Origin of the sequence: Sphingobium aromaticiconvertens, assembly GCF_037154075.1 — a bacterium.
In the GTDB taxonomy this organism is placed as follows: domain Bacteria; phylum Pseudomonadota; class Alphaproteobacteria; order Sphingomonadales; family Sphingomonadaceae; genus Sphingobium; species Sphingobium aromaticiconvertens.
Genome location: NZ_JBANRJ010000002.1, coordinates 55,848 through 168,535, shown reverse-complemented (window position 1 = coordinate 168,535; position 112,688 = coordinate 55,848). Strand labels below are relative to the sequence as shown.

General features: G+C 61.7%; 110 protein-coding genes and 11 pseudogenes (1 of these 121 only partly in view). 64 read left to right on the top strand and 57 right to left on the bottom strand.

What is annotated here, in order from left to right; all coding sequences use genetic code 11:
* Positions 1-334: 334 nt before the first annotated feature.
* From WFR25_RS25465 to WFR25_RS25450, 4 genes are all read right to left on the bottom strand, one after another.
* Positions 335-1,270 (bottom strand): ParB/RepB/Spo0J family partition protein, encoded by a 936-nt coding sequence (locus WFR25_RS25465; RefSeq protein WP_336975170.1) that lies wholly within the window; start codon positions 1,268-1,270, stop codon positions 335-337.
* Positions 1,270-2,034, bottom strand: coding sequence for a ParA family protein (locus tag WFR25_RS25460; RefSeq protein ID WP_336975152.1), 765 nt, complete (start codon positions 2,032-2,034; stop codon positions 1,270-1,272). The genes WFR25_RS25465 and WFR25_RS25460 overlap by 1 nt, the downstream gene beginning before the upstream one ends.
* A gap of 13 nt (positions 2,035-2,047) precedes the next feature.
* Positions 2,048-2,227, bottom strand: coding sequence for a hypothetical protein (locus tag WFR25_RS25455; RefSeq protein WP_336975150.1), 180 nt, complete (start codon positions 2,225-2,227; stop codon positions 2,048-2,050).
* Positions 2,228-2,555: 328 nt separating this feature from the next.
* Positions 2,556-2,951, bottom strand: coding sequence for a DUF3768 domain-containing protein (locus tag WFR25_RS25450; protein WP_336975148.1), 396 nt, complete (start codon positions 2,949-2,951; stop codon positions 2,556-2,558).
* Positions 2,952-3,217: 266 nt separating this feature from the next.
* On the opposite strand from WFR25_RS25450, the gene WFR25_RS25445 reads away from it, so the two are divergent.
* On the top strand, positions 3,218-3,604 hold the full coding sequence (locus WFR25_RS25445) for a hypothetical protein (RefSeq protein ID WP_336975146.1): 387 nt from the start codon (positions 3,218-3,220) through the stop codon (positions 3,602-3,604).
* 106 nt (positions 3,605-3,710) lie between these two features.
* Here the strand turns inward: WFR25_RS25445 and WFR25_RS25440 are convergent, their stop codons facing one another.
* The 3 genes from WFR25_RS25440 to WFR25_RS25430 form a co-directional block, all read right to left on the bottom strand.
* The gene (locus WFR25_RS25440) at positions 3,711-4,244 is read right to left on the bottom strand and encodes a hypothetical protein (RefSeq protein ID WP_336975144.1); all 534 of its coding nucleotides are present in this window, start codon (positions 4,242-4,244) and stop codon (positions 3,711-3,713) included.
* A gap of 49 nt (positions 4,245-4,293) precedes the next feature.
* The gene (locus WFR25_RS25435; protein ID WP_323810657.1) at positions 4,294-4,458 is read right to left on the bottom strand and encodes a hypothetical protein; all 165 of its coding nucleotides are present in this window, start codon (positions 4,456-4,458) and stop codon (positions 4,294-4,296) included.
* A gap of 359 nt (positions 4,459-4,817) precedes the next feature.
* The gene (locus WFR25_RS25430) at positions 4,818-5,711 is read right to left on the bottom strand and encodes a LysR family transcriptional regulator (RefSeq protein WP_336975141.1); all 894 of its coding nucleotides are present in this window, start codon (positions 5,709-5,711) and stop codon (positions 4,818-4,820) included.
* A gap of 156 nt (positions 5,712-5,867) precedes the next feature.
* Here WFR25_RS25430 and WFR25_RS25425 point away from each other — a divergent pair, with 156 nt between their 5' ends.
* Genes WFR25_RS25425 through WFR25_RS25415 form a run of 3 tightly spaced genes read left to right on the top strand, consistent with a single transcriptional unit; the run spans position 5,868 to position 7,704 of the window.
* Positions 5,868-6,638 carry an SDR family NAD(P)-dependent oxidoreductase gene (locus WFR25_RS25425; RefSeq protein WP_336975139.1) on the top strand — a complete coding sequence of 257 codons (771 nt, stop codon included), beginning with the start codon at positions 5,868-5,870 and terminating at the stop codon, positions 6,636-6,638.
* 33 nt (positions 6,639-6,671) lie between these two features.
* The gene (locus tag WFR25_RS25420; RefSeq protein ID WP_336975138.1) at positions 6,672-7,247 is read left to right on the top strand and encodes a carbonic anhydrase; all 576 of its coding nucleotides are present in this window, start codon (positions 6,672-6,674) and stop codon (positions 7,245-7,247) included.
* A 28-nt stretch (positions 7,248-7,275) separates the two neighbouring features.
* Positions 7,276-7,704 (top strand): thermonuclease family protein, encoded by a 429-nt coding sequence (locus WFR25_RS25415; protein ID WP_336975136.1) that lies wholly within the window; start codon positions 7,276-7,278, stop codon positions 7,702-7,704.
* A gap of 130 nt (positions 7,705-7,834) precedes the next feature.
* Here the strand turns inward: WFR25_RS25415 and WFR25_RS25410 are convergent, their stop codons facing one another.
* The 15 genes and pseudogenes from WFR25_RS25410 to WFR25_RS25340 form a co-directional block, all read right to left on the bottom strand.
* Positions 7,835-8,248: a single-stranded DNA-binding protein gene (locus tag WFR25_RS25410; protein WP_336975135.1), complete on the bottom strand. Its 414-nt coding sequence runs from the start codon at positions 8,246-8,248 to the stop codon at positions 7,835-7,837.
* Positions 8,249-8,740: 492 nt separating this feature from the next.
* A complete protein-coding gene (locus WFR25_RS25405) occupies positions 8,741-9,370 on the bottom strand; it encodes a hypothetical protein (protein WP_336975133.1) in 630 nt (209 codons plus the stop codon).
* A gap of 226 nt (positions 9,371-9,596) precedes the next feature.
* Positions 9,597-10,544 (bottom strand): annotated as a pseudogene (locus WFR25_RS25400) (DUF2493 domain-containing protein).
* A 370-nt stretch (positions 10,545-10,914) separates the two neighbouring features.
* Positions 10,915-11,235: a hypothetical protein gene (locus WFR25_RS25395; protein ID WP_336975132.1), complete on the bottom strand. Its 321-nt coding sequence runs from the start codon at positions 11,233-11,235 to the stop codon at positions 10,915-10,917.
* 26 nt (positions 11,236-11,261) lie between these two features.
* Positions 11,262-12,185, bottom strand: a complete 924-nt coding sequence (locus WFR25_RS25390; RefSeq protein WP_336975131.1) for a hypothetical protein — start codon at positions 12,183-12,185, stop codon at positions 11,262-11,264.
* Positions 12,178-12,789, bottom strand: a complete 612-nt coding sequence (locus WFR25_RS25385; protein ID WP_336975130.1) for a DUF6927 domain-containing protein — start codon at positions 12,787-12,789, stop codon at positions 12,178-12,180. Before WFR25_RS25385 ends, WFR25_RS25390 begins: the two co-directional genes overlap by 8 nt.
* Before the next feature lie 25 nt (positions 12,790-12,814).
* Positions 12,815-13,450: a hypothetical protein gene (locus WFR25_RS25380; RefSeq protein ID WP_336975129.1), complete on the bottom strand. Its 636-nt coding sequence runs from the start codon at positions 13,448-13,450 to the stop codon at positions 12,815-12,817.
* A 132-nt stretch (positions 13,451-13,582) separates the two neighbouring features.
* The gene (locus WFR25_RS25375; protein WP_336975127.1) at positions 13,583-13,801 is read right to left on the bottom strand and encodes a zincin-like metallopeptidase domain-containing protein; all 219 of its coding nucleotides are present in this window, start codon (positions 13,799-13,801) and stop codon (positions 13,583-13,585) included.
* A gap of 383 nt (positions 13,802-14,184) precedes the next feature.
* Positions 14,185-15,051: an ArdC family protein gene (locus WFR25_RS25370; protein ID WP_336969721.1), complete on the bottom strand. Its 867-nt coding sequence runs from the start codon at positions 15,049-15,051 to the stop codon at positions 14,185-14,187.
* Positions 15,052-15,220: 169 nt separating this feature from the next.
* Positions 15,221-17,383, bottom strand: coding sequence for an integrase (locus WFR25_RS25365; protein ID WP_336969722.1), 2,163 nt, complete (start codon positions 17,381-17,383; stop codon positions 15,221-15,223).
* On the bottom strand, positions 17,380-19,167 hold the full coding sequence (locus WFR25_RS25360; protein ID WP_087573768.1) for a hypothetical protein: 1,788 nt from the start codon (positions 19,165-19,167) through the stop codon (positions 17,380-17,382). The genes WFR25_RS25365 and WFR25_RS25360 overlap by 4 nt, the downstream gene beginning before the upstream one ends.
* Positions 19,164-20,513 carry a tyrosine-type recombinase/integrase gene (locus tag WFR25_RS25355; RefSeq protein WP_336975125.1) on the bottom strand — a complete coding sequence of 450 codons (1,350 nt, stop codon included), beginning with the start codon at positions 20,511-20,513 and terminating at the stop codon, positions 19,164-19,166. The genes WFR25_RS25360 and WFR25_RS25355 overlap by 4 nt, the downstream gene beginning before the upstream one ends.
* Positions 20,514-20,669: 156 nt before the next feature.
* On the bottom strand, positions 20,670-21,416 hold the full coding sequence (locus WFR25_RS25350; protein WP_336975123.1) for an ArdC family protein: 747 nt from the start codon (positions 21,414-21,416) through the stop codon (positions 20,670-20,672).
* Positions 21,417-21,549: 133 nt separating this feature from the next.
* Positions 21,550-23,604: a ParB/RepB/Spo0J family partition protein gene (locus WFR25_RS25345; protein WP_336975121.1), complete on the bottom strand. Its 2,055-nt coding sequence runs from the start codon at positions 23,602-23,604 to the stop codon at positions 21,550-21,552.
* A gap of 123 nt (positions 23,605-23,727) precedes the next feature.
* On the bottom strand, positions 23,728-25,440 hold the full coding sequence (locus WFR25_RS25340; protein ID WP_419723228.1) for a strawberry notch C-terminal domain-containing protein: 1,713 nt from the start codon (positions 25,438-25,440) through the stop codon (positions 23,728-23,730).
* Positions 25,441-25,569: 129 nt separating this feature from the next.
* On the opposite strand from WFR25_RS25340, the gene WFR25_RS25335 reads away from it, so the two are divergent.
* From WFR25_RS25335 to WFR25_RS25325, 3 genes are read left to right on the top strand one after another with little or no spacing between them, the layout of a single operon-like run.
* On the top strand, positions 25,570-27,147 hold the full coding sequence (locus WFR25_RS25335; protein WP_336975119.1) for a tyrosine-type recombinase/integrase: 1,578 nt from the start codon (positions 25,570-25,572) through the stop codon (positions 27,145-27,147).
* Positions 27,144-28,058, top strand: coding sequence for a tyrosine-type recombinase/integrase (locus WFR25_RS25330; RefSeq protein ID WP_336975117.1), 915 nt, complete (start codon positions 27,144-27,146; stop codon positions 28,056-28,058). The genes WFR25_RS25335 and WFR25_RS25330 overlap by 4 nt, the downstream gene beginning before the upstream one ends.
* Entirely contained in the window at positions 28,055-29,059 is a 1,005-nt protein-coding gene (locus WFR25_RS25325; RefSeq protein WP_137900237.1) for a tyrosine-type recombinase/integrase, read from the top strand. The genes WFR25_RS25330 and WFR25_RS25325 overlap by 4 nt, the downstream gene beginning before the upstream one ends.
* A gap of 39 nt (positions 29,060-29,098) precedes the next feature.
* On the opposite strand, the gene WFR25_RS25320 is transcribed toward WFR25_RS25325, so the two are convergent.
* From WFR25_RS25320 to WFR25_RS25305, 4 genes are all read right to left on the bottom strand, one after another.
* The gene (locus tag WFR25_RS25320) at positions 29,099-31,681 is read right to left on the bottom strand and encodes a strawberry notch-like NTP hydrolase domain-containing protein (protein ID WP_336975114.1); all 2,583 of its coding nucleotides are present in this window, start codon (positions 31,679-31,681) and stop codon (positions 29,099-29,101) included.
* A gap of 69 nt (positions 31,682-31,750) precedes the next feature.
* Complete coding sequence (locus tag WFR25_RS25315; RefSeq protein WP_336975113.1) at positions 31,751-32,650, bottom strand: DUF7146 domain-containing protein; 900 nt, start codon at positions 32,648-32,650, stop codon at positions 31,751-31,753.
* Positions 32,651-32,732: 82 nt separating this feature from the next.
* The gene (locus WFR25_RS25310) at positions 32,733-33,053 is read right to left on the bottom strand and encodes a single-stranded DNA-binding protein (protein ID WP_336975111.1); all 321 of its coding nucleotides are present in this window, start codon (positions 33,051-33,053) and stop codon (positions 32,733-32,735) included.
* Positions 33,054-33,455: 402 nt separating this feature from the next.
* Positions 33,456-34,760, bottom strand: a complete 1,305-nt coding sequence (locus WFR25_RS25305) for a replication protein RepA (protein WP_011950794.1) — start codon at positions 34,758-34,760, stop codon at positions 33,456-33,458.
* Between the two features lie 548 nt (positions 34,761-35,308).
* Here WFR25_RS25305 and WFR25_RS25300 point away from each other — a divergent pair.
* From WFR25_RS25300 to WFR25_RS25285, 4 genes are all read left to right on the top strand, one after another.
* Positions 35,309-36,511, top strand: a complete 1,203-nt coding sequence (locus WFR25_RS25300; protein ID WP_041380274.1) for an AAA family ATPase — start codon at positions 35,309-35,311, stop codon at positions 36,509-36,511.
* Positions 36,512-36,762: 251 nt separating this feature from the next.
* Entirely contained in the window at positions 36,763-37,737 is a 975-nt protein-coding gene (locus WFR25_RS25295; RefSeq protein ID WP_011950796.1) for a ParB/RepB/Spo0J family partition protein, read from the top strand.
* 61 nt (positions 37,738-37,798) lie between these two features.
* Positions 37,799-38,362: a hypothetical protein gene (locus WFR25_RS25290; RefSeq protein ID WP_011950797.1), complete on the top strand. Its 564-nt coding sequence runs from the start codon at positions 37,799-37,801 to the stop codon at positions 38,360-38,362.
* A 611-nt stretch (positions 38,363-38,973) separates the two neighbouring features.
* Positions 38,974-40,023: a hypothetical protein gene (locus WFR25_RS25285; RefSeq protein ID WP_011950798.1), complete on the top strand. Its 1,050-nt coding sequence runs from the start codon at positions 38,974-38,976 to the stop codon at positions 40,021-40,023.
* A 52-nt stretch (positions 40,024-40,075) separates the two neighbouring features.
* Here WFR25_RS25285 and WFR25_RS25280 read toward each other — a convergent pair whose 3' ends face one another.
* From WFR25_RS25280 to WFR25_RS25265, 4 genes and pseudogenes are all read right to left on the bottom strand, one after another.
* The gene (locus WFR25_RS25280; protein ID WP_011950799.1) at positions 40,076-40,840 is read right to left on the bottom strand and encodes a ParB/RepB/Spo0J family partition protein; all 765 of its coding nucleotides are present in this window, start codon (positions 40,838-40,840) and stop codon (positions 40,076-40,078) included.
* Between the two features lie 283 nt (positions 40,841-41,123).
* Positions 41,124-41,666: pseudogene (locus WFR25_RS25275) on the bottom strand (OB-fold nucleic acid binding domain-containing protein); the annotation flags it as partial.
* Between the two features lie 34 nt (positions 41,667-41,700).
* On the bottom strand, positions 41,701-43,260 hold the full coding sequence (locus tag WFR25_RS25270; protein ID WP_011950800.1) for a DUF6504 family protein: 1,560 nt from the start codon (positions 43,258-43,260) through the stop codon (positions 41,701-41,703).
* Entirely contained in the window at positions 43,181-43,912 is a 732-nt protein-coding gene (locus tag WFR25_RS25265; protein WP_011950801.1) for an ImuA family protein, read from the bottom strand. The genes WFR25_RS25270 and WFR25_RS25265 overlap by 80 nt, the downstream gene beginning before the upstream one ends.
* Before the next feature lie 189 nt (positions 43,913-44,101).
* Here WFR25_RS25265 and WFR25_RS25260 point away from each other — a divergent pair, with 189 nt between their 5' ends.
* Positions 44,102-44,533 carry a DUF1810 domain-containing protein gene (locus WFR25_RS25260; protein WP_011950802.1) on the top strand — a complete coding sequence of 144 codons (432 nt, stop codon included), beginning with the start codon at positions 44,102-44,104 and terminating at the stop codon, positions 44,531-44,533.
* Positions 44,534-44,546: 13 nt separating this feature from the next.
* Here WFR25_RS25260 and WFR25_RS25255 read toward each other — a convergent pair whose 3' ends face one another.
* Positions 44,547-44,912: a thermonuclease family protein gene (locus WFR25_RS25255; protein WP_333974589.1), complete on the bottom strand. Its 366-nt coding sequence runs from the start codon at positions 44,910-44,912 to the stop codon at positions 44,547-44,549.
* A gap of 344 nt (positions 44,913-45,256) precedes the next feature.
* On the opposite strand from WFR25_RS25255, the gene WFR25_RS25250 reads away from it, so the two are divergent.
* Positions 45,257-45,421 carry a hypothetical protein gene (locus WFR25_RS25250; protein ID WP_167535077.1) on the top strand — a complete coding sequence of 55 codons (165 nt, stop codon included), beginning with the start codon at positions 45,257-45,259 and terminating at the stop codon, positions 45,419-45,421.
* A 48-nt stretch (positions 45,422-45,469) separates the two neighbouring features.
* Entirely contained in the window at positions 45,470-46,030 is a 561-nt protein-coding gene (locus WFR25_RS25245) for a hypothetical protein (RefSeq protein WP_011950804.1), read from the top strand.
* 65 nt (positions 46,031-46,095) lie between these two features.
* Here WFR25_RS25245 and WFR25_RS25240 read toward each other — a convergent pair whose 3' ends face one another.
* From WFR25_RS25240 to WFR25_RS25230, 3 genes are all read right to left on the bottom strand, one after another.
* The gene (locus tag WFR25_RS25240; RefSeq protein WP_011950805.1) at positions 46,096-46,833 is read right to left on the bottom strand and encodes an ATPase; all 738 of its coding nucleotides are present in this window, start codon (positions 46,831-46,833) and stop codon (positions 46,096-46,098) included.
* Positions 46,830-47,138, bottom strand: coding sequence for a hypothetical protein (locus WFR25_RS25235; RefSeq protein WP_011950806.1), 309 nt, complete (start codon positions 47,136-47,138; stop codon positions 46,830-46,832). Before WFR25_RS25235 ends, WFR25_RS25240 begins: the two co-directional genes overlap by 4 nt.
* A gap of 67 nt (positions 47,139-47,205) precedes the next feature.
* On the bottom strand, positions 47,206-47,592 hold the full coding sequence (locus WFR25_RS25230) for a hypothetical protein (RefSeq protein ID WP_011950807.1): 387 nt from the start codon (positions 47,590-47,592) through the stop codon (positions 47,206-47,208).
* A gap of 241 nt (positions 47,593-47,833) precedes the next feature.
* Here WFR25_RS25230 and WFR25_RS25225 point away from each other — a divergent pair, with 241 nt between their 5' ends.
* The 10 genes and pseudogenes from WFR25_RS25225 to WFR25_RS25180 all read left to right on the top strand — a co-directional run bounded on the left by WFR25_RS25225 (position 47,834) and on the right by WFR25_RS25180 (position 53,758).
* Positions 47,834-48,226: a DUF3768 domain-containing protein gene (locus WFR25_RS25225; protein ID WP_041380268.1), complete on the top strand. Its 393-nt coding sequence runs from the start codon at positions 47,834-47,836 to the stop codon at positions 48,224-48,226.
* 53 nt (positions 48,227-48,279) lie between these two features.
* Entirely contained in the window at positions 48,280-48,579 is a 300-nt protein-coding gene (locus tag WFR25_RS25220) for a DUF7673 family protein (protein ID WP_011950809.1), read from the top strand.
* Positions 48,580-48,731: 152 nt separating this feature from the next.
* Complete coding sequence (locus tag WFR25_RS25215) at positions 48,732-48,968, top strand: hypothetical protein (RefSeq protein WP_226952306.1); 237 nt, start codon at positions 48,732-48,734, stop codon at positions 48,966-48,968.
* Complete coding sequence (locus tag WFR25_RS25210) at positions 48,958-49,134, top strand: hypothetical protein (protein ID WP_336975103.1); 177 nt, start codon at positions 48,958-48,960, stop codon at positions 49,132-49,134. The genes WFR25_RS25215 and WFR25_RS25210 overlap by 11 nt, the downstream gene beginning before the upstream one ends.
* A 28-nt stretch (positions 49,135-49,162) precedes the next feature.
* Positions 49,163-49,927, top strand: coding sequence for an AAA family ATPase (locus WFR25_RS25205; protein ID WP_041380265.1), 765 nt, complete (start codon positions 49,163-49,165; stop codon positions 49,925-49,927).
* Entirely contained in the window at positions 49,927-50,823 is an 897-nt protein-coding gene (locus WFR25_RS25200; RefSeq protein WP_011950812.1) for a ParB/RepB/Spo0J family partition protein, read from the top strand. The genes WFR25_RS25205 and WFR25_RS25200 overlap by 1 nt, the downstream gene beginning before the upstream one ends.
* A gap of 62 nt (positions 50,824-50,885) precedes the next feature.
* The gene (locus tag WFR25_RS25195; protein WP_041380264.1) at positions 50,886-51,095 is read left to right on the top strand and encodes a hypothetical protein; all 210 of its coding nucleotides are present in this window, start codon (positions 50,886-50,888) and stop codon (positions 51,093-51,095) included.
* A gap of 254 nt (positions 51,096-51,349) precedes the next feature.
* Positions 51,350-51,886, top strand: a complete 537-nt coding sequence (locus WFR25_RS25190; RefSeq protein ID WP_011950813.1) for a plasmid mobilization protein — start codon at positions 51,350-51,352, stop codon at positions 51,884-51,886.
* Positions 51,879-52,985 (top strand): relaxase/mobilization nuclease domain-containing protein, encoded by a 1,107-nt coding sequence (locus tag WFR25_RS25185; RefSeq protein ID WP_011950814.1) that lies wholly within the window; start codon positions 51,879-51,881, stop codon positions 52,983-52,985. The genes WFR25_RS25190 and WFR25_RS25185 overlap by 8 nt, the downstream gene beginning before the upstream one ends.
* 145 nt (positions 52,986-53,130) lie before the next feature.
* Positions 53,131-53,758 (top strand): annotated as a pseudogene (locus WFR25_RS25180) (DUF6088 family protein).
* Here the strand turns inward: WFR25_RS25180 and WFR25_RS25175 are convergent.
* On the bottom strand, positions 53,738-54,415 hold the full coding sequence (locus WFR25_RS25175) for a hypothetical protein (protein WP_011950815.1): 678 nt from the start codon (positions 54,413-54,415) through the stop codon (positions 53,738-53,740). The pseudogene WFR25_RS25180 and the gene WFR25_RS25175 overlap by 21 nt on opposite strands.
* Positions 54,416-54,821: 406 nt before the next feature.
* Here WFR25_RS25175 and WFR25_RS25170 point away from each other — a divergent pair, with 406 nt between their 5' ends.
* From WFR25_RS25170 to WFR25_RS25150, 4 genes are all read left to right on the top strand, one after another.
* Complete coding sequence (locus WFR25_RS25170; RefSeq protein WP_011950816.1) at positions 54,822-55,448, top strand: recombinase family protein; 627 nt, start codon at positions 54,822-54,824, stop codon at positions 55,446-55,448.
* A gap of 3 nt (positions 55,449-55,451) precedes the next feature.
* On the top strand, positions 55,452-56,930 hold the full coding sequence (locus WFR25_RS26675) for a DUF4158 domain-containing protein (RefSeq protein WP_011950817.1): 1,479 nt from the start codon (positions 55,452-55,454) through the stop codon (positions 56,928-56,930).
* On the top strand, positions 56,927-57,784 hold the full coding sequence (gene istB / locus WFR25_RS25155; protein WP_011950659.1) for an IS21-like element helper ATPase IstB: 858 nt from the start codon (positions 56,927-56,929) through the stop codon (positions 57,782-57,784). Before WFR25_RS26675 ends, istB (WFR25_RS25155) begins: the two co-directional genes overlap by 4 nt.
* Before the next feature lie 63 nt (positions 57,785-57,847).
* Positions 57,848-58,219, top strand: a complete 372-nt coding sequence (locus WFR25_RS25150) for an FAD-dependent monooxygenase (RefSeq protein WP_011950818.1) — start codon at positions 57,848-57,850, stop codon at positions 58,217-58,219.
* Positions 58,220-58,251: 32 nt separating this feature from the next.
* Here WFR25_RS25150 and WFR25_RS25145 read toward each other — a convergent pair whose 3' ends face one another.
* Both WFR25_RS25145 and WFR25_RS25140 read right to left on the bottom strand, forming a co-directional pair.
* The gene (locus WFR25_RS25145; protein WP_011950819.1) at positions 58,252-59,172 is read right to left on the bottom strand and encodes a ketopantoate reductase family protein; all 921 of its coding nucleotides are present in this window, start codon (positions 59,170-59,172) and stop codon (positions 58,252-58,254) included.
* Complete coding sequence (locus WFR25_RS25140; protein WP_158305183.1) at positions 59,165-59,926, bottom strand: IclR family transcriptional regulator domain-containing protein; 762 nt, start codon at positions 59,924-59,926, stop codon at positions 59,165-59,167. The genes WFR25_RS25145 and WFR25_RS25140 overlap by 8 nt, the downstream gene beginning before the upstream one ends.
* Before the next feature lie 127 nt (positions 59,927-60,053).
* Between WFR25_RS25140 and WFR25_RS25135 the strand changes: the two genes are divergently transcribed.
* From WFR25_RS25135 to WFR25_RS25105, 7 genes and pseudogenes are all read left to right on the top strand, one after another.
* Positions 60,054-60,836, top strand: a complete 783-nt coding sequence (locus tag WFR25_RS25135) for a 2-keto-4-pentenoate hydratase (RefSeq protein ID WP_011950821.1) — start codon at positions 60,054-60,056, stop codon at positions 60,834-60,836.
* Positions 60,837-60,838: 2 nt separating this feature from the next.
* Positions 60,839-61,780 carry an acetaldehyde dehydrogenase (acetylating) gene (locus WFR25_RS25130; protein WP_011950822.1) on the top strand — a complete coding sequence of 314 codons (942 nt, stop codon included), beginning with the start codon at positions 60,839-60,841 and terminating at the stop codon, positions 61,778-61,780.
* The gene (gene dmpG / locus WFR25_RS25125; RefSeq protein ID WP_011950823.1) at positions 61,777-62,802 is read left to right on the top strand and encodes a 4-hydroxy-2-oxovalerate aldolase; all 1,026 of its coding nucleotides are present in this window, start codon (positions 61,777-61,779) and stop codon (positions 62,800-62,802) included. The genes WFR25_RS25130 and dmpG overlap by 4 nt, the downstream gene beginning before the upstream one ends.
* Positions 62,799-63,413 (top strand): annotated as a pseudogene (locus WFR25_RS25120) (PEP/pyruvate-binding domain-containing protein); the annotation flags it as partial. The gene dmpG and the pseudogene WFR25_RS25120, both read left to right, overlap by 4 nt.
* A pseudogene (locus tag WFR25_RS25115) lies at positions 63,405-63,515 on the top strand (PEP/pyruvate-binding domain-containing protein); the annotation flags it as partial. The pseudogenes WFR25_RS25120 and WFR25_RS25115, both read left to right, overlap by 9 nt.
* A gap of 111 nt (positions 63,516-63,626) precedes the next feature.
* Positions 63,627-64,517, top strand: coding sequence for a beta-keto acid cleavage family enzyme (locus WFR25_RS25110; RefSeq protein WP_011950825.1), 891 nt, complete (start codon positions 63,627-63,629; stop codon positions 64,515-64,517).
* Between the two features lie 85 nt (positions 64,518-64,602).
* Positions 64,603-65,832 (top strand): NAD(P)/FAD-dependent oxidoreductase, encoded by a 1,230-nt coding sequence (locus WFR25_RS25105; protein WP_011950826.1) that lies wholly within the window; start codon positions 64,603-64,605, stop codon positions 65,830-65,832.
* Between the two features lie 401 nt (positions 65,833-66,233).
* Here WFR25_RS25105 and tnpC read toward each other — a convergent pair whose 3' ends face one another.
* Genes tnpC through istA (WFR25_RS25080) form a run of 5 tightly spaced genes read right to left on the bottom strand, consistent with a single transcriptional unit; the run spans position 66,234 to position 70,720 of the window.
* A complete protein-coding gene (tnpC, locus tag WFR25_RS25100; protein ID WP_419723226.1) occupies positions 66,234-67,787 on the bottom strand; it encodes an IS66 family transposase in 1,554 nt (517 codons plus the stop codon).
* Between the two features lie 60 nt (positions 67,788-67,847).
* The gene (gene tnpB, locus WFR25_RS25095; protein WP_011950829.1) at positions 67,848-68,195 is read right to left on the bottom strand and encodes an IS66 family insertion sequence element accessory protein TnpB; all 348 of its coding nucleotides are present in this window, start codon (positions 68,193-68,195) and stop codon (positions 67,848-67,850) included.
* Complete coding sequence (gene tnpA / locus WFR25_RS25090) at positions 68,192-68,575, bottom strand: IS66-like element accessory protein TnpA (RefSeq protein WP_041380262.1); 384 nt, start codon at positions 68,573-68,575, stop codon at positions 68,192-68,194. Before tnpA ends, tnpB begins: the two co-directional genes overlap by 4 nt.
* A 43-nt stretch (positions 68,576-68,618) precedes the next feature.
* The gene (istB, locus tag WFR25_RS25085) at positions 68,619-69,434 is read right to left on the bottom strand and encodes an IS21-like element helper ATPase IstB (protein WP_011950831.1); all 816 of its coding nucleotides are present in this window, start codon (positions 69,432-69,434) and stop codon (positions 68,619-68,621) included.
* Positions 69,434-70,720, bottom strand: a complete 1,287-nt coding sequence (istA, locus tag WFR25_RS25080; RefSeq protein WP_011950832.1) for an IS21 family transposase — start codon at positions 70,718-70,720, stop codon at positions 69,434-69,436. The genes istB (WFR25_RS25085) and istA (WFR25_RS25080) overlap by 1 nt, the downstream gene beginning before the upstream one ends.
* Before the next feature lie 87 nt (positions 70,721-70,807).
* Between istA (WFR25_RS25080) and WFR25_RS25075 the strand changes: the two are divergent.
* A pseudogene (locus WFR25_RS25075) lies at positions 70,808-71,059 on the top strand (short-chain dehydrogenase); the annotation flags it as partial.
* A 28-nt stretch (positions 71,060-71,087) separates the two neighbouring features.
* Here WFR25_RS25075 and WFR25_RS25070 read toward each other — a convergent pair.
* The gene (locus WFR25_RS25070) at positions 71,088-72,299 is read right to left on the bottom strand and encodes an IS256 family transposase (protein WP_011950834.1); all 1,212 of its coding nucleotides are present in this window, start codon (positions 72,297-72,299) and stop codon (positions 71,088-71,090) included.
* A gap of 88 nt (positions 72,300-72,387) precedes the next feature.
* On the opposite strand from WFR25_RS25070, the gene WFR25_RS25065 reads away from it, so the two are divergent.
* From WFR25_RS25065 to WFR25_RS25055, 3 genes are all read left to right on the top strand, one after another.
* Positions 72,388-72,897, top strand: coding sequence for an SDR family NAD(P)-dependent oxidoreductase (locus WFR25_RS25065; protein WP_226952299.1), 510 nt, complete (start codon positions 72,388-72,390; stop codon positions 72,895-72,897).
* Positions 72,898-73,092: 195 nt separating this feature from the next.
* Positions 73,093-74,264, top strand: a protein-coding gene (locus WFR25_RS25060) for an IS3-like element ISSpwi1 family transposase (protein ID WP_086014484.1) whose coding sequence is annotated in 2 segments (ribosomal slippage) — positions 73,093-73,357 and positions 73,357-74,264 — 1,173 coding nt in all. Because the reading frame shifts where the segments join, the coding sequence is not laid out codon by codon here.
* Between the two features lie 578 nt (positions 74,265-74,842).
* The gene (locus WFR25_RS25055; protein WP_336971700.1) at positions 74,843-76,294 is read left to right on the top strand and encodes an IS4 family transposase; all 1,452 of its coding nucleotides are present in this window, start codon (positions 74,843-74,845) and stop codon (positions 76,292-76,294) included.
* 134 nt (positions 76,295-76,428) lie between these two features.
* On the opposite strand, the pseudogene WFR25_RS25050 reads toward WFR25_RS25055, so the two are convergent.
* Positions 76,429-77,079, bottom strand: a pseudogene (locus WFR25_RS25050) (transposase); the annotation flags it as partial.
* 78 nt (positions 77,080-77,157) lie between these two features.
* On the opposite strand from WFR25_RS25050, the gene WFR25_RS25045 reads away from it, so the two are divergent.
* A complete protein-coding gene (locus tag WFR25_RS25045) occupies positions 77,158-78,531 on the top strand; it encodes an IS1182 family transposase (RefSeq protein ID WP_011950396.1) in 1,374 nt (457 codons plus the stop codon).
* A gap of 79 nt (positions 78,532-78,610) precedes the next feature.
* Here WFR25_RS25045 and WFR25_RS25040 read toward each other — a convergent pair.
* The 4 genes and pseudogenes from WFR25_RS25040 to WFR25_RS25025 all read right to left on the bottom strand — a co-directional run.
* A pseudogene (locus tag WFR25_RS25040) lies at positions 78,611-79,323 on the bottom strand (helix-turn-helix domain-containing protein); the annotation flags it as partial.
* Between the two features lie 110 nt (positions 79,324-79,433).
* Positions 79,434-80,318 (bottom strand): 2,2',3-trihydroxybiphenyl dioxygenase, encoded by an 885-nt coding sequence (gene dbfB, locus WFR25_RS25035; RefSeq protein ID WP_011950841.1) that lies wholly within the window; start codon positions 80,316-80,318, stop codon positions 79,434-79,436.
* A gap of 82 nt (positions 80,319-80,400) precedes the next feature.
* On the bottom strand, positions 80,401-81,177 hold the full coding sequence (locus tag WFR25_RS25030; RefSeq protein ID WP_336975096.1) for a GntR family transcriptional regulator: 777 nt from the start codon (positions 81,175-81,177) through the stop codon (positions 80,401-80,403).
* A gap of 554 nt (positions 81,178-81,731) precedes the next feature.
* The gene (locus WFR25_RS25025; RefSeq protein ID WP_011950708.1) at positions 81,732-82,544 is read right to left on the bottom strand and encodes an IS5 family transposase; all 813 of its coding nucleotides are present in this window, start codon (positions 82,542-82,544) and stop codon (positions 81,732-81,734) included.
* A gap of 431 nt (positions 82,545-82,975) precedes the next feature.
* On the opposite strand from WFR25_RS25025, the gene WFR25_RS25020 reads away from it, so the two are divergent.
* The 3 genes from WFR25_RS25020 (at position 82,976) to WFR25_RS25010 (ending at position 85,928) form a co-directional block, all read left to right on the top strand.
* Positions 82,976-84,283, top strand: a complete 1,308-nt coding sequence (locus tag WFR25_RS25020; RefSeq protein WP_336975089.1) for an aromatic ring-hydroxylating dioxygenase subunit alpha — start codon at positions 82,976-82,978, stop codon at positions 84,281-84,283.
* Entirely contained in the window at positions 84,280-84,819 is a 540-nt protein-coding gene (locus WFR25_RS25015) for an aromatic-ring-hydroxylating dioxygenase subunit beta (protein ID WP_336975087.1), read from the top strand. The genes WFR25_RS25020 and WFR25_RS25015 overlap by 4 nt, the downstream gene beginning before the upstream one ends.
* A 272-nt stretch (positions 84,820-85,091) precedes the next feature.
* Positions 85,092-85,928, top strand: coding sequence for an alpha/beta fold hydrolase (locus WFR25_RS25010; RefSeq protein WP_041380337.1), 837 nt, complete (start codon positions 85,092-85,094; stop codon positions 85,926-85,928).
* Between the two features lie 9 nt (positions 85,929-85,937).
* On the opposite strand, the gene WFR25_RS25005 is transcribed toward WFR25_RS25010, so the two are convergent.
* Positions 85,938-86,698 (bottom strand): IS5 family transposase gene (locus WFR25_RS25005; RefSeq protein WP_156028742.1). Its coding sequence is split into 2 segments (ribosomal slippage): positions 85,938-86,365 and positions 86,365-86,698, totalling 762 coding nucleotides; the frame shifts between segments, so codons are not numbered across the junction.
* A gap of 222 nt (positions 86,699-86,920) precedes the next feature.
* Between WFR25_RS25005 and WFR25_RS25000 the strand changes: the two genes are divergently transcribed.
* The 8 genes from WFR25_RS25000 to pcaF all read left to right on the top strand — a co-directional run bounded on the left by WFR25_RS25000 (position 86,921) and on the right by pcaF (position 96,301).
* A complete protein-coding gene (locus WFR25_RS25000; RefSeq protein ID WP_011950846.1) occupies positions 86,921-89,347 on the top strand; it encodes a TonB-dependent receptor in 2,427 nt (808 codons plus the stop codon).
* 127 nt (positions 89,348-89,474) lie between these two features.
* The gene (locus tag WFR25_RS24995) at positions 89,475-89,795 is read left to right on the top strand and encodes a 2Fe-2S iron-sulfur cluster-binding protein (RefSeq protein WP_011950847.1); all 321 of its coding nucleotides are present in this window, start codon (positions 89,475-89,477) and stop codon (positions 89,793-89,795) included.
* Between the two features lie 246 nt (positions 89,796-90,041).
* Positions 90,042-91,736, top strand: a complete 1,695-nt coding sequence (locus WFR25_RS24990) for an FAD-dependent oxidoreductase (protein WP_011950848.1) — start codon at positions 90,042-90,044, stop codon at positions 91,734-91,736.
* On the top strand, positions 91,736-92,806 hold the full coding sequence (locus WFR25_RS24985) for a maleylacetate reductase (protein WP_011950849.1): 1,071 nt from the start codon (positions 91,736-91,738) through the stop codon (positions 92,804-92,806). Before WFR25_RS24990 ends, WFR25_RS24985 begins: the two co-directional genes overlap by 1 nt.
* Before the next feature lie 24 nt (positions 92,807-92,830).
* Positions 92,831-93,730, top strand: a complete 900-nt coding sequence (locus WFR25_RS24980) for an intradiol ring-cleavage dioxygenase (RefSeq protein WP_011950850.1) — start codon at positions 92,831-92,833, stop codon at positions 93,728-93,730.
* The gene (locus WFR25_RS24975; RefSeq protein ID WP_011950851.1) at positions 93,727-94,437 is read left to right on the top strand and encodes a CoA transferase subunit A; all 711 of its coding nucleotides are present in this window, start codon (positions 93,727-93,729) and stop codon (positions 94,435-94,437) included. Before WFR25_RS24980 ends, WFR25_RS24975 begins: the two co-directional genes overlap by 4 nt.
* Entirely contained in the window at positions 94,437-95,099 is a 663-nt protein-coding gene (locus tag WFR25_RS24970; RefSeq protein ID WP_011950852.1) for a 3-oxoacid CoA-transferase subunit B, read from the top strand. Before WFR25_RS24975 ends, WFR25_RS24970 begins: the two co-directional genes overlap by 1 nt.
* A complete protein-coding gene (pcaF, locus tag WFR25_RS24965) occupies positions 95,096-96,301 on the top strand; it encodes a 3-oxoadipyl-CoA thiolase (RefSeq protein WP_011950853.1) in 1,206 nt (401 codons plus the stop codon). The genes WFR25_RS24970 and pcaF overlap by 4 nt, the downstream gene beginning before the upstream one ends.
* A gap of 141 nt (positions 96,302-96,442) precedes the next feature.
* Here pcaF and WFR25_RS24960 read toward each other — a convergent pair whose 3' ends face one another.
* Positions 96,443-97,174: a TetR/AcrR family transcriptional regulator gene (locus WFR25_RS24960; RefSeq protein WP_336975083.1), complete on the bottom strand. Its 732-nt coding sequence runs from the start codon at positions 97,172-97,174 to the stop codon at positions 96,443-96,445.
* Between the two features lie 127 nt (positions 97,175-97,301).
* On the opposite strand from WFR25_RS24960, the pseudogene WFR25_RS24955 reads away from it, so the two are divergent.
* A pseudogene (locus tag WFR25_RS24955) lies at positions 97,302-97,832 on the top strand (IS21 family transposase); the annotation flags it as partial.
* Between the two features lie 125 nt (positions 97,833-97,957).
* On the opposite strand, the gene WFR25_RS24950 reads toward WFR25_RS24955, so the two are convergent.
* On the bottom strand, positions 97,958-99,034 hold the full coding sequence (locus WFR25_RS24950) for an IS5/IS1182 family transposase (protein WP_011950657.1): 1,077 nt from the start codon (positions 99,032-99,034) through the stop codon (positions 97,958-97,960).
* Between the two features lie 71 nt (positions 99,035-99,105).
* Between WFR25_RS24950 and WFR25_RS24945 the strand changes: the two genes are divergently transcribed.
* The gene (locus tag WFR25_RS24945; RefSeq protein ID WP_011950658.1) at positions 99,106-99,300 is read left to right on the top strand and encodes a hypothetical protein; all 195 of its coding nucleotides are present in this window, start codon (positions 99,106-99,108) and stop codon (positions 99,298-99,300) included.
* On the opposite strand, the gene istB (WFR25_RS24940) is transcribed toward WFR25_RS24945, so the two are convergent.
* On the bottom strand, positions 99,301-100,158 hold the full coding sequence (gene istB / locus WFR25_RS24940; protein ID WP_011950659.1) for an IS21-like element helper ATPase IstB: 858 nt from the start codon (positions 100,156-100,158) through the stop codon (positions 99,301-99,303).
* Positions 100,155-101,450 carry an IS21 family transposase gene (gene istA, locus WFR25_RS24935; RefSeq protein WP_011950660.1) on the bottom strand — a complete coding sequence of 432 codons (1,296 nt, stop codon included), beginning with the start codon at positions 101,448-101,450 and terminating at the stop codon, positions 100,155-100,157. Before istA (WFR25_RS24935) ends, istB (WFR25_RS24940) begins: the two co-directional genes overlap by 4 nt.
* Positions 101,451-101,598: 148 nt before the next feature.
* On the opposite strand from istA (WFR25_RS24935), the pseudogene WFR25_RS24930 reads away from it, so the two are divergent.
* Together WFR25_RS24930 and WFR25_RS24925 are read left to right on the top strand one after the other, a co-directional pair.
* Positions 101,599-102,072 (top strand): annotated as a pseudogene (locus tag WFR25_RS24930) (Mu transposase domain-containing protein); the annotation flags it as partial.
* Between the two features lie 49 nt (positions 102,073-102,121).
* Positions 102,122-102,814 carry a plasmid pRiA4b ORF-3 family protein gene (locus tag WFR25_RS24925; RefSeq protein WP_066969391.1) on the top strand — a complete coding sequence of 231 codons (693 nt, stop codon included), beginning with the start codon at positions 102,122-102,124 and terminating at the stop codon, positions 102,812-102,814.
* Positions 102,815-102,817: 3 nt separating this feature from the next.
* Here the strand turns inward: WFR25_RS24925 and WFR25_RS24920 are convergent, their stop codons facing one another.
* On the bottom strand, positions 102,818-103,414 hold the full coding sequence (locus WFR25_RS24920; RefSeq protein WP_061772305.1) for a recombinase family protein: 597 nt from the start codon (positions 103,412-103,414) through the stop codon (positions 102,818-102,820).
* 172 nt (positions 103,415-103,586) lie between these two features.
* On the opposite strand from WFR25_RS24920, the gene WFR25_RS24915 reads away from it, so the two are divergent.
* Positions 103,587-105,011, top strand: coding sequence for an ISKra4 family transposase (locus WFR25_RS24915; protein ID WP_066488601.1), 1,425 nt, complete (start codon positions 103,587-103,589; stop codon positions 105,009-105,011).
* A gap of 14 nt (positions 105,012-105,025) precedes the next feature.
* A protein-coding gene (locus WFR25_RS24910; protein ID WP_336975165.1) for an IS3 family transposase occupies positions 105,026-106,188 on the top strand; the annotation gives its coding sequence in 2 pieces (ribosomal slippage) (positions 105,026-105,281 and positions 105,281-106,188; 1,164 coding nt in all).
* A 34-nt stretch (positions 106,189-106,222) separates the two neighbouring features.
* On the opposite strand, the pseudogene WFR25_RS24905 reads toward WFR25_RS24910, so the two are convergent.
* Positions 106,223-107,073, bottom strand: a pseudogene (locus WFR25_RS24905) (helix-turn-helix domain-containing protein); the annotation flags it as partial.
* A 353-nt stretch (positions 107,074-107,426) separates the two neighbouring features.
* On the opposite strand from WFR25_RS24905, the gene WFR25_RS24900 reads away from it, so the two are divergent.
* The 7 genes from WFR25_RS24900 to WFR25_RS24870 all read left to right on the top strand — a co-directional run bounded on the left by WFR25_RS24900 (position 107,427) and on the right by WFR25_RS24870 (position 112,021).
* Positions 107,427-108,146: a GntR family transcriptional regulator gene (locus tag WFR25_RS24900; protein WP_081435226.1), complete on the top strand. Its 720-nt coding sequence runs from the start codon at positions 107,427-107,429 to the stop codon at positions 108,144-108,146.
* 331 nt (positions 108,147-108,477) lie between these two features.
* Positions 108,478-109,335, top strand: coding sequence for a fumarylacetoacetate hydrolase family protein (locus WFR25_RS24895; protein WP_011950674.1), 858 nt, complete (start codon positions 108,478-108,480; stop codon positions 109,333-109,335).
* Between the two features lie 23 nt (positions 109,336-109,358).
* A complete protein-coding gene (locus WFR25_RS24890) occupies positions 109,359-109,679 on the top strand; it encodes a 2Fe-2S iron-sulfur cluster-binding protein (RefSeq protein WP_011950675.1) in 321 nt (106 codons plus the stop codon).
* 59 nt (positions 109,680-109,738) lie between these two features.
* Entirely contained in the window at positions 109,739-110,140 is a 402-nt protein-coding gene (locus WFR25_RS24885) for an acyl-CoA thioesterase family protein (RefSeq protein ID WP_148219019.1), read from the top strand.
* Positions 110,141-110,267: 127 nt separating this feature from the next.
* Positions 110,268-110,960, top strand: a complete 693-nt coding sequence (locus WFR25_RS24880; RefSeq protein WP_336975081.1) for a fumarylacetoacetate hydrolase family protein — start codon at positions 110,268-110,270, stop codon at positions 110,958-110,960.
* Positions 110,960-111,622, top strand: coding sequence for a maleylacetoacetate isomerase (gene maiA, locus WFR25_RS24875; RefSeq protein WP_011950677.1), 663 nt, complete (start codon positions 110,960-110,962; stop codon positions 111,620-111,622). The genes WFR25_RS24880 and maiA overlap by 1 nt, the downstream gene beginning before the upstream one ends.
* Before the next feature lie 171 nt (positions 111,623-111,793).
* Complete coding sequence (locus tag WFR25_RS24870; RefSeq protein WP_041380322.1) at positions 111,794-112,021, top strand: hypothetical protein; 228 nt, start codon at positions 111,794-111,796, stop codon at positions 112,019-112,021.
* Positions 112,022-112,148: 127 nt separating this feature from the next.
* Here the strand turns inward: WFR25_RS24870 and WFR25_RS24865 are convergent, their stop codons facing one another.
* Together WFR25_RS24865 and WFR25_RS24860 are read right to left on the bottom strand one after the other, a co-directional pair.
* The gene (locus WFR25_RS24865) at positions 112,149-112,460 is read right to left on the bottom strand and encodes a hypothetical protein (RefSeq protein ID WP_011950679.1); all 312 of its coding nucleotides are present in this window, start codon (positions 112,458-112,460) and stop codon (positions 112,149-112,151) included.
* 65 nt (positions 112,461-112,525) lie between these two features.
* On the bottom strand, positions 112,526-112,688 hold the 3' end of the coding sequence (locus tag WFR25_RS24860; protein WP_059153619.1) for a recombinase family protein. The gene runs 398 nt beyond the window's last position; 163 of the gene's 561 nt are visible here — the last part of the coding sequence; the start codon falls outside the window, past its right edge; it ends in the stop codon at positions 112,526-112,528.

Sequence of the window (112,688 nt, the reverse complement as noted above, 5' to 3'; positions counted from 1 at the left end):
CGTCAAAGCCAGGGACGTGTTCAAACATGGGTCACTTCTCAGTGGAAATTACTGGCTTCCCCGGGTCACTTCTCAACGGCAATCAACAACCACTCATCTTATAGTCTGCTCAAACAGACTCCGACCGTCTTCAAGCCACGTATCCAACCCGGCCTGGCCTCGGTGGAAAAAGAGAATATCTCCGAGCGAACCAATGCCCTCCGCCCGCGAAAATGAAGACAGCCGCGCACCTGAAGAAAGGGGCACGGCTGTCAAAATTGTCTGAAAAGCTCGATCGTTTCGACGCGGAGTGAGGGGTGAATGGATGCGCCCCCCGCCCTGCCCCGCCGATGGTTTACTCCATGGCGATCTCGGCAATGGGCGCTTCGACCTCATTGCCGTCATCGAACACCACCCGAACGCGCTCGGGCAGGATCAAACGTCCTGTCCGCCCGCCCACCGTCACCCGCACCGCATCGAGCGGCCGAGGCTGCGGCGGCACCCCCGTTTCGAACATCGACCGCAAACCGGCACTGGCACGAACCGGCCGGCTCGGTGCGGCGCGCACTGTGCCCTGTCCGTCCGAGAGCGCGGGCACATCGCGCAGACGGCCATCCGGCAGATTCTCGGATACCTTGAGTCCCGCGATGAACCGGCCACCCTCGGCCAGGGTCACGTTTTCATCACCAAGCCGCTCAATATAGGCACGCACCGCGTCGCCATGGATGCGGGCAGCCCGGTGCAGGTCGTAGAGCAACCGGATCGGCATCTGGTCAATCGCCGCACGCAGCCACGGCGCCATGTCGGCACAGGCGGCATAGAGCGATACGAACTGCTTCGAGCGGCCGAGCGCGCGGGCGATCTCCGCCTGTGTGACACCGGCGCTCAGCATGCGTTCGATCCCGGTCGCCAGATCATGGGGGGTCAGGCCTGCGCGCTGGTCATTCTCGACGATCTGATCGGCGAGCGTGTCGGCGCGGTTCACCACCGCCATCACGATCGCTGGGATGGTCTCGCGCCCGGCAAGGCGCGATGCCCGAAAGCGCCGCTCGCCGACACGGATGACATGAAGGCCGTCGCCATTCTTCGGGGCGACGATGATCGGCTGCAGGACGCCGCGCGCGGCGATCGAGGCAGCAAGATCCTTGAGCTCCGTCTCATCGAACACGCGCCGCGGATTTTCCGGATCGGCCATGATCCAGTCGAGCGGCAGATCCTCGACACGCCGCGCGCTGTCATGGAGGCCGACAAGCAGTCCGAACTCTTCGGCGCGTTGATCGAACTTGCCCATCACGCCGCACTCAGATGGCGGACGTCCATCCGGCGAACGATCTCCGCCAGGATCGGCCGGATTTCGTCAGCGGCCGCTTTGGCGCCGCTGCCGGTTTCGCGCCAGACCGGATGATGCTGTTCGGCCGAATGCTTGTAGGTCGGCCGCGCCTTGATGAAGGCGGGAAACATGAGCTTCTCGCCAACCGCGCGGGCGAGCTTGACCGCATTGTCCATTTCGCGTCGGTCGAAAGGATTGACCATCGAGGGCAACAGCCCGAGAAAATCGACCTTGCGCCCGCCGCGCGCCCCTTCCGCCTTTTTGAGCGCGGTGAGCAGCATCTTGGCGCATTCGATCGAATCCTCGGCGACCTGGACCGGCGCGATCACTGCGTCGGCCACTGCCATCGCACTCAAGGTCAGCTCGTCCCATTTGGGACCGGTGTCGATGACAATATGGTCAAAATGGGCACCAAGCGCAGGGAACCGGCCGAGGAAATCGCGGACATCCGCAGCTGCCTTGACCATCTGCAGGCGCGGATCCGCGGCGAAGACCGTGATGCCGGGCGCGTCGGTAAGCGCGAGCCGCGCCTCGGGATCGAACAGATCGGCCGAGAACCACCCGGTTCGCTCGCTGGCGAGCCGCCGGGTGGAACTGCCCTGCGGATCGAGGTCGAGAAAGGCGACGCGATTGCCCCCTTGCTCGGCCAGATACCAGGCGAGGTGGGTGGCGAGAAAGGTCTTGCCGACCCCGCCCTTCAGCAGGCTGACGACGATCGTCTTCATGGTCGCCGGATCCTCACGATTCATAGTCTTGGGGACCATCACGCAGATCGCGCTCATAATGGTCGCGCGACGACCAGTCGCCACCACCGCCGATCCCCGGACCGACATAGCGAAACAGGTAAACGGTGATCGCGAAGCAGACGAATGCGAACACGAACGCATGGTCTGGATGACGGGAAAAATAGTCGGCCACTGCGGGTCTCCTTGGCATGTTCCAGGGACACCGATCGGTCCCCTCACCGCGCAGCAAAACGCGGCCGCTCTCACCGCGCAGCCTCCCCTCTCGTGCCGGAGAGCAAGGGTCGATGGGACGTCTGGGCGGCACCGCCGACAGTCTGCTCAAGCAGACTTTTCGGCCATCCCCCCGGTCAGGGGGATGGCCGGGATCACTCGCCAGGGATGGGAAATCTGGTCAGGCCTGCGCCGGGCGCAACCGGGTGACGCAAAGCGATCCGCGCGGGCGGCAACGGCGAATTCCTTCAGTAAAAAGGTGGCCCCGACACGGTCGGGGCCATGATGGCTCAATATTCGTGGGTGAGAAGCAGTGTCAGTACGCGGATGGTGACATCAGGATCGGCCGGATCGGGTGATCCAAAGGTCAGCGCGCGATCATAATAGTCGATCTTCCAGTATAGGGCCTCGCCCACAAACTCGAAGCGCCCGAAATCGCGCTCGCCATGCGGATCGACGTCGGGACCAAATGCGTCATAGTCGCGCACGGTGCGCAGCAGTTCGGCGCGGCGCTGGAACCCGCGGAACAGGCTGGTATCGCCGATCAGGTCGGCGACCCCGGCGGTCATGACCACCTGGTTGACGCCCGGGTTATGGATGGACTGGCGCAGGGCATCATTGAGCTGCGCGATGGTCGCGATGCGCTGGTCTGCGGATAGGAGTTTGTCATTCTGGGGGTCGGTCATGACGTTCGACTTTCCAAACTGTGTCAGACCCCGCCGATCGGGGCCTTCCGACAGGCGACCGGACCGCCGGGGCATAGCGCGCCCGCGCACCCGACAGGGTCGCAACGGATGTGGAGAAGCCCGGCACCGGGCTTGCGCTGGCAAGTGCCGCGGCGAGGACGCCAAGCCAGGAAGGGACCATCGGTGCGGCGGTCAGAGGGAATAAGGAACGGCATGGCCGACTTTTCAGACCTGCTACTGGACGCACGAACGAGGGCTTCGCTATCATGTCGATCATGACAGACACCGCCCGGATCATTGCCCTTTGGCCACGCTGGACATCGAGCGTAGACGCGATGCAGCGGCTGCAGATCCAGGTTCGTACCCAGTGCCGTCGCTGCGGCGCCCTGATGCGCGCCGATCTCGACGAGCTGGTCGCCCGCTATGGCGGGAATGCGTCGTTGATCGATCGCCAAGAGCGATGCCGCATGGTGGCGTGCGATGGCGCGACATTCTACCTGGCCTCCCGGCGCTACGGTGGACCATGGCGCGTTCTGCTGGACGATGCGGCCCTGCGCGAGGGGCTGACAATATGCCCGCCAGCGCATCTCGCCCGTGGGCAACCAGCCCCTTCAGCCGATATCGCAGGGGTACTGGTACCTGGGCGCCGTTGATGCCTTACCACGGCAGGGATCGTGACCCGGATGGGCCGAGACCCGGCACGGGGCTCGGGGCGTCAGCCTAGAGCCCGGTCCGGTGCAACCGGAGCCGCCTGACCGCTCAATCCGCTTTCGCACCATTGAGATCACCGAACAGGCGAAGCAATATCGCGTCCAAGGTTGAGAGCTTTTCGAACCTGGTTATCCGGACCTTGCGATGACCCGGCCGCGCATTCTTCTCGCCCTCCGCCGTCCCCTTGCTATGTTTGGCAACGGCGAAAGCACTGATGTCCGGCAAAGGCTCGCCCGGCCCCGCGCCGAACCACAGATAATGATCGAAAAGGAGGTCCGGCGTCACCACGATCCAGAGCACGCAGCCGCTCGGCTTCTCCATCAGCTTGAGACTGATCTTGACCTCGTCGGTCTTGCCGCCGACGATTTTGGTCTTGAACTGGATATGGCGGGTCACGCCGCCGCGGGCCATTACCAGATCATAGCCGCCCGCGTCGAATTCGGAGCGCAATACCTCGACGTCGGTTACACCCAGTTGCCACAGGCGGCGCAGCGCTTCCCCGACAAAGACATGCTCGACGATGCGCTCACGCAGCGTCGAGTGGATGAAATGCGGGCTCGCTTCCTCGGTAAGATCGTCCAATCAGCGCTCGCACAATAAAGGCGGGGGCGAATGCCCCCGCCGGAAGGTTTCAGCTGAACGGATCATATTCGTTGATGACGACCACGTCGCCGTCAAAGTCGTCGGCGGTGATAACGGCGAACTGGTTGCCGATCCCGATGACCATCGTTGCGATCATGAGGGTCTTGGAGAGGCCGAGCGCGTGTCTGCGGGCGATCTTGATGTCGGTGAACATGTCGAGGCTCCTTGAAAGCCGGCGGGTTCATCCCCGCTCGACTGGCGCCCGAAGTGTTCGGTGGGTGGCCGCGATCACTTTTTGCCGCAGGCCAAAAGCCGTAGCGAAGCGACCGGACCCTTTACGGGTTGATCGCATTAGGCCGCGCGCCGGACCAAGGATTGCGCCTCAAAGAGCGGGGTGAAACTGCTGGCCAGAAGAGGTCATGGCCCCACCGGACGGACATCATGCGATGCGTGGGTCGGCCTCAGCGGAGACATGGATCTGCGTCAGCTGTTGTGATCGCCAACCCGGTCGAACCGGCTGTCATTATGGCGTGGCATCAGCGTGACCGATCGCGACACACCCTCGATCGGCACCTATGCTGGCGGATTTTGCAGCAGATCGGCGCTGAGAAACTCGACGAACGCCCGCGCGGCGATGCGGGTCGCGCGCCCCATTGGATAATAAGCGTGGACCGGCAACAAGGCGGTCTGCCACTCGGGGAAGAGTTGGACCAGCGCGCCGTTCTCCAGCTCAAGCCGGCACGCCCAGGATGTGGTGGACGTGACGCCGAGACCGCTTGCGGCGGCGGCCAGCGCGCCCGCCGTATCGTTGGTCGCGATATGCGGATGCACATCAACCGATACTGTCTCGCCATCCTTCTCGAACCGCCAGGACGAGGATTGGGTCGAGGCCGGACCACCGACAATCCGGTGCGCATCCAGCGCACCCGGCATTTCGGGTACGCCATATTGGGCGAGATAGGCTGGTGCTGCGACGATCACCCGGTGCATCTGGCCGATCAGCTTGGCGGTGCCTGAGCCCTCGGGCAGATTGCCGACACGGATACCAACATCGACCGCCTCGCGAACCATGTCCTGCCAGCTGTCGTCGAGCAGCAGTTCGATCTGGAGTTGGGGGTGCCGCTCGGCGAAACCCGACAATCGCGGCATGACAATGCGGATGCCCATGGTCGAGGGCATCCCGATGCGCAGCAGCCCGCGCAGCTCGCCGGTCTCTCGGATACTGTTCTCGGCATCCTCCAGCGCCGCCAGGATCGGTTCGATCCGAACCAGATATTCCTGGCCCGCTTCGGTCGGCACGACGGCGCGGGTCGTGCGCGACAATAGTCGCGTCCCCAGCCCCGCCTCCAGTTCGGCGATCATGCGCGAGACCTGCGACTGGGCAAGGCCGCTCTCCCGAGCCGCCGCCGAGAAGCTGCCGAGCCGGGCGACACGGGTGTAGAGACGCAGTGTTTGGATGTCCTTCATATTGATGCTGACCTAGCATAGGTCATAGCCGATTTGAACGGCTACCGAGTGAACCGAACATCCGCCATTTCTGCGGCATCGGATCCGAAGCGCAGTCGCACCGCCCTTCCCCGAAACGGCTCAACCCTGGGCCGGTCAACCTGGAAGGATAGTCTGATGCAGATCAACGGTTCGATCGCCCTCGTCACGGGCGCCAATGGCGGCATCGGCCGCGCGTTCGTCGCCGAGTTGCTGAAGCGCGGCGCCGCGAAAATCTATGTTGCCGCCCGCGACACCGCGTCGCTGCGCGACCTCCTGCAGGGCGCTGACCGCCGCCTCGTGCCGCTTCCCCTCGATGTCACCGATCCCGATCAGGTCGCGGCCGCAGCCGGCGTCGCCAGCGATGTAACCCTGCTCATCAACAATGCCGGCTATGCAGCGTTCGAAGGCGCGATCGCCGCGCCGGCCATCGACGACGCCCGCCGCGAGATGGACGTCAATTATTTCGGCACGCTGGCGATGACCCGCGCTTTTGCCCCGGCGCTCGCGGCAGCGGGTGGTGGTGCGACCATCAACATGCTCTCGATGCTGGCTCTCGTCAGCTTGCCGGTGGCCGGCACATATGCCGCGTCAAAGGCCGCGGCGCTCTCGCTTACCCGCAGCATTCGTGCCGAACTGGGCGCACAGGGCACGCAGGTGATCGGCGTGCTGGCTGTCCAGACCGATACGGCGATGGGCGCCAAACTGCCCGAGCCCCGTATGACCCCCCATGAGGTCGTCAGCGACGCCCTCAATGCGCTTGAGGCCGGCAGCAATGACGATGTCGTCGCCGGCGCCCAGACGCGCGCAATCCATGAGGCGTTCACGGCCAACCCCAAGGCCGTGCAGGCGATGATGTCGACCCGCCTCCCCATCCCGCGGAATGCCGCCCAGCCCAAGGCCGCCTGACGCCGCCGCCACTCTCGCTAGAAGGATAGGAACATGGACTTTCTCGAAACCATCGCCGCGCGCAACGCCGACTTTGCCGCCCACGGCTTTTCGCCCGACCTCAAGATCATACCCTCCAGGAAGACCATGATAATCGGATGTGTCGATCCCCGCGTCGATCCGATGGACGTGCTCGGCCTCGAGCCAGGCGAAGCGGTGGTCATCCGCAATGTCGGCGGCCGCATCAACCCGGCCCTGCTCGAAACCATGACGATCCTGCGCACGGTGTCGCACGCCGCTGGGCAGGACATCGGCGAAGGCTGGACCTTGATCGTGCTTCATCACACCGATTGCGGGATCAAGGGCTGCTATCATCACGCTCCCGAACTCCTTGCGCCCTATATGGGAGTCAAGCTCGAGGAGCTGGACGCGCTTGCAATCACCGACCCCTATGCAGCCGTCACGATCGACGTCGCCGCGCTCAAGGCCAATCCCAAACTGCCGGCGACATTTACGGTCACGGGGCTGGTCTATGATGTGGCCACCGGGTTGCGTTTGCGCTGCTATGATATCCTCGCCGATGAAGCCACGGCGCCGTCCGATACATTGCCGCTCTTTCCTGACGCATGACCTACGCTACCGCCCCGGTTGAACGCTGATGCTCGCTATATTTCTGCTGGCTGTCGCGGTCGTGCCGAGCGGCCAGGCTTTCATCTGCACACCGGTCAGGGTGTGGGACGGCGATGGGCCGATCTGGTGCCGCGAGGGACCACGGATCCGGCTCGCGGGGATCGCGGCGCGGGAAATCGACGGCTCATGCCGCAGAGGGCAGCCCTGCCCGCGCGCCAGCGGCATTGTCGCGCGCGATACGCTGGTGCGGCTGCTGGGCGGCGCCAGAGGCCTTGCTGGCACAGGCCATATCCTTGTCACAGGCCCGAGGCTCCAATGCCGATCGACCGGCAACGCGAAAGGGGATCGCACCGGCGCCTGGTGCGTAGCCCCGGCGATCGGCGATATCAGCTGCGCCATGATCGCGACCGGCACGGTGCTGCGATGGGACCGCTATGCGGCGGGCCGTTGCCGCTGAGAGGAAGAGGAAGGGCACCATCGTAACCGCGCTTTTCCAGAGTCATGTCCCGGATTTTCCTGGATCCCGAACCGTACTGAGGAAACAGCAAAAAGGCCCGGCGGCGTGAGCCGCCGGGCCTTTGCCGGTCTCAGAAGGGAATTTCGTCGTCATCGACCGAGCTGTCATTGCCGCCCTGGTCGCCACTGGCGGGCTTGGCGCGGGTGAGGAAGGTCACCTCGTCGGCGATGATCTCGACGCCGTACCGCTCGATATTCTCGTTGTCGGTCCAGCGGGTGTAGTGGATGCGACCGCGCACCATCACCTTCATCCCCTTGTCGACATATTGTTCGACGGTCTTGCCGACGCCGTTGAAGCAGGTGATCCGGTGCCATTCGGTATCTTCGATCCGCCGGCCATTGTCGTCCTTGACGATCTTGCCGTTGCTGTCGCGCTTGGGCCGCGAGTTCGCGAGGCTGAAGTGGGTGATCTTGGTGCCGCCCTGGGTGGTGCGGGCTTCCGGTGTGGCGCCGACATTGCCGGCGAGGATGACGAGGTTCTGCATGTCGAGGTTCCTTTTTTTGGGTGCCGAAGGGACCGTCCCTTCGACTGACCCCCGAAAAAGGCGGGCATGGGCGGTGCTTCCACCGGAGCGCGTCAGCCGCGCAGGGGAACCCCGACACAAGGGGTGGTGCGGGCAGCCGTGGCACACGGCAACTCGGCCCGAAGGGGAGCGGGTTGGAAGGACCGAACGACCGACTTAGGGATCAGGTCAAAAAGAAGGGATGGTGGCTTTGGTTCTATGAAACCCAGGAACCGGTGCAGAAACCTTCCCCTATCGCCGCGGCATGTCCTCGCCAGGCAGAGACCCCACAACCGGCCGTCAGCGCTTTTCCCTCCTTGGACTGTCGTCCGCAGCGAAGCGACCGCAACTCTCACGGCAACAGACATAATGGCCGTCTGACGCACGGTACGCCGCAGGCCCACCCATCCCCGGCTTCATGCGATTGGCGAGCACCTTTTCGAACCGCGCACAGGATGAGGCGGTGGTGCGCCGTCACGCGATATGCACGCTGATTACGGCAAGGAGACGGTCGACGCAGCGAGAGGCGTCGGCCACAGCGAAGGGTGACGCTCCGGCCCGGAACAAGGCGTCGATCTGGTGGCGGCGATAGGCCGGCGAAAGGATCGCTACGAGTTCCGGCAATTCCGGAGGCAGGCCCGACAGGCCCGCCTCCATAGCAAGCGCCAGGGCCTTTTCGAGGTCGTGACGGACATGGACACGGTTCCAGTCGTCGGCATAGCCGGCCTTCATCAGAAAGGCTTTGAGAGCGAGTTCGATCGCGATCGCCAGCGAATGTGCGGCACTCGCGGGGGCGATCTCCACGCTACCCGCCGCACCGCGGGAAAATCCCACAGCATTCGCCATGAAAGTGGCGACCAGCGCCGGATCGGCTATCCCGGCGAAACGGCGCGCGACGTCATCGAGCGTTGCGGCAGGAAGCCCGATCAACCAGCGCGGCCCTGCGATATTGCGCAGATGGCGCAAATGCGCAGAACCCGGTTCATCGGTGTCCGTGCCGGCCGACCAGCGTAGCAGCAGCGCGGCCTTCCAGCAGCGCCCGTGACGCTGCCGGAAGGCCAATAGAGCGCGCAGTTCCTCGTCATGCAAATCGCGCATCATCATATCTTTCTAGTTGGTGGAAAGGCGACAGCCGGCGCAGCATGGGCAACGCGGATGGTCGGCGGACTCTGAACCGCGTCCCGGCCGCCAAAACGGCCGCCGGATTCCAGTGCTGCTCAGCGACACCAAAAACGGCCTCGGCGCTCTCCCCTCTCGCCTGCGGGAATTTCGAGGGGCCGACGGTTATCGGAGCAAAAAAGGGCCGCCGGAAAACCGGCGGCCCGCGGCTTCAGCCCGCACCGCGACTGGCAGCGGAAGGAGGGCTTCCCAATGGGCCGCGGCGATCAACGACACGGAGTCCCCGAGCCTTGGCTTCGATGACAAGCCGCTCCGTCACGCCGTTGCCCTGGAAGGCGACCACGAACCGCGGCTTGAGCGAGAGCATCTGCTCGTTGCGACGGAAGCCAGCGCGATCTCCGAGTTTGCGATCGAGACCGAACCGCACCTGCTGGATGCCATTCTGCTCGGCCCAGGACGCTGCAAGCCGCTCGATACCCTTCATATCGCCGCCGTGTACGAGATACATGTCGCCGACATGGGCACGAACCTTGTTGAGGGTGGCCAGCAGGTTATCGGCGAACGTCTTCATATCTTCGTCGTTGGCGAAGGTGAGGCGGCCACCCGCGAACACAACGGGTGTTCCCTGCGCGGTGTTGGCGTTCAGAGCCCGCTCGCGGCGCGCCCGCAGGAAGGCGTGGCCGTCGACGATCCCGGCGGTGACACCGAGCGAAATGCGGTTGCCGGACGATGGCACCCATGATCTCCCGGTCTCCCGGATATAGTGCGCGGCGGCGATATCGCGCATGATCTCGAAGGCACCCGCGGATTCCTCGACCTTCTTGGCGAGATCGATCTTTTCCTCCAGATTGGCCGTGCTGATTTCGGAGCCGTCCTGTTCGGCGAGGAGCAAGCGAATGTCGTCGGTCAACCGGTCGACCAGCCCGTGTTTCTTGGCGGCGGCGCGGTGGAATAGGTTCACCAGCCCCCAGCCCAGATCTTAGATGTCACGCTCGATCGACGTGTTGCTCATCGTCGTGAAGAGATCGCTCCAGATTGCGGTGACGGTCTGCTCCAGCGCCTCGGTTGGTGGCGGCGCCATGCCACTGACGTCTTCAGCGCGGGGTTCGAGGTGCCCTAGCTCCAGTGCCGCGAGTGCGGCTGCAAGCGATGTGGTCATGATGGCGAGCCTTTCTGTCTTTGCCGGCGGCCTCTCCGCCGGATGCGCATCCTCCGGGCGCTCGCAAAAGAGGGGCTGGCACCGAGGCACAGCCGAGGGAAACTCGCGAACAAGGGGTGGTGCGGGCAGCCGTGGCACACGGCAACTCGGCCTGCCGTTCGCGGGTTGCCAGCGCCTCGCGGGCGCCCATATGCAGCATCCTGTGGCGGGGAGGTGTCGTCACAGACCGGTTTTCGCTTTGTCCTCAGCCTGCGCCGTCGATCCGGAACGGGGATATCTCCAATTCCGCCGCCGCGAGATGCGAGAGCACCGCCGCGTAGCTGCCGAGACGGCGCACCGTTTCCGCCGAAATTAGGATCTCGTCATCGTCCTAGGCGCTGAAACTCCGAACGGTCGTGCCGTCAAAGACCACCCGCTCCGGGCCAAACGCCCCAGAAGCGCCGCCCGCCCAGCGGGCGAAGACAAGGGCATGATCGACACAGAAAGTCTCGATCGCTTCGAACCGGCCCCAGGCAACCTCATGGTCGGCCAGGTACAGGGGAACGCTCGGATCGAGATCGTCCGGGTCGAACGCGGTGCCCTCCCAATCCGTGAAGGCGCCGTCGCTCTCGACGGCAGCGCAAAAGCCGGGAAGGAGGTCAGGGGACAGCGATCCGCCGATGCGGATCGCGACAGAAGCGCGATCGGCCATGAGAGTCTCCGTAGCAAGTGAGGGGGTCAGTCTGCGGACTGACCACGGTGGAATGCGTCGAGCCAGCGCGCCATCGACATGCGCTGCTCGACGGGCTTGCAGGCTTGCGCCGCCTGGAACGCGACCAGCGCGAGCGGTGCATCCGCAACGATCCGATCAACCTCGCTCGGCGAGAGAAGGCCGTGCTGACGGATATAGGCGGTGATATTGCCCGGTCTCGGTATCGCCCCGCCTCGCCCGACAACGGGCTTGCGCCAGAGGCCATCGATCGTACGCAAGCGAGGTTTTGCGCGAGCCTCCATCAGAACGATGGTGCGCAGTTCATCCTTAGAGAGCGCATCCACTTCGTGCGGCCGCATCGCGGGACAGAAGAAACAGGAGGATTTGGGCGGTACAGGCAGGCCCGCACGCTCAATACGTGCAATGCAATCCGCCCGGGTCCAGCCCAGTTCGCGAAGGGGATAACGATAGTCATAGCGTGGGTCTGCATATCCCTCGGCATGCGCGTAACGACGCTGATCGGCACTGGAACAGTCAAAGCCGATCAGTTTGACGACACGTCCGCCTTCTCCCCAGCACCGTATCGCGGGTGCCCATTGCGCCGTCCATTTGTCCTGCGGCGACACCTTCCATTTGAGCGAACACGACCCCCGCCCAAATGCCTTGGATGGCAGCGTAGCGTTGGTCAGCATGTTGGTGCCCAAGCTGTCATAGGGCGGCCAATGCTTGAAATTTCGCGGTTCGTAGCGGACGATGTCGGACGCGACATCGTGACGGTCCATCCAACGACGAAAGACCGGTATGAACGCATAGGTGTCGGTCTTCTCGGAACCGGTATCGGCGAACAGGACCATATCGATGGGCTCGCCTCGTTCGACAAGCTCGATGATCATGGCGGTAGAATCGACGCCCGCGCCCCAGGCCGCGATCACCGGCGCGCGCTCAGCCATCGGTCGAGTCCTTCGGGACAATGGCCGGGTTGATAAGCCGGTATGCGCGCGTCCTGAGCTTTGCAATCCGGCACACGGCGCCGGTTATGGGATCGCGAAATAGCGGGGCCTTGCCCTTCGGATTGGCAATGACCGTGAAGCGGTTGCGATCCTCGCCGTCATTGAAACGGATGGACTCGTCGAAGACGATGGTCTGTCCCGGCTTCGGGACTGGCTTCGCGCGTTCGAGCTTGCGGCGAACCAGGTTGGCACGGCAGCGTGCGCGCCATTCGGAGGCGTAGTCGTTGTCGGTCTCGGTCAATTCATCGAGAATTGCAGCAGGGCAGTCGCTTTCGCACGGTCCCATCGTTTCCGTCATGTCTTTGTAGCCGAACGTGCAGCCGTCGCGCGCACCGGTGCTTTGCCTGGTCAGGCACACGACAGCGAAGACGGCCCGAGCGCCGGACGCCTCGATCCGTTCGCACGCCGCGTAATAGGTCGAACCGACCATCGAAGACGCGAGAACCGTGAGACGATGGTCGGCGTGCGCATAGGTAAACTGGTTGTCGAGATAAGAGCGCGGAGTGGCGTAGCCACCCATATCGCGCATGAAGAGCCAACCCATGAGAGATCTCCTGCAATAGCGGGGTTCAGGCGGCAGCCGCGAAACGCACCGCGCCGATATCGCCGAGCATGCCGGCAAGCCGGCGCTGGAACGCGGCCACGTCGAGTAACTCGGTGATCGGCGCGCGGTGGAGCTTGCCGATCTCCTGCCCGTCACGACAGCGGCTGATCGAGACCTCGCTGTCCGGAAGAAAGCCGCGCGGGACCACGCGAACGGCGAGTTCCGCGTGGCGCAGCTCCGTCGTGCCGTCTTCGTGATCGGCCCCCATGATGGTGTTGATACGGGCGTCGTCCGCGTCGAGGCCGATTGCCGTCGCGAGGCGTGTAAGCGCGCGGCGCGCCTGATAGTGGAAGGTACGTTTGGCGTGGTAGTTTCCGCCGACGCTCTTCCCGCCAATGTCGAGCAGCGCTGGCGCGGTGTCGACCGCCAGGCGATCCGCTTCGCAACGAAGGCGAAGGACGTTCATGCTGGGCGCATCGCGTTCGGCAACGTCTGCCAGATGGCGGATAAGGAGAAGGATTGCCGCGTCGCTGGCGACAGGCTTGCCAGCACGCTGACAGTCATCGACGGCGGCGTTGAGGGCGTGGAGCGCCGCAGGCAGATGGTCCAGACCGGCGGGGGAAAGGGCCTGATTGTGGCGGTAGAGCGTATCGTAGAACATGGGAGCCTCCTTCTGAGCGCTCTGGCGCGCTCAAAAGGCCGAAGGCGTCCTCTCCTCCCCCCTCCTTGCGGCGGCAGAACGCTACGGCGAACCGGCGGGAGGCGCCGGGGTCGGGGCAGGCGATCGCCGCGATCATGCTGCTTCACGGATCTGTTCCTGGGCTTCGTCCGACGTGGCGAGGCCAGTTGCGCGGAGCAGAAAGGCCGCCGCCGCTTCGGCTTTTGCCGCAGCCGTCATGATGGCGCGGGAATCCTTGCGCAGCACCGCGAGCCACGAGCCGATATACGCAGCATGATCGTCGATATGGGCGGTCGGGAGGCCCAGATCCGCGCCAAGCAGGGCGGACGTCATCTCTGCGATATATCCTGACAGTCCAGCGAAAAATGGCGGTTGGAAGGTGAAAACCATCGGTGCCTCGAGCACTGCCCAAAAACCCCATGGCTCCCCCGAGGCGGGGGTGGGCGGCGAGAACGACCGGAGAGGCCCGCGCAAGCGGCGGGCCGCACCCGGAGGGGCGAAATGAAATGGAGCAGCTCGGCGAAGCCGGGCTTGCGGCGCGCCGTGGCGGGCCTAGCAGGGAGCGCCGACCAGACCCGCATCGAGGGAGCCCGAAAAATCAGCGCCGCCGCGCCAGCGGCGTCCGCTGGTGAGCGGGCGAAGCCCGCGCATCGCCATGCGCGACGAAGCGGCCGAGCCCGCGAGGGATCGGCCGCTCAGCGTTGGTCGCTGCTGGATCATGGCTGCCGGGTGTGCATCCAGTCGGCCGCCGCCTGCGCCTTGCTCGCCGCGGTGAAGATCGCCCGGGGCTCGTCCTTGAGCAGTTGCAGCCAGGAGGCGATGTAGGCCGCGTGATCGGGTCGCGGTTCGTGCGCGATCCCGAGATCGGCGAGCAGGAACGATGCGGTCAGCTCGGCGGTCGCTTCCTCCATGGCGAGCGCGTGCTTGGTCCACTTGGTGCTGAAACCCCGGTCGAGCCGATGGGCTGCGCCACTGGCATGAGCTGCCTCGTGAATATGGGTGGCGTAGAAGCCGTGGGCGTCGTGGAAGGCGCTGAAATCCGGCATGTGGATGCGGTCTTCGGCGATGTGATAATAGGCGCTGGCCGAGCCGTAGACGGTATCGATGCCGAGCGCGGCGATGAAGGCTTCGGCGGCGGCGAGGCGTTCGCTCTCGGGCAGGACCGGCCCCGGTTCGGGCGCATAGCCATCGATCTGATCGGCGTTGAACAGGCTGAACGCCTTGGCGAAAAGCCGTCGGTGGTCGCCATCATCGTCGCTGGCTTCGTCACCCTTCGCGCGAAACTCCTTCCAGAGGACGCCGAGGCTGGCGTGCTCGCCCTTGCGGACCTGCGCGCCGAGCGCCTGCCACTGGCGATAGGTGCCCCAGACCCCGCTCGCATAGCCGCTGCCATAGGCGGCCGCCCAGAGCGAGACCGTATTTATGCCGCGATAGGGCTTGCCGCTGGCGACGTTGGTCGGGCGGGTGACGTCGGCGCCGGAATGATGCCACGGCATGCGCCAGGTGCCGGTGCCGGCTTCGATGGCGTCGACGATCGCTTGCGTGACGCGAGCGTAGACGTCTGAGCGTGGTGAGGCTGACATGATCTGTTCTCCGTTCTCGCGCCGGGGACCATCCCCGGCGGCGGAGGCCCGTTCGCGCCGGGCACAGGGGGGCTCGCGCACCCGTCAGGGCCGCAGCGAAGCGAAGGACGGCGAAGCCGTTGCGCGGGCGCGCCGACCGGCGCAGGACTCCGCCAACAGCCGGGGTGGTCTACGGCGCGGGAGGATCGATCCCGGCAATCACCGCGGTCAGGCGATCGAGCTCGCGCTGGAGAGCTTGACGCTGGAGATCGGAGATGCGCCGTTCGCGTAGATGCGCCCTGGCATCGGCCGCCGCGCGTTCCCAGGCCGGCCTGTGGCGGACGGTGATGCAGGCGTTGGGACAGCGGGTCGGCTCGCACAGGGCGGTGAGTGGCTGCGCGGGATCGGGGGTCGTCACGCGCTTGAGGCAGAGCGCGGTCGCGGGATCGAAGAAGCAATCCGCGAGCGGGCCGACATGGAAGGTGCGCGCGACGCTGGCGAGCATGACGCGCAGGCGGGCGCGATCGGCGATCATGGCGGGCAATGGCCCGAGTTGAACGGCGGCATCGTCGAGCGTCCGCCCGATACGCGGTCCCGCCGGCCCTCCAAGCGATGCGCCGCCCTGACGCCGGTCGAAATAGTCCAGCAGGTCATCAGTCCGACCGAGCCGGCGCTGCGCCTCGACCTCGGCGCGAAACCCCGAAGCGCTGGTCCCGGCATAGCCTTCGAACGCGGCGACCGAGGCGTGCTTGTACTGGATCATGCCGGCGATGGTGCCGAACGGACGGTTGGCGATGTGCCACGCGATCGTGCGCCGGAACTGCCGCGTCGTGATGCGCCACGGCTTGCCATCGGGACCGGGCGGGATGACCGGCATATCGGGGCTGCCGAAGGCGGTGTTGAGGTGATCGCGGAAGGTGTTGAGCTGACGGACCACCTCGCTCGACAGATGCGTCTTGGAGACGGCGCTCGCGCGCAGCACCGGCCAGAGCGTATCGCTGCCGCTGGCGCGCGCCGGTCCTGCCGACAGGCGTTCGAGCACCGTGATCGCATCGGCGACCGGCTCGATCGTCACCCAGCTCGCCGCCTCGCCCACGGCCGCCCGGCGCTTGTAGATGGTCGATCGGATGCGATGCCGCTCGATCAGGCCGTCCTCACTGCGCGCGATAGAGAGACACCCGCGCCGCATCGCCTGCACCTCGCAGTCGCGCATGCCGGTCAGGTAGGCGCACACGATATAGGCGGCGGCCTGGAGCACCCGTTCCTCGTGTGCGAGAGTCTTCGCGTCGAAGCGCTCGCGCCATGGCCGACCGCTCTCGGGATCGATCGAGATCGGCGTGTCCATGCCGCCGACCTCTACCCCCAGCTCGGCCGCCACTGCGTCGATCAACCTCGCTTCACCGCCGGTCAGCAGGAGATGCGCGCCTGGCTCGGCCTGCACGTCGATCCCGGCATGGAGATGCAGGAGATGGGCGTTGATCGGTGGGGTCACGGCGCCGGTGTTGGGGTCGACGCGCAGCTTGCCGTTATGAGCGGTGCCCCAGATCGGTGCGCCGCGCCCCTCGCGGCGTCGGCGACCGAAATAGGCCTTCAGGCGGGTGCGGCGACGTTGCCGGCGATCAGCGTCCGGGAGGCCGGAGTCGGCGGCGACGAGACGATCCCGGCGCGCTTCGAGCCGATCAAGCTCGCGACGGGCTGCGAGAATGTCGTCAGCGAAGACGGTGACGTAGCGCAACGACCATGCGAGCAGCGCGGCGATGACCTCTTCCGGGAACCGCGGCGTGCGGTTCTCCCGGACATGCCGGTAGCCCGCGACGCGGGCGGGCGCCTGTCCGGCCCAGGGCTCGAATGCAAGGCCTCCGCCAGCGAGGTGGTCACGATAGTGATAGAGATCGGGGACCACTTCGAGGAGGTGGCCGACGATGACGGGTCGCCGGGCCGGATCGGCACGAAGGTGCCGGGCATAGGCATCGACCAATGCCTGATCGATACGGGAAACGTCGAGCCGTCCGAGCCGCTCACGGGCGAAAGCGAAGAACCGGCGGGCACGGTTGAATGCCTGGCGAATGCTCGCCGGCGGCAGCTTCGGGCGGTAGCCGGGAAGATCGACGTTGAGACGGGCGTAGAGATAGGCGCGCATCGCCGCCTGCACATCGGCATGTTCGAGCACGTCGAAATGCACGGTGACGTGGCAGCGCCGGGCGTTCTCGCGGAATACGGCGAGACCGAGATCCCAGCTCGGGTCGCCGACGCGAGACAGCTCCTCGCGGGCGTGGCCCTCCTTGAGCGGCGCGCTCGCCAGCACGGGGCGATCGTCGAAGGCAGGCTCTTGGGCATGGGCGGGTATGGTCATGCGCGTGCCTCCGGCGGCAGATAAAGCCGCTCGCTCTCCATCTGCCGGCGCGCATCGGCGATGACGGCATCGGAGAAGGCCGGCACGACCTGGGCGGTGATGCGGGCATGGACGCGGCCGAACTTGGCCGCCCAGTCGGTCGCGGGCAGGCTCAGCCGCTGCTCTTCGACGAAGACGAGGAAAGCCAGGATCGCGGGGAGCTTGCGCGCGGTGATGACGGCGTTAGGGCAATCAAGGCAGCCCCAGAAGGGCTGCGCACAGGGCGAACCGGCCTCGGCGAAGGGACTGTTATGGAAGCCCGCGCAGGCGGCGAGCCAGACATCCTGTTCGCCGTCGAGCAACGGACCCACGGTAGCCAGCGGCATCAGCGGCTCGGCCTGATCGGGCGCTTTGCGCAACGCCTGCTCGGCGGTGGGCGGAAGCACGGTCGGCATCGCGGCGGCGACCGCTGCGCGGAAGGCGTCGGCGACGGCCGTCTCGTGCAGGGGCCGGAGCGACGGCAGATCAGCATAGTGGCGCGCCGCTACCTCGCGCGAGTGGCCGACCGCGAAGCGGGCCATATGCCCCTCGGTCTTGGTGTACCATAGCGCCTTGTGGGTCTTGCGGAGCCGGGAGAGCAGCAGGTGGAGCGGCTTGCCGTCGTCATCGACAATATCGTTCTGCGCCACCCAGGCATCGATCCGTTCCGTCGGGTGGCGGATACCTGCCCGCAGGCCGCCAGCGTTGTGATAAACCCAAATACGATCGTCGTTTAGATGCGTGCGGGCAGTCGCCGTGACCTCGATCAGGCGACGAATAAGACCGCCAGGCGTGCCACCACCGCCGTCGCGGACGCGCATGCTCTTATGCTCGGCGCCGCGAGCGCGGCGCTTGAGATAGCGCAGCTCCACCGTGCCGGCATGGGGGTTGGTGAGACAATCCACGGTCAGCGTCTTCAGGCACTCGGGCTCGAGGCCGGTATCGAGCGTGAGCAACACGAGCAGCGCCGGCAGATCGCGCGCAAGCAGGTGATGGCGGCCATGCAGGTCGTCGATGAGCGTGCTGATCGGCAATGCGCGCCGCATGCGCATGAAATAGAGGCTCTTCAGCGCGGGCTGGTCTGCGACGATAAAGCCCTGCCGCGCGATGATCGCTTCGACATCGGCGCGCGCGCTGGCGATGACCGGGTCGCCCTCATCGGTCCGGTCGTCGGCGCCGAGACGGCGGAACATCGCTTCGACATCGGTCCTCGCGGCGTCGCGCAACGCGCGGGCGACGAAGGGGCTATAAGCATCGCGCGGGGTCGAGCGGCCCGCCGATGTGGCCAGCGTGTAGCGCAGCCGCTCATGCAGGTCGGACGCGATCCGATCGGGCCGGTCTGCCTCGATCGCGCGCAATGTGTTGATGATCTTGCCGACCGTTATGTGCCGGTGGATCGCGCCCATCCCGCGCTGTTCGAGCGCGGAGGCGAACCCATCGATATGGACTGCGCGCAGGTCGCTGACGCCAGCCACGTTCAGCGCGTCATCGCCAAGCCAGGCGAAGAACAGGCGGTAGGCATTTACATACTGCTTGATGACGCTGGCCGCACCGATGGGGCCGCCGAGCGCCGCTGACCGACGTAGCGCGCCCGCGAAGGCGATGGCGAGTGGGCGAGGAACGAGCCCAGTCATATCGATCAGGACCGTTCCGCCATGCCGTGCCTCGATCGTGAACTTGAGGCCGAGCACAGGATCGGGCTGCACGGACTCCGGCGTGATCGGCGCGAAAGCGACAGGCCGGCCCTTGCGGGGATGCCCGCTCATGCGCCCTGCGGTCCCGGCAGCAGCGCGAGCAGCTCCTCGACGGCCGCGTCCACCGTATCGGCGCGCGTCGCGATATGATCGAGGTAGATATAGGTGGTGGTGAGGCTCGCGTGGCCGAGCAGGCGTTGCACCTGTTGCAGCGGGTCGCCGAGGATCAGCCGATAGCTCTCCGCCGGCCCCGCCGGCAATGCCGCTTCGCGCAGTCGCTGCTGGATCAACAAGGCGAGCATATGAACTGCGAATGTGTGGCGAAGCTGGTGTGGGCTGATCGACAGCGGCAAACCGTTCTCTGCGCACCGGTTGCAGGCACGGGTGAAGATCACCTCCCACGAGTTGGGGCGAACCGGCTGCCCGACCTCGGTCAGCCATAGCGCCGCCGGCTCGTGGGGCGGTCCATCCTCGTCGCACAGGATCAGGCGGCATCGTTCCTCCGGGGTGCAGACATCGCGCATGCGGTCGAGACCGGCGCGGGTGACAGGGATCGGTCGTTCGAGCTTGGCCGCGCCGTCGCGCGCGGCGAACTTGGTCACGCCTGCGGCGCGTTCGACGGCGACATAGGCGGCGATCTGACGCAGCAGCCGACGCGGGACCAGCACACTGCGTCCCCGGTCGCCCTTGGTGAGCGGCGGCGGCAGGCGCAGCCAAAGCTGCTGAGCCTGATCGTGGTCGTGATCGATGGCCGCAAGCTCATCGGCGAGCAGGCCCGACGCCTCTTCAAGACGCAGGCCAGTGGTGACGAGAAGGTCGGCGAACAGCGCGTTGCGCAGCCCGTTGCGATCGCGAGCGCCGGAGCGCTCGGTGCCGTCCGGGGTGAGGCCGCGCAGGCCGACCTCGCGGAAAATGTGGTAGTCGTCCATCGTGACGAACCGCACATCCGATCGCCTGGCAACACGTTCATAGGCGTCGTTGCGCGCCGCGATCATGCCGCGACCGCCGCCCTGCGCCGGTTGCCACACGGCGCGGCGGCTGAACGGCGCGTCGGCGATCAGCCCTTGCTGCTCGCCCCAGCGGTAGAGGCGATCGAGGCTGGCGACAGCCCGGTTCCAGCTTGCCGCCGTGATCCGGTGATCGGCCTCGTCGCGGCGTCGCTCACGATGATAGGCATCGACATCGTCGCGGGTCGCAGCCCACACGGTCTTGCCGCAGGCATCGAGAAAGCGAAGCCAGACCGCAACATCATAGGCGTAGGCGCGAAGCGAGTGCCGCGAGCGGACCCCCGACAGCGGCAGGTCGAGAAAGAAGCGATCCAGATCGGGATCATAGAGCGCGTCACCGCGCAGGATCAGCGGCACATGCGCATCGAGACCCTTGGCCTCGCGGCGCTCGCAAACAGTAATGATCGACACCGGCGCGAAACCCTCCCCCCGGACCCCCCACCCGGAAGCTGACCTCACACCGATGCGCTCTATGGCCCGGCAGTTATCAGGCTGGCCTCCGCCAGCTCTTGGGTCAGCGCTACGGCCAGCCTGATTACTGCCTACCGTGGGCGTCCATCGCCGACCTTACTGCAATGTTGCGGGCGGCGCAGACTGTCCAGATAAGGCGCAAAGCTCTTCGAAAGCATAGGCGTTGTCGCCGAATTTCCTGCCAAACTCTCGGTTTAGCCGGTCAGGATGGCCGGTCCAATGCCCTGCCTCATGCGCTAACGTCGAAGCGAAATAGGCACGGGTGGAAAACAACGCGACGGGCGGCATTGTGATGCTGTCGGCAACACGGTCGTAGAAGGCCCGATCGCCGCACTGGTGAACCCTCGCCGGAAAGGCATCGAGGAAGCGCTCTGCGCGATCCGGCAGATCGTCGTCGGGAGCCACCACGCTGAGGGGGCTTGGATAAAATTTCTCCGGCAGCCCCTCGATCTGATCGGCATTGAAGACAGCGTAGGATCGCAGCACGCGTCGCATTTCGTCGGTCGTGTCGCCGGTAACGGGCGACTCCACGGTTTTGCTGTACGATTTGTAAAAGATGGCGATCTGCGACCGCTCGCCTTCGCGGACTTGGCCACCCAGCGCCTGTGACTGTTTATACGTCATCCAGGTGCGAGAATGGTAGCCGGCGCCTTCGGCGCAGAGCCACAGCCAGAAGCAATTGATGCCCTTATACGGGTCGCCGGTCGCACGAAGGGGACGGCCGCCAAGGCCCGGCCGCCATGGTTTCGCCCAAGGGCGTACGCCCGCTTCGAGTCTGTCGATGATCGCATTGGTGATGGTGTCGGCGGGCGACGGTTTATCGGTGGTCTTTGCCACGGTCATTCTCCTGATCTGGTAGAGGCGGGCCCGGACCAGCACCCTCCCCTCAGAGAGATTGCCGCCAGGGCACAAAAGGAGGGGCGACACTCCGCGAAGAGTGCCGCCCCCAAGTCGCCTCGAACCGTGCAAGCAGGCGTCAGGCCGCCTCACTCAAATCCTCCTGACCGTCTTGCGTCGCGTCATCAGGGTCGGACTCGTCGTCACCATCGTCGCCGGGATCGACATCATCGCCCTCGTCGATGAAGGTCGAGCGCAGCGCGATGGTCTCGGGCTTTTCGATGGCGTCGAAGCGCATGGCATCCGGCAGCCAGGCGGCTGCCTTTTCGCGGACTTCGGCCTCGACGATCCCCTGTCCGTTGCAGAGCGAGGCGCAGGTTGCGGCAAGGTCGCCCTTCTTGGCGTCCTTGTATCGCCCGCGCAGGATCGGCCCGCCGATGGCCTCGAGCGCGTCGAGCATGACGTCCTTCTTGACGCGGCCGAAGAAGTTTTCAGCCGTGGGGCGCCACCAATGCTCAACCTGAATGTCGAGCGCGCGACCAAGATGGTCATGGAACCCGTTGGACCGTCCGCCCTCGGCAACGTTCAGGCTCGGCTCCAGCGTGCGTGCGATCGAGAAGGCCACCCAACTGCCGCGGGCCTCGTCGTCGAGCGCACGAAAGGCATCGAAACGTTCGGACATGGTCTTATGACCGGCCCAGCTCGTATCGAGACGCTGGCGCTGATCCTCTATGGCCTGCGACGCCATCGACCCTTCGTCGCGGAAGCCGAAGATCGGGAATTGCGCACCGCTGGACTTGAGCGTCGAGTGATTGCGGACGTAGTTCTGCTCGAAGACGACATTCTGCGCCATCAGGAAGATGGTGAGATCCAGCGCCAACGCCGGATGACTGGCGATGTGGGCGACGAGGATCTGCCGGCGCTGGGTCGCCAGTTCGTCGATCAGCGTAGCGCTGAGTTTGGGTCCATGGTCGATGTCGCCGGCGCCGTCGTCACCATTGCCACCGCCCGTCACCTTGGGCGGAGCATTCGGATCGACAACCGGCTTCTCACTGAACATGCGGGTGTGAACGCGGGCTTCGCCATCGCCACCGATATAAACGAACGTCCCGATCTGCGCCCGGACCGCCGGATCGATCTCGCGACGGGAATCCTCAATGCCTTCAAGCTCCCGTTCGATTTCGTCGAGGCGATCGTTCGCCACCTCGGCCTCCGGCGTCCCCTCGGTCAATTCGCCCTCAAGCTGTTCGATGAGTTGGTCATTCTCGGCAGAAAGCGCTTCGACGCGCGCGCTTTCCGCTTCGCTAAGCGGCCGCGCGGGCGCGTGAAACTCATGAAGCTGGCGCTCGAGATCGTAGGGAACGTGGGTGGCCGCAATCGGCGTCACGAATGCGAGGCCCTCGGCCTGCGCGAGTTCGGCGGCGGCCGCCTCCAGCTTTTTGCCGGCAAGATCTTCGAGAAGATCGACGTCGATCCAGTTCTCGTCCCCCTCGGCGGCAAAGAGATCATTCTCGATGCGGCCGCCTGCGGCGACATAGGCATCGCGACCGATAAACCGCGCCTTGGCATCGTTCGCCTTGATCGTGCCGTTGAGGATCGCACGCCGGATGTTGTCGGGCTGATCGCCGTAATAGGAGGTGCTCATCTGTGCGAACACGCGAGCCTGACGATCGATGTCGCTCGTCACGGCATAGGCCTGAGCGACCCCCAAGGTGATTTCGCCGGCGGCGAGAGCCTGGAACACGCTTGGTGCAAGCTCGGCAAGCCGCACCCGCTGCTCGACGAAGCGGGTGGTGACACCCTGTCGCTTGGCAACGTCCTCGGCGGTCATCCCCTTCTGGATGAGGAAGTTGAACGCGGTGCTTTCATCCGCCGGGTTCATCGGAACGCGCTGGAAATTCTCGGTGAGGCTCGCCTCGACCGAGTTGTCGTCGTCGGTAAGGACGAGGACGGGCACGACATGGTCCACGGGGAGAGTGCCCTGTTCGATCAGGCTCTGAAGTGCGCGCAGCCGGCGCCCGCCCGCCTTGACGGTGAAATGACCCGCCTTTTTGAGCGGGGTAACGATGAGATTCTGCAACAAGCCTTGCGTTGCGATGCTGGCGGCTAGGGCATCGATACCGGCCTCACGGCTCGATTTACGGACATTGTCCTTCGACAGCGAGAGGTTCTTGACCTTCACGGACTGGATCATCTTTCGTCTCCATCTGGAACTGGCGCGCCGCCTCGACGGTCACGCGAGCCTGCTCATCAGGCCCACAAAGCCGAGGGCCCCCTCCCCTCTCCTGCGCTGGGCGCGGAGAGAGGACCTGGATCGTCAAGCGGCGATGCGCTCGATGACGGCAGCGGCATTCGCGACGGGAACGAACATCCGCGTCCTGTGCTGGATGATGTCGGTGAAACAGCCGGCTGCCTTGAGTTCGGCAAGCCGCGTGTGCGGCCAATCGAGCAGTTCGAGGCGCTGCTGGCCGGCGACCAAGCTGCGCTTGAGCCGGTAGGCTCCAACGGACGATATCTCGCCGCTGGTCATCACATGCTTTGCGGTATCGTCGCCTGACACGGTGATGGCGGCGTTGATCCCGAACGCGTCCGCGAGCTTCGACACCAGCGGTGCAGGAACGATCCGGCCGAGGAAAGACTGACCGTCATCGGTGTTCAGGCGCCAGACCTGAACATGATCATCGGGCAAGCGATCCCAGACCGGCAGGAGCAGGCCCGCGACCAGATAGAGCGTGCTGGTGCGGGTCTTGTCCCGCATCTCTTCGACCTCGGCCTGCCACAGCGCCGAAAATTCCTCCTCGCTGGTCTCTTCCCACATCGTTTCGAGCAGCAAATCCTGCCGCATCCGCTCGGAACGGGTCGGCCGAACGAGCTCGTAACGGCGAACGATCTCACCATCGTCATCGGTGAGCGAATAGGTGCTGCACCGGATCGCGGCCCTCCCGGACTTGCGATTGACGATCGGACGCGCGTCATCGCCCAGGATACGCAACGCACGGTCGAGCGGGAGCGGCTTGTAGCGCTCCTCTGTTTCCAGGCGCAGAATCTCAGTTTCGGCGCCACTGGTCTGGTCGCGCCGGATGATCGTGCGATCAAGGATCGTGATGCGTTCGGCATTGATGCTTTCAACGCCGAGATCGAGCGTGCCGGCTTCGCGCGCCGCCTCGATCCGGGCCTCGATCAGACCAAGATATTCATCGAAGATCGCATTCTGCAACGCGATGCGCAGCGCGAGAATACGATTGAGCCAGCGCTGGATGGGCGGCAGTTCCTCCTTCAGCCCTCCGCCTTCGCCCTCCAGCTCAAGTCCGGTCAGGGTCTGGAATTCGCCAAGTGTGGTCGAGCGCAGTTTACCGTCGGCAAGCAGGCGGAACCATGTTTCGAGGGATTCCTTGGCATAGTCGCTTTCGAGATTGTCCCGCGGGTCGAACAGACCTTGGCCGCCTGTCTGACGCTGGCCCCGTGTCAGGGCACCAAGGCTATCGAGGCGGCGGGCAATCGTCGAGATGAAGCGCCGCTCGCCGCGGCAGTCGGTCGATACCGGACGGAACAGCGGCGCGGTTGCCTGGTGCGTGCGATGGGTGCGGCCGAGACCCTGGATGGCCGCGTCAGCGCGCCAACCGGGTTCGAGCAGATAGTGGTTGCGGCGCGACTGGTTCTCGGCGGTGAGACTCGCGTGATAGCTGCGCCCGGTGCCGCCTGCATCGGAGAAGATCAGGATCTTCTTCTCGTTCCGCATGAAGGCGTCGGTCTCGGCAAGGTTTGTTCGCGGCGAACGGCTCTCGATTCGTTGGCGACCGTGCGCGTCGATGACGATGCGCCGGCTGCGTCCCGTCACCTCGGCGACCGCATCGGTCCCGAAGTGCCCGATGATATGGTCAAGGGCGGACCCCACGATCGGCAGGGAGCAGAACCGCTCGACGAGATTGTCGCGCATTTCGACCGCTTCCTGGCTGAAGATGGGACGCCCTTCCTCGTCGGACATAGGCTCGGAGCGCGTCTTGCCGGTGTCGTCGACGAAGGTCTTCATCTGACGGACGGGAAAGGCGGCCGTGAGATAGGACATGACGAATTCTTTGCAGTCGAGATTTATGTCGAGCGGTTCGCGTGCGGGCGCGGGTTTACGTGATGAAGACATAGTTTCTACTCCAGATAATTAATGTGGCCCCAGCCCCAACCAGCTGGAGGAACCACCATGTTGCCAAAGACGATTGTTTCATTCGGACGCCCAGAACCTTGGGCCGGAGTCACTCCCACCTCAGAAGCTCTATCCACCGCCTTCCACTCTTCTCTTCTGGGGAGCGCGGCGGGATCAGCTGCGCTTTACAAAGCCGCCGCTCGCCATTTCCTGTTCTGGATCGGGCAACAGGACGTTGCAGTGTCGGCGGTCGATGACCCCGTCGTACGACGTTTCGAGAAGCATCAGTGTCGCTGTCAGGGCTTTTCTCGGCATGAGCCCAACCGACCAAAGTTCACCAGCAAGGTCCGGCGTTTCGTCCGCTTCCTGGAGGATCTGGGCATTGTCGACGTACCCGATGATGTCGATCAGATGGACACACTGTTGGCGGAGTACGCGCCATTTCTCGTCCAGGAGCATTACAGCGCAGCAAGCATCAAGAGCTATCGATCCGAGGCAGCACACTTTGCTGCCTGGGTTCGGATCTCCCGCTTGCGTTGGGATGATGTCACTGACGAACATGTCATCCAGTACGCCGGCCACGATTGTCGGTGCCCGGTATACCGCAAGCGCGGAACGCTGATCGGCCGCCACGGACCGTTACGACGCAGCAAAGGCGCGCGGCGCTTCCTCGGTTTTCTGCGTGATCGGCATATCCTTTCGCAGGCGCATAGCCGGCAACATCAAGACGAAGATCTGGCCGCCTACAAGGCATGGCTAACGACTCATTGCGGCAGCTCTGCCGGGACGATCCGGCGCTACTGCGGAGAGGTGAAGCGATGGCTTCCCATGCTCGACCCACCGTCGGATATTGACGCGGCCGTTATCAGGCGGATCGTCAGCCACCGCATCACTGAGGCACCCGGTTCCGCATCGACCATCGCCGGCATCATGCGGAGCTATGTGCGCTTTCTCGTCTCACGCGGAGAGTGCGCCCCAGCTCTCCAGCACGCCTTTCCGCCCATAAGGCGCTATCGACTCGGCACCCTGCCACGCTACATGGATGAGGCCACGATCGAGAAGATCATCGCATCCTGCCAGACCGGCACCGCGGTGGAGATCCGCGACAAGGCCATCATCCTGCTGCTGGCCAGGCTCGGCCTGCGAGCGGGCGATATCTGGCAGCTACACCTGACGGATATCGACTGGAACGAAGGATATCTACGGGTTTGTGGCAAGAGCAGGCGGCCCGACCGCCTGCCGCTTCCCCAGGATGTCGGGGATGCGATCCTCGACTATCTGGAGCAGGCACGGCCGCCGATTAGCGAGGAGCGGTTGTTCGTGCGCGTGCAACCTCCTTTCCGACCGTTCAGTTCGTCAGCGGAGATCGCCGGTATCGTAGCCCGTGTATTTGATCGAGGCGCCATTGAGGGCGTGCCGACGGGTGCCCACGCCTTTAGACATTCGCTGGCCACACGGATGCTGCGCGCCGGTGCCGGTCTGGAGTCGGTCGGCACGATCCTGCGTCACCGTTCCCCGGCGACGACCGCCATCTACGCCAAGGTCGACATACCGATGCTGCTTAAGGTCGCTCAGGAATGGCCGGGGGACGCGGCATGATGAACACTCAGATCGAACGCTATGTCGCGTTGCATCGCAGTTTCGGCCGCAAGTTCGACGTGCAGGACCGGTTGCTTCGACAATTTGCCCGCTATGCTGATGGTTTTGGCGATCGGCACATCAAAGCCGAGAGGCTATATGATTGGTGCCGGTCAGCCAGTTCCCAGAACGTCGCCCGGGACAGATTCGACCATCTGCGCCGCTTTTGCCTTTATGCCCATGCCGAGGATCAGCAGCATGAGGTGCCGCCAGCGGGCGTATTCGGGAGTGGGAAGCGTCGTCGCCCGACGCCCCACATCATCGAGCCCGAGCAGCTTGGAGCGATTATGCAGGCTGCCCTGGATCTTCCGCCGGAAGGCAAAATCAGCCGATATACCTACCACTATCTGTTTGGCCTGCTGGCAACGACGGGGCTGCGGATATCCGAGGCTCTGGCACTCCAGCGCGGGGATATCGCAGACGATGGTCTTATCGTCCGCAACGGCAAGTTCGGCAAGCAACGTCTCGTGCCGATCCTATCATCGACGCGCGAGGCTCTGGACACATATCTGGATATCCGCAGGAGGTTGGGCGCCAGCGGTGATGACCTGTTCGTCACTACGAGAGGGCGGGCACCCCACCAGACTGTTGTTCACATCGTCTTCGTCAGATTGGCTCGCAAGCTAGGCTTCCGTGGACCAACCGGAACGCCGGGTATCCGCATCCACGATCTGCGGCACACTTTCGCCGTCCGGTCACTGGAGTCCTGTTCTCGCGATCGGGAGGCGATCCGCCATCATATGGCGGCGCTCAGCGCTTATCTGGGTCATGCCGATGTCGCCAACACATATTGGTATCTCGAGGCAACACCGGTCCTGCTTCGCGACATTGCCGTCGCCGGCGAGCAGCTTTTCCTGGGAGACGCAGCATGACCGCGCTCGCTTCCCATCTCGCCGCGTTCCTGCGCGATCATCTGCCCCGCGAGCGCAATGTCAGCCCGCACACGGTGACGACCTATGCGAACTGCTTCGCGCTGCTGGTCCGCTTCGCGGCCGATCGGCTCAAGCGACGGCCCACCGATCTGACGATCGAGGATTTTCACCCTGAGTTGATCATGGCCTTCCTCGACCATGCGGAAAATGCACGTAAGAACAGTCCCAGAACCCGCAACGCCCGGCTCGCGGCGATCCGGGCGTTCTTCCGCTACATCGAGTATCGCGTCCCCGTCTGCCTCGACCTCGCGCTACGTATCCGTTCCGTGCCGACTAAGCGGACCGACACGACCCTGATCGATTATCTGACACGGGACGAGATCACCGCGCTATTGGATGCACCGGATCCCCGTTCCCGCCTGGGTACGAGGGATCGCGCTATGCTACATCTCGCCTATGCTGGCGGCCTGCGTGTCGCCGAACTGCTGTCGCTACAAATGCAAGACTTTCCGGAACGTTCGCTCGCCACGGTCCACATCGTCGGCAAGGGCCGACGCGAGCGCGTCCTACCCCTCTGGCGCGAAACGCAGGCAGCCCTGCGGGCCTGGCTCGCCGTCAGGCCGCGATGTCACGCGCTAGAGATATTCCTCAACGCCAACGACGAACCAATGAGCCGTGACGGATTTGCGTTCAGGCTGGCCAAGCATGTGGCCACGGCCGCGAAGAAGCAGCCGTCCTTGCTACGCAAGCGGGTCACGCCTCACGTGCTCCGGCATTCCTGCGCAATGCACACGCTTGCTGCGACCGGCGACATCCGCAAAGTGGCGCTCTGGCTCGGGCATGCCAGCATCCAGAGCACGGAAGCCTATCTGCGCGCTGACCCCCAAGAAAAGCTGCAAATCCTCGCTGCGCACGGGGCGCCGGCTATCAAACCAGGCAAGTTCAGACCTCCGGCTGACCCGCTGATCATGATGCTCAACGACGTCCGGAAACGAGCATAACTCCGGAGGCCTCACGCCTCCGGGCATCGTCCCACCACATTAATTATCTGGAGTAGAAACTATGTCTTCATCACGTAAATCCGCGCCCGCACGCGAACCGCTCGACATAAATCTCGACTGCAAAGAATACATCTTATCTGGATCTCCAGATAAGACATACTCTTTGGGTGAAAGCTCTATATCCAGATTCGCCCGGTCCTCGGCGTTCAGCGCGGCCAGTGCCCGGTTGAGCATCGCCTCGGACGTCGAGACGAGCTGGATCACGACGCTCTCGCCCCGGGCCAGATCCGCTCTGATCGCCGGGATCAGCGAGGGCAGCTTCATGCCGATCAGGATCTGGCCGAAGAATCGCTGCTTGGTGGATTCGAAGATCGACAGTGCCGCAGCCTTCGCGCCGCTGTTGTAGGTGTCGTTGGAGAAACTGTCCGTCACCCGGGTGGCATCGAGCGCGGTGCGCAAATTGGCGTGGATGATCGCCCACGCATCGGCATAGGCGTCGTAGACCTCGACCTGATCGGGCGTCAGGCGATGTTCAAGGATGTCATATTCGACACCGGCGAAACTGAGCGCCCTGGCGACATAGAGGCCCTGCATCTTCAGGTCGCGGGCGATCAATTCCATCGCCGCGATCCCGCCACGCCGCAGGCTGTCGACGAATGCGCGGCGATCGGCGAAGGCGGTGGTCGGACCCCACAGGCCAAGCCGGGTGGCATAAGCGAGATTGTTGACGTCCGATGCGCCGGTCGCCGACACGTATAGGACGCGGGCGCGAGGCAGCAGGTTCTGCAGGCGCACGCCGGCGATGCCTTGATCGGAGCCGTCCTTGGTGCCGAAACGGCCTTCGCCGCCGGCGACACCCGCCATTTCGTGCGCCTCGTCGAACACCATCATACCGTCGAAATCATCGCCGACCCAGTCGAGGATCTGCTGAAGGCGAGTACCCTTGTCCCCCCGGTTGGAGCGGAGCGTCGCATAAGTGAGGAAGAGCACACCCTCGGCCGCGCCTACGGCCGAGCCCAGCTTCCACTGGTTGAGATGCTGGATGTCGAGCGCGAGACCGCCGACCGCGGTCCAGTCGCGACGTGCGTCCTCCAGCAGTGTCTCGGTCTTGGATATCCAGATGTGCTTGCGGCGCCCGCGTAGCCACTGGTCGAGGATGATGGCGGCAACCTGACGGCCCTTGCCGGCACCCGTGCCGTCGCCAAGGAAGAATCCGGTCCGGTAAGGGCGACCGTCCTGGTCCGGCGCGAGCGACAACCCTTCCTCGGCCGCCTTGAACAGACCGGAGATGTCGCGCTCGAAAGCGTCCCCGGCGTAGATCAGCGTTTCGAGCTGAGCGTCGGACAGCACCCGGTTGTCGACTACACCGGCCGGCAGCTTCGGAACGTAAGACGGCCGCGGTGCCGTAATCGAGCCCATGGCGATCGATTCCACCAGAGCGGTCGGATGCGCGGATGCACAGGGAATGGCGATGCGGCTTGGCCGATACGGCAGGTACACCCCCACCGCCTCACCGGTCGGTACGGGTTCAGCAAAGACAGTGTAGCCGATATCAAGCGCTCCGAGAGATTGGGCGGTCGTCGCGATCGGGGCCGAAAGCCGGGGTCTGCTCGAGAGACCGCCGAGTAGGGATGCGCGCGCTCGGGTTGGTGCAAGACTCGCTGGGGAGAGTCGCGGGGTTTCCGTAACGCTGGCAGGCGAAGCGATGATCGTCGCGAGCGCTTCGGCGAGTGAGTTGCACCGAACGATGGCGACGTGATCCTGGAAACCTTTTTCCAGAACGATGAGCTTCACGATCTGGCTGGTGCCGTGTTTGGCATAGGCATTGGCGGGCAGTTCGACGTGGATCGTGATCGCACAGCCGTCGGTCACCTTCGCCCAGGCGCGGCTCGATGTATCCACGCGATCGGGAAGGATAGCGGCGCAGCGCCCCCCGGCATCAAGCCGTTTCAGGGCGGCGCGCAAGTGGCGGAGCGCGGCAAGCGGGTCGGCATGTCGACCGATGCTGCGAGAAAAGGGCGGGTTGATGAGCACGGCGGTCGGGCGGATCGACAGCGGCAGCAGATCGTCGATGAGTTCGCCATCATGGCGACTGACCGGTGCAGTGGGGAATGCTGCCTGGAGCATGGCAGCGCGCCCCGGATCGATCTCGTTGAGGACAAGCTTGGCGCCAGCGCGCGCGGCGAAAACGGCGAGGAGCCCGGTGCCGGCGGAGGGCTCCAGGACGGTATCGGCTGTGGTGATGCGGACGGCGAGTGCGGCAAGGTAGCCAATCGCGGCCGGTGTCGAAAATTGCTGGAGTGCGATCTGTTCTTCGCTGCGCACATTATGCGTCGGCAGGGATGCGGTGAGCGCGGTCAGGGCCGCAAGGCACTCGGCGGGCTCTTGCGACAGGTCAAGCGTGGCGAGGTGCAGAACCTGGGCCAGCTCCAGCACATCATAAGCATCGCGGAGTGACCAATGCCCATCGGCAGCGGTTGAGCGATAGGCCGTTTCCATCGCCCGGAGCAGGCCAGGCCGGTCCACGCTGTCGCCTTTGCGGAGCTCGGCATAGACCGCGTTTGCGGCGGTAATGGATGGTTCAGTGAAATCGAGTTCGAGAGCAGCGGCTGAGGTGTGCATTGTAGGACTCCATCGTGTCGTCCGGTGCCCATCACCGGATCAACAAGCCGGAGGCCTCCTCTCCTCTCTTCAGTGGGCGTGTGTCTGGATCACGGTGCGAGGAACGGCGTTGCGGGCAAGCCGATCGCGCAGAGCATCGTTCCAGTCGTCATGGTCGGATGGGAGCCACTCCTCGACCCTTCGCCCGTTGGCGCTGAGGTGCTCCCCTGCCCTCTTCAAGCAGATCTTCGCCGCCTTGTTCCGCTGACCAAACACGATGACGCGCTTCACATGGGACGGTATGCCGACATGAGCATAGCGCTCGGCACCAAGCACAGCCCAAACCGGCAATTGGAACCAGTCGATGGCCGACAGGGCATCTTCGATCCCTTCGGCGATGCCCAGAACGTCATCCGGCTCACCAAACCGCACGCTGCCCGAACCGAGCAGACCCAGCGCGAGCTTGGGCTTGCGGAAGGGGCGGCGCAAAATCTCGGTGGTATCAAGAAAAGTCCGGTGGACCGCGACCAGGCCGAGCTCATTCCTCACTGCGGCGATCATTGCGGGAAGGCTGCGCCGATCCTTCCCCTTTCCTATGATCGTCTGTGGATTGAAGCGAAGGTCGGGCGTCGGCGCATAAAGGCCCCGAGCATGAAGATAGGCTTCAGCCGGTGTGCCGGCGATGGGGATGCTGTGCTGCCATAATGACCTGGCCAAACCGCTCAGATCGCGTGACGCCGCGCGCGTTTCGACATGGACCGGCTCTCGATCGTGCAAACCCTGACGATCGAGAGCCTTGAGGACATCGGTCGATGTGCATCCGGCGAAGCATTTGAACAGGATCGCCTTGGTGCCGAGGCGGACCGAAAGACTGGGGGAATGATCGTCATGGGCGGGGCAGCGGCACTCGCCGCGCGATCCAGACCAGCGTCCGCCCAGGCTCTCGACGATCTGCTTGGCGCGAACCGCTGCGTCGATGGTGACTGACATAAGCGAAACTCCTATCGAAGATTTTGGTTCGCTCCGCGCATGCCCCCTCCCCTCTTGCGCGATCGGCGCTGCCTCCTACGACCTATGCCGCTTTTGCCGCGAGCAAGCCGAACTCTTCGACGATCCGGTCGGTCGTGTAGTGGGTGGTGCCATCGCGCTCGTAGGAGGTGTCACGGAGCCGTCCGGCGATCCGCACAAGATCGCCAACCTGGGCCTTCTCATCGATATATTTCCGCTGGCCGTCGCTGAAAATGACGACGCGGTTCCAGTAGCTATCCTCGATCCACTGGTCGCCCTCTCCGCGGCGGCGATAGTTCGCGCAAACCGAGATGTTCGTGACCTTGGGCTTGGCGTCGATCTCACCGATCCGTCCGATGATCTCGAATTTGGCAAAATTGATCATGCGGCCTCCTCACTGGGTCTACCTGTCTACGGCAAAGCGGTGATCCCGCTGCTGTTGCGCCGAGCCTTTGGTCGCAAAGTGGATCCTAGCTGCGAGCGAGACACGCATGCTATCTCGAAAGGTGATATGCATGGTATCCCCCTGGATAGGGGGAAGGCAGGTCTCAGAGCCAACTCTTGATGCTACCCCAAGCTGCACGATGCGCTTTGGAGGATTGTCCGCGTGACGCCGACACTTTATCGCCAATAAAACAATGGCTTACGCTGAATTCGCTGACAGTAGGGAGCGACCGAATTCACCTCATGCTCAGGTGTTCAGCCCCCTCCCCTTTTTCCTCCTGCCGATAAATGAGACAGAATCGTCCAAGAGCATTTTCAACGTGAACGGCTCGGAGATCATCGGTCAGTCGTCCGGCCGACTCGCCCTCCGCTCAGCGTACCGTACGACGAAAGCGTCCCAGACGCGAAGCCACTCCTTTTCTGAACGCGGTCTCTTGATATCGGGAAATCCGGCGCGGAACGCATCGGCCATCGTATCGACGGACCACGGTTTTCCCTTTGTGAGGCCGATCTCTCGGAACACTGATTCGCGAGTGCCAAAACTGAGAGACCCCGATGGGAATCCGAGCAGAGGTTCAGCGTCCTTTGCAGCGGCTACTGCAGGCTCGCGACCGCCCTTGACCGATGATCTCAGTGCCGTTTCATCAGCAGCAGCGCCGATCAGCCGTAGGTGGGGTCCCACGAGCTTGCGTTCCATCGGCGCTGGCGACGGGTGTAGAACTACTTTCCGGCCCGATAGGTCAACGTTTGCATTCGGGTACACCGCCGATACGATCTGCATCGTCTCACGAACGGTTTGGCGAAAGCGTTTGCTGTCAGCCTCGTTGCCGAGATGTTTGGCGAGCTGGTCCCACGAAATCACCTGGCCCTTGTCGGACCCAATCCGCGGCAAACGGTAGGCAAGATAGGTGTAAAGGTCTAGCGCCGTCGGCGTGCCCTTGAGCTCCCGGATCGCGACCTCGTTCAGCGGGACCGCGTGATCGATGAGATGGCTGTAGAACGCTTCCGACATGCGGATTTCGCGAGCAAAAGAGCCATTCTTGTCGAGTGACCCGGCATATTCGTTGGAGATTTTGACGTCCCGCACCGCAAAAGCATTACCGTCGGCTTCGGTCCCGTCCCAGCGGATCTGCCATTCGCACGCCAGCAGCCGATCGACCTGCTCCCGCATGAGGTTTGCCGTACCGCGTGGACCATATGATACGGTTTGGTAGCCTAGGCGACGCATCCATTCGGTGAAGTTTCTGCCGAGATAAACGTCGCGCGACTGCTTCATGACCGCTTGCGACAAGAGGTAGATCAAGGCGACGCGAGGATAAGCGCCATAGGGTACGCCGAGGCTGCGCATGACCGACTTGCCATCAATGTTTTGGAGCACGGGCCTCGGATTGATAGCGAGCGCGTATTTGCCGTCTTCCCGAACGATCGGCTGGGTGTCGTCCTTGGGCCGCTTCGTTGGCAGCGACATTGCGCAAAGCGCGGAATGGAGGAACGCTGGTACAGGCTCCTCGTCCTGAACGCGGAGAAAGGCGTCGATTGTTAGCTGGGTGCCAGCGGAAGTGGCGAGCTTACGCACGCCTTCTTCTCCGCCGGTGAGCATGGCTAATGCGTACTGGTGCCCTAGCGGCTTATGCTGATCCCCATTCATGGTCTGCCCTTCCCCCCGAATCTGCCGGGGGCTGTGATAGGCAGGTTTCATCAGGTTTGGTGAGGTAAATCAACCCCGTTGGCAGTTTAGACGGGAAATAGGGCCCGAGACTTGCAAACTTACCGATGATGTCGGTGCCGTTTTCGCCTTCTGCTCACTCCTCGCTCTTCAAAATCTGAAAATCAAAGCGATTCGCGAATCGGATTTTTATAGGTTGATTCTAAGTATAGGTATGGGCTCCGAGATCATCGGTCGAGCCGCACCGACATCATCTATTTCTCGCACCGACATCATCGGAAAGTACCGAGATCATCGGTAGTTATCCACAGGTGGGTTGCGATGCATCGTTTTTCGGCACCGAACAACGCCGCCAGTCAGAAGCGCTCCGAGATCATCGGTCGCGGCACCCTTTGCGTTGGCCGCTGCACTAGCAAATCGGCCAATGGCTCGGAGATCATCGGTCAACTTGCAAGTTTGATGGCCAATTCGTTGATCAAAACTGCCAACGCGGCTATTGAAGCTCATCAAACCCACAGAAGCGGACCCCTATGGCCACTGATGCAACCTTAGCTCAACCGGAAGACCTGATCGAGGGCGGCTTGGACGTCCTGCATCGAAAAGCGCTGACGATCCTTAAACGGATTCGCGACAGCGCGGTCGACCCCGAGACCGGCAGCAAACGCGGCCCAACTTTTCCGATCTCGAAAGCTGCGGCGCTCGTCGGCCGCACCGCCTCGGCGATCAGAGAAGCTGAGCGCGACGGACGCTTGCCTAGCCGTGATCGCACCGCCTCCGGCCACAGGGTGCAATATACCTTGGAAGAACTTGACCATATGCGTGAGGTATTCGGCACCCGCCCCTGGCGGGAGCCGACCGATACGCCGGCGATCATCTCGGTGTGCAACTTTAAAGGTGGTGTCGGAAAATCCACGATTGCGCTGCATCTGGCGCAGCACTTTGCGATCAATGGCTATCGGGTGCTCTTCATCGACTGCGATAGCCAAGCGTCCTCGACGATGATGTTCGGGTACCGGCCCGACGTCGATCTTGAGGAGGAAGACACGCTCTACGGGCACTTCCATAACCCCGAGCTGCTCGGCGTGCGCAAGATCATCCGCAAGACACACTTCCACGGCCTCGACCTCATTCCGTCGAACCTGAGGCTTTACAATCTGGAATATGAAATCGCCGGTTACATGGCGAAGAACCAAAACATGGAAATTATCGATTTGATTGCTGAAGCGATCGATACGGTGGTCGACGACTACGACATCGTGATCATGGACCCGCCACCCGCGCTCGGCATGGTGTCGATGGCCGTGCTGCAGGCTGCGAATTCGATGGTCATCCCGGTGCCGCCCAGCCTCGTCGATTTCGCATCGACAGTCTCCTTCATTGATATGACCCGCACGACTATGAAGCAGCTTGAGAAGCTCGCGGGGCGGGGGCGCCCCGCCTATAATTTCATTAGACTCGTGGGCAGCCGAGTGGATGAGACTAAGTCGATGCATCGGGAAATCCTGTCGATGATGCGGCAGGTTTTCGGCGGCTCGATGACGCAGTCGGTGATGGTCACCAGCGCGGAGATCGACAATGCGAGCTCGCGGATGAAGACGGTGTTTGAACTCGAAAAACCAGTGACCTCGCACGAGGTTTATAACCGGTGCATGAAGCACTTGAACGAGGTTTGCCGCGACATCGAACAAGATGTTCTGCGGACTTGGGCCAGCAGGGCAGGGGACCAAGTCTGAAGTTGCCACGTGGCAACGGTGCATCAGAGGAAGCCATCAGAGTGCCGATGTGGCCCCTGCGCGAATGTTGGTTGCCACGTGGCAACCGAGAACTAAATCAAATAAAAACAAGATATTGAGACATCAGAGATGCAACGCCGCCGATCAGATATTTCCCGTTGTAACGGGCCAGCGTCCGGTGAGTTGCCACGTGGCAACTCCTGCATTTAGGATGGTCTGATGCCGGCGCAAATCCAAGAAGGAGCGAGCCTATGAGCAAGGGTAACAAGGGCTTCGGCGCCATGTTCACGGAGGGACTCGACGACGAGGAATCGCTCGACAAATCGGCGCCGGCCGAAGGCATCATGGCAAGCCGTAGCCAGACCCTTGCACGCTTGGCGACCGGGAAGTCTGTGGCAGACAGGACCGAGTGGATTGATCCCGCGAAATGCCGCCCGTGGCGGATGCACAACCGCGATCTGGACCATTTGACCGAGGACAGTTGCCGCGACCTGATCGACTCGTTCCTGTCCACCAAGAAGCAGAGAATCCCGGCGATCGTTCGCCGCCTCAAGGATGATCCCGACCACGAATATGAGATCATCGCCGGGGTCCGACGCTGGTGGACAGTGCGGTGGCTGCGCGACCATCACCATCCCGAATATGACTATCTGATCACGATTCAGAACGTCACCGATGAGGAAGCGTTTCGCGTCTCCGACGTCGAGAACCGGTCGCGCAAGGACATCTCAGATTGGGAGCGCGCAAAGGAATACAGCGTCGCGCTAGCCGAGTTTTATGACGGGTCGCAATCGCAAATGGCCGAGCATCTCAACCTGTCTAAGTCTTGGCTCAGCCGGATGCTCGACGTCGCTCGTTTGCCGGAGGAACTGGTCAAAGCATTTTCGGACACGCACGACATCACGGTCCGGGTAGCGCGGGACATCAAGCCCCTCGCCGGCGATCCCCAAGCCTTTGTCAAGATGCGAGACGAGGCCGATCGGATCGCGGAGCAGCGCTCGCGCGAGGGGTTGAATCTAAGCGGGCCTGAAGTCGCGAAGCGTCTGGTCAAAGCCACGGTGGCGCCCCTCCCAAAGCCCGCCGGCGAGAAGGAAGTGATGGGGAAGGGGGGTAAGGTGATCTTACGCTACACGAAGGCGAGGGGAGGGGGCCTCACGATCAAGGTGCCTGCCAAGTCCGGTGCGAGTCCCGCCGAAGTGCTCAAGGCCATTGAAGGCCTTCTCTGACTGGGTCGAACGAGACCGATGGGCCTGGGCGCATGCCGCGCTTCGGGGAGATTGGCTACGTTTGCTCATCGCCGACGTGCGAAACTACGCCGAGGCGGGCGAGCATGGCGTCGACCTCAGCCATCTCGGCATCAAAGCGGGACAGAGACGGATCGAGCGCCTCGCTCACTTTGGGAGGCTCCACCGGTCGACCGACGGGACGGCGCGCGAAGCCGAATGCTACTGCAAGGTCTGTGACGAGATAAGTCCTCCAAGCCTGCCGTCCGCTGATTTCCACCAGCAACCCGGCATCGGCGGCGCGTGCCAGAAGTTTCCCCGCTCCAGATATGCTCAACTCGAGCTGCCGAGCCACAACTCGCGGACTCGTAACCGGTCGAAGCTGCAAGAACGCGAGAAGTGGGAAAAGCTTGCCGGGGCGAAGGGTGTTGCCCGCTACGGCCGCGGCGCGAAGGCGATGTTCCTCCATGGCATCGAGCCGTTGGAGGCCCGTTGCCGCGGCCTCGGCAATCTGGCGAAGAAAGCGCGCGACGATGGCCTCACTGTCCCGCGGCGTCAGTCGAAGCGCTTTGTCAGCAATGGCGAGGCAGGGGAGGGGAGTGGCCGTTACCTCCATCGAATGAAGTAGCCGGGGCAAGTTCAGCCAACTTGTGATTGATCGGTCCGCGCGAGCATGGCGACCGAGCATCTCGAGCGCACGCAGGAGGGCAGGGCGGTTGCGCCAATCGTCCGGCGTGGCTGTCGAATAGGCTACGTCATCTCGCCAGTGGTGAATGGAGCGATCCTTCAGATCGGCCTGCCACCGCGCCAGGTCGCCAGCGTCTTCTGAAATGGACGGCGGACTGATCCGACCAGGGATAGAGACACCGCATTCGCGAGCAAAAATGTCAATTTCTTCGATTTCTGCGCTTTGACCCCGAAGCGAGGCCGCATAGCCTGTCCAGACCGAGCGTTGGCGCCATGCATTCGCGACAGGGCTGACGGCAACACGGGCGTCTAGGCGGGCAATCGACGCAGAGGCGCGTTCGATCCGCTGGGCCAACTTTGCAGTCCATGCGGGCGTTGAAAGGTCGGGAAGTGGTCGCACAGTGGCACTTCATATCCTGAAGTGCATATCTCAGTCTACCATGGAGGTGCTTCGTGCAACCCAACCCTCGATAAGTGCAATTATCATAGGTCCGATTATTAGAAGCATCGTCGCCATAGACTGAAGTCACATCTTCGGGATATAATTGGCCGATGACACGCCCGATACCTGACCTTTCGGAGCCGGTTTGGACGTCCAAACTGGTCTCCGCTCTTGAGCGGGCGGCGGCATCGATCGGCCGCCTCGATGCCCGTGTTTCTGTCAGTCCTGCCGCCGCGCCGTGGTCTCTACGAGCTTCGTGGACCGGCTATACCGCCGCGCTCCGGGGTCAGTCCGCAGAAATCGACGAAATCGATATTTTTGGCCGGGAAAGTGGGGTCAAATTGCCCGGTCGGCCCGCAATGCCGACCCACGTAGATGATCCGGGCACTCTTCAGGCATGGCAAGGGCGGCTGAGGCAACGGGAACCAAATTATTGGCGGGATGTAGCTGCGATACCGACTGATGTAGCCGAAGACTGGAACCGGCGCCCGGCTTTGCTTCGCGCACTCGAGGTGGCCGCCCGTCATGCAAGGGCGGACGCTACCATCACGCCCTGGCTCACGATCCCCTCCCTGCTGCGATCGATGAAAATCACCCATGCAATGCTCCCATGCCTGACCATCGCGGACAAGGCGTTCCGCCTCGCGCCAAGCGAAAGTCAGGCCATCATCGTACGAAACCTCCGTACCCTCGCCGATCGAGCCGAAGAGGGGCTCCAGCGGCTCCAGGCGCTCGAAGATCATCGGTTGCGAGCGGCAGCGGCCATCTCCGATGCCCATCGCCCAGGGAAGCTTCTCGAGCTCCTAGCGCTGGTCCAGTTCGCCCCAGTTGTTAGTCCGCGCCTGATCGCGCAGAAATTGGGTGTGACCCTGTCTGGAGCCGGCAAGCTGCTCATGCGAGCCGAGGACCTCGAACTGCTGACCGAGGTTAGTGGTCGTAGGGCCTGGCGAACATACATGGCGCCGGATCTCGCGGTTTCCTTCGGGTTCGTTGCGCGGCCGGTGGGACGACCCCGCTCTGCGGCTCGACAATTAAAAGACCTTGAGCCCGCGCTGACAGCATTCGACCAAGAGATGGCGGCGCTGGATGAGGTGCTCGTGAAATTAGGCGTGCTCAAGCTCGCGGACGACGCGGCTTTATCGATTGACGCTCAGGCGTGAGACGAAGTCTCCGCTAGGCCTAGTGGAATCGTACCGGCCTGCAAGCGAGGCTCTACGCCCAATGATGATCGAGCACCTCCCGCATCGCTTTCTCGGCATCCTCACGTGAGGCACCACTTTTGTGTAGCAGCGTCAGGCGGACGCCTTTGCGATCAGCACCCTCGATCCGGAGCACCGCCTTCCCGGCAGACGACGAGATGGTCTGGGGCGATCCTGACCTTTTGGGGGAACCTGACTTCTTGGGGGAGGCTGCGGCCGTGGTCAGTGCGCGGATGACATCCAGCACAGCCATCGGCCTGCCTTCATCGGCTTGCTGCTTGCCAAGCGCCGCGGCCTCCTTGAACACACGCGCTCGCTTGTCCTCCGGTTTGAGGAGTGGCTTCAACGCAATGACATTTCGGATTGTGAGCGATTGTGGTTCGGGAAATGCTGCCATCAAAGGTTCGGGCAGCCGAGCCAGATCAAGATACCGCGTCAGCCAGCTTTCGCTGACGTTAATCCGCTCTGCCATCGTTTTCTGACGGCCATCATAATAGGCATCAAGTGCCCTGAGGTAATCGCGGGCGCGCTCGAGATCGGTCAGGTCATCGCGCGCTCGATTCTCAATGTCTGCGAGCCGAAACGCCTCTTCGTCACCGATTTCTCGGATGTCGACGAGAAACTTAAAGTCCGGGTAATTGTGCGATCGTAGCCAACTGATCGTCCAATGACGGCGTGCTCCGCAGATCACCTCGAAGTCGAAATCGGGATCGCCTGAAACGCGACGGACGATGGCTGGCATTTCCTGCCGGCCTTGTGCCTTGATGCTCTCGATCAAGTCCCCACACCGTCGAGCAGCACCATGTTCCCAACCACTCGACGCTGAAGTCGAGCGCCGCGGGCTTCCCGATCTTCGGGTTCCGGGACGAAGGCTCCATGGCGTCGCAGACCATCGACGATCAGCGCCAGCGGCTCGACACGAGCTGGGCGGGTCACACGACGATGACCGAGCGCTTTGACGCCTTTCGGGCGCTCGACGACGAGGCCCGGGGCGCCTGGGTCGCCTTCTCGATCGCGCGCACGCTGGAGCCGAGCCACCGGGCCTTTTTCCATGTCTGCGGTCAGCGGAAATCACGCGGCTTAATCTTGATGCCCTCGGTCGGTTGGCCGGGGATGATCCCGGACCCGAGCCGCAGATCGGGAATGTAGATTTCCCTCGCGGCCCGCCCCAGAGGCTGATGCTCGGGATCGCGCGGGTCCGGTGACATCGGGTTTCTGACCACGTCTGCCCTGCTGACCCGATAGATATCGGCGACGTCCGCGCGGCGGCCGACGCTCGCCAGCATGCCCGACAGATCGTCGAGCCGCTGAGCGATGATATGGATGACCTCGCCTTCGCGCTGCACCTGGCCACGCACGGCCATCATCGACGCGCCAAGCACCGTGCGGCGGTTGGCTTCGAAGACCTTGGTCCACACCACGAGGTTGGCAACATCGGTCTCATCCTCCAGCGTGATGAACATGACGCCCTTCGCACTCCCCGGTTTCTGCCGGACGAGAACGATGCCGGCGAGTTCGATCCAGCGCCCATCCTTGGTGGTGCGCAGCGCCTCGCAGGTGATCATCTTGCGAGCCTTGAGTTCGTCGCGCAGGAAAGCGAGCGGACCTGTAGCTCGACATAACGGGCTTCGCTCTCGCTCACGCGAACGCCCCGTGCAGGAACCAGCGCATCGATCCGGTCGACGGGCTCTCTCCATCGCCTGCCCGGAACAGCCAGTAACGGCCACCGCTCAGGGTCTCGACCTGATAATAGTCGCGGATGCTGAGCGGCCGCTCGCTCTCGATCCCGGCGTCACGCCACCATTCGCCGTGCAGCCGTTCGGGTCCGTCGCCCTGCGTGACCCGGTATCGCTTGCCCCGCCAGATGAACATCCTCGGCGCGTCATCGGGCAGAAGGGCGATGACCTCGATCGCTTCGGGCCGCGCCAGCATCCGTGCGGGGCGCGGCAGATCATCGTCCCATCCCGCGCCCCGCGCGGTATCGAGCGCCGGTGAACTCGTCGCCGAGCGCTCGGGCATCTCGCTCGGGTGCGGCGCCATGCGGTGCAGGCACCGACTGCCGAAGCGGTTGGAGAGGGTATCAACCAGAGCGGCGAGATCCGGCCCGGGCTTGCCCAGGCGCTCCAGGCTCTCGCCCTGTCGCGCGGCGACGGGCTCCATCAGCGAGACCAGCAAGGTCATCGATTCGATCCCAAGACCTGGCTCGACGGTCTCGATCTTCGCGCAAAGAAGTTTCGACAGATGGGCCTGGTCGCGGCTCGGCGTGGCCGTGCCGACCCGGATGACCTGCGTATGCCCGTCCACCCGGTGGAAATAGCAATCGAGGCGCCGCGCACCCTTGCCCACCCGGCCAAGCTGATCGACGATATCGGCGACCAGATCGCCGATCACTTGTCCAAAGGCCTCGGCTGTCGCGATTGGCTCCATGAAGCCGCGGCGCGCGCGGGGCAGATGCTCGGGGAATATCGGCTCGATCGGTTCGGCCACAGCGCCGAGCGCCTGATCGAGCCGGCGGTGCAGGCTGCGGCCGAACCGCTTGGCGAGCGGCCCGCGCGGAGCGCCGATCAATTGCTCGACACGTTCGAAGCCGAGCTTTCGCAGTCCCTCAACGACATCGGCTTCGAGCCGCAGCGCCGCTATAGGAAGGAGTGCGATCGCTTTACGATGATCACTAGGTTCGATCGTCACCGGCCGACCGGCGGGAACATGCCGCGCTACCGCATGGGCACAGCCCGCGGTGTCGGCCACGGCGATCTGGACCGATACGCCGAAGGCGGCCACGCGGCGGTGGAGATCCTTGAGCAAGGCCGCCTCGGTGCTGAACAGGGCGGCGCAGCCGGTAATGTCGAGCCACAGACCGTCAGGTGCATCGGGCGCGACGATCGGCGAGTATCGCTGGCCCGCCCATAGCGCCAGGCGGCGCAATCCCTCGACATCGGCTTCAGGTTGCGCGTCGACGACGTCGAGCTCCGGCGCGAACGAGCGCGCCTTGGTGATGGTCATGCCGGCCGCAATGCCGAGCGCGCGTGCGCCGGCATCGACCGCCGCGACGATACGCCGGCCATGATCGGGGATCGCCGTGACGAGCGGGCGTGTAGGGGTTGGTGTGTCGCGCCGGTCAGGCGGCGACTTGGCGGTCTGCCGCCGCAGCCGGTCTGTCGACCAGTGCGGCAGGTAGACCGATACGACCCGTCGCATCGCAGCCCTCCACTATCCATGCGTGCGGATTCCCCCCGCGCACCCGCTCCAGCTCGACGTGCCAGCGCGCGCGGCCGAGGCTCGGGATGCCGAGATCTTCGCTGGGGCTGGCTGTTATCCGCCACCGCGTGACAGCGGCGGTTCCCTCGGCGGCCTGCTCGGGCTTGGACGCGCGCCGAAAAACGAAGGCGGCGACGCCTGATCCCTCGGCGGCGAGCTGGAGCCGCTTCGATGCCGTGGTGCTATATTTGGTGACCTCGCCAACCACGCCGCCAAGGCCGGGATGGCGCAGGCATTCCTCCATGGCGAGCAGGACATTCGCGTCGCTGCCCGCCTCGACATAGATTACGCGATCGGGGTGGAGCCCCGCGAGATGGAGCGCGGGCGCGAACAGGTCGCGCCACCGCAGGCACCAGAGGACCGGGCCTTCCACCCGCGCCAGGATTCCGGCGAGAAAGATCGTCGCGCTCGCATCGTCGGCAAGATCGGGACTGCCGGCGACTTCATGCAGCGCGCCACTCGCTATGCCGCCGCCCGGCAGCCTGGCGTCGATAGCCTCCAGCCCGAACGGAATCGATCCATGGCGGGCGCCCACGCCTTCGATCTGCGCGATGCGCGCTCGCAGATTTTCGATGACGCTGGCTTCGCGCATAACATTCAAAAGACTCGGGCGGTTGATTAGTTCGCTATTTGTTCTATTCAGTCCGCCCGAGAGTCAAGCGTTGGGGGCGTATCGACTTTGCCTCCGGCGGTGGATAACGGCCTCCGCCGGGCTTTTGCTGGCCGCAAAAAAATTGTGCGAAGCGACGCGTCCTGGGTGCCAGGAGGATATGGGAGAGTGATGGCTGCGGATTTCCACCTCGACCGATTCGTGACGGCACAGGCGACGACCTATGACACAGCGCTCGCCGAGATCCGGCGCGGCGCCAAGCGCAGTCATTGGATGTGGTTCATCTTTCCGCAGATCGCCGGTCTCGGCACCAGCGACATGGCGCGGCGCTATGCCATCGGATCGCTGACCGAAGCGCGCGCCTATCTGGCGCATCCCCTTCTTGGGCTCCGACTTCGCGATTGTGTCGGCGCGCTGCAGGATCTGATTGGGACGTCCGCGATCGCGGTGTTCGGCGAGGTCGATGCGATGAAGCTCCGCTCCTGCCTGACCCTGTTCGCCGAAGCGGGCGGAGGCCCGCTCTTTGTCGCGGCGCTCGATCGGTGGTTCGACGGTGCCGCGGACCCAGCGACACTTGTGAAGGTGGGACCTTCCTCGCCCTAGAATTGGCAATCCATCAGGAACACCAGTCGGGTTTGGGATGACGGCGAAGCCATGGTCGCGCGACGCCCATGGCAATGAGAGCCTCGCCCAGATCCCGGCCGTCGACGCGGACGCGCGCGACCGTCCGGTTATAGCTGTGCCCTACCCGCTCGAACGTCACGACCTTGCCATCGAGAAGTGCGCGGGCGCGTTCGGATGCGGCTTCGCCGCGTTCGATTTCGAGCCGGCATTTTGCCTGGCGCGCATGAATCTCGGGCGCGTCGATATTGGCGATCCTGATGCGCTCGCCGCTCACCAGACGAAACGTGTCGCCATCCGTCACATAGCGGACCTGCCCGGTCTCGGCGCCGGCGGATGTGCTGCAGGCAACGCTGCTCATCAGGAGCAGGCAGATCGAAGATGGGAAGCGCAGCCAGGTCATCGCGGGACAGTAGCGCGCGCGTTTCGTGGAACAAGATACGAACGATGGCCTGGGGTCGGATGATGTCGATTTGGGATCAGCACGGTGGAACAGCGCCACCCCCATGCCGGCAGCTTCACCCCGCTCTTTGAGGCGCAATCCTTGGTCGCTCCCGCGGCCTAATGCGATCAACCCGTAAAGGGTCCGCACGCTTCGCTACGGCCTTTTGCCGTGCCGCCAAAAGATGATCGCGGCCACGAGACCAACACTTCGGGCGCCAGTCGAGCGGGGATGAACCCGCCGGCATCTGAAGGAGCCTCGATATGTTCACCGACATCCGGATCGCCCGCAGAAGCGCACTCAGCCTCTCGAAAAGCCTCATGGTCGTAACGATGGTCATCGCGATCGGAACGCAGTTCGCGGTTATCACCGCCGACGACTTCGACGGCGACGTATCCGTCATCAACGAATATGATCCTTTCGCCTGACCCTCGGGCGGGGGCTGCGCCCCCGCCCCTTCTCCCGCGAGATCGCATTTGGATGACCTGACCGAACAAGCCAGTCCGCATTATATCAACTCGACGCTGCGCGAACGTATCGTCGAGCATGTCTTCGTGGGCGAAGCGCTGCGCCGGCTCTGGCAGCTGGGTGTAACGGACGTCGAGGTGCTGCGATCCGAGTTCGATGCCGGCGGTTATGATCTGGTGATGAGCTATCACCGCGTCACCCGCCATATCCAGTTCAAGACCAAGACGCTGGGCGGCAAGACCGATGAGGTGAAGATCAACCTCAAGCTGATGGATAAGCCGAGCGGGTGCATATTGTGGATCGTGGTGACGCCAGATCTGCTGTTCGACCACTATCTCTGGTTTGGCGGCAAGCCGGGTGAACCCTTGCCCGATATCAGCCGGAACATGATCGCCAAGCATGCCAAGGGAAATGCGCAGGGCGAGAAGGCTGAACGGCCAAACCATCGGACGATCAGGATCAGCAAGTTCGAGAAACTGGTGAGCCTGGACATGGTGCTGGAGCGACTTTTTGGTACGCTGGAGCAGGGTCAGGCGGCTCCGGTTGCACCGGACCGGGCTCTAGGCTGACGCCCCGAGCCCCGTTCCGGGTCTCGGCCCATGCGGGTCGCGATCCCTGCCGCGGGGGCTATCGCTCAGCCGACACGGGGGCTGACGATCTCGAGCCAGCGCGAGATCACGCTCGGGGTGGTTCTCTCGCCGGCCCTTAGGTCAAAGATCTCGCGCTCCTCGATCTGGACCCGGCAGACGGTGAAGGCCTGTGCCGGCGTCCGGCTGTTATCCGCGAGCAAGGAGGCGTCGGCGACCTTTATCGCTTCGGCGATCGCCATCTGGGTCCGCGGGAACCGCTCGCGCAATTTATTCTCGGGCACCGCATGGCCATTTTCCTGAACCCGCGTCTGGACACGGCCGATCGAGAGCTCGACGCTCGCCAGTCCCACAAAGATCAGGAGAACGAAATACCCCGCCGTCTGCATCTGGCGAATCTGGTCGATCTTGGATTCGAAGGTGCCGTCGCCCAGCGCCTGCCAGTGGGAAAACACCGTTTCCATTGCGAATGGTACCTTCGCGTTCATCGCATGACCGACAAAGGCTTGTACGCCCTGCTGCGACACCTTCATCCAGCTCTGATCGGTATCGCGCAGTGTCGCCGCCCAGGACGGGAGCGCGCCGTCGCTCGCCTGCTCGGGCAGGATCGACAGCATCATGCGGTCGGCATTGACCAACGGCATCTGCAATTCATCGGCGAGGCTACGGCGCCACAATGTCGATTTGCCCGAACCATTATGGCCAGCGAGCACGATCGCGAGCGGTTTCTTACGCTTTTCCTGTGTCTGGCGAACCTGTCGGATCGCCTCGATCGCAGAGGTCAATCGATCGCCTTGAAGCTACCGTCAACCAGCTGGCCGCGTTCGGTCTTGCCGTTCAGCTTACGGATCATCACGTCGGGATTATCGCTATCGAGCGAGTAGAGCGGCACGTCCTTTTTCGCACGGAGCGTCACGCCCGGCTTGGCCAAGCGCTTCGCCACACGCTCAAGGGCCTGCGTGCTGAGCTCGATATTGTGCTGGACGAGCGCCGACGACGGCGCTGGGGCGGTTATCGTTACGCTGCCGAAGCGGACCCGCCGCGACTTGATCTTGCCCGTCGTGGGCTGAATAACTGCGTTTGTCGCCATATACTGCCCTCCTTCAGGCCTGATGCGATTCTGCTGATACCAAGATAGCGTTTATAAGGGCTGATCGCTAGGGGCTGACGTCCAACACCGTCGCTTGTCCGCAAACCTGCAGGCTCCGGCCGGTAACGGCCGGCGGTCGGCCCTCAAGACCCTCTTTCAACACCGGATCGTCGAGCAGGACGCGCCACGGCGCGCCATAGGTTAGGGCCGCGAGATAATAGGCCGCGCCATCGCAGGCGACCATCCGGCAGCGTTCCTGGGTGTCGATGAGCGAATGCCCTGCCCCGTATCGCGCGACCAGATCGGCCGGATCGACCCGCATCAGCGCGCCGCAGCGGCGGCAGTGGCTGCGCACGAGGATATTGCGCTTGCTCATGGCACCGACGGTCCTCGTCCAGGTCGGCCAGAGAATGTGGAGCGCGGCGGTCATCTTGTCGACGATAGTCCGCTTCATCGCGACTGGTCCAGCATCCTGCTCGGGAACGTGATGGCCAGGTGTTCGCAGCCGCCGAGACGACGGGATCGTCACCATGTCCGGTCCTTGCCGAGGCGCAGGTGCGCGCAAGCCCGTAGCCGGGCTTCTCCTCTGCCGTTTCGACCCTGCGGGTGCGCAAACCTGCTGTGCCCCGGCGCGCCGGTCCCTGTTGAAAGACCCCGATCGGCGGGGTTTGTCGAAAAACACAGGATCGTACATCATGCCCGATCAAAACGCCTCCCCTGCCCCAGCGTCGGATCGCATCGCGACCATCGCCCGCCTCAACGATGCCCTCCGGCAGAACCTCACCCTGCCCGGCCACAATCGTGTGGTGATGACCATTGGTGTCCAGGAGCTGATCGGCGACGTCAGCCTGTTCCGCAACTTCCATGCCCAGGCAGAACTGCTGCGCACCATCCGCGACTATGACGATTTTGGTCCCGACGTTGATCCGCACGGCGAGCGCGATTTCGGGCGGTTCGAATTCCGGGGTGCCGCGCTGTACTGGAAGATCGATTATTATGATCGCACGCTCGATTTTGGCTCGCCCGATCCTGCCGACAGCCAGGTCACCACGCGCGTGCTGACGATCCTTCTAACGAGCGAATATTGAGATATATTGGCCCCGACCATGTCGGGGCCAACAGCTTTTTCGAGGAGTCGCATATGACCCAACCGCCCGTTTTCGAGGCGCTCGAACGCCTGTTCAAACTCGCCGAGTCCTACTCAGGACAGTCCCGCCGGGCCGCCAACTTCCTGCTCGCCTGGTGGAACGCTACCGACAATGGCGGCTTCGACCTTGCCGATCTGTTCGGCGTCGATCACGCGGTCGCCGCCGATATGGGGCTGGTCTTCCTCTATCTGGGCGGCCATCATGGCGCGATCTACCCCGACCAATTGGGCTATGATGACCGGATCATCGCGCTGGTAGAGCGCTGGCGTTTGGCCGCGCCCGCCGAGGACTGAAGCCAGCTGCGGTGGGAAAGTCTGCTTGAGCAGACTCCGGCCCCGACGGTGATCGCGAAAAACCATCCGTCCGCCGACATTGTATTGAATTCAATACAATGGAAGCATAGCCCGATGTCCTTGTCATGATGGAGGAGAGGACGCCTGTGGCGATGGAGGGGCAAGGGAGCGAAGACCGGCGCTCAGCCTTTTTGCAGCTTCGCGTGACCCCGAAGATGCACGCCACGATCGCGCGCCTCGCCTTGGATCAGGGCAATATCACGCTGCGAGCGCTGATCATGAACGCGCTCAAGCAAACCTATGGTCTCGATGTCCCTGATGAGGAGCTTCGTGATCGGCGCGGCCGCCAGCCACGGCCCGCGCTTCTCAAGGAGACAGATGATGGCTGAGTATTTTTCGCGCCATCCCGATCACGCGATCCTGTTTGCGTTCGCCTGCTTCGCGCTGACCGTCTACCTGTTCCGCTACGTCGGACCCAGATTCGGCGCGCGCGGCGACTGGTCGGCGCGGGACCATTATGAGCGCAACCTTCGCAACGGCGGCGACGACTATTGAGCGCGGTTGCCCAGGACGGAAGATCTTCGTGAAAACCATCGTGATCAGTCTCCTGAAAGGCGGCGTCGGCAAAACCTTCCTCGCGACCCATCTCGCCTGGTATCTCGCCGAGCAGGCGGGGCGCCGCGTCGCGTATATCGATCTCGATCCGCAGGGCAGCTCGACGCGTCGCCTCGCCAAAGAGCGCAATGGCTGGTTCTCGGCCGACCTGTTCGATCCCGAGGCCAAGCTCGTGCTTGAAGATGCACCCGGCATCACCGTGTTCGGCGCCGACCCGCGCCTGCAAATGGTCAAGGCGGCCGCAGACGTACTCGACTTCATCGGGCGCTTCCGGGGGCTGCCCAAGCATTTCGATTATTGCGTCATCGACACCGGACCCAAGTGGGATGAACTGACCTTGAGCGCGATGGCGGTTGCCGACGAGGTGATCGCGCCGGTCCAGGTTGCCGAGGATTCGATCGAGTGCGCCAAGATGCTGCTGACCGCGCTCAAGAAGGCCGAAGCCGCGCGCGGCGGCCGCAAGGTCAATTTCCTTGGGCTGCTGCCGTCGATGGTCAACGCCTTCGACAAGCGCGAGATGGAGAATGCGGTGAAGCTCGCGCACGCCGTTGGCCCGACGATGATGTTCCCGGCCTTCGTGAAGGCGCGGCCGACCTACAAACATTCGGCCGAGAACCATCACGCGGTCTGGCACGAGAAGGGGAGCGGCGCCAAGGCGGCCTCCGAGGAGATCCGCACGATCCTCGCCGAGGTGGAACGTCGGGTTGATACCAGGACCAAGGAGCCGGCCTGATGGGAAAGTTCGACCAACGGGCCGAGGAATTCGGGATGCTGGTAGGCGCGCACGAAAGTGCGCGCCGCGTCGAGGAACTGCCGCTCGACTGGCTGACGCCCGATCCCGGCAATCCCCGCACGCATTTCGATGAAGCCGAGATGGCGGAGCTTGCGGCTTCGATCGAGGCGCGCGGCGTGCTGCAGCCGATTATCGTCCGTCCCAAGAATGGAGATGGCAAGCATGTCATCCGGATGGGTGAGCGGCGTTACCGCGCCTCGCTCGCAGCGGGGAAGAAAACCATCCCCGCGATCGTGGTGGATGCGGGGGAGGGGGCCGATGTCCTTGCCGACCAGATCGTCGAGAATGACCAGCGCGCCAGCCTCTCGTCGCGCGAGCTCGCTTTGGGCGTCGAGCGCATGCTGGCCGATGGAAAGAACCAGGCCGAGATCGCCAAGGCGCTCGGCCGTTCGAAGCAGTTCGTCTCGCTCTACGCCGCTTATGGCGAGATGGAGCCATATCTGCGCGACGCAATCGACAAGGCCCCGATCCGGGTTCTGTACGATTTGCACCGGGCTGCACGAAAACACCCGCTGGAGGTTCGCGACTTCGTCAGGGGATTCGGCGAGCGGGGCGTGACGCTTGCGGAAGGCACGAAGTTCGTCACCTCGCTCAAAGTGCCGGCTGAAACAGGGGCGCCGTCTGCAAAGGCCGCGCCCGCCGCCGGGCCAGTCGAGCCAGTGCCTGGAAAGCGGGTGGGCAGGGCAGGGCGGTCATCGGCATCGTTACAGCCGAGCCCGTTCAAGGTCATGGTTGGCACCAGATCTGCCCGACTGGTGCTGCCCGATCGGGTCCGTGTCGTGTTCGATGACGGTGACGAAGATGAGGTGGCATCATCCGACCTGTCGTTCGATTGACGCGATTAGGGTAGAGTGGCGAGCTGAGGTCGATGAGTCGCTTTGGAAAGTCAGGATTACCGATGGCCGGTGAGATGGACGATATCTGTGCGCAGGTGGATTGCCCAAAATGCGGGGCAATTCTCAACGTGCCCTTCAGCCAGATACGGTTGCAGAAGGCCGCGGCCTGTTCGTGCGGTGCGATGATCCGTCTTGAGGACGATACTCCGATCGCGGCCATTCAACGCCTGATCGACGAGGCGAACCCGCCAACGTCGGCCAATGATGCCTAGCGCGAGACCAACCACCAGAACCCCTCACTCCGCGTAGAGAAATCGATTTTTCAGATAGAATGATGGCGGCATCCCTTCTTCCAGGGATGCCGCCATTTTCATTTCGCAGGGCATTTTCGGCTTGCGTACGCAGCCGGGGAGGCGATGATTCGAAGGAAGGCTCCGAGTCTGCTTGAGCAGACAGTAGAAGGTTCAAATTAGGTGAGGGCCGGATAGGCGTGACGCCGGGGATGTATGACAATAGCCTTTGATGCATGCCCGTCTTCACCTTCCGTCTCGACGATGACATCGCCCAGCGCTTCGATGCTGTGGCGGAGAGCGCCGGTGGCCGCTCAGTTTTGCTGCGGCGCCTCGTCATGAATGCAGTGGACGCGGAGGAGGGCGAGAGGTCGGGGCCAGTCCGCCGGCGGGAGCGAGCAACACGGCGGTTTGAGATCCGGCTGACCGATGCGGAAATTGCAGCGCTGGATGCCAAGGCCGATGCTTTGGGTATGAAGCGAACCGACTGGGTGACGAGGCTGGTGCGCTGCCGCTTGCATTCGGCGGCACCGCTGCCGCTTGAAGAGCGGGCGGCAGTGGCTCAGGCGTGGCGCGAGCTCAACCGGATCGGCATCAATCTCAATCAGGCAACGCGGGCGCTCAATGCTTCGGTGATGGTCGAATCCGGGCTCGATGTCGCGCGCGAGGCGGCGCGGGTGGCAAGCTTCCGGGCGGAAATCCGGACGGCGCTTGCCGGTCTCGGCGCCGCGCTCAAGGGCGATCTTGCCTATTGGGACAGCCTCGATGCTTGAGGAGGAGGGCATCCTGCCGCTGCCCAGCCTCATGGAGGCATGGCGGCCGCCCACTGGCGGGAAACGGACACTGCGGGGGGCCTATGTCCGCGTCGGGCGAGGTGGGCTAGGCCTGGGAGGGCAGGGGCGCGCCACGCCGCTGAGCCAGGCCGAGGCTCGGGCCAAGCTCGAGCGGATCGTGCGCAAGGCCCCGGAGGTCATGGTCAAGGTCTCGGGCAAGCAATATGGCGCGCATCATCTATCTGAGCATTTCGGCTATGTTGCGCGGCACGGGAAGCTTGCGGTGCGCTCAAGCGAAGGCGAGATCATTGATGATCCCAAGCGGCTGAAGGAGATCGCGCAGGACTGGGCCATGCTCGACGAGGCGATGAACGAGCATGGCCGCGACCGGCCGACTTCGCTGTCGCTGGTCCTCTCCATGCCCGGTGGCTCGACCGATCCCGAGGCGCTGCAGGATGCCGCCCAGGCGTTCGCCCGGATCCTGTTCGAGGACAATCACGCCTATATGCTGGCGCTCCACACAGATACCGATCATCCGCATGTCCATCTGACGGTGGCCACCGAAGGTGCGGACGGCACGCGGTTCAATCCGCGCAAGGCCGACCTCCATCATATGCGAGAGACATTCGCGCATGAGCTACGTGCGCGCGGCATCGCGGCTGAGGCGACGCCCAGACGCGCACGCGGTCACGTCCAAAAGCGTGTGCGCTCAGCAGCGCTGCATCTCGATGCTCGGATCGGTCAGGAGGGGCGCCGGCTCAATATGGATGAACTCAACGTGCTGCGCGCCCGGGTCTTTGCGCACGCGCGCGATGAGGAACGGCGGCCGCAAGACGTGATGGCGCTGGTTCGCCAGAAGCAGATACGCGGTGCTTATGCGGAGGCGGCGGTGGCGCTTGCACGTACCGGCGAGGCCGACGACCAGGCGCTTTCCGACGAAATTGCGGGTTTCCTGGCGGCTATGCCGCCGGCGGTCTCCCGACGTCTGGCCCTGGCCCGCGAGATGATGCAGGGGCGGCAAGCGACACAGCCGGCGCGCCAGCTGGAGGGTGAAGCTGGTCCCGAGCGGCCAGCGCCGGAGCGTGGGCGGGAGCGTTGATTCGCATGGGGCGGTTGATCTTGCGAAGGGATGCTCCCACTAACATGTGCTAGAATGTCTTGGAAATTCGAGGGAACTGGCGCTTTCTGTGGTCATAGCTTGTTAGAAAAAACCGTGCTATTATCTAACAGACCGGAGCTTGGACATGTCTGCGGTGGCTGATCGGATTATGAAGCGTGTGCGCGGCAAGGGCCGTGGCTGGGTGTTTACGCCCAAGCAGTTCGTCGACTTCGGTACGCGCGGCTCGGTCGACATGGCGCTGTCGCGTCTCGCGCATGCCGGTGACATCCGCCGGATCGGCCGCGGTCTCTACGACTATCCCCGCCAGCATGACAAGCTTGGTGCCCTGAGCCCGGATCCCGGGCAGGTGGCCCAAGCGCTCTCTGCGCAGAGCGGCGATGCGCTCGCGCCGTCGGGAGCGGCGGCGGCCTAATAGCCTTGGTCTCTCGACGCAGGTGCCCGCCCGGGCGAGCTACGCCACCAGCGGCCGCACCCGCACCGCCGAGGCTGGCGGCCGCAGCGTTACCTTGAAGCACAGCCGCGCGCCGGTGCTCGACGCGCCGGAGTCTGTGAATGCGATCGTCCAGGCGCTCGCGCATCTAGGGAAGGGCAATATCGACGCGGATGCGATCGGGCGCTTCGCCGCGCGCCTCGACGATGCCGGTACGCGCGCGCTGGTCGCGGCCCGCTCGGCCATGCCGGGCTGGATGGGCGACATTGTCCTCAAGATCCAGGCGTCGCGGAGAGATAGGTCATGCAGGGAGAAAGGGTAGCGCCGCTGGCGCCACCAGCAAATCTCCAGATGCAGGGTCGGGCACAAGGATGGGTACGGCCGGATAAAGTGTCGGCCATGTCGAATACTTGGCGATCCATGTCGCGGCGCTTGGAGACAGCCAGCCCGTCAAGGTCGTGATACTCGCATAGCGCTGCGCGAGCGGAAGCGCGATGATGGGTTCATAGTGGGCGACGCGGTTGCGCAATATACGCAGGTCGCGCAAGTCCCGCGCGATCACACCGCGCTGTACGCCTTTGGCCTGAAAGATGGGTCGCAGGCTTTGCCAGAGGTGGTGTGACTTGGGGCCGAAGAGTGACGCCCAGAAGCCGAAGTTCAACTCCGCTACGATCTGCGGACGGGTCGCTGCCTTCCCGTCTTTCTGCAGCGTTTGCCGTGCTTTTGCGATTGCGCCCGTCTGATAGTTCGTCACAAGGATCGCAGGATCGTCGATCCAGGCGGCGCCATGTTGCGCCGCAAGCTGCGCGTCCGCCATGTTACGCAGCACGACCTCGAGCATGTGTAGAGGGCCATAGAGGGCTGCGGAAAGCTGCACATTATAGGTGTACAGGCGCTCTGCGAGCGTCTGATCGGCTCCGGCCCACTTCAGATAAGTGTCGAAGCGGTCAGCGGACAAGGCATGAACGAATGTTGGCACGGGAACCTTTTCACTTGATTTTTAGGCACCCTTGCGCCATATGAACTGGGTATCCCCCGGCGGTCCCTGCTTTGCAAACCGTCGGGGCACTTTATTTCTCGACATCGTCGATTCGATCTTCAATGCCGTTGCTGGAGTAGCGCAGCGTGAATGAACTCGCGCGCCGCCGGCATGCGAGGAGATTTTGCGTGATCACAGCGAAATAGGGGTCTGAGTAGCAACGGAACAGAAAACCTACATAAGGCCGCCTGGGCCGATTTGCCTTTCCAACAAACCCGGGTTTGGTGCGAAGGCGATCGCTGGCGCCGTGGTGGCGCTGAAGCCTTCTCATTCTTCCCAAAAACCCGTCCAGAAACCTGTAGCCGATAAACCCTGTTCAGCTTAGGTTGCTGCACAGGGGGCGGACATGCTGATCGGCTACATGCGCGTATCGACCGGGGAGCAGAACCTCGACCTCCAGCGCGATGCCCTGGAACGGGCTGGATGCGAGCGGATCTATGACGACGTCTGTTCTGGGCGGGCGACCGAGCGTCTCGGCCTGGCCAAGGCGCTCGACGTCGCCCGAGATGGCGACGCTCTCGTTGTATGGAAGCTCGATCGCATCGGCCGCTCGCTGACGCATGTCGTCGGCCTGGTCAGCGACCTGCAGAAACGCGGGGTCGGGCTCAAGGTGCTGACCGGCGACGTGGACACAACCACGGCGACCGGCAGGCTCGCATTCGGCATCTTCGCGACGCTCGCCGAGTTTGAGCGTGACCTCATTCACGAACGGACCATGGCGGGGCTGGCGGCGGCCCGCGCGCGAGGTCGCGCCGGCGGGCGTCCGCGTGTGATGACAAAGCAGAAGCTCAAAGCAGCGATGGCCATGATGGCCGACCGCGACAATGCTGCGCGCGATGTCGCCGCCCAGCTCGGGATGTCGTTGTCGACGCTCTATGCCTACGTTGACGCCAAAGGCCAGCCACGGGAACAGGCGACGGAACTTCTCGGTAAACCGACGACGAGGGGTTCCGCTCGGGCGCAACAGGCCTGATCCGTGCCGGTCGGCTTCCTTACCGACAGCCAAACCCGCGAATATGGCCGGTTCGCCGGCGAACCCACACCGGACCAGCTCGCTCGCTATTTCCACCTCGACGACACCGATCGCGCGTTCGTGGCCGAGCACCGCGGCGACCACAACCGACTTGGCGTTGCGGTTCAGCTTGGCTCGCTGCGCTTCCTCGGGACCTTGCTCGAAGATCCTGCCGTGGCGCCGGTCTCGGCCGTGCGCTTCGCCGCCGACCAGTTGTCGATCACTGGCTCGGCCGAACTCTTGACGGTCTACGCGAAAAGCGCGGGCCGTTGGCGGCATGGTCCCCGCATCCGCGAGCGCTACGGCTACCGCGCCTTCGCCGACTTTGGAATCGCGTTCCGCCTCAATCGCTTTCTATATGCGTTGTGCTGGACCGGCGCCGACCGCCCCTCGGCGCTGTTCGACCGCGCGGTTGCATGGCTGCTTGAAGCCAAGGTGCTGCTACCGGGGCTCTCGGTGCTCGAGCGCGCCGTGGCCAGGGTTCGGACGCGCGCAAACTCGCATCTGCACCGCCTGTTGATCGAGGCGATGACGCCTGAGCAACGGGCGAGCCTCGACGAGCTCGTCGCGGTCCCCGATGGCGGGCGCCAGAGTCCGCTCGATCGCCTGCGCGACGGCCCGTATATCCAGAGTGGCCGCGAAATCAGCCGTGCGCTCACGCGCCTGGAAGAGATCCGCGTGATCACCAACGGCCTCCCGCAAACGGATCGTCTGCCGCCAGGTAAAATCGTGGCGCTCGCCCGCTTCGCGGCGGCGGCAAAGGCGCAGGCGGTTGCACGGCTTCCAAACGATCGGCGCGCGGCCACGCTCCTTGCCTTCGTCAGGACGCTGGAGGCGACGGCCGGCGACGATGTCAAGGTCGAGCGCCCGTTCCGCTATATCCGCGAGGACTTCTTCCTGGGCCGATCCTTCCGCAACATGGAGGACCTCAACGCCCAGCTCATCGACTGGCTCGACACCGTCGCCAACGTACGCGTGCACGGGACGACCCAACGGGTGGTGGCCGAGGCCTTCGCCGAGGAGCAGGAAGAGCTGCAGCGGCTGCCAGAGCATCGCTTCAACGCCGTCCTGAAGCTCGAGCGGCGGGTCAGCCATGACGGGCTCGTGGCGGTCGGCGGCAACTATTACAGCGTACCCGACAGGACGCGCCGGATCGTTGAGATAGAGCAGTTGCCGGACCTGGTCCGCATCATCGACCGCGGCATCGTCGTTGCCGAGCACCCCGTGCTCGAGGGACGCCGGCAATATCGCATCGACCGGCGCCACCGCACCGGGCGGCCGCAACCGCGAACACCGGATCGGCCCATGACGATGCTCGGCCGGATCGGCGACCATGTGCCGTTGCGCTCGCTGACCGTCTACGAGGCGATCGGCGCGAGCCTGGCGAAGCCTGTCCTGAGCGCCTGCCGCAGGCCGGCAGTCGAAGGGGAGGGGCGGCCATGAATGCCATTGCCCCATCCACCCGTGTCGACTCCATCCGCCGGAGCCTCGTCAGCCTCAAGATGCCCCGGGCGCTCGAGATCCTCGATGCGACCCTGCGCCGTATCGAACAGGGCCAGATCGACGGCATCGAAGCGCTCGACGAGCTGCTGGGCGAGGAGCTGTCGCTGCGCGAGAACCGGCGGATCAAGGCCGCTCTGCGCATGGCGCGCCTGCCTGTGGTGAAGACCCTGGCGGGCTACGACTTCTCGTTCCAGCCCTCGCTCGACAGGAACCGCATCCTCGCGCTCGCCGGCCTCGACTTCATAGAGCGCGCCGAGGTCGTCCACCTGCTGGGACCGCCCGGCACCGGCAAAAGCCACATTGCCACCGCACTCGCGGTCGAGGCCGTGCGCGCCGGCAAGGCGGTCTACTTCATCCCGCTCGCCGACCTCATCGCCCAACTCACCAAGGCCGAACGCGAAGGCACGCTCCGGGAGAAGATCCGCTTCCTCGCCAGGGCATCGCTGCTGGTTGTCGACGAGATCGGATACCTGCCGGTCACACCGGGTGGTGCGAACCTGTTCTTCCAGCTCGTCAACGCCCGCTACGAAAAGGGCGCCATGATCCTCACCTCCAATCGCGGCTTCGCCGAATGGGGCGAAGTGTTCGGCGATCCCGTCGTTGCCACCGCGCTGCTCGACAGGCTGCTGCACCATGCCGTGGTCATCCAGATCGAAGGTTCCAGTTATCGCATGCGTGAGCACGCCGCGCTCGTCCCCGAAAACGTCCGCGCCGGCGTCGCGTTCAATCCACCCCAAGGTAAGCGCCGCGGACGACCACCAAAGAAAGCCAATCCCGATCCCGATTACGGCTGATCACCGTCCGAACCCAGCCAACGAGGTAGGGAATTTTAAGCGCCCACTTCTGCGGAAACTTCGGTGCCCATTGACACCAACCTGGTGCCCGGTGCCTATGTCAACGTGCGCCCGCTAGAGGGCTTCGAAATGGAGACACCATGGCACCGCGGCCGGGTATTGCTGATTGGCGATGCCGCACATCCGACTACCCCACAGCTCGCATCAGGCGCGGGGATCGCGGTGGAAGACGCGCTGGTCCTGGCCGAGGAATTCACTCGGGGGCTACCGGTCGAAGAGACGCTCCAGGCATATACTGAGCGGCGCGAATGGCGCTGCCGCCTGGTGGTCTCGAGCTCGGTCAAGATCGGCCAGCTCGAACAGGCGCGGGCTCCCGTCGAGGAGCAAACCGCGATTGTCGAATACGCACTAGCAAGGCTAGCTGAACCTGTCTGATGCGTCTGGCGAGAGGGAAAACGAACAGGCGATCAGGTGCGATTGCCAAATCCAGCTGAGAACAACGCGCGATCAATTTCCAGAAACGTCGGAACCGGCACGTTTCGGGAACGGGCGAGGCGAACCACCGCCCCCACCAGAGCATCGTACTCGCTCGTTCGCCCAGCCATGAGATCGCGCTGGAGCGAAGTTGTTGCGTCGGGAGGGAACTTTGCCGTAAAAATAAGTGTGCGGTCGACGCAGTCCGAAGGCAGATCAATTCCCGAAACCCGCGCAAGCGCAGATACCTCGGCCATGGCTCTGCGCAACATCGCCGCGGAGCAAGGGCTCAACATCACGCTTCCTGCCGGTATGCGCAGGTAACTCGCTACTCCGCCAAGCGATGCTGCGAGCAGCAATTTGCGCCATAGTTCGACACGAATGTCTTGGGCGACAGCACTTGCTATTCCTGCAGCTTTGAGTTGCTGAACAACCTGGTCGACGGCCCGTTCGTCCGGTCCTGCCGTTCGGCCCAGCAAAATATCCGGATCGACCCCAACGTGCCGGACCGTGCCCTCGCGAAGCTCGAAAAATCCATGGACGCGCCCAGCGAGGATAGTCGAATCGGACAAGCTTCGCGCTGCCTGGTCCGGCGCTTCTACTCCGTTTTGCAACGTCACTATCCTGCCTGACGCCCCCGGCAGGATGCGCAGCCGATCCAGAACGTGCGGCAGATCGCAGGTCTTGGTGCAAATGATGGACTGGCGCGGCCACCCCTCGAGTTGATCCCATTCGAGAGCCGGAATCTGGACCGTCTCGAACCCGCTTGCAGAGGCAATCCGCAGCCCCTCCCTTCGCAACTGATCAAGGCGCCGCCCGCGCGCGAGCAGCGTGACCTCGTTGCCGGCGCGATGCAATCGTGCCGCAACAAAGCTCCCGATTGCTCCCGCCCCGATAACCAGCGTCTCAACCAAGGTCGGCTCTGAACCCAGACGATTGTGCGGGGGCTTCGTGGGCAACATCGGCCGCGAGCCGTCTCAATGATCGATGCAATTGTCGGAACAGCGCCGCTGGCGGCGCCGAGCCCATGAAGCTCGACGACAACGCGCCGATGACATTGCCGTCAGGGCCGGAGACCGGAATGGCAAAGCAGTAAAGGTCCTCTCTTATTTCGTGCCGATCAAACGCCAAGCCGGCTTCCCGGACAACTTCCAGTTCACCACGAATCGCGTCCGGATTGGTTATGGTGTTGGGGGTGAGAGCGACAAATGGCCCCGCTCGCAGATAGTTGTCCAGCTGCTTAGACGGTAAAGCCGCAAGCAGCACTTTCCCAATTGCCGAGCAGTAGGCTTCGAGTTGCATGCTTTCCGCGGTGAACAGATCGACCTCTCCGCCATTCTCTTTGACCAGGTACGTTACCATACCGTCTTCCAAAATGCCGAAATGCAGCAGGACCCGATGCCGTCTCGCAAGCCGTCCGAGCGGGCGCCGGAGGCGTGAGGCGAGTCGCTGCGTTGGATCTGGCCGAGCCAACTGAAGATCAATCAGCACTCGTCCGGGCAAAAAGCATCCCCGTGTCAAACGGTCGACATACCCCTCCTCCTCGAGCGTCGCGGCAAGCCGGTGTGCGGTGGCAAGCGGTATTGCTTCCTGCCGGGCGAGCTCGGTCAGCGTCGAATGCCCACCGTCGCAAACGATGGCATGCAGGAGCCTCAGCCCTTTAGCCAAGGTCGATGATTGCCTGGTAGTCATTAGCCGAACATGTGCGATTTACTCTCAATTATCAAGAGATGTTCGTCAATGCATGCTGACGTTGCGGAGCCAATGCGCTAGTGCCTCTGGCAAGGAGAGCGCCATGAATCCACAATTGCAAACTGCTGCTCGGTTACTCCGTGATGCTTATTCAAAGGCCCCGCTCGCGCCGCTGCGCGATTATCTCGAGCCGACCGACGCGATTGGCGCTTATGCTGTGCAAGAAATCAACACGCGGTTCTGGGAAAGCCAGGGTCGCCGGATCGTGGGACGCAAGGCAGGACTCACGGCCGAGGCTGTACAGAAACAGCTGGGCGTCGACCAGCCGGACTTTGGCGTCCTGTTCGAAGACATGCGTGTGCCGGATGGAGGAACACTCGATCCGAGCAAATGTATCCAAGCCAAGGCAGAGGCGGAAATCGCCTTTGTGCTTGGGGGCGACCTTCTCTCACCACTCTCCACCCCTGCCGAGGTAGCCGCTGCCGTCGCCACGGTGCATGCCGCGATCGAGATCGTCGACAGCAGAATTGCCGACTGGAAGATCACTTTCGCGGACACCGTTGCCGACAACGGCTCCTCGGCCTTTTTTGTGCTGGCTGGTGAAGGTCTACCCCTCGCAGATCTAGATCTGGAAGGCGCCAAGATGGCTATGACCGTGAGCGGAGAGGTCGCGTCCACAGGCGTCGGATCTGCGGCGCTCGGTAATCCGCTCAATGCAGCCGCGTGGCTGGCTCGGACGCTAGCCGAACGGGGCGAGCCGCTTAAGGCCGGCGATATTCTTCTCGCTGGGGCTCTCGGCCCGATGGTTTCGCTGAAGCCAGGCGTCGAAGTCCGTGCCGAAATCTCCGGGATCGGAACCTGTTCCTTCACATTCGCCGGAGCCTGACCATGGGCAAGAAAAAGGTTGCGATCATCGGCTCGGGCAACATCGGCACCGACCTTATGATCAAGGTGATGCGCCTGTCAGAAGTGCTCGAGATGGGCGTGATGGTAGGGATTGATCCCGCCAGCGACGGGCTGGCCCGCGCCGCACGGATGGGGGTGGCGACCACGCATAAGGGGATCGATGGCCTGCTCGCCATGCCCGAATTTGCCGATGTCGAGATCGTCTTCGACGCGACCAGTGCCGGGGCACACAAACGTAACAGCGAACTGGTGCTGGCGGCGGGCAAGCGGATGATCGACCTCACCCCGGCAGCCATCGGGCCCTACGTGATCCCACCGGTCAACGGTGACAAGTGCCTCGATGCGCTCAACGTCAACATGGTGACTTGCGGCGGGCAGGCGACGATCCCGATCGTCGCGGCGGTGAACCGGGTGGCCAAGGTTCACTACGGCGAGATCATCGCCTCGATCGCCTCGAAGAGTGCTGGCCCCGGTACCCGTGCCAACATCGACGAGTTCACCGAGACCACCAGCCAGGCGATCATGGATGTCGGCGGGGCAACGCGCGGCAAGGCGATCATCATCCTCAACCCGGCCGAACCGCCGCTGATCATGCGCGATACGGTCTATTGTCTGTGCGAGGATGCCGACCAGGAGGCGATCCGCCAGAGCATTCACGACATGGTTGCCGAAGTGCAGAGCTATGTCCCGGGCTACCGGCTCAAGCAGGCGGTGCAGTTCGAGCACATCGGCTCCAACCGCCCTCTGCAGATCCCGGAGATGGACGGCGAATACACCGGGCTCAAGGTCTCGGTGTTCCTTGAGGTCGAAGGCGCGGCTCACTACCTGCCGTCCTATGCCGGCAACCTCGACATCATGACCTCGGCGGCGATGAAAACCGCCGAGAAGATCGCTGCCCGCATGCATGAAGGAGCCACGACATGAGTTTCGATCCCAACATGCAAAAGCTCTATATTCAAGACGTCACCCTGCGCGACGGGATGCATGCGATCCGCCACCAGTATGGCCTCGATCATGTCCAGGCGATCGCCCGCGCACTCGACCGGGCCAAGGTCGATGCGATCGAGGTCGCGCATGGCGACGGCCTGCAGGGCTCAAGCTTCAACTACGGCTTTGGTGCCTACACCGACTGGGACTGGATCGGCGCAGTTGCCGAAGTGCTCGAGCATTCGGTGCTCACCACACTGCTGCTGCCGGGTATCGGCACGGTCCACGATCTGAAGCACGCTTACGAGATGGGTGTGCGCTCGGTCCGCATCGCGACGCACTGCACCGAGGCCGATGTCAGCAAGCAGCATATCGAGGCCGCCCGCAATCTCGGCATGGATGTCTCGGGCTTCCTGATGATGAGCCACATGATCGATCCCGAGGCGCTTGCTGAGCAAGCGCTGCTGATGGAAAGCTACGGGGCACACTGCGTCTACGTCACCGACAGCGGCGGGGCGATGAACATGGATGAATACGCCGCGCGTTGCCAGGCCTATGACCGGGTTCTCAAACCCGAGACCCAGCGTGGTGTTCACGCTCACCATAACCTCAGCTTGGGCGTCGCCAACTCGATCGTGGCGGTGCAGAACGGTGTGGTCCGGGTCGATGCCAGCCTGGCCGGGATGGGCGCTGGCGCGGGCAATGCCCCGCTCGAAGTGTTTATCGCCGCTGCCGACCGGATGGGCTGGAACCACGGTTGCGACTTGTTCGCACTGATGGATGCGGCCGAGGATCTTGTCCGTCCGTTGCAGGACCGCCCCGTCCGTGTCGACCGCGAGACGCTGACGCTGGGCTATGCCGGGGTCTATTCCAGCTTCCTGCGTCACGCGGAAAAGGCCAGTAGCGATTACGGTGTGGATACCCGTTCGATCCTGGCCGAAGTGGGCCGCCGCAAGATGGTTGGCGGACAGGAAGACATGATCGTCGATATCGCGCTGGACATGGTAAAAGCGCGATGACGACGAAAAGCGTATTCCGCTTCGGCGGTGGAGAGCGCTGCAGTGATCCACGCAGCCGCGACAAGACCATCGTCGGCGGCAAGGGCTCAAACCTCGCGGAAATGGCCGGCATCGGCCTACCTGTCCCCCCCGGCTTTACCATTACCACCGAGGAATGCGGCCGCTACCTGAAGGAATGCGCCAACTTCTCCGATTCGCTCCACGCCGAAGTCGCCGCCGCGCTCGCCCACATCGAAACGGCCGTCGGCAAGAAGTTTGGCGACGCGTCCGATCCGCTGCTCGTCTCGGTACGCTCCGGCGCCCGCGTCTCGATGCCCGGCATGATGGACACCGTGCTCAACCTCGGCCTCAACGATCAGACCGTGCTCGGCCTCGCGAAAACCTCGGGCGACGACCGCTTTGCCTGGGACTCCTATCGCCGCTTCATCCAGATGTATTCCGACGTCGTCCTCGGCCTCGATCACCACCTGTTCGAGGAAGCGCTCGAAATCATCAAGGAACATTTTGGCTATACCAATGACCTAGAAATGACCGCACAGGACTGGCAAGCACTTGTTCAATGCTACAAGAAGCTTGTTGAGGACACTCATGGCCAGCCCTTCCCCGCCGATGCCTACTTAGGCAGGGCGCCGGCGATCATCCAACAGCGTGAAAGGATCAAGCGACAGACCTTCGAACATCGGCGCTTGCAACACCGCAAGCTCGCCGACTAACATCAACCCCCAGACGAGGCCCGCACTCCGCTAATCTACGCCGAGAGTTGTGCCGAATGTTCTGACGACGGACACCCTTAAGGGGTGTAACTGGTTTCAAGGAGAGGCTAAGTGGCTGCACGCAAAGTTATTGTCACAGTCGCGCCAACCGGCGGGATGGCGCTCAAGTCGCAGAATCCTGCGCTTCCAACACAGCCCCAGGAAATTGCCGATGACGTGTACCGCTGCTATAATGCTGGTGCGAGCGTCGTTGCGGTTCATGCGCGAAGGCCAGAAGACGACGGGGCAACCTGCAATCCCGCCATCTACCGTGACATCAATGAGCGCATTCGCTCGCACTGCAACATTGTTCTCAACAATTCGACTGGCGGCGGCGTTCATGGCGATATGGTGCGCCAGGCGGCCAACGGCTATTGGGAAATTCTTTGGGAAGAGCGCATCAAAGGGATCGAAGCTGGCGCAGAAATGTGCACGCTGGATCCCACAACCATCGTTGCTTCTTTCGATGGCAAAGAGATATTGATGAATACGTCGCCGTCGCGCTGTCGCGAACTGGCGATCAAGATGCAGGAAAAGGGCATCAAGCCCGAATGGGAAGTGTTCAGCCCGACGCATCTGCTCCAGGATGTCGTTGCTTGCATCAAGGAAGGGCTCGACAAAGCGCCTTATTTCATAAATGTCGTGCTTGGCGTCAACCAATTCCAAGGCGCATTGCCTTACTCGCCGAAGATTCTGCAGCAAATGGTTGATATCCTGCCTGAAGGCTCGTTATTCAACGTAAGTGCGGTCGGGCCGGCCCAGCTCAATGCAGGAGTTCTTTCGTTGCTACTGGGCGGGCATGTACGTGTCGGCCTCGAAGACAATCTTTATTACGAGCGCGGGCAACTCGCGACGAATGTGCAGCAGGTCGATCGGATCGTGCGCATCATCCGTGAATTGGGGCTCGAGCCAGCTACCCCTGATGAGGCGCGTGAGATCATGGGCCTCCCGCTGCTCGGATAGCCACACGGCCAATCTGCCTAGGGCACTAGCTTTTGAGTGGTTTTGTCGCTAAGGAGGGCAGGTTCTGGAAGAGAAGGAAAGTAGGGTGAGATCAGCGGACGTTGTCATCGTTGGAGCTGGCCATGCCGGTGCCCAGTGCGCAATTGCGCTCCGTCAGGCTGGGTACGAAGGCTCGATCGCGTTGGTCGGTCGCGAAAACGAAGTGCCCTACGAACGGCCACCGCTTTCCAAAGAATATTTCTCCAGAGAGAAATCGTTTGAGCGCCTCTACATACGCCCCCCGGAATTTTGGCGCGAAAAAGACATTCATCTCACTCTAGGTATTGAGGTGAGTGCTGTTGACCCCGGTTCCAAGGTCCTCACGCTTTCGGACGGTTCAGCCTTCGCTTACGGCCAGCTTGTTTGGGCCACGGGTGGTGATCCGCGCAAGCTGGCTTGCCCTGGAGCGGAGCTTTCAGGTGTACACGCCATCCGAACTCGAGCCGATTGCGACAGGCTGATGGCTGAAATCGATCGCGGTTTGACGCAGGTCGTTGTCGTCGGCGGCGGCTACATCGGCCTCGAAGCTGCTGCCGTTCTGACCAAGTTGAATTGCCATGTTACCTTACTTGAAGCGATGCCGAGGGTTCTGGCGCGCGTTGCTGGGACTGAACTCTCCACTTTCTACGAGAATGAACACCGAGGACATGGTGTCGATCTGCGGACCGGCATTACGGTGGCAGCCCTGGAAGGGCAGGAATCAGTTACAGGGGTGCGGCTGGGAGACGGCAGTGTCTTGCCCGCACAGGCAGTGATTGTCGGCATTGGGATTGTACCAGCCGTAGCGCCGCTGATAGAGGCTGGCGCAGCTGGAGACGGGGGTGTCACGGTCGATGAATATTGCCGCACCTCTTTGCCGGATGTCTTCGCCATCGGTGATTGCGCTTCTTTTTCGTGCAGCTTCGCCGATGGTAGGGTGTTGCGCGTTGAATCGGTGCAGAATGCCAACGATCAAGCAAGTTGCGTAGCCAAGACAATCTGCGGCGATCCCCAGCCGTACCGAGCCTTTCCATGGTTTTGGTCCAATCAATATGACCTGCGCCTGCAAACCGCGGGGCTCTCATTAGGCTACGATCAAACAGTGGTTCGCGGTGATCCCGCGGTGCGAAGCTTCTCGGTGCTGTACCTCAAACAGGGACGAGTAATTGCACTAGACTGCGTGAACATGGTCAAAGATTACGTGCAGGGCCGCAAGCTGGTCGAGGCGAATGTTTGCGTCAGCCCGGAGCAGCTTGTTGATACCGGTCTGGCGCTTAAGGATCTGATCCCGGTCTAGAATCTGGCTATTGGAGCAGGGAGACGCCACAGAAGAGTGTTGGCAAAGCGTCTTGGAGAGAGCGACAAATTTCCGGTGGCCCCTGTTCCGGTGGCCCCTACCAGATGACACCAATGGAATTCTGGATGGGATCGAGGGGACGGAACTTGGGTGTGATTATGGACCTGTCGGGCCGGGTGGCTGTGGTTGTGGGTGGTAGCAGCGGGATCGGTGCCGCGAGTGTCAGGATGCTGGCTGTGTCAACCGAACCGAAGATTTGACCCCTTGGGCGAACTGAAGAACTGCCCCCTTCATTGCGCCGTGGTTTCGGTGGTCTCAAGCGTAGATCCGGCCTTCTGCAGAAGGCCGGATCTACGCTTTTCGCGAAGTCGGTAGCGTAAGCGTGGGCTGGAGGCCGCAGATCAGGCGGCTTCGGCGATCGGTTGCTGATCTGGTCGCCAATTCCACGGCATGAGTTCATAACAGCGAGCGGCAGGCCAGTTGCCGGCGATCTTGGCGATAACGTCGGCAATATAGGCCTGTGGTTCGAGGCCGTTGAGCTTTGCGGTTTCGATAACGGAGTAGATGGCGGCCGCCCGATCGCCGCCTGCCTTTGATCCGGCGAACAGCCAGTTTTTACGGCCCAAGGCCACGCATCGCATGGCACGCTCCGCAATGTTGTTATCGATCTCCAGACGCCCATCATCGAGGAAGCGCGTGAGCGCCACCCAGCGCTTGCGGCCATAGGCGATCGCTTTCGCCATCTCGGACTTGGGCGAGAGGCGGCGCAGGGCATCGTCAAGTGCTTGCCGCAGCTCATCGATCAACGGCTGAGTGCGGTCGTGCCGGCTTCGTCGGCGGATCTCGGGTTGCTGGCCTTGAACCTCTGCCTCGATCTCATAGAGTTGGCCGATGCGTTCTAGCAGGTCGGTGGTGAGCGGCGTCGGCTTGGTGGCGTGGATGTCGAATATCTTCCGCCGGAAATGCGCCCAGCAAGCAACCTCGGTGACGCGGTTCGTGTCGTAGAGCTTGTCATAACCGGCGTAACCATCAGCCTGCAGGTAGCCGGCGAAGTTGGCCAGCTGACGCTGGGGATGCGCACCGGTGCGATCGGTGGTGAACTCATACCAGACGAGCGAGGGGGTCGTAGCGCCCGAGCCACGATCATCGACGGCGTAAGCCCAAAGCCTGCCGGTGGCCGTCTTGCCCCGGCCCGGATCAAGCATGGGAACAGGCGTATCGTCGGTATGGATCTTTGAGGCGGTGAGGCCCACCTCGCGAATGCGACTGACGATCGGGTCGAGCAGCACGGATGCCTGTCCTACCCAGCCCGCCAGTGTCGATCGGTCGATCTCGACCCCCTGCGCAGCCATGATCTCGGCCTGGCGGTAAAGCGGCAGATGATGGTCGAACTTGGAGACGACAACGTGGGCCAGCGTGCCGAAGGTCGCCTTGCCGCGCGCTATCGCCTTTACCGGCACGGGCGCCTGGACGATCTTCTCGCAGGACCGGCAGCTATACTTGGGCCGGATGGTCCGAACGACACGCCATTGCACTGGCACGGCATCGAGCATCTCGTCGCTATCCTGCCCCAGAGGCCGCAGCGCTCCGCCGCAATCTGGACAGGTGCAACTGTCCTGTTCGGGCTCGATCCGCTGCTCCTCCCGCGGCAGATGAGCAGGCAGCGCACGAACAGGCGACGGCCGATCAACCTCTGCCGGATCGGCCCGGCGGGCGGCGGCGACGATGGCCTCGCCTTCGAGCTCTTCGAGCGCAAGCTCAAGCTGTGCGATCTGAGTGTCGAGCTTCTCGGACGACTTGCCGAACTGCATCCGCTTGAGGCGCGCGATCTGCACGCGCAGCGTGTCGATCAGGATGTCGCGGGCAGAAATATCGGCGTGGGCGGCCGCCAAAGCAGCTTCGAGCTCGGCGATCCGAGCGTCTTTATCAGCGGTGGAAAGGCCTGCGTCCGACACCGCGACCCTATAGCGGAACAGACGCCGCAATGCCAGAAAAAGCGCCGGAAAATGGGCGTTTTAGCCCGCGAGTGACGGGGTGAAAGTGCGTTCCGGCCGCCGCCAGTCGATGCCTTCCAGAAGCATGGAAAGCTGGGCCGCCGTCATCACCACCGAACCGGTCTTGGTCGATGGCCAAATGAACCGGCCTCGGTCCATCCGCTTGGAGAAAAGGCACATGCCCTGACCGTCATACCAGAGCAGCTTTACCAGATCACCGCGCTTCCCTCGAAAGGCGAACAGCGCACCGGAATGCGGGCTCTGCTCCAGAACTTGCTGCGTCATCACAGCCAGGCCGTCAAAACCCTTACGCATATCTGTTGCGCCGCAGGCCAGGAATATCCGCGTTGAGGGCGGCAGCGGGATCATTGCGTCAGGACGCCGATCACCCGCGACAGGGCATCGGCATCGACGGTGGCGTCCACGTTCACCCTGATGCCAGACGGCAGCTCGATGCCGATCACTCCCTCGCTGCGTGCTGCGACCGTTGGCCCAGGCAAGGCCAGTTGATCGCTGATCTGCACCTCCGCAAAGGCAGGCTTGATCGACTTGCGCACCCCGGCGAGCTCACCGGACATCGCCTGTCGCCGCCATGTGTAGATCGAGCCGCTGCCGACGTCATGGCGTTCACAGGCCGCGCGCACGCAGCCCTCCGGGCCGAATGCATCCTGCAGCACGGCCAGCTTCTGCTCTACCGTCCAGCGCCGCCGGCCTGACACCCGGCTAACGATCTCTATCCGACTACTCATACGACCGCTCGTATGAGTAGTCGCTGCGCTGCTCGCTGAACCTTCAATCTCGTCCGACACCGGCCACCCCGCTTAAAGAGCGGCAATCATCCCGGCTAATGGGCGCTGCGCAAGGCGGTCGCCAGACCCCGCTTACTCGGTAGCTGTCGCCGCGGATGGTGATCACGGTCGAGTGGTGAAGCAGCCGATCCAGGATTGCCGTGGCCACGACCGGATCGCCGAAGACGCCGCCCCATTCCCCAACTGACCGGTTCGACGTGATCAGGATCGAGCCTTTCTCGTAGCGGCGCGATACCAGCTGGAAGAACAGATGGGCGGCGTTGGCTTCGAACGGCAGATAGCCGAGTTCGTCGATGATCAACAGCTTGGGCCGGGCAAGCTGCGTCAACTGCTTGTCGAGTGATCCGTCGTCGTGCGCCTTGGCGAGCATTGCCACCAACGTCGCCGCGGTGACGAACTGGACCGAGTAGTTCTGCCGGATCGCTTCCCGCCCCAAGGCCACGGCGAGGTGCGTCTTGCCGGTTCCCGGAGGCCCGAGGAGCAACGTCGTGTCGCCGTGGGCGATCCACCGGCACGTCGCCAGCTCCCGGATCTGGCCAGGGTCGAGCGAAGGCTGCGCGTCGAACTCGAAGCCGTCGATCTCGCGTACGAACGGGAACTGGGCGAGCTTGCTCGCCATGGAGATACGGCGCTCGTCGCGCCGCGCGATCTCGCGGGAGACGAAGAACGCCAGCGCTTCGCGCAGGGTCATCTTCGAGCGCGCCGCCTCGTCGAGCAGCGTGTCGAGCTGGTCCCGGATCGCCGAGAGCTTCAGCCGGTCCAACATCGCTACCAGCGCTTCATGATCGATTTCCGCCATCACCAACCCCCTCCGACCACGGCTTCATACTCGGCGAGGGGGCGCAGCAAGGCCGGCGGTGGCGTCGGCGGCGATGCCGTCACGCGGAAGGGACCGGTGCCCACCAGACCCGCAAGATGAGCCCGATCGACCACCCGCTGCCGACGCCCGTCGCACACGGGATGGTCGGCCACGACCTCGCCAGCATGGCGCACGATGACGCGACCGGCGAGGACCACGACCTGCACGGTCTCGCCGACCAGGCGCCAGGGTACCGAGTAGCTGTTGGTGTCGAGGTCGATGGCACAGTCGGGCCGCACCTTGCGAACCAGGTCGCGCAGCTGGCCGAACGGAGCACGGCCACCGAGCGGACGCAGGGCGGCGGCTTCGTCGGCGAAGCGGACGAGCGGCAGTTCGCCGGTCGTCCCGTGCACACGTACGTCGGCAATCTCGCGGTTCCATTGCTCGAGGTGCGCGACGAAGGCGCCCCAGCTGGCGAAGCGGCGGCCGGCAATGGCGTTGCGCTTCACGTACCCGACGCCGCGTTCGTCCTTGCCCTTGGTGCGCGCCCGGTACGGCGCGCAAGCTCTCGGCGAGAAGCCCCAATAGCGGGCAAAGGCGTGGAGCCGGCCGTTGAACCGCACTTCCCGCGTCGCCGCGTCATGATGCTCGACCAGCGCCCTGGCGTTGTCGAACAGGATTTCCGCCGGCACGCCGCCGAACCGCAGGAACGCGCCTTCCATGCCTTCGAACCAGTCCACCTGGCGCTCGCGGATCGAGGGGCGGATGTGCATCCGGCGCGAGTAGCCCAGCGTCGCCACGAACAGATGCACCCGCACACGCTCGTCGCCGATCCACACTTTGGACTCGCCAAAGTCGATTTGTAGCTGATGCCCCGGCCGCGTCTCGAAGCGCACTGTGGCCCGCTTCTGCGCCTTCAGCTCACGTCGCCAGCGCTGAACCCGAAGCTCGACCGACCGCAGGCCGATCACGATCCCGTGCTCGCTCGCCAGCTCCTGGCGCACGACATCGGCATTGCCGCCATGCCGAAAAAAGCGCTCGCGCAGCCAGTCGTCGAGCCCGTCGAACGCCGATTTACGCGCCGGCTTCGCGAATGGTACAACGCCGCCGGCGCGGAGATAGCGCCGTACCGTGTTGCGCGCGCAGCCGAACTCCTTCGACAGCCGCTTGGCTCCCCAACCAAGCTCATGCAACCGCACCATCGCGGCCACCTCGTCGGGTTGAAGCATCTCCTCTCCCTGCACAGCCAATGTCCGTGCAGGAAACTCTGTGATCACAGTCGTCATCTGTCTTTCCCTCTTCAGCCGAAGGGGTCAGTTCTCGGATTCGGCAGGGGGTCAGTTTCTCAGTTCGCCTGACAGGCTGAGGCCGGTGCAACGGTGGCCATTGGATATAACACCGGGGCTGAGCGTGCGGACACCTTGCGAGCATCGCTTCCGGGCGGCGGCCATTCGATATTTGCGATCGCCATCGATGACCCGGACTCGGTGCGCGTTGCCGCCCTGACGGTTGAGGCGACGCATGGCAGGGCGGACATTCTGGTGAATTCGGCGGGTACTACCCGGCCAGTTCCGCATGCGAACCTCGACGCGCTTGATGAGGTCGCGTCCGTCAATGTGGTGTAGAATTGGGTGTGGCCAGCGGGCTGCATTTTCAGGCGGCCTTGGGTGTAATCTGTAGCGGCTGTGCCTCCTCGATCATTGGTGTAGCAAGGGCGGCCATGCCCTCGATCTGCATGTAGCGGTGCTGGAGCTGGTATTCGTCATTCTGCTCCAGCAGGACGGCGCCGACGAGGCGGATGATGCTATCCTCGTTCGGGAAGATGCCGACGACATCGGCGCGGCGCTTCACTTCCTTGTTCAGGCGTTCCAGTGGATTGGTGGAATGTAATTTGACGCGGTGCTGCTCGGGGAAGGTCATGTAGGCCAGCACGTCGTGCTCGGCATCGTCCATGCAGGCGCCGAGCTTTGGCCAGCGGGTACGCAACTGGTCGGCGACCTGGCGCCAGACCTGTGTCGCGGCGGCATGGTCGGGCTGGAGGAAGACCTGGCGGATGGCAGCGGCGACGACGGTGTTCTGGCCCTTGGGCACGTAGGCCAGGGCATTGCGCATGAAGTGGACGCGGCACCGCTGCCAGGTGGCGCTGAGCACGCGAGTGATCGCTGCCTTGAGGCCCTCGTGGGCATCGGAGATGACCAGCTTCACGCCGGTCAGTCCGCGGCGTGCGAGGTCCTTGAGGAAGCTCGACCAGAATGGCTCGGCTTCGGAGGGTCCAATGTGAAGGCCAACGATTTCGCGCTTGCCCTCGGTGTTGACGGCAACGGCTATTATCGCGGCGACACTGACGATCCGCCCGCCCTCGCGCACCTTGAGGTAGGTAGCATCGAGCCAGAGGTAGGGCCAGTCGCCGGTGAGCGGCCGCTTAAGGAAGGCATGGACACGTTCGTCGATATCCTTGCACAGCTTGGACACCGAGGATTTGGAGATGCCGGTCATGCCCATGGCCTGCACCAGCTCGTCGACACGCCGGGTGCTGACGCCGGCGATCCACGCCTCCTGGATCACCGCGACCAGCGCCTTCTCGACGGTCTTCCTGGGTTCCAGGAAGCCAGGGAAGTAGGCGCCGGTCCGTAGCTTGGGAATCCTCAGGTTGAGCGTGCCGAGCCGGGTATCGAGGCTGCGGTCGCGGTAGCCGTTCCGCCAGGTCGTCCGGTCGCCGGAGCGCTCGTGTCGGCTAGCGCCGACCAGGCCATCGACGTCGGCCTCCATGATGATCTGTAATACGCTCTCGGCGATCGTGCGCAGGAAATCTCCATCTCCAGTCTTCGCCATCAGCTCGGCAAGCGGTAGTCTGTCGTCGGTCATCGGGATCAACTCCTCGGTGGGCGTGTGAAGTGTGGTAACTCCACCTTACCGATGAGCCCGGTGGCCACCGAGATCGAAATCGCATGGGGTGGGGCATGCCCCACCCCATGCGATCATCTCAATCTACACCAGAAATTACACCACGAGCGCGGACGCTAACCTTGATGATGACCTTTTTGATCAAATTATGGCCAGCAATGTGCAAGGACCATTTGCAACGATCAGAGCTTTTGTGCCCATGCTGAGAGCGAGCGGCGACGGCGTAATTGTCAATATCTCTTCCATTTCCGGATTTACCGGTCGCGGCAGCAATATTGGTTATTGCGCGTCGAAGGGTGCGCTAGATACCATGACCATGTCATTGGCATCAGCGCTTGGTCCCGAGATACGTGTGCTCGCGGTATCGCCTGGAGCGGTTGCGACCGACTTCGTCGCCGGGCGCGACAGGGCAGCTCTGGAAAAACTAGCCGAGATGACACCGCTCAAGCGCGTGATCGAGCCGGAGGACGTGGCGCGAACTGTATTGGCTTGTGTGACACATCTCAGAGCGACAACCGGAACTAGAATCATATGTGACGGTGGAAGATTCCTAGTCTGAGTTTGATATGTGCCGCGCCCTTGGCAACGGCCTTTTGTCGGGACGGGTTTTGAGCGGTTGCTTTCATATGTCCGGCCTCACATGATGATTGTAAGCGCCGACGGAAGGCGGCGTTGACGCAGGCTATTTGACTGATCTGCCCCCTTCTGAGTGGTCCAAAATTGATGATATTTTGGATGACGAAGGAGACAAGGAATGCCGAGCAAGAAGCATCGCCCGGAAGAGATCATTGGCAAGCTGCGTGAAGCTGAGGTTGTGCTGGCGCAGGGCGCCACGACTGCGGAGGCGTGTCGGCGGATCGCGGTCAGCGAGCAGACCTATTACCGGTGGCGTAAGGAATATGGTGGCCTGAAGACCGATCAGGCGCGTCGGATGAAGGACCTGGAGAAAGAGAATGTGCGGCTTCGCCGCGCGATCTCGGATCTGACGCTCGACAAGCTAATCCTGCAGGAGGCCGCCCGGGGAAACTTCTGAGCCCCGCGCGTCGCAGGCGCTGTATCGACCACATCAGAACGATGATGCCGGTGTCCGAGCGGCGGCTGTGCCGTGTGCTCGGGCAATACCGATCGACACAGCGCAAAGCGCCTCGCGGGGCAGATGACGAAGCGGCTCTCACCGAGGATATCATTGCGCTGGCGCGGCAATATGGTCGTTATGGCTATCGCCGGGTGACGGCGTTGCTGCGCGATGCGGGGTGGCATGTGAACCGCAAGCGGGTCGAGCGCATCTGGCGACGCGAGGGGCTCAAGGTGCCGCAAAGGCAGCCGAAGCGCGGGCGGCTGTGGCTGAACGACGGATCGTGCATCCGGCTTCGGCCCGAGTATCCTGGCCATGTCTGGTCCTACGACTTTGTTGAGGGGCGGACGCACGATGGGCGTAAATACCGTATCCTGTCGATCATCGACGAGGCGAGCCGGGAGTGCATGGCGTTGCCCGTGGCGCGCAAGCTTAAGAGCGACGATGTGCTGGCGGCGCTGGCCGAACTGTTCGTCACGCGCGGGCCACCAGCGCATATCAGATCCGACAATGGCCCGGAGTTTATCGCTACGGCGGTACAAGAATGGCTGGCCAAGGTCGGCGTGAAGACGCTCTGCATTGCGCCCGGATCGCCATGGGAAAATGGCTATTGTGAATCGTTCAACGGGTCGCTGCGCGATGAACTGCTCAACGGCGAGATCTTCTACTCGCTAGCCGAGGCCCGGATCCTGATCGAAGCGTGGCGGCGACATTACAACACCGTCCGGCCGCATAGCTCGCTCGGGTATCGACCGCCCGCGCCGGAGGCCGTTCCATCTCCAGTGTCGCCCTCCGGTTCCGCTTCGCTCCACCTACGGCCAACACTGGAGATGGAGGCGTCAATGCACTAACAATCCGCTCGGACCACTCGGTGGGGGCCGGTCATGACCTTCCACGTGCGCGGCGCCCATTTCTTCGCCAGCACTGCGAAGCGGGAGTGGGTCATGTCGATGTCAGGCTGGGCGTTGGGATCATGGTCGTCGCCCAAGGCATCGAGCGCCTCCTCATGATAGTCATGGGCCGGATCTGCGAGTGCTTCCAGTTTCTAGGTATAACCCCAAGGTCCACCTGAGTCCTCGGGCGGTCGCATTCCGGTGGCTTCGATGAGGCGTGGATAGCAACCGTGGCGTCCGCAGGCGCGATGCCCTCGGGACTGTCAGGATTTCCGTGTGTGGGCGGGCATAATGGGTAAAAAGGAGTCCCACTATGTCCCGACGCAAAGAGTCTGCGATTCCTAACGAGCTACTGGACCAACTGCTGGCAGGCGGAGCCGCCAGCGCGGCGTTTGAGCAGGGTGGTCTGCTCGATTCTCTGTAACCCTCCGGCGGGTCTTACGATTACCCATAAGTATTTGAATCACTTATCAAGTCGTTGTTGAAAATTGTTGAATCGGATGAGTCGCTTATGATTCATTCACGAGCACCATGGTGTGTTCGTGAGGTGCCCTGTGCAGACCAAAGGCGAAAAACTGCCCTCTCTGGAAGAGCATTGGTCCCACTGCGAGATCGATGAGAGTGCGTTCAGTGACGCGCGTCTTGGGCGCCGATGCGGAGATCTGCTTTGTCGACTGAGTGACCGAATGGGAGGAACGATTCCCCTGGCATGTCAGGACTGGGCAAGCACCAAGGCAGCATATCGGTTCTTTTCCAACCCCAAGGTTGAAGAAGGGGATATCCTGGCCGGCCACTTTGATGCGACCAGACAGCGTTTCGCGGTGACGGATGGTCCCATCTTGGTGCTCCAGGATACGACGGAGTTCACATATCAGCGCCGCAATTCACATGCTGTCGGTTTTACCAAGAGCGTCAACAGCGGTCGCGATAAGGCTGGCCGACTCCGTCACCACACGGTTTGTGGAATACTGATGCATTCGAGCCTGGTCGTGACTGAGGACGGTCTACCTTTGGGGCTTGCTGCGGTAAAGTTTTGGAACCGCGACAAGTTCAAGGGCACTGCTCAACTCAAGCGTAAGATCAATCCGACCCGGGTTCCGATAGAAGCAAAAGAGAGCGTGCGCTGGCTGGACAATCTGCGTCAATCGATGACTTTGCTGGGACAGCCCGACCGCTGTGTCCACGTGGGTGATCGGGAAAGCGACATCTACGAACTCTACTGCCTCGCCAAGGACCTAGGAACGCACTTCGTCGTCCGCACCGTCGTTGACCGATTGGCAGGCAACGGCGATCACACCGTAAAGAGCGAAATGCGCGAAGAACCGAGCGCCGGTACGCACAGCATCGAAGTCCGGGGCGACAACGATACCGTCGAGCAGGTAACCCTCGACATCCAGTATAAACGGATCCTCGTCCGCCCGCCGATCGGAAAGCAGAAGCGGTACCCGGCACTCGATCTGACAGTGATCCATGCTTCGGAAGTCGGCGCTCCGCCGGGTCGAAAGCCAGTCCTGTGGAAGCTGGTTACCGATCTGGAGGTTAGCAGTCTGGAAGAGGCGATCGAGAAAATCCGCTGGTACGCCATGCGCTGGAAGATCGAAGTCTTCCACAAGGTCCTGAAGTCTGGATGCCGTGCCGAAGACGCCAGGCTGCGCACGGCCGATCGGCTTGCCAACCTAGTGGCGCTCTTCTGCATCGTCAGCTGGCGTGTATTATGGATGACCATGATGGCTCGCGCCGCACCAGACGCCAGTCCGGCAATCGCGTTCACCACATCGGAGATCAACATCCTTGATCGTCTTGTTGGCGATAGCGGAAATCGCCGAGCAAAGAGGGGCACGATCCAGCTCTATCTCACCAAACTGGCCCGTCTCGGCGGTTATCTCGCAAGATCTTCAGACCCGCCCCCAGGTAACACTGTCGTCTGGCGCGGCCTACGTCGACTTGCCGACATTCAGATCGGCGTGGGGCTCGAAACTTATGGGTAATCGCAAGCCGGCGGGTCCCACCTTGTCTGGACGGTGAGTGACCGGTCTTGAGTGTGCTCTTGTCCGTCGTCAGAACATTCGGCACAACTCTCGGCGTAGATTAGCGGAGTGCGGGCCTCGTCTGGGGGTTGATGTTAGTCGGCGAGCTTGCGGTGTTGCAAGCGCCGATGTTCGAAGGTCTGTCGCTTGATCCTTTCACGCTGTTGGATGATCGCCGGCGCCCTGCCTAAGTAGGCATCGGCGGGCGTCACGTTGTTCAGGCTCTCGTGGTAACGCTGGTGGTTGTAGTGCTCGACGAAGGCCTCGATCTGGGCTTCGAGGTCGCCGGGCAGGAAGTAATTTTCCAGCAGGATGCGGTTTTTCAGGGTCTGGTGCCAGCGTTCGATCTTGCCCTGGGTCTGGGGATGCATCGGAGCGCCGCGCACATGGCTCATTTTCCGGGCCTCGATATATTCCGCCAGTTCGCCCGCGATGTAGCTGGGGCCGTTATCGCTGAGCAGCCTGGGCTTGTGCAGCACGGTGGCGCTGTCCAAGCTCGAGGCCTTGAGCGCGAGGTCCAGCGTGTCGGTCACGTCCTCGGCTCGCATGTTGGTGCACAGCTTCCAGGCAATGATGTAGCGCGAGAAGTCGTCGAGCACGGTCGACAGGTACATCCAGCCCCAACCGATGATCTTGAAGTAGGTAAAATCAGTCTGCCACATCTCGTTCGGCCGGGTGGTCTTGGTGTGGAACTGATCGGCGGCCTTGATCACGACATAGGCCGGGCTGGTGATCAGATCATGGGCCTATTTTGTTGAAAAACTTGCGCTTGAAGTGGCGCTGAAGGTCTGATTCACTCTGCATAGGCGAGCGGAGATGATCCGATGATGGGCGAGCGGACGGTGGCGCAGGAAGCGCTGTTCTACAGCTTCAATCTGGAGCGGCATGTGCCGCCGGATCATCTGCTACGCTCGATCGACCGGTTCGTGGACCTGTCGGATATCCGCGAGCACCTGCGGCCTTATTATAGCGAGACGGGTCGGCCATCGATCGACCCAGAGTTGATGATCCGGATGCTGATCATCGGCTATTGCATGGGCATCCGGTCGGAGCGACGGCTGTGTGACGAGGTGCATCTCAACCTCGCCTATCGCTGGTTCTGCCGGCTGGGGCTGGAGGGCGACGTGCCCGATCACTCGACGTTCTCGAAGAACCGGCATGGACGCTTCCGCGACAGCGATCTGCTGCGGCAACTGTTCGAGATGACGGTGGCGCGCTGCATGGCCGAAGGACTGGTCGGCGGCGAAGGCTTTGCGGTCGATGCGAGCCTGATCCGGGCGGATGTCCACCGGCAACGGTCGGTGCCGGGTGAAGAGGGCTTGCCGCCGGAAGCGGTCGGTCGTGCGGTCGCTGAGTATCTGGACGTGCTGGACGATGCGGCGTTCGGCGGTGCAACGCCGGTGACACCCAAGCGGATCAATCTCACCGATCCAGCCTCGCGCTGGACCGCCGCCACGCGCGAGGCGGCCTTTTACGCCTACAGCACCAACTATCTGATCGACCTCGATCATGCGGTCATCGTCGATGTCGAGGCGACCACCTCGGTGCGGCAGGCGGAGGTGACCGCCCAGCGCAGGATGATCGAGCGAACGCAGGATCGCTTCGGCATCTGGCCCGAGCGCCTCGTGGCCGATACCGCCTATGGCTCTGCCCCCAACCTGGCCTGGCTGGTCGAAGAGATGAGCATCGAGCCGCATATTCCGGTGTTCGACAAGTCCGCTCGGACTGACGGCAGCTTCGAGCGCGCCGACTTCGTCTATGACCATGATGACGACAGCTACATCTGCCCGGTCGGCAACCGCCTACGGCGTTCCAACCGCAACTTCAGCACGCCCCGTGATCGCGTCGATAAGGACGGTTCGATCCGCTACCGCGCGCGTCAGCAGGACTGCCAGAGCTGTGCTCTGCGCCAGCGATGCACGCCCAACATGCCCGCTCGCAAGGTCACCCGATCGATCCACGAAGGCGCGCGCGATCTGGCCCGCGACATCGCCACCACCGACGCGTATCTCGTCTCACGTCGCCAGCGCAAGAAGGTCGAGATGCTGTTCGCCCACCTCAAGCGCATCCTGAAGCTGGATCGCTTGCGCCTGCGCGGCCCCAATGGCGCAAGAGACGAGTTCCACCTCGCCGCAGCGGCACAGAACCTCCGCAAAATGGCAAAGATCATCCCGATGGCCAGGCCCGCACCGGCCTGATCGGCAAAGGACGTCGCTCGCGTCCATCGCGAAGCGCAGTCAAACGGTCTCGCAGCTGACTTCTTCAACAGAATACGCCCTTCAGCAGACGGTAAACCGTCGATTCCGACACGAAGTAGCGCTTCTCGTCGGTGAAGCGCACCGCCAGTTCGCGGGGGCTCAGATCGGTCTCTTCCAGCGCCAGTTCCACGATCTGGTCCTGGATGTCGTCGCCGATGCGGTTCCACACTCGGCTTGGCGCCGACGGCCGATCCTCCAGCGCCTCCGGCCCGCCTTCAAGGTAGCGATCATACCAGCGGTAGAACGTCCGGCGGGCGATACCGAGCTTATCCAGCGTCCGCTTGGCGGGCAGATGCGACTGCTCGACGATCCTGATGATCTCGAGCTTCTCAGATGCGGGATACCTCATTCGTCGTCGCCCCCATCCGCGATCATGCTTTTTTTGAGCAGACGGTTTTCCAGCGTCAGGTCGGCCACGCATTCCTTCAGGGCACGGGTTTCGCGGCGCAGGTCGTGCACCTCGCCGGTGGTCGCAGCTCGGGCGGTATCGCCGGCCAGACGACGCTTGCCCGCTTCCATGAACTCCTTCGACCAGGTGTAATACAGGCTCTGGGCGATGCCTTCCTTGCGGCACAGCTCGGCGATACTGTCTTCGCCGCGCAGCCCCTCCAGCACGATCCTGATTTTGTCCTCTGCAGAGAAGTGCCGGCGCGTCGCACGCCGTATGTCCTTCACCACCCGCTCAGCTGGGGCCTTCGGCGCCGATTTTTTCAAGGAGGATTTGGGCTTCATCTTCGTTCCTTCGTCACTACGACGAAGCCCAAATCCTCCTTAAATCACAACCTCAAATCTGTGCCATTGGCGCTGACGGCGGACAATGTTAGGTGTATGGCCTTAATAATTCAATGCGCCGGCAACTGCAACTCGTGGCCCCAAATGCTCGGTGCGTCATAGAATCCAACATGCCAACTTTCCAAATCTCCAATCACCTGGCCACCAAAGCCCAACTCAACTGCAAAACCAGCCGGTGCCATCATGTAGAAGGAGTAGACCTTATCATTGGAGTGCTGGCCAATTGTCATGAGGACATCATAGCCCAAGCGCTTGACCGCTGCGAACGCGCGATCAACCTGCTCTTTGCTCTTGGCTTCTAGCATCAGATGATGAACCATACCTGGCTTAAGACCGAGCGCCGGTGCCGAAAGTGCAACGGTGTGATGACGCTGGTTGCAGTGAAGGAAGAAGATGTCGGCTTCAGGCCAAGTTACCCGATCACTGAGTCCGAAGCCCAGAACATCAGTGAAAAAAGATTGAGTCTTCGCCCGATCAGCCACGATCACTACGAGGTGCCCCAAGCCGAAGATGCCGTTCGCTTCTTCACCACAGACGAATAGAGACTCGAGCACAGGGTCGGTGGGAAACGACGATTCGACATACAGTTCATGGGTAAAGCCATCGTTATCGGCGAACTGTCGAACTTGGGCGGCCGCGCGATCTGCGGCCAGTTCCGCATCAGCCGTTACGACCGAATAACATGCCTTCTCCACCTGTTCCGCTATCGCCGCCAGATCACTAGGGTCTACATTCCAACCGATCGCCGCAAGGCGGTTTGCGGGGCCAGGATCGAGCCTGATACGGAAAGGTCGGCCATCAAGGCGAACAAGAGCGCGTCCGCCTTCATCACGCTCCACCACAGCACCGATGATATCTTGGTATACGACTACCATTTGCTCCAGAACATCAGCCCTACATTCAAAAATAAGGTAGCCAAGTTGTTTTACTGACATGACGATAACTCTCCTTTTGCTCCAAAAACAATTGTGGCTTAACTGTTTTACAATTTGTCCGATTGACTAAAGGCGATTGAAGTCACGCTACGTTGACGAGGGAAGGCCTAGACTGGTCCTTCGAGTTGAGCGCCGTCGCCGATGTTGGTCTTTCACTCGGAATGAATTGAGGTCCAGTCGAGTTGTATATGGCCTCGAACTGATCATTGGACATGCGTTGGATGCGACTATTCGTAAGGCGGACATGCTTCGTAGCAAAGCTACCGGCTAGATCCGAATCACCATCGAGTATCGCGAAGAGGATCTCCCGGTGTTGTGAAATCGACATCAATATTTCGTTGGTCGACAATAATTTGAGGAATCTTTTGCGATACCTTGATCGCCGGAGCTTGCGCCATTCCGTTGACATGACGAAACTTCCCGAAAGATCCATAACCGTTGAGTGGAAACTGGTGTCATGTTCGACCATACCCTCGGGCGATGGATGCGCTTCGAGCATAGAGCACTGATCGAGCAATGCGAGAACCGCTTCACGCACACCCGGTTCGTTAACCCGTTCCGCAGCCCTGTGTGCAGCGAAGGATTCAAAAACTGCCCTGACCTGGAGAAAATCCGAGAGATCCCCGCGTGTGATAGCGCGAATCGAAGCACCCTTGTTCAGCTCGATCTCTATCAAACCATCGGATGCAAGCCTGTTCATCGCCTCACGCACCGCGCCGCGACTAACTCGGAGCTCCTTAACAAGTTGCGCTTCGATCAACCGTTCGTTCGCGCTGTACTCCCCCGATGCAATCCTGCTCGAAATCACATCATAAGCGATACTCGCGACCGAACGCTTGGCAGCGGCATCATTGTCCAATTTTCCACTTGCTTGCCTTCCGCTCATACATTCACCATTGCAGCTTCCCTAAAATCGTAGGACATAAATCGTGGCAGAGTCAAGTGAGCGGAATAAGCCCGCCCATGACGAAGGATACCGTTGGTTTGTCCGGATAGGCAAAGGCGCGCGCAATTTACCAGAATTTTTGACACTCGTGAGAGGCTAACGATTTGGATTAGCATATTAATTTACCAGCTGCGTCACAGGCAACGTTGGAAACCCCCGCGCTCAGCCGCGGGCGTATATGTATAGATGCACGGCTGTTTGAAGAAAGGTATGTAGGTTTTACAAGCGCGTGCCTCACGCGCCGAAGGGGTGCTTTCACGCGTTATTTTGCGGCGAAAAATGCCTTTTGTCCGACATATATATATGTATTTGCCACGCGTTTCCCTAGCTTCCCTATGCGCAGGCGCCATTCCAGATACCCGTGGAATCAGTCTGGGCCCCATTCGCAATGGTAAGAACCTGCATATATATTGCCACATAACCATCGGAATTATAGCAGGAATATGTCTTAGAGTCGGTTTCGAAACTCACGCTGATCGCGCCAGTCTGCGGATCATGAGCATGGCAGCGGCGGCGTAGAGGAATGCTGCGGCGGACTTGAGGGTTGCCTCGACGTCCTTGGCGAGACGGCGATTTCGGTTGATCCATGCGAAGAAGCGTTCAACGACCCAGCGCCTTGGCAGGACGACGAAGCCGGTCTGCCCGGTGATTTTGCTGACGATTTCAACGGTGATGCTGGTAGCCTGCGTGACGCGCTCATGGTTGTAGCCGCCATCGGCCCAGACCTTCTCGATGAACGGGAACAGGCCGCGTGATATTTGCAGCACTGCACCACCGCCATCACGATCCTGGACATCGGCGGTGTGAGGTTCGACCAGCAGCGCCCTGCCATCGGTATCGACCAGGGCATGTCGCTTGCGCCCCTTGATCTTCTTGCCGGCGTCATAGCCCCGTGGGCCGCCGCTTTCCGTGGTCTTGACGCTCTGACTGTCGATAATGGCCGCGCTCGGGCTGGCCTCGCGCCCCGTCCGTTCGCGGTCGGTCATCACCAGAGCATGGTTCATTCGCTCGAACACTGCTTCGTCGCGCAACAGGGCAAACCAGCGGTAGACTGTCTGCCACGGAGGAAAGTCTTTCGGCAACAGTCGCCAGGCGATCCCGCCGCGCAGCACATAGAATATGGCGTTCACGATCTCGCGCATCGGCCATTCCCGCCGTCGCCCGGTCGAACGTGCCTCGGGCAGAAATGCGGCGATCAATCGCCACTCCGCATCACTCAAATCCGTCTGGTATCGCTTCGCCACGCGCGTATGCTGCGCGCGGGTGGCCGGGGTCCACATGCCTGTCTCCGAGATGTCTGCAAACTCCCGGAATCACATGAACCTCGGCCGCTCAACCCCTTTCGAAACGGCCTCTTAAAGAATTTAGCGACCTCATTGATTCACGTGAGAGCGTACGGCAACCGCTGGCGAACGAAAGCATCGCAAGCCAACTGCCCGAATTCCAATTAAAACTCATTCCGTGCTATCGTACGACGATGATGAATTCTGGCGCTAGATTCATTAAGAGACTGATAAAGCATGATATACGATGCATATCTCACGAGGATGCCTTTCATAAAACTCCCTAAGGGACGAAAATGCTGTTGACAGCTCCATAACGTCGGACGATGAAGGGGACCGGGACCCGTTTGGCGCTGACGAGGTCGCGGGGCGCACTGGCGTAAGGTGTTTGCTCAATTCAGTCGGGCGCAGGATGCAGGAGAGGTTGCATGGCAAAGAGAAATGCAGTTGACGTTGCTGATCTATTTGATCGCGACACTGGTGTGCTGAAGGCTAGTGCTTATTCGGATCAGGCGGTTTACGATCTTGAGATGGAGCGGATCTTTGCGCGATCCTGGCTGTTTCTCGGCCACGAGAGCCAAATTCCGAAGTTCGGTGACTATATCACCACCACCATGGGTGAGGATTCGGTGATCCTCAGTCGTCAGGGGGATGGTTCGTTCGCTGCGTTCCTCAATCAGTGCCGTCACCGCGGCAACCGCCTGTGCCTTGCGGACCGCGGCAACGCCAAATCGTTCCGCTGCAGCTATCATGGCTGGGTGTTCAATAATGCCGGCGGACTGGTGAGCATGCCGCACGAGGCGAACTACACTATCGACAAATCCGAATGGGGGGCGCCGCGTGTCCCGCGCGTCGAGACCTACAAGGGGCTGATTTTCGGCAACTGGCGCGCCGATGCGCCCGACCTGTTGAGTTCACTGGGTGAGGCGACATGGTACCTCGACGCCTTCCTCGACGCTAACGAAGGCGGGGTCGAACTCATTGGTCCTCAGCGGAACATCTCCTCCGCGAATTGGAAGTGGCAGGCCGAACAGCACGCAACCGATCATCTCCATGTGGCAGTTTCGCATTTCTCTGGCTTTGCCGCACTCGCACCCGAAGGATCGCCTCCTCGCTCGTATGAACATATCTTGCATCCAGGCGAGCAAGGACATCAATTTGCCCTTCCAAAACTCGGCCATGCATCGTCGGGTTTCTTCAAGAATATGAACGACGGCGACGCTGCGATGTTGCAACAGTTTCCACCGCACCCGGCCCCTGAATACTATTATGGACCCGGGCGAGACATCATGCGGGAGCGATTGGGTGACATCCGCACCGATCATATGGGAACGTTGGTGATGACGGTGTTCCCGAATTTTTCGCTCAATCGTGCCGCTCATTATCTGCGCGTCTGGCAGCCGCGCGGTCCGCATAAGACCGAGGTCTGGAACTATGTGATCGTCGATCGGAATATGCCGCAGGAAGTCAAGGACGCGGTCGTTCGCGGTTGTACGCTGGCCTTTAACGCGTCTGGCCTGCTCGAACAGGATGATGCGGAAAACGTGGCAATGTGCCAGCGCGGCGTGAGCGAGGGGTATATCGCCCGCCAAACACATCTCAACATGGCGCTTGGGCTGGGCAAGGGTGGGCCGAACCCGGACTATCCTGGGACGATCAATGATGTCTATTCCGAAGAAGGCGGCCGAGCCTTCTACTCACATTGGCAGGACATGCTGGCGGGAGATGAAGCATGAGCTCTCAGGTTAAGACCACCGATGATCGGCTCCGGATCCAGTGGGAAGTCGAACAGTTCTTGTACGAGGAAGCCGCACTCCTCGCCGAACGGCGCTTCGAAGACTGGTACGCCCTGATCGCCGAGGACATCCACTATGCTGTCCCCGCGCGCGAGGTGCGGATCCTGAAGGATATCGACAAGCAGTTCCTGCCGCTATCGAAAGGCGCTCACTTCGACGACAATTATAAATCGCTCGGAATGCGCGTCAAGAAGCTCTACGATCACCGCACCTGGGTGGAAAACCCCCCGATGTACCAGCGTACCGCCGTCACCAATGTCCGCGTGCGCGAAACCGATGTCGCGGGTGAATATGAAGCCTACAGCAACATCGCCTTCACCCGCTCTCGCCTCGAAAAAGTCTATCCGCCGCTGATCGGCTACCGCCATGATCTCGTCCGACGCAGCGATGGGCCGCTAGGATTCAGACTCGCCAGGCGAACCGTCTACCTCGATCACGCCGTGCTCCCGGGATCCGGCATCTCAACCTTCCTGTAATTACAGGTACTAGGAGCAAAAATATTTCCAATATTGTGTTTGAAAAACCGTGGTGGAATATTATTGGATAATTGAACTGACTAAAAAGAAAGCTTTGAGCCAAGCCACACATCGAAATCCATATTTTGCCTATTCTGCAGTTGAGGTTAGATGCACAGATTTCCGTCGGCAGAGGGATGACGCTCGCTCAATTCATTCGAGAGTTAGCGGCCGAAAGATGAACAATATTCAATCAGGGCGCAGAATAAGTCGCCCGCGAAGTGAGGATAGAAATGACCCAGCTACCCAGCAATTTCATCGCAACTTGTGGATACCGCACGCATTACATCGAGATGGGTGAGGGCAAGCCACTGATCCTTATCCACGGCGGCGGTGCTGGCGCGGACGCCCGCGGAAACTGGGAAAAATTGTGCATGCCACTACTGGCAAAGGACCGCAGGGTAATAGCCCTCGATATGGTCGGTTTTGGCTATAGCGATGCACCCGATCCGGAAGGATTCGATTATGGTCTGGAGTGTCGCGTTGATCAGCTAATCGCCTTTATCGAGGCCATGAATCTGGTCGAAGCAACCGGTCCCGTGGATATCATCGGCAATTCCATGGGCGGGCGCACCACACTGGCTACCGCCATACGCCGCCCCGACCTCGTCGGTGACATGGTCCTGATGGGTAGCGCTGGGGTCGACCGCTCGATGGGCGGCGGGGTTGCGCCGCTGACAGAATACGACTTCACTTACGCCGGCATGGAACGTGTCGTCGCAGCGTTGACCAATGATCACTACATTCCGGACCCAGACATGGTGCGATACAGGCTCGAACTGTCACAGCGGCCTGCCTATGCCAAGGCCCTCAGCGCTACCTTCAAGGCGCTTGTAGCGCGATCCGGCCTGTGGATCGAGGATGAGAAAATTGCCGAGGTCCAGCACCGGACCCTTGTGGTTAACGGGAAGGCTGACAAGGTTGTCCCACCCGAACACGCCTATAAATTCCTCTCTCTCCTAACCAATTCAACCGGCGTCATACTCCCCCACTGCGGGCACTGGGCAATGATCGAGCATCCGGTTGCATTTGCTCATATTACTTCAGCCTTTTTCGCTCGGAAATTCTAGGGTCAGGACTCATTGATTGATCCAGAATATAACGGTCGCGGCGATGCAGATGGCGGACATGAAGGTATGGGCGCAACGATCGTAGCGCGTGTGGATGCGCCGCCAGTCCTTGATCCTGCCGAACATATTCTCGACTTTGTGCCGCTGTCTATAGAGCGCCGTGTCGTGTGGAATGGGCACTTTCCGGTTCCCCTTTGACGGGATGCAGGCCGTGATCTTGCGGTCGGCCAGTGCCGCGCGGAACCAGTCGGCGTCATAGCCCTTGTCGCCCAGCAGGACCTTTGCCTTCGGGAAGGCATCGATCATCAGTGCAGCGCCCTTATAATCGCTCATCTGCCCTTCACTGAGCAGCATGATGAGCGGTCGGCCTTTGCCATCGCATACGGCATGTAGCTTGGAGTTCAGGCCGCCTTTGGTGCGTCCGATACGTCGGGGAACATCCCCTTTTTAAGCAGGCTTGCCGCCGTCCGGTGTGCTTTCAGGTGGGTTGCATCGATCATCAACTGGTCGGGCTTGCCGCCCTTTGCTGCCAAGCCAGCGAAGATTTTGTTGAACACGCCGAGCCTGCTCCAGCGGATGAAACGATTGTAGATCGTCTTGTGTGGGCCATACTCCTTGGGCGCGTCGCGCCACATCAGCCCGTGCTTGATGACGTAAATGATCCCAGACACTATCCGCCGATCATCCACTCTTGGCACCCCATGAGACAAGGGAAAATACGGCTCGATCCGGCGCATCTGCGCCTCACTCAGCAGAAACGGAACATCCATCGGCAGCGCCTCCTAACGCTGCTATTGAATCAACCCATCACCCAATGCGCAAGCAATTTAACAGGTCCTGACCCTAGCATGCCGCTAAGAAATTTCACGAGTTCCGATCCGTTTGACCCCCAACATAAGAGGGTCGGTGGACAGGTTGTTTTTACGCCGATTCAGTTCGGTTTTCGCCGCGGCGACAGAACCTAGATCGGCAAGAAGGGGAGGATTAAAATAATGAAAGCTCGTATGTTTATCGGCGCAAGCCTTGTGGCTTTGACTGTTTCGTCACCGGTGTTTGCACAGGCAGGTGCGAAAACCGAAGTCAGTGAGCCGAGCCAAAATGAAGGCATTCAGGATATCGTCGTCACTGCACAGCGCCGCGAGGAAAGTACCCAGAAGGCAGCGCTGTCCATTGTCGCGTTTGGCGGCGATCAGTTGCGTTCAGCCGGTGTCACGGATGCAGGCAGCTTGGCGAAGCTTGCCCCGGGTCTCCAGATTTCTGGAGGCACGAGCAGTATGATTTATATTCGTGGCGTTGGCGATTACGGTGTCACGGCAACTTCGAATTCAGCTATAGCGACCAGCCTCGATGGCGTTGTCATTTCTCGCCCCCAAGACATTTCTGGCAACTTCTTTGATCTGCAGCGTGTCGAAGTGTTGAAGGGACCGCAAGGAACGCTCTACGGCAGAAATGCGAGCGGCGGTGCCGTCAATCTGATTACTGTGGCCCCCGTCCTTGGTGAATTTTCGGGCTATGCTGAAGTAAACCTGGGCGATTATGACCAGTATGGCATTGAAGGCGCCTTTAACGTTCCTGCGAGCGATGATGGCGCATTTCGACTGTCCTACAGTTTAAACCGCAGAAACGGCTATCTCTCGAACGGTGGGGACGACGATGATCGTGAGGCGGTGCGGTTCCAGGCCAGGTTCAAATCCGGTCGGCTGTCGCTGCGCGCGCAGCTCAATTATCTCCATCGCGGTGGGGTCGGTACGGGTTTTTCGGTTCTGGGCCGGTTGCCTGGAATGTCGCCGTGGACAGGCAACACCGATCCTGCTGCCGGCGCGGCGTATATTGCCGCAGCCACCGCTCAGTTCAATGGCGCACTGGCCGCGGGATGCAACCCGGCACCTAATGGTAACTGCCCGCCTCCGCCCTCCTTGATTGCGAATCCTTCCGACAGTCGGCTATTCCAGGATATCGAGACGTTTGGTGGGCATATGCAGCTCGATTACGATTTGGATTGGGCGACGCTGACTGTCATACCCGGCTATCGTCGCTCTACCTTGGCATTCTCGTCGCAGCCATCCTTTATGTATAACGTCGGCGGCGTTTATGACTCTGCTGGAAATAGGTCCAAAGGCGAATTATCTGACCAATATACTTTGGAAGCGCGCTTGGGTGGAGAGAGTGGCGTCCTGAAATGGGTCGCCGGCGGTTACTATTTAAAGGAAAAGCAGACGAACGACTTCACCATTCAAGCTGGGCCGATCCTGAACCAGCGGACGACAGGTGCGTTGACCACGCAAGCGTTTGCTGCCTTCGGTCAGTTGACCTTCAACGTTTCAGATCGATTCCGAGTGACGGGCGGAATTCGCTATACTAGCGACAAGCGTGTGTCGGATAGATTGGCCCAAGCTGCGATCTCTCCATCGGTCATTATTCCAGACCCAGTTATCTCCGGTCTACCGCCGATCCCTTGCCTTCCGGACGTACCAGTTCCGGGGGCCAACCCTCCTGGAACGAACTGTCGATTGCTGGCTGCTGACCCAACCATCTACAGAAGTGCAATCACTTTCAATAAGGTAACGTGGAAGGCCGGGATCGAATTCGATGTTGCGACTGCGAGCATGTTCTATGCCGATGTCAGCACTGGTTTCAAGGCGGGAGGATTTAGTCAAGCGCTTAGCTTGACTGACCCGACCAAGTTGCAATCCTATGCCCCGGAAACAATCACTGCTTATACCGTGGGACTGAAGAATCGGTTCCTAAACAATAGGCTGCAAATCAACCTTGAGGCCTTCTATTGGGATTATAAGAATCTGCAGCTTTCTGCACAGGGCCTTGATGGAGCCGGCCTCGTTACGATTCTGACGCAGAATGCGGGCAAGTCGACGATCAAGGGCGCGAGCGTAAGTCTTGAAGCAAGGCCGTGGCACGGCATGACGCTTCACGGAGCGGTGGATTATGTTGATTCGAAGTATGATAGCTTCGTGATTACCCAGCCGACGCAGTTTGTGCCACCGGGCCGGACTGGCTGCATCCAGACCTATTCTGGCGGATTTGCGACTGTGGATTGCTCCGGCTTCCCACTTGTGCGCTCACCGAAATGGTCAGGATCGGCCGGGTTCACGCAGTCATTTGACATGGCGAATGGCGGAACTGTTGCCCTTGGTGGTGACCTGTCGTTTGCCAGCAGTGCCTACCTTTTCACCGAGTTCCTTCCCATTCAAAAGCAGGGCTCCTACGCAAATCTCTCCGCTTCGTTGACCTATACGGCCGCTGGTGATCGCTGGTTCATTAGTGGATATGTCCGCAACATTACTGATGAAGTGATCTATACAGGCGGCAGTGGGCAGAGTTCCGCCTTCGTCCAGGGATGGGTATCGAGTAGTATAGCACCTCCACGCACTTGGGGTGTACGCGCTGGTCTCAAGTTCTAATTGGTTAGGCAGAGGCGAGCGGGGCGATTGTATTCGAATCGCTTTCCGTCATTGGCACAAAAATAGGAACGGACCATCCTCCTTAGCTCAATCTGATGCACCATCTCTCGGATGGGAGATAATAGTGATGCCCAAAGTAATTTATGTATCTGAAGACGGAAGTGAATTGGAAACGACCGTCGATGTCGGCGTCGATTTGATGCACGCAGGTCTTTATAATAGCATTCCTGGAATTCTAGGTGAATGCAGCGGCGGTCTAGCCTGTGCTACTTGCAGGGTTCGTGTGCCTGTTGAATGGCAATCTATATTGCCTCCTGCATTCCCCTCTGAAGCAGAACTTCTTGGTTTCTGCGACGAGGCGCCACCGGAGGCGCGGCTTTCATGCCAAATCAAAATGACCCAAGAGCTTGATGGCATCAGGCTCTTGGTGTCCAACAATCTTGATTGAACTTAACGATCCTCCAAAGTTATCCTTTTATTACAAGATGTAATCTCTAATGGGAGCTTGGCGGAAATGCGAATTTGTAGTCCACCTTACGGGAAGGGCCAAATCTCCAAATAATTTGCCCCCCCCCGCCCCGGGAAGGGGCAGATCACCCCCAAAAGAGTTCATATAATTAAATGGTCAGGTTGGTTGACTAAATTGAGCAGGCCGATTAGGTTTCGCATAATGTCGATATGCGAGAGGATCGGGATGCTGCCTTGTTCAGAGAAGAAGGTTTTCATTGTTGGTGGCGGGCCGTGCGGGTTGATGCTTTCGATTGACCTGTCGCGGAGGGGGATTCCCTCAATCCTGCTAGACGCCAAGCCGCGGACAGCGAAAAATCCACAAGCGAATGCAACCCAGGCCCGGACCATGGAGCATTACCGCCGGTTGGGCTTTTCGAAGGAAATCCGCTCTCTTGGCCTGCCGAAGGACTATCCGACGGATATTGCCTACTTCACGCGCTATTCGAAGCAAGAACTGGCACGCTTCCAGTTGCCATCTTCGGGCGATGCTGACGCCGCGATCCGCAAGATTGGGGGCTCGTGGACCGGTGCCGAACTGCCCCACCGGGTTCCACAGATGTATGTCGAAGAGGTTCTTCGCCGCCATGCCGAAGCGAGCGAGTTGGCGTCGGTCAACTACGGCTGGCGCATGATCGACTTCGAGCAGGGCGCCGACGGCGTGAGCGCGACCGTGGAAGAGGCCGCAACCGGCAAGCAACAGAAAATAAGGGCCGAGTACCTAGTGGGAGCGGATGGCGCGCGAAGCATTGTCCGCTCGGCGCTGGGGATCAGTTACGCAGGCGAGACCGGCGTCCATAGAGACTTCTTCGGTGGAACGATGGTGGCACTCTATCTTCGCGCGCCGGACTTCTACGATCAGGTTAAGGCTTCGCGCGCGTGGATGTACTGGGCTTTCAATCGCGAGCGCAGATCGTGGTTGGCAGCGGTCAACGGCAAGGACGAATTCTCCTTCCATACGCAGCTCAAGCCGGGCGAGGACGCCACGATCGATGAAGCGCGTGCGCATGAACTTTTCCAGCAAGTCATGGGAATGGCGCTCGATATTGAAATCATCGACATGGGCACTTGGGTTGCAGGGCATGCGCTTTATGTCGAGCAGATGGTTTCTGGCCGCGTCATCCTTGCGGGCGACGCGGCTCATTTGTTCACCCCGGCGGGCGGACTTGGTTACAACACCGCAGTCGAGGATGCGGTTAATCTGGGCTGGAAGCTCGCCGCAATATTGAAGGGGCAGGCGGGGCCGGAACTTTTGGCAAGTTATGAATTCGAACGAAGCAAGCTGGCCAAGCGCAATACAGGCTATGCGCGCGGCCTTGCGGATTCGATCGGGAATTTCATTCCAAGCCCCGCACTGGAAGAGGATTCGCCGGAAGGTGTGGCAGCGCGGAAAGAAGCGAGCGACTATCTCAACACTCATGCGCGCAAGGAATTCAACATCCCTGGCGTAACATTTGGCGGACGCTATGATGGATCGGCGGTGATAGTGCCCGACGGCAGCGATGCGCCTCCAGATACGCGCAACGAATATATCCAAAGTGCAACCCCAGGTGGGAGGCCGCCACACATCTGGCTGGACGACGGGCGCAGCCTTTACGACACGTTTGGCTTCGAATGGACGCTGCTTAGGCTTGTACCCGGGGCAGGTGCCGGTGCCGATCTCATCGCGGCGGCGGAAGCGCGAGGCCTCGATCTTAAAGTGGTCGACGTGCCCACGAGCGAAGCGCGCGCACTGTATGAAAGCGATTGCGTCATCATTCGCCCCGACCAGATCGTTGGCTGGCGTCATCGTGAACCCTACGACGCCAACGCTGTATTCGACCAATTGCTTGGCCATGTTGCGTCGACGTCGCAAGTCGCGACGGAGGCTGGGGCTCTGTAATGTCGGTCGGGCGCTTCATTCACGAGACATTGCCGTCCCGGGTCCTGTTCGGTGTCGGGACGCTGGGCGGCTTGCCCGAAGAGGCTGAAAGGCTTGGCATCAAGCGTGCCTTGGTGCTGTCAACACCCGGTCAGGCGGAACAGGGGCTAGCGGTATGCGACCTGCTGGGGGTCAACGGCGCCGGGCTGTTCTCTGGCGCGCGTATGCACACGCCGACGGATGTTTCCGAGCAGGCCTGTGCGCGGGTACGCGAATTGGGCGCTGATGGTGTCATCGCGATCGGCGGCGGATCCACCATCGGACTGGCGAAGGCGATCGCATTGCGCACGGATTTGCCCCAAGTGGTCATTCCCACGACATATGCCGGATCCGAGGTGACTCCCATTCTCGGTGAGACCGAGAACGGGTTGAAGGTCACCCGGAGGTCGCTTAAGGTTTTGCCGGAAACCGTGATCTACGATGTCGAACTGACTCTTGGCCTGCCGGTGGCCTTGTCGGTGACATCTGGCCTCAATGCCATCGCCCATGCGGCCGAAGCGCTTTACGCACCAAACGTCAGCCCTGTCGTGGCAATGATCGCCGAAGAAGGCGTGCGGGCCCTTGTTGGAGCATTGCCGCGGCTAGCGAATGATCCCGCGAATGTGGTCGCACGGTCAGATGCGTTGGAAGGGGCTTGGCTGTGTGGCATTTGCCTTGGGCTTGTCGGCATGGCGCTACATCACAAGCTCTGTCATGTGCTTGGCGGAACATTCGATCTACCCCACGCAGAAACACACAGCGTCGTGCTCCCGCACGTGCTGGCGTACAACCTTGAGGTTGTGCCCGATGCGCGGAACCGCCTGGCTCGCGCGGTCGGCCATGCCGACCCCGCCTTGGCCCTGCATCAACTTGCCGCCAGGCTGGGTGCACCGACTTCGCTCGCATCGCTGGGCATGCCCGAGTCGGGCGTTGCTGACGCAGCACGCCTCGCAGTAGCGACCCCTTATCCCAACCCGAGGCCGTTCGTTGAAGACGACATCGCCCGGATTTTAAGCCATGCATGGGCCGGCAGCCTACCCTCCGTATTATAGATGTAACATTCGCAGGAGAAGACCATGACCTCTGAGGAAGAGAGTGCTGCCGCTCCAGCAGCAGGCAGCTTTGACGAGCACAACCTGACGCAGACAGTCCTGCAGAGTGTCGCGGGCGCAAAGGATCCAAGGGTCAAGCAGATCAGCGAAGCCCTGATCCGGCATCTGCACGCATTTATCCGTGAAATTGAGCCTACTGAAGCGGAGTGGGGCGCGGCGATTGAGTTTCTCACCAAGACCGGTCACATGTGTACCGATACCCGGCAGGAGTTCATCCTGTTGTCGGATGTGCTTGGTGTTTCGATGCTGGTGGACGCGATTAACCACCGGCTGCCGGGTCGGGCGACAGAGACCACCGTGTTCGGCCCGTTCTATGTCGAGCCGCCCAGCTTCGAGGATGGTGCTGACATGCGCGGCTATCTCGAAGGTGTGCCGCTATACCTTTCCGGCACCGTTCGCAATGAAGCGGGGGAACCGATCGTCGGCGCCAAGGTCGATATCTGGCATTCGAACGACGAAGGTTATTACGACCTGCAGAAGCTGGAGGAACGTTCGGAGCTCGCCGGGCGGGGGCGCTTCCTCAGCCAATCGGACGGCAGCTTCCGTGCGTGGACGGTGAGGCCAGCGGCCTATCCCATCCCTAATGATGGTCCGGTCGGCAAGATGCTGGATGCCCAGGGGCGTCATCCCTTTCGCCCTGAGCATGTCCACTACATGATCACGGCACCGGGTTATCGCAGGTTGGTGACACACCTCTTTGCGCAGGGCGACAAATACCTTACGTCGGATGTTGTTTTCGGCGTCAAGTCATCGCTCATCCGCAACTATGAACCTCGCGAAGGTGGAACTGCGCCGGACGGCAAGGCGATGGACGGTAAGTGGCTAGAGCTTCATCACGACTTTGTACTGGCGCACGTTGCATGAGCAAAAAGATCTACTCGAATCCCGGCGCAGCGCTGGAAGGCCTGCTTTTTGACGGTATGACCATCATGTCTGGTGGGTTCGGACTGTCGGGAAACCCGGAGAGCCTCATTCCGGAAATCAGAGCATCGAGGGCAAATAACCTCACGGTGATTTCCAACAATGCCGGGGCCGATGGCTTCGGCCTATGGATGCTCTTGGAGACGCGCCAGATACGGAAGATGATTTCGTCCTACGTCGGCGAGAACAAACTGTTCGAGCAGCAATACCTGTCGGGCGAACTGGAACTCGAGCTCAATCCGCAAGGCACGCTTGCCGAGCGGATTCGCGCCGGCGGTGCAGGAATACCGGCGTTCTACACCCGGACCGGGGTCGGGACTGTGGTCGCCGAGGGCAAGCCGGTGGAACAGTTTGATGATGAGGACTATGTCCGCGAAACCTGGCTGCGGGCCGATCTGGCGATTATCAAGGCTTGGCGCGCCGATCCGGCGGGTAACCTGATGTTCCGCAAAACTGCGCGCAATTTCAACCCCAACATGGCGACCGCAGCCAAGGTCACAGTAGTCGAAGTCGAAGAAATCGTTGAGCCAGGCACGTTCGATCCCGATTGCATCCATACGCCCGGTATCTACGTAGACCGCATCGTCGTTTCGACGATCAACGAAAAGCGGATCGAAAAAATGACTACTCGCCCTCGGGAGACTGTTTGATGCCTTGGACGCGTGAAGAAATGGCGGCCAGGGCTGCGCAGGAACTCAAGAGCGGTTACTACGTCAACCTTGGCATAGGCATCCCGACCCTGGTGGCAAATTACATTCGCGAAGGGATGGACGTAACCTTGCAGTCGGAAAACGGCATGCTCGGCATGGGACCGTTCCCTTACGAAGGCGAGGCCGATCCCGACCTCATCAACGCGGGCAAGCAGACGATCACGGCCTTGCCGACGTCGAGTTTCTTTTCATCGGCCGATAGTTTCGCAATGATCCGCGGCGGGCATATTGACCTGACCGTCCTGGGGGCGATGGAAGTCGCGGCAAATGGCGATATCGCCAACTGGACCATTCCTGGGAAGATGGTGAAGGGCATGGGCGGGGCTATGGACCTCGTCGCGGGGGTCAAACGCATTGTCGTGATAATGGAACACACCAGCAAACATGGCGACCCGAAGATTCTGACAAAGTGTACGCTGCCGCTTACCGGTCGCGGTGTTGTCGATCTCATCATCACCGATCTTGCCGTGCTTGCCTGCGACAAAAAGGCTGGCGGCCTGACGCTGGTCGAGCTGGCGCCAGGCGTGATCATCGCAGAGGTGCTCGCCAAAACCGGCGCTCCTGTCGACACTACCCAGGTCAAGTGCGGCCTGGTTGCATGACAGAGGCGTTTATTTGCGATGCCGTCCGTACACCCATCGGGCGCTTCGGCGGCGCGCTCTCGTCAATCCGGCCTGACGACCTCGCGGCTGTGCCGCTCGCTGCGCTCAAGGCTCGTAACCCGGCGCTGGACTGGTCCCGCGTCGATGATGTGTTGTTCGGCTGTGCCAACCAGGCTGGCGAAGACAACCGGAACGTGGCGCGAATGGCCGTGCTGCTGGCAGGGCTGCCGGTGGCGGTCCCCGGAACCACAGTGAACCGCCTGTGCGGTTCGGGCTTGGACGCTGTCGGTCTGGCGGCCCGCTCCATCCGCGCAGGGGACGCGGACCTGATGCTGGCCGGCGGCGTGGAAAGCATGAGCCGCGCCCCCTTTGTCATGGGCAAGGCCGATGCACCATTTTCCCGGAGCCAAAAGATCGAGGATACGACAATCGGCTGGCGTCTCGTCAACCCGGCCATGGAGTCTGCCTACGGCGTCGACTCGATGCCCGAAACCGGTGAGAACGTGGCAAAGGAATGGGGCATCAGCCGCGAGGCGCAAGACGCTTTCGCACTGGCAAGCCAGGCGAAGGCGGCGGTGGCGCAAGTCAATGGAAGACTCGCCGCTGAGATCGTTGCGGTGCGCATACCGCAGAGAAAGGACGATTTCATCGTGATTGATCGCGATGAGCACCCCCGACATGACACGACGATCGAATCGTTGATGCGATTGAAGCCGATCGTGCACCCAGATGGCACCGTAACCGCGGGCAACTCATCTGGCGTCAATGATGGTGCTGCAGCCATGCTGATTGCGTCCGAGGCCGCTGCGGTGGCAAACGGCCTTACACCAAGAGCCCGTGTGGTTGCCATGTCAGCAGCCGGCGTCGCACCGCGGGTAATGGGTATCGGGCCGGTCAATGCGGCTCGCAAAGTGCTTAGCCGGGCGGGTTTGGGCCTCGATAATATCGACGTTATCGAACTCAACGAAGCCTTTGCCTCACAAGCGCTCGCGGTGCTGCGTGATCTTAAAATTCAACCATACGATCAGCGCGTTAATCCAAATGGGGGAGCAATAGCTCTCGGTCACCCATTGGGGATGTCTGGAGTGCGGCTTGCGTTGACCGCAGTTGAGGAACTGCACCGCACTGGTGGTCGTTATGCGCTCGCGTTCATGTGCGTAGGAGTTGGGCAAGGTATCGCAATGCTGCTGGAGCGTGTTTAAGGTCCGGCTTGAGGAGGTCGCCTTCAAGGCGTCTGAACCAGTGACCAGCTGACGCTGGTAGGATCATTGCGAGAGGCTGAAGTGAGCCGCCCTGAGACTGCCGGAGGCCCCAACTCCTGAGAGGAAGGGATGACATAAGGGTTACCCAACGCCTTCGGGATTTGTCAGGGACCAACCCCACCACCTCAGTTTTTCCGGACCTTCGGCAACCACGAAATCAAAGCACTTGCGGGCGGCTTCATGCGCTAGCTGAGGAGGCACGCCCAGTCCGCGAAATACCGCTTCGGTAATCTGTACGATATAATCGCTTCCGACACTGCCTGAACAGATCCGCTTGATCGCCTCGATTTTCGTGCCGATTAGCAAGTCGAGCGCGGATGTTTGATCGGCAGATGAAAAAATACCGGTTTTTATACCTTGCCTAATGTCACCTTCCATTAATTGGACGAGCCGATTTCCCGTGTCCTGCAGGGCCATGTAGGCATGAAAAGTTCCCCATTCATGATCAAAGAACGCACGAGCAAGATAGAGCTGAAGGCCCGTTCCGGTTCGATAGAGAGGGTCTTCAAACTGATCGTACACCGAAAGGGAAGAATCGACCATTTCACCTGAAGTTTTGCTGGATATTTGCACTATTGCTTCGTCAAGAGAAGAGAAATACTTATAGAATGTGCCTCGCGATACACCAGCATGCACAATTACATCGTCAATTACGAGCTGAATCGAATTCACTCTCTTGACGTAAACTGCCATGACTGAATCCAGCAAAATTGCTTTGGTCCGTTCTCTCTTGCGGCGAGCAAACGTTGTGCGGTGATCTTCTTTTGATTTTGCGCCACATGCGGGCTGGGAAGGGGTCGCCGTCTGGTCCATCGCTATCTATTCCTGTGGATCGGCGTGCAAAAAGGACCCCCGTGGCGGGGTGATCGGCGTCCAAAAGGGCCCCCTCATTTCGATGGTTTAGGCGGCGGCCTGGGTATTTCCAGGCGGCGAGATCGGGATGTTGGTGGTGGAGACGGTGGTACGGATTCGGCGTGAGTACGCCGGTGGCAAGCCGATCAAGGAGATCGCGCGCGATCTGCGGCTATCGCGCAAGGTAATCCGCAAGGCGATCCGGGCGCCTGAAGGCGCGTTCGACTATCATCGGTCGGTGCAGCCGCGGCCGCGGATTGGACCTTATCAGGCGCGTCTCGATACGCTGCTGGCCGAGAACGAGGTGCGCCCGCGGCGTGACCGGCTACGGATGACGCGCATCCATGATCTGTTGCTGCGCGAAGGCTTTGAAGGGTCGTACGATGCGGTCCGGCGCTACGCCACGCGCTGGGCCGAGGCGCGGCGCAAAGACCCCGGCGCTGGCGTGGCGGCGTTTATCCCGCTGCTGTTCAAGCAGGGCGAGGCGTACCAGTTCGACTGGAGCCATGAAGACGTGGAGATCGCGGGCAAGCCGATGCGCGTGAAGGTCGCCCATGTGCGGCTGTGTGCGTCGCGCGCGGTCTACGTCCGGGCGTATCCGCGCGAGACGCAGGAGATGGGCGCCCACATCAACGTGGCGCCGGGCGCGGATAGCGGCGTCACGGGAGAGCTTGGCATGGCACTGCCGGTGTGAGGGCGGTGTTTCCGGCTGTTGATGGCGAGGACCACCATCGCCGAGCGCAACTATCCCATGGCTGCTCGTCGTTCGTGGAAGATCAGGCGGTCTATGTTGTAGGCGAGGTTGGCGAGGGTGATCTTCGTCTCGGCGCGTGCGATGCCGATGGTGCGGATGAACAGCGCCATCTGATCCTTCTGGCGGGCGAACACATGCTCGATGCGGGCACGGACGGTAGACTTGGCAGCGTTGGCGCGCGCAGTGCGTGCCGACATCGGCTTGCCCTTGGGCTTCTTGCGGTGGACGCGGCTGACCCGGCCGACCGACTTCAGCCAGGCCTCGTTGGACCGGCTGCGGTACGCGGTGTCCGCCCACACGTCGGAGGCGGTGTTGTCGTTGGTCACCACGTCGCGCAGCATGCGGCCGTCGAAGCGGGCGCCATCGGTGACCTTGCCCCGGCGGATGAAGCCATAGCGTCGGCAGATCGCGATGCTGCTCTTGTAGCCGAAGCTCGGGATGGCGATGTCGATCCCCGGCTTGCCGCCGAGCAGCGGCCGACCCTTAGCGAACTTCAGAGTCCAGCGCGCGTCGACATCCTTCTGCGCCGCCTTGGCCGGCTGGTCCGGCCAGATCTGGGTTGCGCTCTTGCCCGCCTTGATCGCTTCCTTCTCGGCCGCGGTGTTGCGCTGCTTGGGCGCCGCCACCAGGGTCGCGTCCACGATCTGCCCTCCCATGGGCAGATAGCCGCGGTCGCGCAGTTGCCGGTCGAAGGCGGCGAACAGCGCGTCGATCGCACCGGCGCGGGTCAGCTTCTCGCGGAACAGCCGGATCGTGTTCTCGTCGGGCGTGACCGCGCCCAGGTCGAAGCCCAGGAACCGTAACCAGCTCAGCCGATCGCGGATCAGGAACTCCATGCGCGCGTCGCTCACCGTGTTCTGCGCCGCCAGGATCAGCACCTTGAACATCGCCACCGGATCGTAGGGTGGCCGACCACCCTTGGCGCCGTCGCCGTACGCCAGCGCCCTCTCCAGCGCCGGGCGGAACACCTCGAAGTCCACCACCCGGCTCATCGTCTCCAGCGGATCCCCGCAGTCCGACAACCGCTTCAGCTGATCCGACAAACCGAACAATCCTGCCTGACGCATCCGCCGCCTCCCTGTCACGCGCAGTGAATCATCTCCGGCCCGATCACGCCAGGGTTATTGGGGGTGCCCAGATGGTGTTCGACGCGCATGCGCGCGGCTTCGCCTTCTTCGGAGGGGTGCCGCTGCGCGGCATCTACGACAACATGAAGACCGCGGTGACGACCGTGTTCGTCGGCAAGGAGCGCGTGTTTGTCAATGGGCACCGAAGTTTCCGCAGAAGTGGGCGCTTAAAATTCCCTACCTCGTTGGCTGGGTTCGGACGGTGATCAGCCGTAATCGGGATCGGGATTGGCTTTCTTTGGTGGTCGTCCGCGGCGCTTACCTTGGGGTGGATTGAACGCGACGCCGGCGCGGACGTTTTCGGGGACGAGCGCGGCGTGCTCACGCATGCGATAACTGGAACCTTCGATCTGGATGACCACGGCATGGTGCAGCAGCCTGTCGAGCAGCGCGGTGGCAACGACGGGATCGCCGAACACTTCGCCCCATTCGGCGAAGCCGCGATTGGAGGTGAGGATCATGGCGCCCTTTTCGTAGCGGGCGTTGACGAGCTGGAAGAACAGGTTCGCACCACCCGGTGTGACCGGCAGGTATCCGATCTCGTCGACAACCAGCAGCGATGCCCTGGCGAGGAAGCGGATCTTCTCCCGGAGCGTGCCTTCGCGTTCGGCCTTGGTGAGTTGGGCGATGAGGTCGGCGAGCGGGATGAAGTAGACCGCCTTGCCGGCGCGCACGGCCTCGACCGCGAGTGCGGTGGCAATGTGGCTTTTGCCGGTGCCGGGCGGTCCCAGCAGGTGGACGACCTCGGCGCGCTCTATGAAGTCGAGGCCGGCGAGCGCGAGGATGCGGTTCCTGTCGAGCGAGGGCTGGAACGAGAAGTCGTAGCCCGCCAGGGTCTTCACCACAGGCAGGCGCGCCATGCGCAGAGCGGCCTTGATCCGCCGGTTCTCGCGCAGCGACAGCTCCTCGCCCAGCAGCTCGTCGAGCGCTTCGATGCCGTCGATCTGGCCCTGTTCGATACGGCGCAGGGTCGCATCGAGGATCTCGAGCGCCCGGGGCATCTTGAGGCTGACGAGGCTCCGGCGGATGGAGTCGACACGGGTGGATGGGGCAATGGCATTCATGGCCGCCCCTCCCCTTCGACTGCCGGCCTGCGGCAGGCGCTCAGGACAGGCTTCGCCAGGCTCGCGCCGATCGCCTCGTAGACGGTCAGCGAGCGCAACGGCACATGGTCGCCGATCCGGCCGAGCATCGTCATGGGCCGATCCGGTGTTCGCGGTTGCGGCCGCCCGGTGCGGTGGCGCCGGTCGATGCGATATTGCCGGCGTCCCTCGAGCACGGGGTGCTCGGCAACGACGATGCCGCGGTCGATGATGCGGACCAGGTCCGGCAACTGCTCTATCTCAACGATCCGGCGCGTCCTGTCGGGTACGCTGTAATAGTTGCCGCCGACCGCCACGAGCCCGTCATGGCTGACCCGCCGCTCGAGCTTCAGGACGGCGTTGAAGCGATGCTCTGGCAGCCGCTGCAGCTCTTCCTGCTCCTCGGCGAAGGCCTCGGCCACCACCCGTTGGGTCGTCCCGTGCACGCGTACGTTGGCGACGGTGTCGAGCCAGTCGATGAGCTGGGCGTTGAGGTCCTCCATGTTGCGGAAGGATCGGCCCAGGAAGAAGTCCTCGCGGATATAGCGGAACGGGCGCTCGACCTTGCCCTTCGTTTTGGCGCGATATGGCCGGCACGCTCTGGGCTGGAAGCGATAATGCTGCGCCAGCGCCAGCAGCGAGCGATTGTAGACGATGTGTCCCTGGTCATCCTCGCCGGTGACCGCGGTCTTCATCCGGTCGTAGAGGATCTCGATGGGCACGCCATCCAGCGCCTCGAAGGCCTGCATATGGCAGCGCAGCAGCGTCTGCAGGTCCTGGTGCAGCACATAGCGGGCAAAGATGAAGCGCGAGTAGCCCAGCACCAGGCTGAACAGCCAGACGATCCGCACGACACCCGGCTCGTCGGCGAACTCGACGACAAAGCGCGCGAAGTCGACTTGGCCCTGCACGCCGGCCTTGGTCTCGAAGCGAACCTCGTAGGGCTTGGGATCATGTTCGGGCCGGATCGCAGCAAGGTAGCGCTTCACTGCCGTGTAGGCGCCCATGTAGCCCATCTCCCTGATCTCACGGGTCAGTCGCGAGGCCGTCAGGTCGGGGAATGCCGCGACACGTTCACGAAGGAACTCCATGTAGGGCGCGATCTTGCTCGGCCGGCCCGTCACACGCGGGCCATAGACCGGCACCTCGACGCCGCGTTCAATGTATTTGCGAACTGTCTTGGGATCGCGGCCTGTTCGGCGCGCAATCGCCGTCACCGACAAGCCCTGCCGGTGCAACTCCAGTATCATCATGGCTTCTCCAAGTCGGATCATCGGCGACGCCTCCCATGGGGAGGTCATCGCGCCGATTTTGGCGTTGCCCAATGCGCCGGGGTTAACCCCGGCGCATTGGGCAACCACGTCCAACAATCAGGGAATTTTCAAAGCCCACATCTGCGGAGAATTACACGCCCACTGACACGTGTTCAACCGTCGCTTCCTGGTGATGGCGGACCACTATATGATCGAGCCAACCGCGTGCTCGCCGGCGGCCGGCTGGGAGAAGGGTCAGGTCGAGCACCAGGTGCAGACGATACGGGGGCGCTTCTTCAAGCCCAGGCTGCGGTTCGCCAGTCTGGAGGAGCTGAACGGCTGGCTGGAGGCCGAGTGCCTGCGCTGGGCAGCGATGCATGCGCACCCCGAGCACAAGGAGATGACGGTCGCGCAGGCGCTGGAGTTGGAACGGCCTGCGCTACAGCCGATGCTCGCACCGTTCGACGGCTTCCATGAGACGCAGCACGCGGTCAGCGGGACCTGCCTGATCAGCTTCGACCGGAACCGCTACTCGGTTGCCGCCAAGGCCGTGCGTCGTGCAGTCCAGGTCCGCGCCTATGCCGACCGGATCGTCGTACGGATGGGCAACGAGGTCATCGCCGATCATCGCCGCTTCTTGGGGGGCATAAAAAAGCTGGGGGTGACGGTGCTGATCCGGTAGCTTTAGGAGCATGTCGAAACCGGCTCCGCTTGTCGCTTACCGTCTGAAGGTCGGCCTCCGGGATATATCGCCGATGATTTGGCGACGCTTGCTGGTTCGCAGCGATCTGACGCTTTTTGGTCTGCACCGGGTAATCCAGATCGCGTTTGGTTGGGAAGATTATCATCTCCATGCTTTCAAGGTGCATGGGCGCCGTTTCGGCACGCAAAGGACGGGTGAGCGTCACCACCTTGTCGAGGACGGGAAAATTCTGAGGGAACTGACACTTGCCGACCTGTCGCTGCGAGTGCGGCAACGCATGATGTACGAATACGACTTCGGCGATTTCTGGGAGCACGAGATCCGCGTCGAAGCGCGTGAACAACCGAGCGCAGACAAGCCCTGGCCGGTCTGCACCGATGGTGCTCGCGCCGGTCCGCCTGAGGATATCGGCGGACCGGGTGGATATGAGCGATTGCTCGAACGTCTCGATGAATTGCGCTTCGATCAGGGAAATGGCCTGGATGACTTTCTGGATGAAAACGATACCAGCGACGGCGAGGAAGATGACGGCGAAGAGTGGACGCCAGCTGACCGCGCCGGGTTCGACGGTCCAGATGATCCGCTGCTGCGCTACGATCCAGATTCCATCGATCGCCGCGCCATCAATCTCGCGTTGAAGGCTGAGTTTGTCGGCAAGGACCGGCCAATGTCTGTGGACTGATGCTCAGGCAAGCTCGGCTTGAGCGCGTCTGTCATCGCGTACCCGCATGATCGTCTGCCGGCTTGTCGAGAACGCCTTGCTGAGCGCGGACACGGTTTCGCCGCTTTCAAGGCGGCGCTCGACCTCGGCGCGCTCGTCTGTTGTAAGGCTCGCAGGCCGTCCGATGGCCTTGCCCTCCGCCCGCGCGCGGCGTAGCCCGGCCTGGGTGCGTTCGATCAGCAGGTCGCGCTCGAATTCGGCGACCGCGTTGATAACGCCCATCGTGAGCTTGCCTGTCGACGAGGTGAGATCGACGCCGCCCAGCGCCAGGCAGTGGACGCGAACGCCCATGCGATCGAGATCGGCGACGGTGCTCGCCACATCCATCGCGTTGCGGCCGAGCCGGTCGAGCTTGGTGACGACGAGGACGTCGCCATCCTCTAGCCGGTCAAGCAACCGGGCAAAACCCTTGCGTTCTTTCGCCGCAACCGACCCGGAGATGGTTTCGGCGACGATCCGCCGCGGCTGCGCTGCAAAGCCAGCGGCCTCAATCTCGTGCAACTGGTTGTCGGTCGTCTGGTCGACGGTCGAAACGCGCAGATAGGCAAAGGTGCGTGACATGGATCCGGCCTCGATTGTCCGGAAGGGGTGTCCAGTAAAATTGGTGTGTCCGCAAGATGGTAAGGCTATTTTATGGACAGGGTTAGCTGTAGGTGACCGTAACCGGTCGGTTTCGGACGGCGGCACCGATGTGCCGGCCAATGAGTTCCCTTCTTCATGGAGGAATGAGCTCATGCGCTTCACCATCACCCTCACCGCAGCAACGGACGACAGGCCAACCAGCGGCATATCCATCGCCGTCATCGAACGCGACGACGACACGCTTACGATCGATGATCTCGGTCTCAGGATCGCGGAGAGCAAGCGACTGCTGGCCGCGCTGCAGCTCGCTGTGGTTCAGACCCAGGCGCTCGACTGGTGTCGCCGCCAGCGCGCTTGTCCGTGCTGCGGATCAGCAAGGCAAATCAAGGATCATCGTTCGATCATGGTGCGCACGCCGTTCGGAAAGATCGCCGTGCCAAGTACCAGGTTCCGGCGATGTACATGTAAACCCACAGCGGGTATCGCGGCGCCGATCGTGGCGGCGCTGCCCGAACGCGTCACGCCGGACCTTCTCGAGCTAGAGGCGCGCTGGGCTTCGCTCGCGTCCTACGGCATCACCGCGGAACGCCTTGCCGACGTCCTTCCGATCGGTGACGCGATCAACGCGACGACGATCCGGCAGGACACCCTACGCGTCGCGGAGCGTTTGGAAGCCGAGCTTGGCACCGAGCGACGCTGTTTCATCGAAGGCTGCGAGGCGGACTGGACCGATGGTCCGCTGCCAGGACCGCCTGTCACTGTCGGGATCGATGGAGGCTATGTACGATCATGGTACGATCGGCCGAACAATTTCGAGGTGATCGTGGGTAAGTCCGTCGTCGATCCGGGCGAGGATGGCGAAATTAGCGAGCCAACGCGCCGGTTCGGCTTCGTGGTCGGACATGACGACAGGCCGCGTCGTCGCCTTCATGAATTGCTGCTGGAGCAAGGCGTCGGGATGGACCGTGAGATCACCTTCATGTCCGATGGTGGCAGGAACGTCCGCAATCTTCAATGGGACATGCGGCCGAACGCCGAGCATGTCCTCGACTATTTCCACATCGCCATGCGGGTGACGGTCATGCAGCAGATCGCGCGCGGATTGCCGCCCCCATCCGAGACGGATAAAGACGTGGCCGTCGCCACTCTCGAGCGAGTTCGGCACTTCCTCTGGCACGGCAACTGGCGCCGTGCTCTCGACCTAATCGGCGACGTCGAGACCAGAATGCTTGGTGCGACAGATCCGGATGTCACCGACGAGCCGATGAGCCACCCACAGGTCTCGCCGCAAGCTCGCAATCTCCTCAAGCATTTGCGGGAGTTCGAAAGCTATATCAGCGCCAATGCCAGCATGATCCCGAACTATGGCGAGCGACGACGATATGGCGAAGCAGTCTCGACCGCCTTCGTGGAATCGACCGTCAACCAGGTCGTCGCAAAGCGCTTCGCAAAGAAGCAACAGATGCAGTGGACGCCCAGAGGGGTGCATCTGCTTGTGCAACTCCGCGTCCGTACCCTTGATGGCACGTTGGCCAATGACTTTCAGAGGTGGAGGGACGAACGGAAGGCGGCATGACCCCCAACTTTCTCATGCTCCCCAAGCCCGAGGAGATCATCGGCAAGCTGCGTGAGGTTGAGATCATGCTGGGCCAGGGCGGCACGACGGCCGAGGCATGCCGGCGCATCGCAGTCAGCGAGCAGACCTATTACCGATGGCGCAAGGAATATGGTGGTCTGAAGACGGATCAGGCGCGGCGGATGAAGGATCTGGAGAAGGAGAACCTCCGGCTGCGTCGCGCGATCTCGGACCTGACATTGGACAAGCTGATCCTGCAGGAGGCGGCGCGGGGAAACTTCTGAGCCCCGCACGGCGCCGGCGGTGCATCGACCAGGTGCGTGAGGTGCTGGATGTGTCCGAGCGACGGGTGTGCCGCGTCCTCGGGCAGCATCGGTCGACGCAGCGCAAAGTGCCGTGTGGGGCAGATGACGAGGAGGCGCTGACCGACGACATCGTCGCGCTGGCCAGGCAGTACGGGCGCTACGGCTATCGCCGGGTAACCGCACTGCTGCATGCGGCCGGCTGGTCGGTGAACCACAAACGGGTGGAACGGATCTGGCGACGCGAGGGGCTGAAGGTGCCTCAGCGACAGCCGAAACGTGGTCGGCTGTGGTTGAACGATGGCTCGTGTATTCGGCTGCGGCCGGAATATCCCGGGCACATCTGGGCGTACGACTTTGTCGAGGCACGGACGCACGACGGGCGCAAGTTCCGCATCCTCACGATCATCGACGAGGCCAGCCGCGAGTGCCTGGCGCTGGTGGTCGCCCGTCAGCTTCGCCACGAAGATGTGCTGGCGGCCCTGGCCGAGCTGTTCATTGACCGGGGCCCGCCTGACCATATCAGATCGGACAACGGCAGCGAGTTCATCGCCACCGCAGTCCAGAAATGGCTTGGGCAGATCGGCGTGAACACGCTCTACATCACGCCAGGCTCGCCATGGGAGAACGGCTACAACGAGAGCTTCAATGGCTCGCTGCGTGACGAGCTGCTTAACGGAGAGATCTTCTACAGCCTCGCCGAGGCCAGAGTGCTGATCGAGGCGTGGCGGCGCCACTACAACACCATCCGGCCACATAGCAGCCTGGGCTATCGCCCACCCGCACCAGAAGCGGCGACGCCGCCATTGCCGGCCTCCGGTTCCGCTTCGCTCCACCTGCGCCCGGCAATGGCGGCGGAGACGACAATGCACTAACTATCTACCCGGACCACCCGGTGGGGGCTGCTCAGTACATCCAGCCCCAACCGATGATCTTGAAGTAGGTAAAATCAGTCTGCCACATCTCGTTCGGCCGGGTGGTCTTGGTGTGGAACTGATCGGCGGCCTTGATCACGACATAGGCCGGGCTGGTGATCAGATCATGGGCCTTCAGCAGACGGTAAACCGTCGATTCCGACACGAAGTAGCGCTTCTCGTCGGTGAAGCGCACCGCCAGTTCGCGGGGGCTCAGATCGGTCTCTTCCAGCGCCAGTTCCACGATCTGGTCCTGGATGTCGTCGCCGATGCGGTTCCACACTCGGCTTGGCGCCGACGGCCGATCCTCCAGCGCCTCCGGCCCGCCTTCAAGGTAGCGATCATACCAGCGGTAGAACGTCCGGCGGGCGATACCGAGCTTATCCAGCGTCCGCTTGGCGGGCAGATGCGACTGCTCGACGATCCTGATGATCTCGAGCTTCTCAGATGCGGGATACCTCATTCGTCGTCGCCCCCATCCGCGATCATGCTTTTTTTGAGCAGACGGTTTTCCAGCGTCAGGTCGGCCACGCATTCCTTCAGGGCACGGGTTTCGCGGCGCAGGTCGTGCACCTCGCCGGTGGTCGCAGCTCGGGCGGTATCGCCGGCCAGACGACGCTTGCCCGCTTCCATGAACTCCTTCGACCAGGTGTAATACAGGCTCTGGGCGATGCCTTCCTTGCGGCACAGCTCGGCGATACTGTCTTCGCCGCGCAGCCCCTCCAGCACGATCCTGATTTTGTCCTCTGCAGAGAAGTGCCGGCGCGTCGCACGCCGTATGTCCTTCACCACCCGCTCAGCTGGGGCCTTCGGCGCCGATTTTTTCAAGGAGGATTTGGGCTTCATCTTCGTTCCTTCGTCACTACGACGAAGCCCAAATCCTCCTTAAATCACAACCTCAAATCTGTGCCATTGGCGCTGACGGCGGACAGGTCGTGCTACGCATTCCGGGGATGACCTATCAAAGCAAGTGGCATGACCCGCATCCGTTAGCTCGAACGGCCTTCTCGCAGTCGGGACCACCCATCAGGCAAGGCATACCCGTTGGGCAGCGGGTTGACTCTTAGGGACCGCCCCTGCAGGAGATCACACGTTTGCACTGGATTTATCGACAAAACCCCAAATTTTGCAGGTTTGACAGAAATCTTCGATCAGGATAGCAATTTTATCCAGATATCGGTCTGCAAGGAATATCAGTTATGAACGCACCGGTGGCAAAGCTGGTAGAAGCAGCGGGCAAAGATACCGGCAACTCGGTCTCGCAGGCCGGTGTCAGTTTGACAGCATCTGTTTATCTACAACTCCGCGCAGATCTACTTTCCGGCAAATTTCTGCCCAATACTCGTCTTGCCATTAAGATGCTACAAGAGCGATACGGAACAGGCTCATCGCCAATTCGCGAGGTATTAAGCCGCCTTACTGCAGAAGGATTTGTAGTTCAAATTGATCAGCGGGGTTTTCGGGTGCCTGCTTTTTGTGCAGATGAACTCGAAGAACTTACGCGGGGTCGATGCCTGCTTAACGAGATAATTTTCAGAGAAGCGATAGCTTCCGCAAATGATGCCGATGACGAGGCGATAATTGTCGCTCATTTCCGCTTGACCCGTACGCCACATGATCTGCCCGGAAGCCCGGGCACACTTAATCCAGAATCCGAAGAGGCACATTTCCGTTTCCATCGAGCACTGACCGCACCGTGTAGATTGAAAACGCTTCTGGATTTTGAAGAGAAATTATTTGAGAGATCGACTCGTTACCGAGTGCTTGCCGAATCGCAAGTACGCTCCACTGAAGCAGAGCATCATGCCATTATGAATGCAGTTCTGGATCGGAATACGAATCTTGCCATCAAATTAAGCAATGATCATATTATGGAAACAGCAAGCATTGCAGCCGCACACTTGCGATCTCATACTTAACTTAATCACCTTTATGTAAAGTATACTCCGTTAACGACGGTGGTTAATTATTCCCCGCTTCTGAATCGGCGACGCGATCCCGAAGGGTTGGCCCGAATAACGCATTTTCAAGCCTCGCAAAATCCGGTCCGCAAGGGTCAATTCCAACACCGACGTAAGAGTGGCTGCAAATCCCCCCCTTTGACACGGTCATTGAGGGGAAGGCCTCAAACGCCAGGTTGCCACGTTAAATATCGATTTTCCTCCCATTTGGCGTTGACATATTGACATTCCAATTTAAGGCATATCCCGGACGGTCGCGTGATGGCCGGATGCGAGGGTGAGGGCTTTTATGCGGATTGGTAACGTTGGCGGCAGGGCCTCGTTGATTGTTGATGCAGGCGCGATCGATATCGATCGGGCCAGTGGCGGCAAGTTTCCTGCTGACATGGCCGGATTGTTCGAGTGTTGGGGGGATTTCATCGCCTGGGCACGTGAGGGCCGGTTTGAAACCGGGGCGGAAGCTTTCGACGAGCGGTCACTGGGCGCGCCCTCGCCGATGCCGCGGCAGGTTTTCGCGGTGGGCCTCAATTATCGAGACCACGCCCTGGGCGAGGCCGGCCTGAAGGAGCTGCCGACTTCGCCGTTGATCTTCACCAAGTTCCCCACCTGCATCGCGGGTCCTTACGACGATCTTCCCCTTCCCGTCGGCAATGTCGACTGGGAAATCGAACTAGTCGCGGTCATCGGCACCCGGGCGAGCCGTGTCTCCGTCGAAGACGCGCTCGACCATGTGGCAGGCTATGCAGTCGGACAGGACTTCTCCGAACGGTTGATGCAGCTTTCCGGCGGCATGCCCCAGTTCTCGCTGGGTAAGTCATTCCCCGGCTTCGGCCCCTTCGGACCGTGGCTGGTGACACTCGATGCGCTCGACGAAACGAACGGCCTTGCGGTCGAATGCACAGTCAACGGCGTGAAGGTCCAAGGGTCCGACACCTCGCAGCTCATCTTCCCAGTGAATGACCTGGTGAGCCGCCTCTCGCACGTCTGTACGCTCTTGCCTGGCGACGTCATCTTCACCGGTACCCCCGCCGGCGTGGGGAATGCCAGAAACCCCAAGTGGTTCCTCAAGCCCGGCGATGAGGTCGTCAGCACAATCGCCCAAATCGGCTCCATCAAACAAACCTGCGTGGCCGACCCCTGCCAGTAAAAATTTGCATTGGAGAAGAGCCCATGCCCAAAGTTGTTTTTGTAGCTGCGGATGGTCGCGAGATCGAAACGAATGTCGATATCGGCACTGACCTGATGCATGCTGGTCTCTACAATAGCGTACCTGGCCTGCTTGGGGAATGCAGTGGCGGTTTAGCGTGTGCAACCTGCCGTGTTCACGTCCCTGCCGAATGGCAAGGCGTGTTGCCTGCGGCGCTTCCTGCAGAAGCGGAATTGCTCGGATTTTGCGAGGAGTCGCCTCCCGAGGCACGATTGTCCTGCCAGATCAAAATGACCCAAGAACTTGATGGTCTCAGGTTGCTGGTGCCCGAAGACCAAGATTAAGTCAAAAAGTCCACAGCGTAGATTTGAAATCGGCCTTGTACCGTAGCGGGAGATTCAACGTGTCCGAATACCAGTTCTCAGGCACTGTCCACTGGTCCGAGACAGACGCTTCCGGTCGGTTTCATTTTTCCAATGCGTTGCTCTGGGCGGAAAATGCTGAGCATTCCTTGTGCCGCAGCATTGATCCCGATGTTTCAATCTCAAGAATGCCGCGTAGATCGATTTCCGCTAACTTTTCCCGTCCATTTTTGGCGGCAGACAAATATATTGTAAATCTCTCCATAGAAAAACTTGGAACTAGTTCCATTTCCTATGCTTGGATTATTGAAAGTTTGGGCGAAGTGGCGGTCGAGGGGCGACATGTAGTTGTCCATATAGACGAGGACGGCCGACCTGCCCCGATTCCAGCATCATTGCGGATCGGACTGGAGAAGTATCTTGCCGCACGGAGCGATCGTTGAGTCCTTTATGGCGAATATCGACATCTGAGTACTCGTTGAAATCGGCAGTCGCCGAGAGAAGCAATGATGAAGGCAACTGCCAACCGCCCGATCAACACCGTTCTGGCCATGCTGAGGAGCGCGCCCTATGACTTACCTGTTTGAAGTAGCCGATGTACCTGGCGTAACCGTTCTCGGGGAACCCGATTGCTTTCCGATCGGCCGGATTTTCTGCGTTGGGCGCAACTATGAGGCACACGCAACCGAGATGGGGTTCAAGGTTGACCGCGAGGCTCCCTTCTATTTTAACAAGGCTGCTTCGACATTTGTCGCGAGCGGGTCTACGATTCCGTATCCCCCTGGTACAAGCAATTACCATTACGAAATGGAGTTGGTCGTCGCCATTGGTAAACAAGCATTTCAAATTTCCGAAGCTGAAGCCGGATCGATAATCTACGGATTTGCTTGCGGGCTCGACATGACGAGACGCGATCTCCAACTGGTTGCGCGAGAGAAGGGTCGCCCGTGGGATTTAGGGAAAGATTTTGAGCAGTCCGCCGTCGTAGCGCCGATCACGAAGGCAGCGCAGTTTGCAATCGAAAACCAGCGCATTTCATTAAGCGTGAACGGTGAGATCAAGCAAGATCAGGTTCTGGCCGATCTTGTTTGGAGCGTACCTGAACTGATCGCCGACCTATCCCGCTTTTATCACCTTGCACCGGGTGACCTTATCTTCACCGGCACGCCGGCCGGCGTCGGCCCAGTCGTGGCTGGCGACACGCTCGAAGGGACAATCGATGGGCTTACCCCGGTTCAACTCGTAATTGGGCCTGGAGAATAATGCTCTATTATGGCTATTGGCGCAGTTCTGCAGCGTGGCGTTGCAGAATTGCCTTCAATCTGAAGAAAATCGCGCCGGAATTTGTGGCCGTCCATCTCACACGCGATGGAGGAGCACAGCGGACGGAGGAGTTCCGCGTCATAAATCCGCAGAAGCGGGTACCTGCGCTGGATTTGAACGGGGCAGTCTTGACCCAATCGCTGGCGATTATCGAGTGGCTCGAGGAGACTATCCCGGAGCCAGCTCTTCTGCCGGACGATCCCTGGTCTCGTGCTCAAGTCCGCGCTTTCGCCCTGGCAATCGCCTGCGATATTCACCCTCTTCAGAATTTGGAAGTGCAGCAGTATCTGCGCGGCAAGCTCAACCTGGAGCAAAGCGCAGTGTCTGATTGGCTTGGGCACTGGATCGGCAACGGATTGCTAGCCTGCGAAGCCCTTCTTGGCAGTCAGCCGAGCAATCAGGCCTTTGCATTTGGAGCGAGCCCGACGCTCGCCGATATCTGCCTGGCACCTCAGCTATATTCGGCAGAACGGTTCGGTATCAGCCTTAACGACATGCCCCGCCTACGTACGCTCGGTGCAAGTTATGCAGATCATCCGGCATTCGTTGACGCACACGCGCACAATCAACCCGATAGTGAAGAATGGTTTTGGGGGATCTAAGCCGAATCCGGGTGGGCCTTGCACGGCCTGTCAGCGGCATGCCGGCGCTGCGGCATTGCCGAGGATCGGCAGGGGTAGCTGATGCAGATAGGGGCAGGGGGCTTGCCAAGCGGGCCGAGATGCCGATCCTCGCGCGCGGGAGGTTTCAGCACCAACCCACGAGGTACAACCATGGCCAGAAAAGGAAGTCTCGAAGCCGAAAGACAGGCAATCGCAAAGGAGCGTCAAGCGCTGGAAGCGCGCGAGGCGAAACTGCGGACAAACGAGCGGGCGGCAAGCGTCGAGCTGATGCACAAGTCAGTTCTCGGCAAGGCGCCGTTCGAGAGAGTCGAAGCATTCTTCGCCGCTCTCGGAAAGCTCGGTCTGGACGAAGCCGAGAAGCGCCTTCGGGCAAGCTGAAACCGGCCTCGGCAGAGGCCAGCGCAGCCGGGGTTAGATGCCCCGGCTGCGCTTTATTTGGACACGCAAAAAAGGGGGCCGGAGAGCCCCTTGTCGGTGCCCTCCGGCGCTGTGGTCGATGATCATTTCAGAACGGACAATCCGCGTCCCAGTCGGGATCCATCACCACGCTCATGAAGCTTGCGGCGCGGGCGATGTTCGCTTCGTCAAAGTCGTCGGCCATCATGCCCGGGACGGAATGGACGATCCGGTCGATCAGGTCCTGGGGCAGGGCGTTGTAGTCGCCCTCGTCGATGGCGAGAAAGCAGCCGAACTCGTCCTCGATGACATGGCTGTCGAAGAAGCTGTGCTGGGCCCGGATCGTCGCGGCGCGCACCGCTGCATCATAGCTGATGGGGTCGAAAGCCGGGATGTCGAGGGTCTTGGTAAGAGCGTTCATGTGAGCCTCCTGTCAAAGGAATTGAAGAGGTCTCGGGTCGTGCGGCTGAGCGGAACAGAAAAGTGTCATAAGGAGCCGTTTGGCTCAATGCAGCGATAGATAGTGGCCGGGTGAACATTGAAGGTCCTGGCGACGGAGCTGATTGATTTGCCCTCCAGAACAAGTTGGCGAGCAAGCTCGGCCTGATCGGGTCGCATTTTCTTTGGGCGTCCGAAGGTCACGCCGCGC

Bases quoted from the DNA above. Each gene is read 5' to 3' on its own strand.
- WFR25_RS25025 (WP_011950708.1), bottom strand. From the start codon at position 82,544: ATGTGGACCCCGGCCACCCGCGCGCAGCATACGCGCGTGGCGAAGCGA.
- maiA (WP_011950677.1), top strand. From the start codon at position 110,960: ATGCTCTATTATGGCTATTGGCGCAGTTCTGCAGCGTGGCGTTGCAGA.
- WFR25_RS25015 (WP_336975087.1), top strand. From the start codon at position 84,280: ATGAGCTCTCAGGTTAAGACCACCGATGATCGGCTCCGGATCCAGTGG.
- WFR25_RS25285 (WP_011950798.1), top strand. From the start codon at position 38,974: ATGACACGCCCGATACCTGACCTTTCGGAGCCGGTTTGGACGTCCAAA.
- pcaF (WP_011950853.1), top strand. From the start codon at position 95,096: ATGACAGAGGCGTTTATTTGCGATGCCGTCCGTACACCCATCGGGCGC.
- WFR25_RS24895 (WP_011950674.1), top strand. From the start codon at position 108,478: ATGCGGATTGGTAACGTTGGCGGCAGGGCCTCGTTGATTGTTGATGCA.
- WFR25_RS25020 (WP_336975089.1), top strand. From the start codon at position 82,976: ATGGCAAAGAGAAATGCAGTTGACGTTGCTGATCTATTTGATCGCGAC.
- WFR25_RS25130 (WP_011950822.1), top strand. From the start codon at position 60,839: ATGGGCAAGAAAAAGGTTGCGATCATCGGCTCGGGCAACATCGGCACC.
- WFR25_RS24925 (WP_066969391.1), top strand. From the start codon at position 102,122: ATGTCGAAACCGGCTCCGCTTGTCGCTTACCGTCTGAAGGTCGGCCTC.
- WFR25_RS25230 (WP_011950807.1), bottom strand. From the start codon at position 47,592: ATGAAGCGGACTATCGTCGACAAGATGACCGCCGCGCTCCACATTCTC.
- WFR25_RS25045 (WP_011950396.1), top strand. From the start codon at position 77,158: ATGATGGGCGAGCGGACGGTGGCGCAGGAAGCGCTGTTCTACAGCTTC.
- WFR25_RS24975 (WP_011950851.1), top strand. From the start codon at position 93,727: ATGAGCAAAAAGATCTACTCGAATCCCGGCGCAGCGCTGGAAGGCCTG.
- WFR25_RS24995 (WP_011950847.1), top strand. From the start codon at position 89,475: ATGCCCAAAGTAATTTATGTATCTGAAGACGGAAGTGAATTGGAAACG.
- WFR25_RS25430 (WP_336975141.1), bottom strand. From the start codon at position 5,711: ATGAAGGACATCCAAACACTGCGTCTCTACACCCGTGTCGCCCGGCTC.
- WFR25_RS24890 (WP_011950675.1), top strand. From the start codon at position 109,359: ATGCCCAAAGTTGTTTTTGTAGCTGCGGATGGTCGCGAGATCGAAACG.
- WFR25_RS25135 (WP_011950821.1), top strand. From the start codon at position 60,054: ATGAATCCACAATTGCAAACTGCTGCTCGGTTACTCCGTGATGCTTAT.
- tnpB (WP_011950829.1), bottom strand. From the start codon at position 68,195: ATGATCCCGCTGCCGCCCTCAACGCGGATATTCCTGGCCTGCGGCGCA.
- WFR25_RS25420 (WP_336975138.1), top strand. From the start codon at position 6,672: ATGGACTTTCTCGAAACCATCGCCGCGCGCAACGCCGACTTTGCCGCC.
- WFR25_RS25250 (WP_167535077.1), top strand. From the start codon at position 45,257: ATGTTCACCGACATCCGGATCGCCCGCAGAAGCGCACTCAGCCTCTCG.
- WFR25_RS25225 (WP_041380268.1), top strand. From the start codon at position 47,834: ATGCCCGATCAAAACGCCTCCCCTGCCCCAGCGTCGGATCGCATCGCG.
- WFR25_RS25460 (WP_336975152.1), bottom strand. From the start codon at position 2,034: ATGAAGACGATCGTCGTCAGCCTGCTGAAGGGCGGGGTCGGCAAGACC.
- WFR25_RS25395 (WP_336975132.1), bottom strand. From the start codon at position 11,235: ATGGCCGATCGCGCTTCTGTCGCGATCCGCATCGGCGGATCGCTGTCC.
- WFR25_RS25450 (WP_336975148.1), bottom strand. From the start codon at position 2,951: ATGACCGACCCCCAGAATGACAAACTCCTATCCGCAGACCAGCGCATC.
- WFR25_RS25465 (WP_336975170.1), bottom strand. From the start codon at position 1,270: ATGGGCAAGTTCGATCAACGCGCCGAAGAGTTCGGACTGCTTGTCGGC.
- WFR25_RS25215 (WP_226952306.1), top strand. From the start codon at position 48,732: ATGGAGGGGCAAGGGAGCGAAGACCGGCGCTCAGCCTTTTTGCAGCTT.
- WFR25_RS25185 (WP_011950814.1), top strand. From the start codon at position 51,879: ATGCTTGAGGAGGAGGGCATCCTGCCGCTGCCCAGCCTCATGGAGGCA.
- WFR25_RS25435 (WP_323810657.1), bottom strand. From the start codon at position 4,458: ATGTTCACCGACATCAAGATCGCCCGCAGACACGCGCTCGGCCTCTCC.
- WFR25_RS25425 (WP_336975139.1), top strand. From the start codon at position 5,868: ATGCAGATCAACGGTTCGATCGCCCTCGTCACGGGCGCCAATGGCGGC.
- WFR25_RS24865 (WP_011950679.1), bottom strand. From the start codon at position 112,460: ATGAACGCTCTTACCAAGACCCTCGACATCCCGGCTTTCGACCCCATC.
- WFR25_RS25345 (WP_336975121.1), bottom strand. From the start codon at position 23,604: ATGATCCAGTCCGTGAAGGTCAAGAACCTCTCGCTGTCGAAGGACAAT.
- WFR25_RS25170 (WP_011950816.1), top strand. From the start codon at position 54,822: ATGCTGATCGGCTACATGCGCGTATCGACCGGGGAGCAGAACCTCGAC.
- WFR25_RS25235 (WP_011950806.1), bottom strand. From the start codon at position 47,138: ATGGCGACAAACGCAGTTATTCAGCCCACGACGGGCAAGATCAAGTCG.
- dbfB (WP_011950841.1), bottom strand. From the start codon at position 80,318: ATGTCAGTAAAACAACTTGGCTACCTTATTTTTGAATGTAGGGCTGAT.
- WFR25_RS25385 (WP_336975130.1), bottom strand. From the start codon at position 12,789: ATGGGTTGGCTCTTCATGCGCGATATGGGTGGCTACGCCACTCCGCGC.
- WFR25_RS25365 (WP_336969722.1), bottom strand. From the start codon at position 17,383: ATGACCATACCCGCCCATGCCCAAGAGCCTGCCTTCGACGATCGCCCC.
- WFR25_RS24980 (WP_011950850.1), top strand. From the start codon at position 92,831: ATGACCTCTGAGGAAGAGAGTGCTGCCGCTCCAGCAGCAGGCAGCTTT.
- WFR25_RS25340 (WP_419723228.1), bottom strand. From the start codon at position 25,440: ATGAAGACCTTCGTCGACGACACCGGCAAGACGCGCTCCGAGCCTATG.
- WFR25_RS25195 (WP_041380264.1), top strand. From the start codon at position 50,886: ATGGCCGGTGAGATGGACGATATCTGTGCGCAGGTGGATTGCCCAAAA.
- WFR25_RS25270 (WP_011950800.1), bottom strand. From the start codon at position 43,260: ATGCGACGGGTCGTATCGGTCTACCTGCCGCACTGGTCGACAGACCGG.
- istA (WP_011950832.1), bottom strand. From the start codon at position 70,720: ATGACGACTGTGATCACAGAGTTTCCTGCACGGACATTGGCTGTGCAG.
- WFR25_RS25305 (WP_011950794.1), bottom strand. From the start codon at position 34,760: ATGAATGGGGATCAGCATAAGCCGCTAGGGCACCAGTACGCATTAGCC.
- WFR25_RS25370 (WP_336969721.1), bottom strand. From the start codon at position 15,051: ATGTCAGCCTCACCACGCTCAGACGTCTACGCTCGCGTCACGCAAGCG.
- WFR25_RS25330 (WP_336975117.1), top strand. From the start codon at position 27,144: ATGATGAACACTCAGATCGAACGCTATGTCGCGTTGCATCGCAGTTTC.
- WFR25_RS25255 (WP_333974589.1), bottom strand. From the start codon at position 44,912: ATGAGCAGCGTTGCCTGCAGCACATCCGCCGGCGCCGAGACCGGGCAG.
- WFR25_RS24985 (WP_011950849.1), top strand. From the start codon at position 91,736: ATGTCGGTCGGGCGCTTCATTCACGAGACATTGCCGTCCCGGGTCCTG.
- WFR25_RS25300 (WP_041380274.1), top strand. From the start codon at position 35,309: ATGGCCACTGATGCAACCTTAGCTCAACCGGAAGACCTGATCGAGGGC.
- WFR25_RS25200 (WP_011950812.1), top strand. From the start codon at position 49,927: ATGGGAAAGTTCGACCAACGGGCCGAGGAATTCGGGATGCTGGTAGGC.
- WFR25_RS25350 (WP_336975123.1), bottom strand. From the start codon at position 21,416: ATGACCGTGGCAAAGACCACCGATAAACCGTCGCCCGCCGACACCATC.
- WFR25_RS25325 (WP_137900237.1), top strand. From the start codon at position 28,055: ATGACCGCGCTCGCTTCCCATCTCGCCGCGTTCCTGCGCGATCATCTG.
- istB (WP_011950659.1), bottom strand. From the start codon at position 100,158: ATGAATGCCATTGCCCCATCCACCCGTGTCGACTCCATCCGCCGGAGC.
- WFR25_RS24920 (WP_061772305.1), bottom strand. From the start codon at position 103,414: ATGTCACGCACCTTTGCCTATCTGCGCGTTTCGACCGTCGACCAGACG.
- WFR25_RS25220 (WP_011950809.1), top strand. From the start codon at position 48,280: ATGACCCAACCGCCCGTTTTCGAGGCGCTCGAACGCCTGTTCAAACTC.
- WFR25_RS25260 (WP_011950802.1), top strand. From the start codon at position 44,102: ATGGCTGCGGATTTCCACCTCGACCGATTCGTGACGGCACAGGCGACG.
- WFR25_RS25380 (WP_336975129.1), bottom strand. From the start codon at position 13,450: ATGTTCTACGATACGCTCTACCGCCACAATCAGGCCCTTTCCCCCGCC.
- WFR25_RS25010 (WP_041380337.1), top strand. From the start codon at position 85,092: ATGACCCAGCTACCCAGCAATTTCATCGCAACTTGTGGATACCGCACG.
- WFR25_RS25360 (WP_087573768.1), bottom strand. From the start codon at position 19,167: ATGAGCGGGCATCCCCGCAAGGGCCGGCCTGTCGCTTTCGCGCCGATC.
- WFR25_RS25405 (WP_336975133.1), bottom strand. From the start codon at position 9,370: ATGATGATGCGCGATTTGCATGACGAGGAACTGCGCGCTCTATTGGCC.
- WFR25_RS25320 (WP_336975114.1), bottom strand. From the start codon at position 31,681: ATGCACACCTCAGCCGCTGCTCTCGAACTCGATTTCACTGAACCATCC.
- WFR25_RS25335 (WP_336975119.1), top strand. From the start codon at position 25,570: ATGTGGCCCCAGCCCCAACCAGCTGGAGGAACCACCATGTTGCCAAAG.
- istA (WP_011950660.1), bottom strand. From the start codon at position 101,450: ATGATCCGACTTGGAGAAGCCATGATGATACTGGAGTTGCACCGGCAG.
- WFR25_RS24880 (WP_336975081.1), top strand. From the start codon at position 110,268: ATGACTTACCTGTTTGAAGTAGCCGATGTACCTGGCGTAACCGTTCTC.
- WFR25_RS25000 (WP_011950846.1), top strand. From the start codon at position 86,921: ATGAAAGCTCGTATGTTTATCGGCGCAAGCCTTGTGGCTTTGACTGTT.
- WFR25_RS24915 (WP_066488601.1), top strand. From the start codon at position 103,587: ATGCGCTTCACCATCACCCTCACCGCAGCAACGGACGACAGGCCAACC.
- WFR25_RS25210 (WP_336975103.1), top strand. From the start codon at position 48,958: ATGATGGCTGAGTATTTTTCGCGCCATCCCGATCACGCGATCCTGTTT.
- istB (WP_011950831.1), bottom strand. From the start codon at position 69,434: ATGGCGGAAATCGATCATGAAGCGCTGGTAGCGATGTTGGACCGGCTG.
- dmpG (WP_011950823.1), top strand. From the start codon at position 61,777: ATGAGTTTCGATCCCAACATGCAAAAGCTCTATATTCAAGACGTCACC.
- WFR25_RS25295 (WP_011950796.1), top strand. From the start codon at position 36,763: ATGAGCAAGGGTAACAAGGGCTTCGGCGCCATGTTCACGGAGGGACTC.
- WFR25_RS25190 (WP_011950813.1), top strand. From the start codon at position 51,350: ATGCCCGTCTTCACCTTCCGTCTCGACGATGACATCGCCCAGCGCTTC.
- WFR25_RS25410 (WP_336975135.1), bottom strand. From the start codon at position 8,248: ATGCAGAACCTCGTCATCCTCGCCGGCAATGTCGGCGCCACACCGGAA.
- WFR25_RS25265 (WP_011950801.1), bottom strand. From the start codon at position 43,912: ATGCGCGAAGCCAGCGTCATCGAAAATCTGCGAGCGCGCATCGCGCAG.
- WFR25_RS24945 (WP_011950658.1), top strand. From the start codon at position 99,106: ATGGTGTTCGACGCGCATGCGCGCGGCTTCGCCTTCTTCGGAGGGGTG.
- WFR25_RS25310 (WP_336975111.1), bottom strand. From the start codon at position 33,053: ATGATCAATTTTGCCAAATTCGAGATCATCGGACGGATCGGTGAGATC.
- WFR25_RS25415 (WP_336975136.1), top strand. From the start codon at position 7,276: ATGCTCGCTATATTTCTGCTGGCTGTCGCGGTCGTGCCGAGCGGCCAG.
- tnpA (WP_041380262.1), bottom strand. From the start codon at position 68,575: ATGAGTAGTCGGATAGAGATCGTTAGCCGGGTGTCAGGCCGGCGGCGC.
- WFR25_RS25390 (WP_336975131.1), bottom strand. From the start codon at position 12,185: ATGGCTGAGCGCGCGCCGGTGATCGCGGCCTGGGGCGCGGGCGTCGAT.
- istB (WP_011950659.1), top strand. From the start codon at position 56,927: ATGAATGCCATTGCCCCATCCACCCGTGTCGACTCCATCCGCCGGAGC.
- WFR25_RS24960 (WP_336975083.1), bottom strand. From the start codon at position 97,174: ATGGACCAGACGGCGACCCCTTCCCAGCCCGCATGTGGCGCAAAATCA.
- WFR25_RS25070 (WP_011950834.1), bottom strand. From the start codon at position 72,299: ATGACCGACGACAGACTACCGCTTGCCGAGCTGATGGCGAAGACTGGA.
- WFR25_RS24870 (WP_041380322.1), top strand. From the start codon at position 111,794: ATGGCCAGAAAAGGAAGTCTCGAAGCCGAAAGACAGGCAATCGCAAAG.
- WFR25_RS25315 (WP_336975113.1), bottom strand. From the start codon at position 32,650: ATGTCAGTCACCATCGACGCAGCGGTTCGCGCCAAGCAGATCGTCGAG.
- WFR25_RS24970 (WP_011950852.1), top strand. From the start codon at position 94,437: ATGCCTTGGACGCGTGAAGAAATGGCGGCCAGGGCTGCGCAGGAACTC.
- WFR25_RS25445 (WP_336975146.1), top strand. From the start codon at position 3,218: ATGTCGATCATGACAGACACCGCCCGGATCATTGCCCTTTGGCCACGC.
- WFR25_RS24950 (WP_011950657.1), bottom strand. From the start codon at position 99,034: ATGCGTCAGGCAGGATTGTTCGGTTTGTCGGATCAGCTGAAGCGGTTG.
- WFR25_RS24900 (WP_081435226.1), top strand. From the start codon at position 107,427: ATGAACGCACCGGTGGCAAAGCTGGTAGAAGCAGCGGGCAAAGATACC.
- WFR25_RS24990 (WP_011950848.1), top strand. From the start codon at position 90,042: ATGCTGCCTTGTTCAGAGAAGAAGGTTTTCATTGTTGGTGGCGGGCCG.
- WFR25_RS25375 (WP_336975127.1), bottom strand. From the start codon at position 13,801: ATGACGTCCGCCCTGCTTGGCGCGGATCTGGGCCTCCCGACCGCCCAT.